General features: G+C 63.0%; 91 protein-coding genes, 2 tRNA genes and 1 pseudogene. 41 read left to right on the top strand and 53 right to left on the bottom strand.

The annotated features are described in order from the left end of the window. On the bottom strand, positions 1-359 hold a 359-nt coding region (locus VGE08_RS26575; RefSeq protein ID WP_414717505.1), incomplete at its 3' end, for a DUF6538 domain-containing protein. Positions 360-833: 474 nt separating this feature from the next. On the opposite strand from VGE08_RS26575, the gene VGE08_RS17385 reads away from it, so the two are divergent. Together VGE08_RS17385 and VGE08_RS17380 are read left to right on the top strand one after the other, a co-directional pair. Next, complete coding sequence (locus VGE08_RS17385; protein WP_331069182.1) at positions 834-2,342, top strand: M48 family metalloprotease; 1,509 nt, start codon at positions 834-836, stop codon at positions 2,340-2,342. A 130-nt stretch (positions 2,343-2,472) separates the two neighbouring features. Then, positions 2,473-3,240, top strand: a complete 768-nt coding sequence (locus VGE08_RS17380; RefSeq protein ID WP_331069181.1) for a VacJ family lipoprotein — start codon at positions 2,473-2,475, stop codon at positions 3,238-3,240. Positions 3,241-3,244: 4 nt separating this feature from the next. Here VGE08_RS17380 and VGE08_RS17375 read toward each other — a convergent pair whose 3' ends face one another. The 7 genes from VGE08_RS17375 to VGE08_RS17345 form a co-directional block, all read right to left on the bottom strand. Further along, positions 3,245-4,375, bottom strand: coding sequence for a pyridoxal phosphate-dependent aminotransferase (locus tag VGE08_RS17375; RefSeq protein WP_349258731.1), 1,131 nt, complete (start codon positions 4,373-4,375; stop codon positions 3,245-3,247). Between the two features lie 87 nt (positions 4,376-4,462). Next, complete coding sequence (locus VGE08_RS17370) at positions 4,463-4,789, bottom strand: STAS domain-containing protein (protein ID WP_331069179.1); 327 nt, start codon at positions 4,787-4,789, stop codon at positions 4,463-4,465. A gap of 28 nt (positions 4,790-4,817) precedes the next feature. Then, the gene (locus tag VGE08_RS17365) at positions 4,818-5,474 is read right to left on the bottom strand and encodes an ABC transporter substrate-binding protein (protein ID WP_331069178.1); all 657 of its coding nucleotides are present in this window, start codon (positions 5,472-5,474) and stop codon (positions 4,818-4,820) included. Further along, the gene (gene mlaD / locus VGE08_RS17360) at positions 5,471-6,013 is read right to left on the bottom strand and encodes an outer membrane lipid asymmetry maintenance protein MlaD (RefSeq protein WP_331069177.1); all 543 of its coding nucleotides are present in this window, start codon (positions 6,011-6,013) and stop codon (positions 5,471-5,473) included. Before mlaD ends, VGE08_RS17365 begins: the two co-directional genes overlap by 4 nt. A 14-nt stretch (positions 6,014-6,027) precedes the next feature. Beyond that, a complete protein-coding gene (gene mlaE / locus VGE08_RS17355) occupies positions 6,028-6,795 on the bottom strand; it encodes a lipid asymmetry maintenance ABC transporter permease subunit MlaE (protein ID WP_331069176.1) in 768 nt (255 codons plus the stop codon). Beyond that, positions 6,792-7,643 (bottom strand): ATP-binding cassette domain-containing protein, encoded by an 852-nt coding sequence (locus tag VGE08_RS17350; protein ID WP_331069175.1) that lies wholly within the window; start codon positions 7,641-7,643, stop codon positions 6,792-6,794. The genes mlaE and VGE08_RS17350 overlap by 4 nt, the downstream gene beginning before the upstream one ends. A gap of 84 nt (positions 7,644-7,727) precedes the next feature. After that, a complete protein-coding gene (locus tag VGE08_RS17345; protein ID WP_331069174.1) occupies positions 7,728-8,747 on the bottom strand; it encodes a class I fructose-bisphosphate aldolase in 1,020 nt (339 codons plus the stop codon). Positions 8,748-9,086: 339 nt separating this feature from the next. Between VGE08_RS17345 and VGE08_RS17340 the strand changes: the two genes are divergently transcribed. The 12 genes from VGE08_RS17340 (at position 9,087) to VGE08_RS17285 (ending at position 19,131) form a co-directional block, all read left to right on the top strand. Next, positions 9,087-9,545, top strand: coding sequence for an SUF system Fe-S cluster assembly regulator (locus VGE08_RS17340; RefSeq protein WP_331069173.1), 459 nt, complete (start codon positions 9,087-9,089; stop codon positions 9,543-9,545). 20 nt (positions 9,546-9,565) lie between these two features. Continuing rightward, positions 9,566-11,023, top strand: coding sequence for a Fe-S cluster assembly protein SufB (gene sufB / locus VGE08_RS17335; RefSeq protein ID WP_331069172.1), 1,458 nt, complete (start codon positions 9,566-9,568; stop codon positions 11,021-11,023). Positions 11,024-11,141: 118 nt separating this feature from the next. Beyond that, on the top strand, positions 11,142-11,894 hold the full coding sequence (sufC, locus tag VGE08_RS17330) for a Fe-S cluster assembly ATPase SufC (RefSeq protein ID WP_331069171.1): 753 nt from the start codon (positions 11,142-11,144) through the stop codon (positions 11,892-11,894). Continuing rightward, positions 11,891-13,213, top strand: coding sequence for a Fe-S cluster assembly protein SufD (gene sufD, locus VGE08_RS17325; protein WP_331069170.1), 1,323 nt, complete (start codon positions 11,891-11,893; stop codon positions 13,211-13,213). The genes sufC and sufD overlap by 4 nt, the downstream gene beginning before the upstream one ends. Continuing rightward, entirely contained in the window at positions 13,210-14,463 is a 1,254-nt protein-coding gene (locus tag VGE08_RS17320; RefSeq protein ID WP_331069169.1) for a cysteine desulfurase, read from the top strand. The genes sufD and VGE08_RS17320 overlap by 4 nt, the downstream gene beginning before the upstream one ends. A 22-nt stretch (positions 14,464-14,485) precedes the next feature. Beyond that, entirely contained in the window at positions 14,486-14,932 is a 447-nt protein-coding gene (gene sufU / locus VGE08_RS17315; protein ID WP_331069168.1) for a Fe-S cluster assembly sulfur transfer protein SufU, read from the top strand. A gap of 41 nt (positions 14,933-14,973) precedes the next feature. Further along, positions 14,974-15,525, top strand: a complete 552-nt coding sequence (gene sufT, locus VGE08_RS17310) for a putative Fe-S cluster assembly protein SufT (RefSeq protein WP_331069167.1) — start codon at positions 14,974-14,976, stop codon at positions 15,523-15,525. Between the two features lie 2 nt (positions 15,526-15,527). Further along, positions 15,528-15,842, top strand: a complete 315-nt coding sequence (locus VGE08_RS17305) for a non-heme iron oxygenase ferredoxin subunit (RefSeq protein ID WP_331069166.1) — start codon at positions 15,528-15,530, stop codon at positions 15,840-15,842. An 8-nt stretch (positions 15,843-15,850) separates the two neighbouring features. Next, positions 15,851-16,354, top strand: a complete 504-nt coding sequence (locus VGE08_RS17300) for a histidine phosphatase family protein (RefSeq protein WP_331069165.1) — start codon at positions 15,851-15,853, stop codon at positions 16,352-16,354. Between the two features lie 63 nt (positions 16,355-16,417). Further along, the gene (locus VGE08_RS17295; RefSeq protein ID WP_331069164.1) at positions 16,418-17,125 is read left to right on the top strand and encodes a YkgJ family cysteine cluster protein; all 708 of its coding nucleotides are present in this window, start codon (positions 16,418-16,420) and stop codon (positions 17,123-17,125) included. Between the two features lie 184 nt (positions 17,126-17,309). Further along, positions 17,310-17,915: a helix-turn-helix transcriptional regulator gene (locus tag VGE08_RS17290; RefSeq protein WP_331069163.1), complete on the top strand. Its 606-nt coding sequence runs from the start codon at positions 17,310-17,312 to the stop codon at positions 17,913-17,915. Continuing rightward, on the top strand, positions 17,905-19,131 hold the full coding sequence (locus tag VGE08_RS17285; protein ID WP_331069162.1) for a type II toxin-antitoxin system HipA family toxin: 1,227 nt from the start codon (positions 17,905-17,907) through the stop codon (positions 19,129-19,131). The genes VGE08_RS17290 and VGE08_RS17285 overlap by 11 nt, the downstream gene beginning before the upstream one ends. Before the next feature lie 30 nt (positions 19,132-19,161). On the opposite strand, the gene putA is transcribed toward VGE08_RS17285, so the two are convergent. Next, positions 19,162-22,305, bottom strand: coding sequence for a bifunctional proline dehydrogenase/L-glutamate gamma-semialdehyde dehydrogenase PutA (gene putA, locus VGE08_RS17280; RefSeq protein ID WP_331069161.1), 3,144 nt, complete (start codon positions 22,303-22,305; stop codon positions 19,162-19,164). A 166-nt stretch (positions 22,306-22,471) separates the two neighbouring features. Between putA and trxA the strand changes: the two genes are divergently transcribed. Further along, positions 22,472-23,329 carry a thioredoxin gene (gene trxA, locus VGE08_RS17275; RefSeq protein WP_331069160.1) on the top strand — a complete coding sequence of 286 codons (858 nt, stop codon included), beginning with the start codon at positions 22,472-22,474 and terminating at the stop codon, positions 23,327-23,329. A gap of 41 nt (positions 23,330-23,370) precedes the next feature. On the opposite strand, the gene VGE08_RS17270 is transcribed toward trxA, so the two are convergent. Beyond that, positions 23,371-24,129, bottom strand: coding sequence for a queuosine precursor transporter (locus VGE08_RS17270; RefSeq protein ID WP_331069159.1), 759 nt, complete (start codon positions 24,127-24,129; stop codon positions 23,371-23,373). A gap of 202 nt (positions 24,130-24,331) precedes the next feature. Between VGE08_RS17270 and VGE08_RS17265 the strand changes: the two genes are divergently transcribed. After that, the gene (locus VGE08_RS17265; RefSeq protein WP_331069158.1) at positions 24,332-25,165 is read left to right on the top strand and encodes an MOSC domain-containing protein; all 834 of its coding nucleotides are present in this window, start codon (positions 24,332-24,334) and stop codon (positions 25,163-25,165) included. Between the two features lie 53 nt (positions 25,166-25,218). On the opposite strand, the gene VGE08_RS17260 is transcribed toward VGE08_RS17265, so the two are convergent. The 5 genes from VGE08_RS17260 to VGE08_RS17240 form a co-directional block, all read right to left on the bottom strand. Further along, positions 25,219-25,485 (bottom strand): hypothetical protein, encoded by a 267-nt coding sequence (locus tag VGE08_RS17260; RefSeq protein WP_331069157.1) that lies wholly within the window; start codon positions 25,483-25,485, stop codon positions 25,219-25,221. A 299-nt stretch (positions 25,486-25,784) separates the two neighbouring features. Further along, positions 25,785-26,915 carry an acyl-CoA dehydrogenase family protein gene (locus VGE08_RS17255; protein ID WP_331069156.1) on the bottom strand — a complete coding sequence of 377 codons (1,131 nt, stop codon included), beginning with the start codon at positions 26,913-26,915 and terminating at the stop codon, positions 25,785-25,787. Positions 26,916-26,931: 16 nt separating this feature from the next. Next, a complete protein-coding gene (locus VGE08_RS17250; protein WP_331069155.1) occupies positions 26,932-28,128 on the bottom strand; it encodes an acyl-CoA dehydrogenase family protein in 1,197 nt (398 codons plus the stop codon). A gap of 17 nt (positions 28,129-28,145) precedes the next feature. After that, the gene (locus VGE08_RS17245; protein WP_331069154.1) at positions 28,146-29,240 is read right to left on the bottom strand and encodes a phosphotransferase; all 1,095 of its coding nucleotides are present in this window, start codon (positions 29,238-29,240) and stop codon (positions 28,146-28,148) included. Positions 29,241-29,355: 115 nt separating this feature from the next. Beyond that, positions 29,356-29,775, bottom strand: a complete 420-nt coding sequence (locus tag VGE08_RS17240; RefSeq protein ID WP_349258730.1) for a hypothetical protein — start codon at positions 29,773-29,775, stop codon at positions 29,356-29,358. A 234-nt stretch (positions 29,776-30,009) separates the two neighbouring features. On the opposite strand from VGE08_RS17240, the gene VGE08_RS17235 reads away from it, so the two are divergent. Further along, a complete protein-coding gene (locus VGE08_RS17235) occupies positions 30,010-31,095 on the top strand; it encodes an XdhC family protein (RefSeq protein ID WP_331069152.1) in 1,086 nt (361 codons plus the stop codon). 2 nt (positions 31,096-31,097) lie between these two features. Here the strand turns inward: VGE08_RS17235 and VGE08_RS17230 are convergent, their stop codons facing one another. After that, positions 31,098-31,493: an RNA-binding S4 domain-containing protein gene (locus tag VGE08_RS17230; RefSeq protein WP_331069151.1), complete on the bottom strand. Its 396-nt coding sequence runs from the start codon at positions 31,491-31,493 to the stop codon at positions 31,098-31,100. Between the two features lie 126 nt (positions 31,494-31,619). Here VGE08_RS17230 and glpD point away from each other — a divergent pair, with 126 nt between their 5' ends. The 5 genes from glpD to VGE08_RS17205 all read left to right on the top strand — a co-directional run bounded on the left by glpD (position 31,620) and on the right by VGE08_RS17205 (position 40,816). After that, positions 31,620-33,203 carry a glycerol-3-phosphate dehydrogenase gene (glpD, locus tag VGE08_RS17225; protein WP_331069150.1) on the top strand — a complete coding sequence of 528 codons (1,584 nt, stop codon included), beginning with the start codon at positions 31,620-31,622 and terminating at the stop codon, positions 33,201-33,203. 66 nt (positions 33,204-33,269) lie between these two features. Continuing rightward, positions 33,270-35,084 carry a DUF885 domain-containing protein gene (locus VGE08_RS17220; RefSeq protein ID WP_331069149.1) on the top strand — a complete coding sequence of 605 codons (1,815 nt, stop codon included), beginning with the start codon at positions 33,270-33,272 and terminating at the stop codon, positions 35,082-35,084. A 210-nt stretch (positions 35,085-35,294) separates the two neighbouring features. Further along, positions 35,295-36,482: a glycine C-acetyltransferase gene (locus VGE08_RS17215; RefSeq protein WP_331069148.1), complete on the top strand. Its 1,188-nt coding sequence runs from the start codon at positions 35,295-35,297 to the stop codon at positions 36,480-36,482. A 106-nt stretch (positions 36,483-36,588) separates the two neighbouring features. Continuing rightward, on the top strand, positions 36,589-37,620 hold the full coding sequence (tdh, locus tag VGE08_RS17210) for an L-threonine 3-dehydrogenase (protein ID WP_331069147.1): 1,032 nt from the start codon (positions 36,589-36,591) through the stop codon (positions 37,618-37,620). A gap of 361 nt (positions 37,621-37,981) precedes the next feature. Then, positions 37,982-40,816 carry a TonB-dependent receptor plug domain-containing protein gene (locus tag VGE08_RS17205; RefSeq protein ID WP_331069146.1) on the top strand — a complete coding sequence of 945 codons (2,835 nt, stop codon included), beginning with the start codon at positions 37,982-37,984 and terminating at the stop codon, positions 40,814-40,816. A 62-nt stretch (positions 40,817-40,878) separates the two neighbouring features. On the opposite strand, the gene sppA is transcribed toward VGE08_RS17205, so the two are convergent. The 7 genes from sppA to ffh form a co-directional block, all read right to left on the bottom strand. Then, positions 40,879-42,714: a signal peptide peptidase SppA gene (gene sppA / locus VGE08_RS17200; protein ID WP_331069145.1), complete on the bottom strand. Its 1,836-nt coding sequence runs from the start codon at positions 42,712-42,714 to the stop codon at positions 40,879-40,881. Positions 42,715-42,735: 21 nt separating this feature from the next. Then, complete coding sequence (locus VGE08_RS17195; RefSeq protein ID WP_331069144.1) at positions 42,736-43,848, bottom strand: sorbosone dehydrogenase family protein; 1,113 nt, start codon at positions 43,846-43,848, stop codon at positions 42,736-42,738. Between the two features lie 128 nt (positions 43,849-43,976). After that, the gene (gene rplS, locus VGE08_RS17190) at positions 43,977-44,318 is read right to left on the bottom strand and encodes a 50S ribosomal protein L19 (protein WP_331069143.1); all 342 of its coding nucleotides are present in this window, start codon (positions 44,316-44,318) and stop codon (positions 43,977-43,979) included. Positions 44,319-44,334: 16 nt separating this feature from the next. Next, complete coding sequence (gene trmD / locus VGE08_RS17185; protein ID WP_331069142.1) at positions 44,335-45,093, bottom strand: tRNA (guanosine(37)-N1)-methyltransferase TrmD; 759 nt, start codon at positions 45,091-45,093, stop codon at positions 44,335-44,337. Positions 45,094-45,106: 13 nt separating this feature from the next. Then, complete coding sequence (rimM, locus tag VGE08_RS17180; protein ID WP_331069141.1) at positions 45,107-45,667, bottom strand: ribosome maturation factor RimM; 561 nt, start codon at positions 45,665-45,667, stop codon at positions 45,107-45,109. 49 nt (positions 45,668-45,716) lie between these two features. Further along, positions 45,717-45,977 carry a 30S ribosomal protein S16 gene (gene rpsP, locus VGE08_RS17175; protein ID WP_331069140.1) on the bottom strand — a complete coding sequence of 87 codons (261 nt, stop codon included), beginning with the start codon at positions 45,975-45,977 and terminating at the stop codon, positions 45,717-45,719. Positions 45,978-46,460: 483 nt separating this feature from the next. Then, positions 46,461-47,819 carry a signal recognition particle protein gene (gene ffh, locus VGE08_RS17170; protein ID WP_331069139.1) on the bottom strand — a complete coding sequence of 453 codons (1,359 nt, stop codon included), beginning with the start codon at positions 47,817-47,819 and terminating at the stop codon, positions 46,461-46,463. 174 nt (positions 47,820-47,993) lie between these two features. Here ffh and VGE08_RS17165 point away from each other — a divergent pair, with 174 nt between their 5' ends. After that, positions 47,994-48,803, top strand: a complete 810-nt coding sequence (locus VGE08_RS17165) for a cytochrome C assembly family protein (RefSeq protein ID WP_331069138.1) — start codon at positions 47,994-47,996, stop codon at positions 48,801-48,803. A gap of 58 nt (positions 48,804-48,861) precedes the next feature. After that, positions 48,862-49,722: a transporter associated domain-containing protein gene (locus VGE08_RS17160; protein WP_331069137.1), complete on the top strand. Its 861-nt coding sequence runs from the start codon at positions 48,862-48,864 to the stop codon at positions 49,720-49,722. On the opposite strand, the gene radA is transcribed toward VGE08_RS17160, so the two are convergent. Beyond that, entirely contained in the window at positions 49,705-51,066 is a 1,362-nt protein-coding gene (gene radA / locus VGE08_RS17155) for a DNA repair protein RadA (RefSeq protein WP_331069136.1), read from the bottom strand. The genes VGE08_RS17160 and radA overlap by 18 nt on opposite strands. Positions 51,067-51,288: 222 nt before the next feature. On the opposite strand from radA, the gene VGE08_RS17150 reads away from it, so the two are divergent. The 3 genes from VGE08_RS17150 to VGE08_RS17140 all read left to right on the top strand — a co-directional run bounded on the left by VGE08_RS17150 (position 51,289) and on the right by VGE08_RS17140 (position 55,647). Next, the gene (locus VGE08_RS17150; RefSeq protein ID WP_331069135.1) at positions 51,289-53,940 is read left to right on the top strand and encodes a serine/threonine-protein kinase; all 2,652 of its coding nucleotides are present in this window, start codon (positions 51,289-51,291) and stop codon (positions 53,938-53,940) included. Positions 53,941-54,002: 62 nt separating this feature from the next. Continuing rightward, on the top strand, positions 54,003-54,821 hold the full coding sequence (locus VGE08_RS17145) for a Stp1/IreP family PP2C-type Ser/Thr phosphatase (protein ID WP_331069134.1): 819 nt from the start codon (positions 54,003-54,005) through the stop codon (positions 54,819-54,821). 40 nt (positions 54,822-54,861) lie between these two features. After that, a complete protein-coding gene (locus tag VGE08_RS17140) occupies positions 54,862-55,647 on the top strand; it encodes an FHA domain-containing protein (RefSeq protein WP_331069133.1) in 786 nt (261 codons plus the stop codon). Positions 55,648-55,765: 118 nt separating this feature from the next. Here the strand turns inward: VGE08_RS17140 and alr are convergent, their stop codons facing one another. The 6 genes from alr to rpsF form a co-directional block, all read right to left on the bottom strand. Beyond that, positions 55,766-56,926, bottom strand: coding sequence for an alanine racemase (gene alr, locus VGE08_RS17135; RefSeq protein WP_331069132.1), 1,161 nt, complete (start codon positions 56,924-56,926; stop codon positions 55,766-55,768). Positions 56,927-57,085: 159 nt separating this feature from the next. Further along, positions 57,086-58,504, bottom strand: coding sequence for a replicative DNA helicase (gene dnaB, locus VGE08_RS17130; RefSeq protein ID WP_331069131.1), 1,419 nt, complete (start codon positions 58,502-58,504; stop codon positions 57,086-57,088). Between the two features lie 17 nt (positions 58,505-58,521). Further along, entirely contained in the window at positions 58,522-58,971 is a 450-nt protein-coding gene (rplI, locus tag VGE08_RS17125) for a 50S ribosomal protein L9 (protein WP_331069130.1), read from the bottom strand. A 30-nt stretch (positions 58,972-59,001) separates the two neighbouring features. Beyond that, complete coding sequence (locus VGE08_RS17120; RefSeq protein ID WP_331069129.1) at positions 59,002-59,901, bottom strand: hypothetical protein; 900 nt, start codon at positions 59,899-59,901, stop codon at positions 59,002-59,004. A gap of 51 nt (positions 59,902-59,952) precedes the next feature. Beyond that, a complete protein-coding gene (gene rpsR / locus VGE08_RS17115) occupies positions 59,953-60,177 on the bottom strand; it encodes a 30S ribosomal protein S18 (protein ID WP_331069128.1) in 225 nt (74 codons plus the stop codon). A gap of 33 nt (positions 60,178-60,210) precedes the next feature. Beyond that, complete coding sequence (gene rpsF / locus VGE08_RS17110) at positions 60,211-60,591, bottom strand: 30S ribosomal protein S6 (RefSeq protein WP_331069127.1); 381 nt, start codon at positions 60,589-60,591, stop codon at positions 60,211-60,213. A gap of 303 nt (positions 60,592-60,894) precedes the next feature. Here rpsF and VGE08_RS17105 point away from each other — a divergent pair, with 303 nt between their 5' ends. Beyond that, positions 60,895-63,036: a putative bifunctional diguanylate cyclase/phosphodiesterase gene (locus VGE08_RS17105; RefSeq protein ID WP_414717506.1), complete on the top strand. Its 2,142-nt coding sequence runs from the start codon at positions 60,895-60,897 to the stop codon at positions 63,034-63,036. Between the two features lie 17 nt (positions 63,037-63,053). On the opposite strand, the gene rlmB is transcribed toward VGE08_RS17105, so the two are convergent. Beyond that, the gene (gene rlmB / locus VGE08_RS17100) at positions 63,054-63,794 is read right to left on the bottom strand and encodes a 23S rRNA (guanosine(2251)-2'-O)-methyltransferase RlmB (protein WP_331069125.1); all 741 of its coding nucleotides are present in this window, start codon (positions 63,792-63,794) and stop codon (positions 63,054-63,056) included. Further along, a complete protein-coding gene (gene rnr, locus VGE08_RS17095) occupies positions 63,791-66,070 on the bottom strand; it encodes a ribonuclease R (RefSeq protein ID WP_331069124.1) in 2,280 nt (759 codons plus the stop codon). Before rnr ends, rlmB begins: the two co-directional genes overlap by 4 nt. Before the next feature lie 133 nt (positions 66,071-66,203). Between rnr and VGE08_RS17090 the strand changes: the two genes are divergently transcribed. From VGE08_RS17090 to VGE08_RS17080, 3 genes are all read left to right on the top strand, one after another. Continuing rightward, positions 66,204-66,288, top strand: a tRNA-Leu gene (locus VGE08_RS17090). A gap of 236 nt (positions 66,289-66,524) precedes the next feature. Continuing rightward, a complete protein-coding gene (gene treZ / locus VGE08_RS17085; protein WP_331069123.1) occupies positions 66,525-68,411 on the top strand; it encodes a malto-oligosyltrehalose trehalohydrolase in 1,887 nt (628 codons plus the stop codon). Beyond that, entirely contained in the window at positions 68,408-70,441 is a 2,034-nt protein-coding gene (locus VGE08_RS17080; protein ID WP_331069122.1) for an amylo-alpha-1,6-glucosidase, read from the top strand. The genes treZ and VGE08_RS17080 overlap by 4 nt, the downstream gene beginning before the upstream one ends. Here VGE08_RS17080 and VGE08_RS17075 read toward each other — a convergent pair. The 12 genes from VGE08_RS17075 to VGE08_RS17020 all read right to left on the bottom strand — a co-directional run bounded on the left by VGE08_RS17075 (position 70,427) and on the right by VGE08_RS17020 (position 84,382). Further along, on the bottom strand, positions 70,427-72,310 hold the full coding sequence (locus tag VGE08_RS17075; protein ID WP_331069121.1) for an ABC transporter ATP-binding protein: 1,884 nt from the start codon (positions 72,308-72,310) through the stop codon (positions 70,427-70,429). The genes VGE08_RS17080 and VGE08_RS17075 overlap by 15 nt on opposite strands. Before the next feature lie 253 nt (positions 72,311-72,563). After that, positions 72,564-73,862 carry an adenylosuccinate synthase gene (locus VGE08_RS17070; RefSeq protein WP_331069120.1) on the bottom strand — a complete coding sequence of 433 codons (1,299 nt, stop codon included), beginning with the start codon at positions 73,860-73,862 and terminating at the stop codon, positions 72,564-72,566. 27 nt (positions 73,863-73,889) lie between these two features. Continuing rightward, the gene (locus tag VGE08_RS17065) at positions 73,890-74,081 is read right to left on the bottom strand and encodes a DUF2065 domain-containing protein (protein WP_331069119.1); all 192 of its coding nucleotides are present in this window, start codon (positions 74,079-74,081) and stop codon (positions 73,890-73,892) included. Between the two features lie 13 nt (positions 74,082-74,094). Continuing rightward, the gene (gene hflC / locus VGE08_RS17060) at positions 74,095-74,967 is read right to left on the bottom strand and encodes a protease modulator HflC (RefSeq protein WP_331069118.1); all 873 of its coding nucleotides are present in this window, start codon (positions 74,965-74,967) and stop codon (positions 74,095-74,097) included. Further along, entirely contained in the window at positions 74,967-76,127 is a 1,161-nt protein-coding gene (gene hflK, locus VGE08_RS17055) for an FtsH protease activity modulator HflK (protein WP_331069117.1), read from the bottom strand. The genes hflC and hflK overlap by 1 nt, the downstream gene beginning before the upstream one ends. A gap of 155 nt (positions 76,128-76,282) precedes the next feature. Continuing rightward, positions 76,283-77,572: a ribosome rescue GTPase HflX gene (gene hflX, locus VGE08_RS17050; protein ID WP_331069116.1), complete on the bottom strand. Its 1,290-nt coding sequence runs from the start codon at positions 77,570-77,572 to the stop codon at positions 76,283-76,285. 24 nt (positions 77,573-77,596) lie between these two features. After that, the gene (gene hfq / locus VGE08_RS17045; protein ID WP_331069115.1) at positions 77,597-77,854 is read right to left on the bottom strand and encodes an RNA chaperone Hfq; all 258 of its coding nucleotides are present in this window, start codon (positions 77,852-77,854) and stop codon (positions 77,597-77,599) included. 261 nt (positions 77,855-78,115) lie between these two features. Continuing rightward, the gene (gene miaA / locus VGE08_RS17040; protein WP_349258729.1) at positions 78,116-79,027 is read right to left on the bottom strand and encodes a tRNA (adenosine(37)-N6)-dimethylallyltransferase MiaA; all 912 of its coding nucleotides are present in this window, start codon (positions 79,025-79,027) and stop codon (positions 78,116-78,118) included. Between the two features lie 47 nt (positions 79,028-79,074). Further along, positions 79,075-80,910 carry a DNA mismatch repair endonuclease MutL gene (gene mutL, locus VGE08_RS17035; protein ID WP_331069113.1) on the bottom strand — a complete coding sequence of 612 codons (1,836 nt, stop codon included), beginning with the start codon at positions 80,908-80,910 and terminating at the stop codon, positions 79,075-79,077. 183 nt (positions 80,911-81,093) lie between these two features. Continuing rightward, on the bottom strand, positions 81,094-82,290 hold the full coding sequence (locus VGE08_RS17030; protein WP_331069112.1) for an N-acetylmuramoyl-L-alanine amidase: 1,197 nt from the start codon (positions 82,288-82,290) through the stop codon (positions 81,094-81,096). A 98-nt stretch (positions 82,291-82,388) separates the two neighbouring features. Beyond that, the gene (tsaE, locus tag VGE08_RS17025) at positions 82,389-82,919 is read right to left on the bottom strand and encodes a tRNA (adenosine(37)-N6)-threonylcarbamoyltransferase complex ATPase subunit type 1 TsaE (protein WP_331069111.1); all 531 of its coding nucleotides are present in this window, start codon (positions 82,917-82,919) and stop codon (positions 82,389-82,391) included. Then, entirely contained in the window at positions 82,892-84,382 is a 1,491-nt protein-coding gene (locus tag VGE08_RS17020) for an NAD(P)H-hydrate dehydratase (protein ID WP_331069110.1), read from the bottom strand. Before VGE08_RS17020 ends, tsaE begins: the two co-directional genes overlap by 28 nt. Before the next feature lie 58 nt (positions 84,383-84,440). Between VGE08_RS17020 and queG the strand changes: the two genes are divergently transcribed. Further along, the gene (gene queG, locus VGE08_RS17015; protein ID WP_331069109.1) at positions 84,441-85,508 is read left to right on the top strand and encodes a tRNA epoxyqueuosine(34) reductase QueG; all 1,068 of its coding nucleotides are present in this window, start codon (positions 84,441-84,443) and stop codon (positions 85,506-85,508) included. A gap of 61 nt (positions 85,509-85,569) precedes the next feature. Here queG and panC read toward each other — a convergent pair whose 3' ends face one another. The 5 genes from panC to pcnB form a co-directional block, all read right to left on the bottom strand. Then, positions 85,570-86,442, bottom strand: a complete 873-nt coding sequence (panC, locus tag VGE08_RS17010) for a pantoate--beta-alanine ligase (RefSeq protein ID WP_331069108.1) — start codon at positions 86,440-86,442, stop codon at positions 85,570-85,572. Between the two features lie 59 nt (positions 86,443-86,501). Beyond that, a complete protein-coding gene (gene panB / locus VGE08_RS17005) occupies positions 86,502-87,329 on the bottom strand; it encodes a 3-methyl-2-oxobutanoate hydroxymethyltransferase (protein ID WP_331069107.1) in 828 nt (275 codons plus the stop codon). Positions 87,330-87,504: 175 nt separating this feature from the next. Next, the gene (locus tag VGE08_RS17000; RefSeq protein WP_331069106.1) at positions 87,505-88,170 is read right to left on the bottom strand and encodes a deoxynucleoside kinase; all 666 of its coding nucleotides are present in this window, start codon (positions 88,168-88,170) and stop codon (positions 87,505-87,507) included. A 17-nt stretch (positions 88,171-88,187) separates the two neighbouring features. After that, the gene (folK, locus tag VGE08_RS16995) at positions 88,188-88,721 is read right to left on the bottom strand and encodes a 2-amino-4-hydroxy-6-hydroxymethyldihydropteridine diphosphokinase (RefSeq protein WP_331069105.1); all 534 of its coding nucleotides are present in this window, start codon (positions 88,719-88,721) and stop codon (positions 88,188-88,190) included. Next, positions 88,718-90,085 carry a polynucleotide adenylyltransferase PcnB gene (pcnB, locus tag VGE08_RS16990; RefSeq protein WP_331069104.1) on the bottom strand — a complete coding sequence of 456 codons (1,368 nt, stop codon included), beginning with the start codon at positions 90,083-90,085 and terminating at the stop codon, positions 88,718-88,720. Before pcnB ends, folK begins: the two co-directional genes overlap by 4 nt. A 99-nt stretch (positions 90,086-90,184) precedes the next feature. On the opposite strand from pcnB, the gene VGE08_RS16985 reads away from it, so the two are divergent. From VGE08_RS16985 to VGE08_RS16960, 6 genes and pseudogenes are all read left to right on the top strand, one after another. Beyond that, positions 90,185-90,260, top strand: a tRNA-Glu gene (locus VGE08_RS16985). Positions 90,261-90,434: 174 nt separating this feature from the next. Next, a complete protein-coding gene (locus VGE08_RS16980) occupies positions 90,435-91,268 on the top strand; it encodes a hypothetical protein (RefSeq protein WP_331069103.1) in 834 nt (277 codons plus the stop codon). A 710-nt stretch (positions 91,269-91,978) separates the two neighbouring features. Continuing rightward, a pseudogene (locus VGE08_RS16975) lies at positions 91,979-92,644 on the top strand (ABC transporter ATP-binding protein); the annotation flags it as partial. A gap of 71 nt (positions 92,645-92,715) precedes the next feature. Then, positions 92,716-93,447: an ABC transporter permease subunit gene (locus VGE08_RS16970; RefSeq protein WP_331069101.1), complete on the top strand. Its 732-nt coding sequence runs from the start codon at positions 92,716-92,718 to the stop codon at positions 93,445-93,447. A gap of 1 nt (position 93,448) precedes the next feature. Then, positions 93,449-95,350 (top strand): Gldg family protein, encoded by a 1,902-nt coding sequence (locus tag VGE08_RS16965; RefSeq protein WP_331069100.1) that lies wholly within the window; start codon positions 93,449-93,451, stop codon positions 95,348-95,350. 2 nt (positions 95,351-95,352) lie between these two features. Further along, the gene (locus VGE08_RS16960; RefSeq protein WP_331069099.1) at positions 95,353-96,501 is read left to right on the top strand and encodes a DUF4340 domain-containing protein; all 1,149 of its coding nucleotides are present in this window, start codon (positions 95,353-95,355) and stop codon (positions 96,499-96,501) included. A gap of 39 nt (positions 96,502-96,540) precedes the next feature. Here the strand turns inward: VGE08_RS16960 and VGE08_RS16955 are convergent, their stop codons facing one another. Genes VGE08_RS16955 through lptF form a run of 3 tightly spaced genes read right to left on the bottom strand, consistent with a single transcriptional unit; the run spans position 96,541 to position 99,163 of the window. After that, the gene (locus VGE08_RS16955; protein WP_331069098.1) at positions 96,541-96,999 is read right to left on the bottom strand and encodes an RDD family protein; all 459 of its coding nucleotides are present in this window, start codon (positions 96,997-96,999) and stop codon (positions 96,541-96,543) included. Positions 97,000-97,001: 2 nt separating this feature from the next. Continuing rightward, the gene (lptG, locus tag VGE08_RS16950) at positions 97,002-98,072 is read right to left on the bottom strand and encodes an LPS export ABC transporter permease LptG (protein WP_331069097.1); all 1,071 of its coding nucleotides are present in this window, start codon (positions 98,070-98,072) and stop codon (positions 97,002-97,004) included. Beyond that, positions 98,069-99,163, bottom strand: coding sequence for an LPS export ABC transporter permease LptF (lptF, locus tag VGE08_RS16945; protein WP_331069096.1), 1,095 nt, complete (start codon positions 99,161-99,163; stop codon positions 98,069-98,071). The genes lptG and lptF overlap by 4 nt, the downstream gene beginning before the upstream one ends. 139 nt (positions 99,164-99,302) lie before the next feature. On the opposite strand from lptF, the gene VGE08_RS16940 reads away from it, so the two are divergent. Both VGE08_RS16940 and VGE08_RS16935 read left to right on the top strand, forming a co-directional pair. Next, positions 99,303-100,787: a leucyl aminopeptidase gene (locus VGE08_RS16940; protein ID WP_331069095.1), complete on the top strand. Its 1,485-nt coding sequence runs from the start codon at positions 99,303-99,305 to the stop codon at positions 100,785-100,787. Positions 100,788-100,798: 11 nt separating this feature from the next. Then, positions 100,799-101,221, top strand: a complete 423-nt coding sequence (locus VGE08_RS16935; RefSeq protein ID WP_331069094.1) for a DNA polymerase III subunit chi — start codon at positions 100,799-100,801, stop codon at positions 101,219-101,221. Between the two features lie 239 nt (positions 101,222-101,460). Here the strand turns inward: VGE08_RS16935 and VGE08_RS16930 are convergent, their stop codons facing one another. Beyond that, positions 101,461-101,901, bottom strand: a complete 441-nt coding sequence (locus tag VGE08_RS16930; protein WP_331069093.1) for a thioesterase family protein — start codon at positions 101,899-101,901, stop codon at positions 101,461-101,463. A gap of 271 nt (positions 101,902-102,172) precedes the next feature. Between VGE08_RS16930 and VGE08_RS16925 the strand changes: the two genes are divergently transcribed. Then, positions 102,173-104,947 carry a valine--tRNA ligase gene (locus tag VGE08_RS16925; protein ID WP_331069092.1) on the top strand — a complete coding sequence of 925 codons (2,775 nt, stop codon included), beginning with the start codon at positions 102,173-102,175 and terminating at the stop codon, positions 104,945-104,947. Positions 104,948-105,029: the final 82 nt, after the last annotated feature.

Below are 105,029 nucleotides of genomic sequence, written 5' to 3'. Positions count from 1 at the left end.
GGCGCGATCACGAAAAAATCAGCGCTGTACGCCATGAGCACCTTGATAGCCGTCGCCAGCTTGGCGTTGTCGGCCGATCCCGTCAGCTCGATCAGGCTGGTGTATCCGTCCGGGGAATGAGCCATAGCAGCTTCCCGGATGTGGCTCTTCAATTCGTCCATCGTCGAAAATTTAAAATTCTCGGAATTTTTCAAGATTTCCCGAAGTGCCAGCCAACAGGCATGGGCCATTTCCTTGGCTTGTAACCGATGGTACGTGTACAGACTGAGCCTGATTTCACGTTGGCCGAGTTGGGCTCGGAGGTGGGTCGGAATTTTGAGAACGCAGTAGTAACGGCCGCTACGTCGCTCTAGGTACATGCTTGCGCCTCAGTAGAGGCACAGGGGAAAGGCTCACACCCCTATCAACGGCCAGAATTATTGGTGTTGAATTTGCTAAGCCGGATAGGGAGTTAGGAGAGATTTAGTACCTTCGTGACCGCTTCGGTACCTCTCCGTGCGGGGCGCGGCATTCTAATGGAGTCGCACCGGGCGAGAAAGGGGTTTGGTTCACATGGAGGGCAGCGGGAGGTGGCGCCGGCCGGCGACACCGGAATCCGTTCGACAAAGCGGTCGCGAATACCCGCTGCGTGCGAGCCGGAACTACCTCAGTCTGGTCCGCGGCCCGCCAGGGGGCCGCCCATCGGTGCTCCGGGAGCGGATGCCGAATACCGCCGCAATCCGCCAAGGGCCTGACGGAGCGCGGAATTTGCGCCGGCAATGAACGTACAGCGGCCATCGGGGTCGAACTTGTGACGCTTTACAGCCTCCCCCGGCCACACCACACTGCTAGCTGTGAAAATACCCACCCTCGCCACGTTCAAGGCCCTGCTGTGCGCCGCCCTGGCTTGCCTGGTCATGGTTGGCGGCACCAGCCACGCCGATCCGGAGGATTTGCCCGACATCGGCAGCCCGGCTCAGGCCATGCTGAGCTTGGAAGACGAGTACCAGATCGGCCGCATGATCGTGCGCGGGCTGCGCGACCAGGATCAGATCCTGGAGGATCCGGAGGTCACCGAGTACATCCGCTCGCTGGGCTACAAGCTGTCCAGCCAGGCGCACGACGGCTCCCAGCGCTTCAACTTCTTCGTGGTTCGCGACAACAGCATCAACGCCTTTGCGTTGCCCGGCGGCTTCATCGGTGTGAACAGCGGCCTGTTGCTCAAGACCAAGAACGAGGCCGAGCTCGCGGGCGTGCTGGCGCACGAAATCGCACACGTTACGCAGCGGCACATTGCCCGCAGTATTGCCGCGCAAAGCCGTTCGAGTCTGGTCTCGACCGCGGCCATGCTGGCCGCCATTCTGGTCGGCGCGGCGGCAGGCGGTGGCGATGCGGCCATGGCCGGTGTGGCGGCAGCGCAGAGTCTGGCCATCCAGCAGCAGATCAGCTTCACGCGCGCCAACGAATCGGAGGCGGATCGCGTCGGCCTGGGATTGCTGGCCCGTTCGGGATTCGATCCGAACGGCATGCCGGCGTTCTTCGAGACCATGAGCAGTCTGTCCGGCGGCGGCGAAATGAACATTCCCGAAATGCTTCGCACGCATCCGGTGAGCACCAACCGTATCGCCGAGACCAAGGAGCGAGCAGCTCAGCTGGATGTGACGCCCGATCCGCAGAGCGCAAGCTATGCGCTGACGCGCGAGCGCTTGCGCGTGCTCTCGACGCCGGCGGGCGAAGATCCGCGCTCGTACTACGCCGCAATCGTCAAGAACGAGCCGGACGCGACACCGGCGCAGGTCTATGGTCAAGGTCTGGCGCTGATGATGGCGGGCCAGGCCGCCAAGGCCGTGCCGATCTTCGAGCGGCTGCGCGCCACCGATCCGACGCTGCTCCAGTATCACACCGCGCTCGGACAGGCACAGTTGCTGGCCGGCGACGGCAACGCGTCGCTGCAAACATTGAAGCGCGCGAGAGAGCTGTTCCCCCGCAATGTGGCGGTCACCACCCGCTACGCCGAAACGTTGATGCAAAAGGGCGACGCCAAGAAGGCGCACGAGATCCTGCTGGACCTGTTCAACACCGTGCCGCCGACGCCGGAGCAAGCCAAGCTCACCGCTCGTGCGGCCAATGCGGCCGGCGACGTTGCGGATTCGTATTACTACATGTCCGAGTATCACATCATGAGCGGCGAGCTGTTGCTGGCCATCAATCAGCTGCAACTGGCCTTGGCCGTGCCGAAGATTTCCGACGTGCAGCGGGCGCGTTTCGAAGCCCGCCTGGACGAAATTCAGCAAGCATTGCCCAAGCGCGGTCCCGCGCGTCGCGCCATGGAAGCGAGCAACGGCGGCCGCCGCGTAAATTGATACAATCCTGGCGCCCGCCAGGGAGGCAACATTCTTGCCTTCGCGCCACGATTGATTTGACCGGCGCGTACTATCCGACTGTCCGGGCTACAACCAATACTGGTCGCCTGTTTTGAAGGATTCACGTCGCATGTCCAAGATCACGCGCGCCGCGCCTTTGTTGCTTGCCGCCTTCGCTGCCGCAGGATGCGCCAGCGCGCCGGGCCGCACCACCAATGACGACCGCTACGAGGGCTTCAATCGTGCCGTCTACAAGTTCAACGACACGCTCGATCGCGCGGCGTTGAAGCCGGTGGCCAAGGGCTATCGCAAGGTCACTCCGCAGTTCGTGCGCAGTGGCGTCGGCAACGTGCTGAGCAACATCGAGTACCCGGGCACGTTCATCAACCAGTTCCTGCAGGGCAAGTTCCTGCTGGGCCTGAAGGACACCGGCCGTTTCCTGATCAACAGCACGCTCGGCATCGCCGGCATCTTCGACGTGGCCACGCCGCTGGGCTTGGAAAAGAACGATGAGGATTTCGGCCAGACGCTAGCCGTTTGGGGGGTGCCTTCCGGCGCGTTCCTGAACCTGCCGCTGTTCGGCCCCTCCTCCATGCGCGACGCTCCGTCACGCGTGGTCGATTGGTTCACCAATCCGCTGCAGTACAGCGATCTGCCCTGGGAAGCCGAATGGGGCCAACGCGTGATCAACGTCGTCCACAGCCGCTCGGAACTGCTGCCGCTGGACGAAACGTTACGACGCACCTACGACCCGTACGCCTTCATCCGCGATGCCTGGGTGCAGCAACGTGAATTCAACATCTTCGACGGCAACCCGCCGCCGGAGACGCTGGAAGACCTGGACCTCGAGGAAGAGCCCGAAGAGGAAGAGTTGCAGGACGCTCAGCCGCAGCAGTAGCTGACTACCGGCGCCGTGTGAACCACGGCGTCATGCGAGCAATGGCGTCTTCGACTTCGGCGGTGGAGACAGCGAAGCTGAGGCGTATGTGGCGGTGGCCTTCGACGGGATCGAAGTCGACGCCGGGGGCAGTGGCGACGCCGGTGTCTTGCAGGAGCGCTTTGCAGAGCTCGATGCTGTCGTTGGTGAGATGGCCAACGTTCGCGTAGATATAGAAAGCGCCGTCCGGCGGTGCGATGTTGGTCAGGCCCAGGCGAGGCAACGCTTCCAAGAGCAACTCGCGATTGCGCGCGTAGGTAGCCACGTAGCCTTCCAATTCCTCGCGACAATCCATCGCGACCAGCGCGGCGTGCTGGCTCAGCGACGGCGCGGTTAGAAACAGATTGCCCATGAAGGCACGCGCGCGGGGTTGCCGTTCCATGGGCACGAGCAGCCAGCCGAGCCGCCAGCCCACCATGCTGAAGTATTTGGAGAAGCTGTTGACGATGAGCGCCTCGGGCTCGAACTCCAGCATGGAGCGCGCCGGACCGACGTAGCTCAGGCCGTGGTAGATCTCGTCGGAGATGATGGTGATCTTGCGCTCCCGGCACACGCGCGCGATAGCTTCAAGCTCCGAGGGTTCGATGATGGTGCCGGTGGGATTGGCTGGACTCGCCACGATGACGCCCTGGGGCGCCGGATCCAGCGCCACCAGGCTTGCAGCGGTCAATTGATATCGAGACTCGGGCCCGCACGCAATCTCTACCGGCGTGAGATGCAACGCGCGCAATGTGTTTCGGTAAGCAACATAACCCGGCCGAGCGATAGCGATGCGGTCGCCAGCCGCGAACGTAGAAGTCAACGCGAGCGTCAGCGCGGACGAGGCGCCAGACGAGAAAATAAACTGCTCGGGATCGACGGTGACGCTATAGCTATCGAGATAGTGACGCGCCAGGCGCGCTTTGAGCGCCGTGCTCTCCCAATATCCCATCGGATCGCTATCGAGTACCTGATGTGCACGCTCGATCGCAGCTCGCGGTGCCCCCGTCGAAGGCTGCCCGAATTCCATGTGAATGACCGAACGTCCCTGCGCCTGCAACGCGTAAGCGAGGCGACTGATGGCGATGGCTTGAAAGGGATCGACTTGAGCGAGCATGAGCGGCGGCGCCAGAGCATCGGAGTGCCGCATTATGAGCCTGTTCTGCGGAAACAGGGACCCTGGAAACGGGGACAGAGCCCCCGCTCAGTTGCCGTTGAGGAGGGCTTCGACTTCGCTGATGCGCGCCAGGGCCGCGATCTGCTGCGGCACATTCTTGAAATGAATCTGTTGCTGACGCTGCCGCGCGAGGCGCAGCCATTCGATCAGCAGGGCCAGGCCGGCACTGTCGCCTTCCGGAACATTGGCCAGATCGATTTCCAGTGACGAGCCCGCCTCTTTGAATGCCGCGTCGCTGCGCTTGAGCAGGTCGGTGGCGGTCTCCGCGTTCAATGCGCCGAACACCTTGAAGCGCCCGTTGCCGAGCGCTTCAAGTTTGGCGGGACCTGGAGTCTGCGCAGGTTTCGCATTCATCGTTGTTGGCCGCGCCTCGTGGCGGTACTCAAGCGGTCGGCTTCTTGACCGTGCCGCTCGCGACCTGCGACTCCAGCCGCTGAATCACAGCCTCGAGACCCTTCTGCTGGATCTCCGCGCCGAAGTCCGTGCGGAACGACTTCACATACGACACGCCTTCGATCTGCACGTCGTAGGCCTTCCAGCCATTGTCGGTCTGGCGCAGCGAATAGTTCACCGGGACGCGGCTGCCATTGTCGCGACGAATTTCCGTGCGCACCGTGGCGATCTTGTCGGTCGGGTTGCCCTGGAACGGCAGAATCTTCAGGCGGTCGGGCGTGAACTCCAGCAACGCCTCGCCATAGTTCTGCAACAACGATTGATAGAAAGCATCGACGAACCGCTTACGCTGCTCCGGTGTCGCCGTCCGCCAATGCTTCGCGAGCACCAGCTGCGCGGCATACGCGGTGTCGAAGTACGGCAGCATGTTCTTGTCGACCAACTCGCGGACCTTGGCCTTGTTCTTGGCGTACTCGGCACGATTGGCGTCGAGATCCTTCAGGGTGTCGTTCGCGACCTTGGCGACCAGCTCCTGCGGGCCGAGCTTGGCCGCGTCATCCTGAGCCCGGGCGGCGCCGGCAAAGAGCGCGACGGACGCCAGCAGTGCCAACACTGGGGACAGCCCCCGCTTCATGAACTTAGTCATTGCTTCGGTTCCTCCGTCTGGTTCTGACCGCCCTCGGCGCCCTGATCGGCATTGCCCGAGCTCGATCCTTGCTCGTCGCGCTTGCCCATGAAGCTTGCGACCAGCTGGTTGATCAGGTTCTCCAACACCAACGCGTCCTGCACCAGCTCGATGCGGTCGCCGTTCTTGAGATATTCCTCGGAGCCGCCGGCTGTGATACCGACGTACTGGCCGCCCAGCAACCCGGACGTCATGATGGCGGCATCGCTGTCGTTCGGGATTCGGTTGTAGCTGGAGGCGATGCGCATCTTCACAACCGCCTTGTAGACATTCTGGTCGAAGGCGATGGAATCGACGCGCCCCACCGTAACGCCGGCCATCGAGACCGCGGCGCCCGGCTTGAGGCTGCCGATGTTCTCGAATTGTGCGGTCACCACGTAGCTGGCGCCGTCCACCGCCAATTCCCGGTTGGTGATCTGGGTCACCATGAAAAACAGCGCGGCAAAGCCGAGCAGCACGAACAGTCCAGTTGAAATTTCTACAGCGCGAGTCGAACGCATAGTCGCTCCGGCAATCACAGCATGACCGCTGTGAGCATGTAATCCAGCATCAAGGTCAACACCGCGGAGATCACCACGGTGCGAGTAGTCGCACGGCCCACGCCTTCAGCGGTCGGGATGGCGGTGTAACCCTCGTACACCGCGACCAGGCTGCACGCGAAGCCGAACACGCAACCTTTGATGACACCCTCGGCGATATCGTCGGACGACACGCTCGATCGCATCTGCGACCAGAACGACGCCGTGTCCACGCCGAACATCTGCACGCCCACCACCTGCACGCCGAAGATGCCGATCGCGATGAAGATCAGCGTCAGCAGCGGCATGGCAATCAAGCCGCCGAGGAAACGAGGTGCCACCACGCGGCGAATCGGATCGACCGCCATCATTTCCATCGCGGTGAGCTGATCGGTCGCGCGCATCAAGCCAATCTCGGACGCGAGTGCCGTGCCCGCCCGGCCGGCAAACAACAACGCCGTCACCACCGGCCCCAGCTCTTTGATGAGCGCCAACGCGGCAGCCGTGCCAAGCGCGTCCTCCGAACCGAAGCGCAACAACAAGTCATAGCCTTGCAGGCCGAGCACCGCGCCGACGAACAGTCCGCAAGTCATGATGATGACCAGCGACAATGCACCGGCATTGTGGACCTGGTCGATGATCAGCGACGGGCGCAGCAACGCGCGCGGCACCTGGCCGAGCACGCGTCCGAGAAACAATGTGACGCCGCCGACGGTCGCCGTGAAATTGCCCGCGTTGTCGGTCAGCTCTCGCAGTAGCTTCATGCGTCGGTCCCGAGCAGCTGCTGGTAGTAGTCAGCCGCCGGATAGTGAAAAGGCACCGGGCCGTCGGGCAGGCCGTTGAGGAACTGGTTGACGATGTCGGATTCGTGGCCTTTGAGATTCTTCAGCTCGCCTGACGCCGCCACTTTGCCGCCGGCAATGATGTAACTGGTATCGGACAGCTCCGAGAGCTCCTTCACGTCGTGCGAGACCACGATGCTGGTGATGCCCAGCGCGTTGTTCATGTGCCGCACCAGGCGCACGATCATCCCCATCGAAATGGGATCGAGGCCGGTGAAGGGCTCATCGTAAATCAACACTTCGGGATCGGTCGCCATGGTGCGCGCCAGCGCCACACGGCGATTCATGCCGCCGGAAAGCTCCGACGGCATCAGGCGCGCCGCGCCCCGCAAGCCCACGGCCTGCAGCTTGGTGAGCACCACGTTGCGAATCAAACATTCGGGAAGATCGGTGTGCTCGCGCAAGGGAAACGCGACGTTCTCGAACACATCCATGTCGGTGAGCAGCGCTCCGTTCTGAAACAGCATGCCCATGCGCCGGCGCAGCGCGTACAGCTCGCGAGTTTTGAGCGACGACACCTCGATGCCGTCGAACAGGATCTGGCCGCTGCTCGGCTTGATCTGTCCGGTGATCAAACGCAACAGCGTGGTCTTGCCGGTGCCGCTCGGTCCCATGAGCGCGGTAATTCGGCCGCGTGGAATCGACAGATTCAGGCCGGCGAAGATGCTTCGGCCGCCGACCGAATAATGCAGATCGCGAATCTCGATCAGGGATTCGGAGGCAGCGGCTGGATGGGCGGACGACGCATAGGCGTTAACGGCAGAGACCATTCAGACCTCAAAGGTAACCACACGATGCATTGTCGCCGCCCATCATTAGCTGTTCCTTAGCTGCCTATGATATGCCACAGGGCCTCAGGCGGCCTGCTCGGACTGGGCGGTGTAGCTGCCGGAGCGCGCCAGGCTGTTCAACTTGGCACGGCGGGCAAACGCCTTCTGCCCGGCAACGAACGCGTCGGGCTTGCCGCCCCACGCCTTGAGCGCTTCGTCCTGCAGAGCACGGCCATACGAGAACGTCAGCTCCCAAGGCAGATTGCCGATCTGGTTCATCAAGCTCAGGTGCTCGGTCGCTTCCGCGGCGCTCTGGCCACCGGAGAGGAACGCGATGCCCGGCACGGCGCTCGGCACGTAGCGCTTGAGCGTGCGCACGGTTGCTTCGGCGACCTGCTGGCGGCCGGCGCGCGAGGTGTTCTTCTTGCCCGAGATGACCATGTTGGGCTTCAGGATCATGCCTTCCAGATGAATGCGATGTGAATTCAACTGCGCGAACACCGACTGCAGCACGGCGCTCGTCACTTCTTCACAACGCTCGATGGAGTGATCGCCATCCATCAGCACCTCGGGCTCGATGATCGGCACAATGTTCGCTTCCTGGCAGAGCGCGCCGTAACGAGCCAGCGCATGCGCATTCGCGTCGATTGCGAACTGCGTCGGAATGTCCTTGCCGATATCGATCACGGCACGCCACTTGGCGAAGCGGGCACCCAGCTTGTGATATTCGGCCAGGCGCTCGCGCAGGCCATCGAGACCTTCGGTGATGGTCTCGCCGGGGAAGCCGGCCAGGGGCTTCGCGCCCAGGTCCACCTTGATGCCCGGCACGATGCCGAGCTTGGCGAGATGCTGCGGGAACGGCGTGCCGTCCTTGGTCTTCTGGCGGATGGTCTCGTCATAGAGGATCACGCCGCTGATGTAGTTCGCCACGTCCGGCGCGGTGAACAACAGCTCGCGATAAGTGCGGCGCGCTTCCTCGGTCGACTCCAGCTGGATGGTGTCGAAGCGCTTCTTGATGGTGCCGCTGGATTCGTCGGCCGCCAGGATGCCCTTGCCCTTGGCAACCATTGCGCGCGCGATCGATTCGAGCTCGGTACGATTCATAAATCCTCCGCCTTCAGGGGTGAGCTTGCGCGCGGCCAACGCCTCCGCGGCGTGTGCCCGGCCGGCAAGCCTCAAGTTATGGGGGGCGTAGGATACCAAATCGCCTTCAGCCTCACGGGCTTCCCTTGTGGTGTAGGAACGACAACGTTGGACTGCATGCGGCTTCGGCGGGTTCCGCGCCAGCCACGACCTCTCCGGACATAACCTCGCCAGTTGCGCTTCGATCCAGCCCGGCAGTGGTCCAGACAGTGGGTCAGACAGTGGCGAGAGGGCTTGTATTGGGACTAGAATGGTCCCATTTCCTCCTTCCGCAGTCCCAACCACGGAATCGCCACCACCATGCTTCGCATCAGCAAGCTGACCGACTACGGCACCGTGATCCTGGCCCGGCTCGCCGGCCAGCCCGACCGCTTGTGGACGGCGGCCGAAGTGGCCGAGGCCACGCACATCGGCCTGCCCACCGTCAGCAAACTGCTGAAAAAGCTCCAACGCAGCGGACTGGTCGCGTCCACCCGAGGCAGTCACGGCGGCTACCAGCTGGCGCAGCCAGCGGGTGAAATCACCGCCGCCCGCATTCTCGACGCGCTCGAAGGGCCGTTCGCCATCACCGAATGCAGCGGCGCACACAGCACCTGCGGTCTGGAGCCGAAATGCTCTGTCGGCCATACCTGGCAAAAGGTCAACGCCGCCATCCGCCGCGCGCTCAACGACATCTCGCTCGCACAACTCGCGGGCACCGAGCGCGGGGTGACGACCACCACCGTGCCGCTGACCCGGCTGCGCGCTCCGCACGGTTAACTCTTGCGTTGTAACTTCCAATGGCAAGCAATCCTCAAACAGACCCCACGCTCGAAGCCCTGGTTGCCCAGAAATACCGGCACGGCTTCGTCACGGACATCGAATCCGACACGGTACCGCCCGGGCTCGATGAAGACATCATCACCTTCATCTCGCGCAAGAAGGGCGAGCCGCAGTTCATGCTCGACTGGCGCCTGAAGGCGTACCGCCACTGGCTGACCATGCGCGAGCCGCACTGGGCGCACCTGCGCATCCAGCCGATCGACTACCAATCGATTTCCTACTATTCGGCGCCCAAGCCGAAGGCGGATGCGCCCAAGAGCCTGGATGAGGTCGATCCGAAGCTGCTGGAGACGTATGACAAGCTGGGCATTCCCCTGCACGAGCGCGCCCGCCTTGCCGGTGTCGCGGTCGACGCGGTGTTCGACAGCGTGTCGGTGGCGACCACGTTCAAGGAGCGGCTGAGCAAAGCCGGCGTGATCTTCTGTTCCTTCTCCGAAGCCGTGCAGAAACATCCGGAGCTGGTCGAGAAGTATCTCGGCACGGTGGTGCCCTACACGGATAATTTTTTCGCGACGCTGAATTCGGCGGTGTTCACCGACGGCTCGTTCGTGTTCGTGCCCAAGGGCGTGCGCTGCCCGATGGAGCTGTCCACCTACTTCCGCATCAACGCCGCCAAGACCGGCCAGTTCGAGCGCACGCTCATCGTTGCCGAGGAAGGCTCGCATGTGAGCTACCTCGAGGGCTGCACGGCCCCGATGCGCGACGAGAACCAGTTGCACGCGGCGGTCGTCGAGCTGGTCGCCCTGGAAGGTGCGCAGATCAAATATTCGACCGTGCAGAACTGGTATCCCGGCGACGAGCAGGGCCGCGGCGGCATCTACAACTTCGTCACCAAGCGCGGCGAATGCCGGGGCGCCAACTCGAAGATCAGCTGGACGCAGGTGGAGACCGGTTCGGCCATCACCTGGAAATATCCCAGCTGCATTCTCACCGGCGACAACTCGGTGGGCGAGTTCTATTCGGTGGCGGTGACCAACAATTATCAGCAGGCCGATACCGGCACCAAGATGATTCACATCGGCAAGAACACGCGCAGCACGATCGTGAGCAAGGGCATCTCGGCCGGGCGCGGGCAGAACGCCTATCGCGGCCTGGTGAAGATCCTGCCGAGCGCCACCAACGCGCGCAATTTCACTCAGTGCGATTCGCTGCTCATGGGCGACAAGTGCGGCGCGCACACCTTCCCTTATATGGAAGTGCGCACGCCGACCGCGAGCGTCGAGCACGAAGCCACGACGTCGAAGATCGGCGACGACCAGTTGTTCTATTGCTTGAGCCGCGGCATCTCCGAAGAGGACGCGGTGAACATGATCGTCAACGGCTTCTGCAAAGCGGTGTTCAAGGAGCTGCCGATGGAGTTCGCCGTCGAAGCGCAGAACCTGCTCGCCGTGAGCCTGGAAGGGTCTGTGGGATGACAACAGCTCTGCAGCAGCGGTTGGCGGTTAGCGGTTGGCGGATAGTCAGAACGACTCACTGCCTCCACCGCACCCCAACCAGCCGCTAACCGCCAACCGCTAACCGCAACTACTCATCATGCTCAGTATCAAGAATCTCCACGCGCTCGCCGGCGAAAAACAGGTGCTCAAGGGTCTCGACCTGGAAGTCGGCGCGGGCGAAGTGCACGCCATCATGGGTCCGAACGGCTCCGGCAAGAGCACGCTCGCGCAAGTGCTCGCGGGCCGCGAGGGTTACACGGTCACCGAGGGCAGCGTCACCTATAAAGGCAAGGACCTGCTGGCGCTGCCGCCCGAAGAGCGTGCGCGCGAGGGCGTCTTCCTGGCGTTCCAGTACCCGGTGGAAATCCCCGGCGTGAACAATGTGTATCTGTTGAAGGCCGGTCTGAACGCCATCCGCAAACATCGCGGCGAATCCGAGATGGACGCGTTCGAGTTCCTCACGCTGGTGCGCGAGAAGATGAAGCTCATGCAGATGGACGAGAGCTTCCTCAATCGCGGCGTGAACGAAGGCTTCTCCGGCGGCGAGAAGAAACGCAACGAGATTCTGCAGATGGCCGTGCTGGAGCCGTCGCTCGCGCTGCTCGACGAAACCGACTCCGGCCTGGACATCGACGCGCTGCGCGTCGTCGCCAACGGCGTCAACAGCCTGCGCAGCCCGGAGCGCGCCATCGTGCTGGTGACGCACTACCAGCGCCTGCTCGACTACATCGAACCGGATCATGTCCACGTGCTTTCCGATGGCCGGATCATCAAGAGCGGTGATAAGTCGCTGGCACTCGAGCTGGAGAAGCGCGGCTACGACTGGGTCAAACAGGAGGCAGCTGCGTGAGTGCGGTAAGCGCCAAGAGCACTGCATCGCCCGTCGAACGTTACAAAGCTGCGTTCGAAGCACGCTGGCAGGGCGATGACACCCTGACCACGCTGCGACGTGCAGCGCTAGAGCAGTTCCTGTCCACGGGCTTTCCTACGCAGCGTGACGAGGATTGGAAGTACACCAACCTGCGGCGCCTCGAATCGCGCTCGTTCACACCGGCGGAAGCTTCTGCGCTCGACGCCTATCAGCCGGAGTGGCTGACGACGGCCGGCACGCGCATCGTGCTGGTCAACGGCCATTGCCTGCCTGCCCTGTCTTCACAGAAGGCGCAACCGCCCGGCGTCACCGTGCTCACGCTCAAGCAGTGGATGCAGCACGAACCTGCCGCCGTCGCGGCATATCTGCAGGAACACGATCAACTCGGCAGCCACGCATTGGAGCAGTTGAACCTCGCCTTCTTCGAGGATGGCGTGGTGGTGAATCTCGCGGACCACGCGTCGCTCGACGAACCCATTTATATCGTGCATCAGTCGACCAGCTCGGCCGCACAACGCATGAGCCACCCGAGAATCATCGTCCGTGCGGGGCGCAACAGCCGCGCCACCATCATCGAACATTATCTCGGCGCCAACGAAGCCGAGTACTTCACCAATGCAGTAGTGCGATTCGAAATCGCCGCTGGCGGCGCTGTGAAGCATTTTCGCGTTCAGCAGGAAGCGCCGCGCGCTTTCCACATCGGCCACGTGCAGGCGAAACTGGCGAAGGACGCTCGCTATTCGATTCATGACATCGCGCTCGGCGCGAGTCTGGGCCGAAACGGCATTGCCGTTTTGCTCGAAGGCAGTGGCTCGCACGCCGCGCTGTTGGGAATGTTCGCGCCGATGGGCAATCAGCATCTGGACGCGCACACGCGCCTCGACCACATCGCCGCTCACACGACCAGTGAAGAAGACTATCGGGGCATCGCCGGCGGAAGAGGCCGCGGTGTCTTCAACGGCAAAGTCATCGTCCGCCCGGATGCGCAGAAGGTCGATGCTCGCCAGTCCAGCCGCAACCTGCTGCTGTCGCCCACCGCCGAGATCGACTCCAAGCCCGAGCTGGAGATCTATGCGAACGACGTGAAGTGCAGTCACGGCGCGACCACCGGCCAACTCGATGCGACCGCCCTCTTCTATCTGCGTTCGCGCGGCTTGTCTGAATCGGACGCCCGGGCGGCGCTGATCCGCGCCTTTGCCGAATCCATTCTCTCGACCATCGACCTTGCCCCGCTGCGCGCCGCGCTGGAAAAGCAGATCGATGAGCGGTTCAAGCCAGCTAGCGAGGCCAATGCATGAATGCCGCTGTGACAGCACCGCGCAGTGCTACCACGCTCGATGTCGCTGCCATCCGGCGCGACTTCCCGATCCTGCACCAGACAGTGAACGGCAAACCGCTGGTGTATCTGGACAATGCTGCCTCCAGCCAGCGGCCCAAGTCGGTAATCGAAGCCATCTCCCGCTATTACGAGCAGGACCACGCCAACGTGCATCGTGGGGTGCACACGCTGAGCCAGCGCGCTACGGACGCTTACGAGGGCGCGCGAGAGACCATTCGCCGTTTTATCAATGCGCGTGACACGAAGGAGATCGTCTTCGTTCGCGGCACCACCGAAGCGGTGAACCTGGTCGCGCAAAGCTTTCTGCGTACCGGCTTCCAGCCTGGCGATGAGATCCTGATCTCGGCGTTGGAACATCACGCCAACATCGTTCCGTGGCAAATGCTGCGCGAGCAGGTGGGCGCGGTGTTGAAGGTCATTCCAATCAGCGAGCAGGGCGAAGTCGATTTCATCGAGTTCGAGAAGCTCATCGGTCCACGCACGCGGCTGTTGGCTCTGGCGCATGTTTCGAATGCGCTCGGCACCATCGTGCCGGTGGAACAATTCATCGCGGTCGCCAAACAGCATGGCGTGCCGGTGTTGCTCGATGGCGCGCAGGCCATTCCTCATACCGCCGTGGACGTGCAGGCTTTGGGCTGCGACTTCTATTGCTTCTCCAGCCACAAGATGCTCGGCCCGACCGGGATGGGCGTGCTATACGGCAAGCGCGAGCTGCTGGAAGCCATGCCGCCCTGGCAGGGCGGCGGCGACATGATCCTGTCGGTGTCGTTCGAAAAGACGACGTACAACCAGTTACCCTGGAAGTTCGAAGCCGGCACGCCGCACATCAGTGGCGCAATCGGCCTTGCCGCGGCCATCGATTACTTGGAAAAGATCGGCATGGACCGCATTGCCGCTTACGAGCACGAGTTGCTGGAGTACGCCACCGAGCGGCTGTGCCAGGTACCGGGCCTGCGGATCGTTGGCACGGCCGAGCACAAGGCTGCGGTCGTGTCGTTCACGCTGGAAGGCATTCATCCGCACGACATCGGCACCATCCTCGATACCGAGGGCGTGGCGATTCGCACCGGCCACCATTGCGCCATGCCGGTGATGGAGTTCTTCAAGATTCCCGCCACGGCGCGCGCGTCGATGTCGTTCTACAATACTCGCGAGGAGATCGACAGGCTGGTGGCCGCCCTCGAACATACTCGCAAGGTGTTGGGCTGAGCCCTCGTTATCTCATATCGACATGGACCTGAAAGACCTTTATCGCGACGTCATCGTCGATCACAACCGCCATCCGCGGAACTTCGGCAAGCTGCAGCCTGCCGACGTGCACGCCGATGGCCACAATCCGTTGTGCGGCGATCGCCTGACGGTTTACGCGAACCTCGAAGGCGAGCACATCACCGATGTGAAGTTCGAGGGCAGCGGTTGCGCGATCTCGGTCGCGTCGGCTTCGTTGCTCACCGAGGCCGTCAAGGGCAAGACCCGGTCCGAGATCAAGGCATTGTTCGACGACATTCACGCATTGCTGACCCAGCACGATGCGGCCGTCGATCCCGCCAGGCTGGGCAAGCTCGCCGCCTTGTCGGGTGTTCGTGAGTTTCCGGCTCGCGTCAAGTGCGCGAGCCTGTGTTGGCATACGTTGAACGCCGCGCTCGACCGTGCGGCCGAACCCGTGACCACCGAATGATCCTCCCCCTAGTCGCCAGTCATTAGTCACTTCTGGTCTTCATGCACAGCCACGACAACGAACCTGTAACCCTACAGCGCGACGTCGAAGCCATCATGGTTCCCGCCGGCATCCCGGTGACATTGCGCGATGGCAAAACGGGGTTCATTACCCAGGCTCTGGGCGGCAGCTTCACCGTGTACGTGGAGGGCAACCTGTTCCGCATCGCCGGCAAGGATGCGGATGCGCTCGGCAAGGAGCCGAGTCTCGCGCCGGAGCTGCCTCCGAACGCCACCGACGAAGATGTGAAACAGCTGGTGTGGAATCAGATGCGCAGCTGCTACGACCCGGAAATTCCCATCGACATCGTCGAGCTGGGCCTGGTGTACTCCTGCGACATCATTCGCACGCCCGAAGGCGAACGTATCGCGGACATCAAGATGACGCTCACCGCGCCCGGCTGCGGCATGGGCGAGGTGCTGGTGCAGGACGTGAAGGACAAAGTCGAGCTGGTACCCACGGTGACCCGCGCCGATGTCGAGCTGGTGTTCGATCCGCCCTGGAACCAGACCATGATGTCGGAAGCGGCACGTTTGCAGACAGGAATGATGTGACGATGACCTGGCATCCCGTGGCTCCGGCCGCCTCCATCCCTCCGGGCGACTACGCGCAGACCGAGATCGACGCTCGGCTCGTCGCCGTGTTCAATATCGACGGCAAGTTCTACGCCATCGACGATCTGTGCACGCACGATGGCGGCGAGCTGGCCGGTGGCGCGGTCGAAGGTGACGTTGTCATTTGCCCACGCCACGGCGCGCGCTTCTGTTTGCGAACGGGCGCGGCGCTCACGCCCCCGGCTTACGAGCCGGTGCGCACCTACCAAACGCGAGTTACCGACGACGGGATGGTCGAGATTCAAGCCGACGACTAAGGAGCTCCATGCGGCGCCTGACTCTGCTTCGACACGCCAAAACCGAGGCTCAGCATTCCGGACAGGAAGATTGGGATCGCGCGCTCGAGCCGCGCGGGCAGAAAGACGCGCCGGAAATGGCTCGCCGGCTGCGTGAGCGCAAGCTCAAGCCTGACAAGGTGATCACGAGCCCAGCGGTGCGTGCTCTCACCACTGCGGAGATCTTCGCCCGCGAGCTGCATCTGCCGGCGACGAAGCTGCTGCAGGATGAGCGCCTGTATCTCGCTTCGCCCAAGGTGCTGAAAGAAGTCGTGCGCGAATTGGGCGGCGATGCGCAGCATCTGATGATCGTCGGACACAACCCCGGCCTGACCGAGTTCGCCGACCGTCTCTCAGCCGAGCGCGAGATCGACAACATGCCGACCTGCGCGGTCTACACGCTGGAGTTCGACATCGAGTCCTGGAGCGAGCTCGATTGGAACAGTGGCATCAACGCCGAGTTCGACTATCCCAAGAACTGCAGCTCCTGCTAACGGCCTACTCCTCTCTCGCGCGCATACGTGCGCCGCGCGTGCGCGAACTGATAGAAACATTCCGTGGAAATCGATATCGACATCCCTTTCGTCCGTGGCCTCATTGCTGAGGAGCATGCACGTGCGCGGGACGAAATTCGCGATGTCGGCGTAGTGCGCGCCTACGAGAACTCCCGCGAACGCCACGACTCACGCATCGCCGCCGCACCGGATATCGGAACCCTCGCCTGCCGCTCCGGCTGCACCTGGTGCTGCCATTTCAGCGTCGACGTGCGGGCCGTCGAAGCCTTCAGCATTCTCGACTTCGTCGAGCGCTCGTTGCCCGACGAGGAGAAAGCGCGCGTGTACTCGGAGATCCGCGCCAACAGCACGGCGTTAGATGGCATGGATGAGATCGAACGCATGCGACGCAACGTCAAATGCCCCTTCCTGAGCCAGGGCCGCTGCTCCATCTACGCAGCGCGTCCACAAACCTGTCGCAACTACCACGCAACCGATGCCGCCGGCTGCGAGGCGTCCTACCAGGACCCCGACAACTTCGACATCGATCCGGAGTTCGCGCCTATGGTCTATCAAGCCGGCGCCGCCCATGTCGATGCATTCACTCGCGCCATGCGCGAGGCCGGCTACGACACCAACGTGTACGAGCTGAACTGCGCCCTCGCCGCCGCCCTATCGGAGCCTCGATCCCGCGAGCGATTCGAGTCCAAGCTCCCGCCCTTCCAGCAACTGACCGGCGACGACGTCTGCGGCGACTTCGACGAAATCTGAGAAGGATCAGTGGGCTGGCAGCCAGAGCCGGTCACGCCATTTTTGATCCATTATGATGGATCAATTGACGCAACTGATATATTTAAATAGATCACAAATTGACAACATCGGTCCAACCTGATATGTAGATACGCATCAACTCTATTTTTTGATATGTATTGATATATCGGTAAGGCTGGACCCCATGTCTTCCTCGGCAGCAGACTTCGCGACTGCGCTCCGAGCCGCTCGCGAGACGAAGCGGCTGAGCCAGCGCGACCTCAGCAATCTCGTCAACGTGCCGCAAGGCCATATTTCCAGGATCGAAAGCGGGACGGTCGACTTACGCCTTTCGAGCCTGATCGAGCTGGCGCGCGCGCTCGACCTGGAGTTGGCCCTGGTGCCGAGGAAGAGCCTGCCGGCCGTTCAGTCCATTCTCCGAGCCGTGGACGATGGCGAACGAACGCAGGGCTCCTCCCGACACCCCAAGCCCAAGGAAGTGGCTCGCCTGCTCAGCCGCCTCGCCGCGCTGACTCGCTTGTTCCCGGAGAGCGTCGAACTGGCGCAGATCACACGTCAGATGCGCGACCTCATGAACTTGCCGCTGACTGCTGAGGATCACGAAACACTGAACGAGGTCGATAAAATCCTGTCGCGAGTACGGGGCACGGACAATCTCGAACCGCTGCAACGCGCGCTCACTCGGCTCCAACAGCTGCGCAGCGAGATTGTGCACAACAGGATCAGTGCTCCCTCCCCCGGCGAAGTGCGTCCGGCCTATTCGCTGGAGGATGACGAGAGTGGCCGATAGCGTCGCCATTCTCGATGTCCTGCTCTACGGCGAGCCTATCGGTACACTGACTCGCTTCAGCGACGATCGCACGCTATTTGCGTTTGACGCGTCCTATATCGCCGATAGTGCCCGGCCAACGTTGAGCCTGGGCTTCAAAGACAGTCTCGGCGGACTGATCACCGATCATCGAGCCGTACAGACTCGACTCATGCCATTCTTCTCCAACCTTCTTCCGGAAGGCCATCTGCGTCGTTATCTGGCCGAGCGCGCGGGCGTGAGCTCAGAGCGCGAATTCTTTCTGGTCTGGGCATTGGGACAGGATCTACCGGGCGCGCTGAGTATCCGATCTGCGAATGCAGACAGTTGGCCGCGAACCGAGAGCTCTTCTTCCATGGCGCAGATACAAAGCGACGAGAACGTGCTGCGATTCTCACTCGCGGGTGTCCAGCTGAAATTCTCTGCCGTCGAAGAAGCACGCCACAGTCTTACGATTCGCGCGAACGGCGTCGGCGGCTCCTGGATCGTGAAGCTACCGTCGCGCGAGTTCCAAGGAGTACCGGAAAACGAGTATTCAATGATGACGCTGGCGCGCCTGGTCGGCATTGACGTGCCGCCTGTCAAACTCGTGGATGTCGGCGCGATCGGCAATCTGCCGGGAGGTCTCGGGACTCTCCAGGGAAACGCTTTTGTCATCGAGCGCTTTGACCGGCTGAAGGATGGCAGCAGCGTCCATATCGAAGATTTTGCGCAGATCTTCCGCGTCTATCCGCACGACAAGTACCGGAAGGCGAGCTACGTGAACATTGCAAGCGTCATCGCGGCGGAGGGCTCGGCAAGCGATGTAGCCGAGTTCGTTCGACGACTCACGTTCAATGCGCTGATAGGCAACGCCGACATGCACCTCAAGAACTGGTCGATGATCTATCCCGACCGGCGCAGCGCCGCACTCGCCCCCGCCTATGATTTTGTCTCGACCGTCGGCTATCTCGATGACGAGTCGGCAGCCCTCACCGTCAGCCGCACGAAGCGTTTCGACCAGTTCACGGAGGACGAGCTATCCCATCTTGCCGACCGAGCGCGCCTGCCACGCACGCTGGTGATCGATACGGCACGGGAAACAGTCTCCCTGTTCCGCGAGCAGTGGATGGCAAACAAGAAACATCTGCCACTGACCAAGCACATCATCGGCAAGCTCGAAGCCCATCTCGCAACTGTCCCGCTCGCGAAACGTTGATCGTGGCGCTGAGAACCGCGTCCGACGCCGCTACTCCCCCTCCATTGCCAGCAGGCTGGCATTGCCCCCGACCGCGGCGGTGTTGATCGTCACGGTTTGCTCGGTGGCGAAGCGGTGCAGATAGTAGGGGCCACCGGCCTTGGGACCGGTGCCGGACAGGCCGCGACCACCGAAAGGCTGCACGCCGACGACGGCGCCGATCATGTTGCGATTGATGTAGACGTTGCCGGCGCATACACGAGCGGCGATGTAACGAGCCGTGGCGTCCACGCGAGTGTGAATACCCAGCGTCAGGCCGAAGCCGGTGGCGTTTACCGCTTCGATGACGTTGTCGATCTGGTGGGCGTCATATCGGATCAAATGCACGATAGGACCGAACACCTCGCCCTCGAGTTGCGATAGAGCGTCGATTTCCACCGCCTGGGGCGGGAAGAACGTGCCACGCTGGTGCTGGGGACCCAGTTTGCACGCATGACTCCAGCGTGCTTTGCGAGTGATGTTTTCCGCGTGAGTACGCAGCATGTCGCAGGAAGGAACATCGATCACCGGGCCGACATCCGTAGTCAGCAGCATCGGATCGCCGATGCTCAGCTCGTCCATATAGCCGGCGAGTAACGCGGCGACGCGATCGGCGATCTCGTCCTGCACGTACAACGCACGCAGTGCCGAGCAGCGCTGCCCCGCACTGTTGAAGCTGGACTGCACTACGTCGAGGACGACTTGTTCGGGCAAGGCGGAGCTGTCGGCGATCATGGCGTTCTGGCCGCCGGTCTCGGCGATCAGCACAGGGATGGCGCCGTCGCGTTTCGCCAGCGATCGGTGGATCGATTTCGCCGTCTCGGTGGAACCGGTGAAGGCTATGCCGGCAATGCGCGGGTCTGCAACGATGCGCGCACCGACGACAGCTCCATCACCCGGCAATAGATGTAAGACGTCGGGTGGAATGCCAGCTTCCAGTAGTATCTGAACCGCGCGCGTTGCGATGAGCGGTGTCTGTTCAGCGGGCTTGGCCAGGACGGAGTTGCCCGCAGCGAGCGCAGCGGCAATCTGACCTGTGAAGATCGCCAATGGAAAGTTCCAGGGACTGATACAGCAGAACACACCGCGACCGTGCAGCCTCAGCTCGTTGCTCTCGCCCGTCGGCCCCGGCAATCGAACGCCGGCGCCGAACTCGTTGCGGGCACGGTCGGCGTAGTAGCGCAGGAAATCAACGGCCTCGCGTACTTCCGAAATGCTGTCGGGAATAGTGCGCCCGCCTTCTCGCACGCAGTAGGAAATCAGCTCCGGCATCCGCTCTTCATAGAGATCCGCTGCGCGCTCCAGAATCTCGGCGCGCTCGGTGGCGGGCGTGGCATTCCATGCGGGTTGCGCCAGCTCCGCCGCGGCAATGGCCCTGTCGACGAGCGCCGCGTCCGCGTTGCTGACGACGCCAATGACTTCGGAACGATTGGCAGGATTGCGCGCCTCTACTGGGGCGGCATCGTGCAGATCCCCATTCACGAGGGGTCCGGCAACCCAACGGTGTCGCGCGGCCTGCTGGATCTTGCCAAGCAGTGGCTCACATTCCGCAGGATCGGCGAGATTCACGCCCAGCGAATTCAGCCGAGCCGAGCCATACAACAGCCGCGGCAATGGAATACGTGAGTGAGGTATTTGTTTCAGAGCATCCACTTCGAGCACTGGGTCGCGAATGACCTCCGTCACCGCGTGCTGCTCATCAACAGCACGGTTGACGAATGAAGTGTTGGCTCCATTCTCGAGCAACCGTCGCACCAGATACGGCAATAAATCCTCGTGAGAGCCCACGGGGGCATAGACCCGGCATGGAATCCCGAGCTTTTCTGGACCGACAATCTGCGCATACAGTTCCTCTCCCATGCCGTGCAGACGCTGGAATTCAAACTTTCTCCCAGCCTCGCCGGCCAGCTCGATGATGGTCGCGACCGTCTGTGCGTTGTGAGTTGCGAACTGTGGATAGATGAGCGGCCCCGCCGCGATCAGCTCGCGCGCACAAGCGATATAGGAAACATCCGTGCTGACCTTGCGAGTGAACACCGGATATCCGGCTAGTCCGCGCTCTTGCGCGCGCTTGACCTCACTGTCCCAATACGCACCTTTGACAAGACGCACGTTGAGCCGCCGGCCCGTCGAATCGGCGAGTCCGATAAGCCAGCGAATCACATCCAGCGCGCGCTTCTGGTACGCCTGCACAGCCAAGCCGAAACCTTCCCAGTCCGCCAGCTCCGGCGAGCGAGCCACGTGTTCGACCAGTTCCAGCGATAACTCCAGGCGCTCAACCTCTTCGGCATCCACCGTCAACGGAATGTTCACTCCGCGCGCGGCAGCGGCCAACTCATGCAACCGAGGCGCGAGCTCTTTCAGCACACGATCTCGTTGCGTGAACTCGTAGCGCGGAAACAGCGCCGATAACTTCACTGAAATGCTTGGTGCACCCTCGATTGAAGACCTGCGGCTGGAATGTGCGCCGATCTTTTGTATGGCCTCGTGATAGGCCGTGAGATAGCGCCGCGCGTCCGGGTCGGTCAGCACAGCCTCTCCGAGCATGTCGAACGAGTGACGGAACAGCCTGTTCTCCGCATCCACCGAACGGTCCAAGGCTTCGTCGATGGTGCGCCCCATGACGAACTGATGCCCCATGATGCGCATGGCCTGACGGAACGCCGCGCGCAGCACTGGCTCGCCAATGCGGCCGGCAATGCGGGCGAGCACACCGCGAGGATCATGAATATCTGCATCACTCGGGCGGACGATTCGGCCGGTGAGCATCAGCCCCCATGTGGATGCATTGACGAACAATGATTCGCTGTCGCTCAAGTGCGCAGCCCAGTCGCCCGCCGCGATCTTGTCGGCGATCAACCGGTCCGCGGTGGCATCGTCGGGGATGCGCAACAATGCCTCGGCGAGACACATCAGAATCACGCCTTCCTGCGAAGACAGATCGTACTTTCGCAAGAAGGCATCCAGGCCCGTGCGGCGCGATTGATGGTTGCGCACACCTTCGACGAGGCCCTGGGCGCGAGTGGCTATCCTGGCGCGCTGGACTTCCGATACTCGTGCGGCGTCCGCCAATGAGCGCACGATCCGTTCCTCGTCGCCGAGATAGTTGCGGTTGATGGCATCGGCAATCGGCCGGGAGAGGCGATCGGCACACATGCGATTTATTCTCGCGTCGTTTGGTTGCGACGCCATAGACGGTACACAACGAGCCGCGACTCGGGTGTACGTAGATGGCGACAACCGCTCGGGCGCTTGAATTCCCGTGGCCGGGACTCAATCATGTACAGATCGTTTGCAGAAAACCCCATCCCCGGAGAGCCGCGTGAGTCACGAAGCGAGCGTCGTCACCGCTGATACCTTCATGACTGAAGTGGTCGAAGCCTCGGCCAGGGTGCCGGTGCTGGTGGACTTCTGGGCACCCTGGTGCGGGCCCTGCAAACAGTTGATGCCGGTGCTGGACCGGTTGGCTCAGGAGTATGGCGGCCGCTTCCGCCTCGCCAAGGTCAATACCGACGAACAGCAGGAACTGGCGCAACAGCTTGGCATCCGCAGCTTGCCCACTGTGGTGCTATTCAAGGATCGCACGTCCGTCGATCACTTCATGGGTGTGGTGCCCGAGGCGCAGATCCGGCAGATGCTGGACAAACATCTGCCCACCAAATCCGACGGCCCTCTGGAGCGCGCGCAGGCCCTCAAAGCCAGCGGCGATTTCGCCGGCGCTCGCACGCTCATCGAAGCAGCGCTGGCGACGGATCCCCAGAACATCATCTATCTGACCGAGCTCGCCGAGTTGCATGCACTGGATGGCGATCTCGAAGGCGCGCACAGCGAGCTGGCGCGTCTGCAGGGCATCGAGCCCAACCACCCCTCGGTGAAACGACTCGCCGCGCTGCTGAATTTCAGCGACGTAGTCGCCGCTCATCCCGACGTGCGTTCGTTACGCGAGCGCGTGGCGGCGAATGAAGGCGATCTGGATTTGCGGCATGCACTGGCTGTGCATCAGCTATTGGGCGGTGATGTCGAACCGGCGCTGCAGACCTGGCTGGACATGCTGCGGCAGCATCGCAACTACAAAGACGACCTGGCGCGGCGCAGCCTGCTGCAGGCGTTCGAGCTGATCGGAGACGCGGACCCCATCGTCGGGCGCACTCGGAAGGAAATGGCGCGCCTGCTGTTTTGAGCTCTCGCCGTCAGCTCATGACGCCGCCACGGTTGTTATTCTTATTTGGCCCGCGCCACGGCCTGCAACCGTTCCGACGCTTCGTTCCCAAGATACGCGCGAATGATCCGCCGCGTCACGTAAATCAACGGAATGAGCAGGAACGCCATCAGCAGTTTGTAACCATAGTTGACGCTGCCCACCGCGAGAAACAACGGCACCGGCCACTGCTGCGGCCCGAGCACGAACGCGATATACAACACGACGAAGCTATCCACGAGCTGTGACACCGCCGTCGAGCCGGTTGCTCGCAGCCAGATCCAGCGCTCCCCGGTCATCAGGCGAATGCGGTGAAACACCGCCACATCGATCAGCTGGCCGATCAGGAATGCAGTCACCGAACCGGCGATGGTCCACATCCCCTGCCCGAAAATGTTGGCGAACGCGGCCTGCATGTCGGGCACGCCGCGCTCGCTGTTGACCGCAACCCAGAACCCCGCCGGTGCCAGCGAGATCGCCACATACGCGGCCAGAAAGCCATAGACGATCAAAGCCACGGTCAGCCACGAAATGAAGCGCACGCCGCGGCGGCCGAAATACTCGTTGATGATATCGGTCATCAGAAAGACGAACGGCCACAACAGCACGCCGCTGGTGAACGACAGCGAGCCGCTTTGTCCGAACAGATTCCAATTCAAGGGATCGAGCCCCAACGTCGGCTCGAGCGCGAAGATCTTCACGCCGACGAACTCGGCGATCAGGGCATTGCAGACCAGGAATGCCGCCAGGACCACGAACAGGCGCGCGGCTCGATTGGACACGGGATGTTCCCTCGCCGGCAGGCCGATAGTGGGTGAATTCAGGCCTGCATCCGTAGCTCGTGCCAGTCGGTCAAGTGCCATGCTTTGCTCGGGGTGCCATTCGAGTTCCACTGATGCATGAGTATGCACCACCTGGTGCGCTGCCGCCCCGGCACGAACCGGTTATGCTTGCCCTCCCTTTCTCCTTCAGAAGCTCGGGATCATGCTGCAAATCACAGGGCTGAACATCTATCCGGTCAAGTCATGCCGGGGCATTGCGCTGACGCAAGCGCGCACCACCGAGACCGGCCTGGCGCATGATCGCGAGTGGTTGGTGGTCACACCGGAATACCGTTTCCTGACCCAGCGTGAACAACCGCTGCTGGCGCAGATCGAGACGGCCATCACTGACGATCGGCTGGTACTTCGCAAGCCGCAGGGCGCCGAGCTCTCGTTGCCGCTCGATATGACGGGGCCCGAGGTCGAGGTCACGATCTGGCGCTCCAAGGTGGCCGCGTTCGACGCAGGCGAGCCAGCAGCCAACTGGCTCACCGAGCACCTGGGCAAGCCGTCGCGCCTGGTTCGCTTCGACAAACGTCACAAGCGCGCCAGCGACAGCAAGTGGGCCGGCGACGTCGAGGCATTGAATCAATTTTCCGACGCCTTTCCGTACCTGCTGATCTCGGAAGGGTCGCTCGAGGAGTTGAACCGCCGCCTGGATCAGCCGCTGCCCATGAACCGCTTCCGCCCGAACATCGTGGTGAATGGCTTGCCGCCGTTCGGCGAGGACAGCGTGGATGAATTCGTGGCCGGCGAGGTGCGGCTGAAAGTTGCCAAGCCCTGCGATCGCTGCGTGATCACGACCACCGATCAGTTCACCGGCGAGCGCACCGGCGAGGAGCCGTTGCGGACGCTGAAGGAGTTTCGCTTCGACCGCAATCTACGCGGTGTCTTGTTCGGTCAGAACTTGATCCTGACGAGCGGCCTGGGAAAGGAATTGAAGGTGGGTCAGCAGCTGGAATTCACCGTGGGCACGAGCAAGACGAGCATCGCCTGAAGTCTCGCTCGACCCAAATCATCCGGCCCGTCGGCGGGCCGATCTTCCTGCCGCTACCCCTCGCGCTCGCGAGCAACGGCGCGCGACAGTAGACGCAGCGTTTCGGCTTCCCAGCCGAAGCGGGATTCAATAGCTGCATCCTCGCCAACCGATCTCTGTACGGCCGCGACGTGTGGAGCAACGCGACGGATCACGGTGCTCTCCCAGTCCTCCCGGACCAGGGTCTTTTCCGGATCCTCGTCTTCCAACTCCGGATCGATCTGTACCGGGCGGGGCATCTCGACCGTCGCTTCGGGATCGTATTCGCGCTCGATTGTCATAATCTCTACTCGTCGGCTCCAACGACCGTGCGACCCTACCTGCTCCAACTCGTGGGGTCATGAGCGGCGGATCACAAGGCCGATACATCAACTCGTCCAGCGCGCGAAGCCGCGGCATCGCGCACGCTTTGAGCTTAATGCCTGGCGTCGAGCGTAGGTTCCGCTGTAGGGAGACCTCGATGACCGAGCCGCTGCTTCATGCCTGGAGCCCTGCTCGACGTGCGCGTCGCGAGCTTCAGCAGCGAGCTGACCCGTCAAGCCGGCAGGCTGGCGTTTGATCCTTCCAGCTCGATCGGAGGTCAATAGCCTGCCAGCTGCGCGAACCGGTCGGTGTGGTAGAACTGATCGCCGAAAGTCTCGGCGGCGGCGCGGGCGCGCTTCATGAAGAATCCGATGTCGAATTCGTCCGTCATGCCGATGCCGCCGTGCATTTGCACCGCTTCGTTGGTCGCGATGCGCGCCACGTCGCTGGCTTTGGCTTTGGCGAGGCACACGAGTGAGGATGCCGTCGGGTCCTGCGCGTCCAGCGCCTGCATCGTTCGCAGCACCACCGAGCGCACCAGCTCGATCTCGCAGAACAAGTGTGCCGCACGATGTTGGAGAGCCTGGAACGTGCCGATCTTGACGCCAAACTGTTCGCGCTCGCGCAGATAAGCGAGCGTGCGTTCGAATGCCTCTTCAGCGACGCCGAGCAGCTCGGCCGCCAGCACTGCGCGTCCGGCATCGAGCACCGCATCCAGCACGATTGCTCCCTTGTCGAACGTGCCGATGACATTGGCTTCGTCGACGATCACGTCGCGCAGTTCCACCACCGCACTATTGCGGCTATCGACCATCGACGAACGTGAAATCGTCACGCCGTCCGCCTTCGGATCGACCAGCAACAGAGTGATGCCATCGCGCGAGCCGATATCGCCTGACGTGCGCGCGGTAACGATCAGTCGATCCGCCACATGACCGTCCAGCACATGCGGTTTGCGGCCACTGACCTTGTACTTCCCAGCGCAGCGCGTAGAGATCTGGTACGGCGCGTGGCGCTCGCACTCGTCCGTGGCGAAAGCAACCACCAGGTCGCCGCCCGCAATTGCGGGCAGCAATGTTTCTTTTTGCTCCGGAGTACCGCCACGTAGCAAAGCGGTCACAGCCAGTACGGCACTCGACAGCAGCGGGGTCGCGCTCAGGTTGCGGCCGATCTCGGCGGCAAGCAGCCCGGCGCCGACGAAGCCGAAACTCACGCCGCCGTACTCCTCGGGCACGAGCACCCCTGCCCAGCCCATTTCCGCCATCTCCTTCCAGAGCGGCCGGCTGAATCCGGTCGGGTCTGCGTCATCACGCAGCTTGCGCAACTGCGCGACTGGCGCACGCTCGGCGACGAAGCGCTTGGCCGCGTCCCGGAACATTTGCTGATCGTCGGTAAGTATCAGAGTCATGAATGGTTCCTCGACGTCACGCGCCCGGCAGACGCAGCACGTTCTTGGCGATGATGTTCAGCTGGATTTCGGACGTACCGCCCTCGATGGAGTTGGCTTTGGTCCTCAGCCACATCGCCGCCAGTTGCTCCTCGCCCGGTGCATCGCCGAACCTCAAGCCTTCGCTACCTGCCACCGACATGGTCAGCTCGGCGCGGCGCTTGTTCAGCTCGGTGCCGTAGTACTTGAGCATCGAGGACATGGCGCCGGTCTCGTTGCCGGCCTTGGCTTCGTCGGTCACCCGCTGCATGGTGAGCGCGAACGCCATCGCGTCCATTTCGAACCGCGCGATATCGGTGCGCAGTGCCGGCTCGGCCAGGCGGCCAGCCGCCAGGCCGATGTTCTTGACCGCCAACTGGCTCAGTGGGGTTGCGCGCTGCATGCCGAAGCCGCCGATCATGTTGCGCTCGTGCGTGAGCAGGTACTTTGCAATGGTCCAACCCTTGTTCAACTCGCCGACCAGGTTCTGCTTGGGCACCTTGACGTTGTCGAAGAACGTCTGGGTGAACGGCGAATAGCCCGAGATCAGGCGGATGGGCTGGGTGGTGATGCCGGGCGACTCCATGTCGAACAACAGGAAGCTGATGCCTTCCTGCTTCTTGCCCGAGAAGCTGGTGCGCACCAGGCAAAAGATCCAATCGGCTTTGTCGCCATAGCTGGTCCAGATCTTCGAGCCGTTCACGACGAAGTGATCGCCGTGATCGTCGGCGCGCGTCTTGAGCGATGCCAGGTCCGAGCCCGCGCCGGGCTCCGAATAGCCCTGGCACCAGCGGATCTCGCCGCGCACGATCTTGGGGAGATGCTCGCTCTTTTGTTGCTCGTTGCCATACTTGAGCAGCGCCGGCCCGAGCATGGAGATACCGAAAGAGGTGAGCGGCGAACGGCATTTCAACGCCGCCATTTCCTCGCGCAGCACGCGAGCCTGTTCCTTGCTCAGCCCACCGCCGCCGTATTGCTTCGGCCATTCCGGCACGGTCCAGCCGCGCTCGGCCATTCTCTGCAGCCACACACGCTGCGCATCGTTCTTGAACTGGAACCGCCGGCCACCCCAGCAGGTGTCGTATTCATCGACGACCGGCTGGCGCATCTCGACCGGACAGTTCGCTTCCAACCACGCGCGCGTGTCGCGCCGGAATGTTTCCAGTTCTTGATCTGATTCGACTTGTGCGGACATGTTCGTCTCCGAAGCACTCAATCATTTGCACGCTGCGTCATGCCGCGGCCGGCGGCGGCGAAAGCCTTGGCGTGCTCTCCATATTGAATTGCGCGTTGATCCGCGGCATTGCCTTGCAAGGCGCGCGCATATACGCCTTGCGTGATTGCAGCCATGCGAAAGTAAGCGAACGCCAGGAAGAACGGCCAGTCGGGGATGCGGTCTCGACCCGAGAATTTGCAGTACAGTCCGACAAACTCCTGTTCGTCCGGAATGCCGAGCGCGACGATATCGACACCCTGCAGTCCTCCGGTGCCCAGCTCGCTGGGCGCAATCCGATAGAACATGCACGCGTAGGCCAGATCGCTGAGCGGATGACCCAGCGTTGCGAGCTCCCAATCCAGCACCGCGACGATGCGCGGCTCGGTGGGATGCAGAATCGTATTGCCGATACGATAATCGCCGTGAACGATGGCCGTTTCGTCGGTGGCCGGCAGGTGCGCGCCGAGCCAGGCGATGAGCTGGTTCATGTCGGCGTTCTCTTCGGTCTTCGACGCCAGATACTGCTTGGTCCAGCGATCGAGCTGGCGAGCCACGTAACCTTCGGGCTTGCCGAAGTCGCTCAAGCCGCAAGCCTTGTAGTCGACAGCGTGCAGCTGCGCGCCAATGCGGGCATAGTCCGTGTAGATCGCGCGTCGTTCGGCCGGCGTCAGGTCCGGCAGCGCTACTTTCGTGATCACGCGCCCTTCGACATGATCCATCACGTAGAAAGGTGTGCCGATGATGCTTGCATCCTCGCAAAGCATGCGCGCGCGAGGCACGGGAACGGCGGTCTCGGGCAGCGCTCGAAGAATGCGATATTCGCGCTCGATCAAATGCGCCGACGGCAGCAGCTTGCCAGGCGGCTTTTTCCGCAGCACGAATTTCTTGCTGGCGGTCTCGATCAGAAACGTGGGATTGGATTGTCCCCCCTGGAACTGGCGCAGGCGCGCGGGTGCTGAGAAATCATCCAGGTGCTGTTGCAAGTATTGCCAGAGCGGCGCTTCGTCGAAGCGGTGTTGCGGCAGTACGTCGATGACGGCAACGTCCGACCCTTTCGCCAACGCTTGCGATTGCGTCCCGGTCTGCGGCATTGCTCGTCGTCCCCCTGATTAGCGGCCAGTCATTGTATGCGGCCAGGGGTGCATGTCGAAACAGCGCGAGCGCCTGTCGAGTGATGCTGGCGCTGCCGTCCCGCTATGTGAAATTTCAACGCGAGATGGTCATCTTGCCGAAGGCAATGCCGAGATCGAACCCGCGCCCGGTGCCGCTCAACGCCAACGACACTTCGCCCTTGGTCATCGCCTGGGCGCCGGAGGACTTGACCGCGCCGGCATGCGCTTCGGCAGCGACATAAGTGCCGAACAGCTCATCGGTGCTGGCCACCGCCGAGAACTTGCCGCGGCCGTCCTCGATGGAGGATTTGCCCACGGTCAGCCCGCCGCCCTTGGCCGAAAGCTTGACATTGAACGACTGGCCATTGCTGCAGCGGATCGTGCCGCTGCCCTTGGCGGTCTTGTAGAACGCCGACCAGCCTTGCATGGTGAACTTCATGGTGCAGCGGATGCTGGCCGCTGCCGCCGGTTGCGACAGCACCAGGCCAAGCACGGTCATCCAGGTCGCAAGCATGATCCGGCTCGAGCCAGGCATATGCAGTCCTCCCCTCGCATGATGCTCGTCAGTTGAGACCATCCCATTCTACGGGTGCCGGAACCGCGAAAAGTTCCCGGCCGGGCGCTCCGGTGTCGAGCGACTATCGGTCCGGTCACAATTGCCGGATCAGGCAAGCACTGCCCCCGCTTTTGGCATGCGCTGTCGCGCCGAAGCTGTAACAATCCGGTTCAGGCAACCAACTTGCGCTCCATGAACCAGCCCGGCTTGATCCATAGCGGCGTGGCCGCCGACGAATTCTTTCGCGACTACCTCGACCGCGGCGAGCCCTTGGTGCTCGCCACCGTGACACGGACTCTCGGTTCCACGTATCGCAAAGCCGGTGCGCAGATGCTCATCGCAGGGGATGGGCGTGTCGCGGGCCTGCTGAGCGGCGGTTGCCTGGAAGCGGACTTGATGGAGCGCGCCCGTATCGTCCTGCAAACCGGCGAGCCGGCGACCGTTCACTACGACACCCGCAGCTCCGATGACGTGATCTGGGGCATCGGGCTCGGCTGCGAAGGCGCGATGACCATTCTGTTGAGCCGCCTGGACCGTGGCAACGACTATCAGCCGTTCAACTTCGCGGCGCGCTGCCGGTTCGATCAGATGGACGCGCATTTCGCGATAGTCACCGAGTCGCGCAATCCTGCACTCCCATTGGGCACGGCATTCTGGTCGCAGAACAAACATTCCGCTCCCGATAACGTTGCAACTGCCATGAATGTCTCCACGCCGCGCGGTGCGGGGCCGACGAGCGCAACGGTCGTGGCCGATGATGCGACATTCCTGGTCGTACCCATCGAGCTGCCGCCCCGCTTGTTACTGCTGGGTGCCGGACCGGACGCCATGCCGCTGGTGGAGATCGCGGGTTTGATGAACTGGCAGGTCAGCGTGTTCGATCATCGCCCCGCGTATGCCGTCGCCGAGCGTTTTCCACGCGCACGGCGGGTCGCTCTCATGGCGGCGAGCGAATTGCCGCGGGAACTGGAGACCGGCAAGTACGATGCCGCGGTTGTCATGAGTCATCACTTGCTGTCGGACCAGGCTTATCTCGCCGCATTGGCCGACAGCTCCATTCCCTATGTGGGTCTGCTCGGCCCGGCGCCGCGGCGCATTCGTTTGTTGCACGAAATTGGCGACAAGGCGGCGCGCTTGAGCGGCCGCTTGTACGGACCGATCGGGCTCGATATTGGTGCAAGGTCGCCGGAGACCATCGCGCTCGCCATCGTAGCGGAAATTCAAGCCTTCATGGCCGGGCGCGAGGGCGGCTCGTTCAGCAAGACCGTCGCCGGTTGAAGTCAGCCTCGGCGCAGGTCACGCAGCACCCGGCGGGCGTGCTTGTCGGGCCGGCCTTCGGGCGCCGGCGCCGCCAGTCGACTGCGCTCGCGCTGCTTTTCCCGAGCTGCGATGCTCTCCTCGGTCTCCACGTAGTACAGGCGAGCTTCGGGCGCCGGCCCGCGGCGCACAGGCATTCCGCGGACGATCACTTCCAATCGTGTTTCGTCCTTGGTGATTTGTAGCCGGTCATCCACATGAACGACGCGTGACGGCTTCACGCGCTCGCCATTCACGTGCACCAGTCCACCGGCCACGGCATCGGTGGCCAACGAGCGGCTCTTGAACAACCGCACGAACCACAGCCACTTGTCGATTCGCAGGCCAGCCCGCTCGCCGCTCGAACTCTGATCTGTCATGACAGAAGTTTAACGCGTCGTTGCGGCAAGTTCGCAGCCAGTGCGTACCTGGAACCATTCCATTTCCCGGCACTCCCAGTATTCTGGTCACTCTGTCAGCACTTTCGGGGTCAACTGCTTCCAGCCATGAGCGAGGGCGAGCCAAAGACAATGGGCGCAGCGGTGAGCGCCAGCGACAGCCCCGCCATTGGTTCGGCGCAGCGCTGCGTCGATTTTCCTGATGTCGATCTGCTGATCGTCGGTGGCGGTGTCAACGGTGCCGGAATCGCACGAGACGCTGCCGGGCGCGGCCTGAAGGTGCTGCTGGTCGAGCAGGACGACCTCGCTTCGGCCACCTCCTCGGCCAGCACCAAGCTCATTCATGGCGGCTTGCGTTACCTGGAGTTCTTCGAGTTCCGGCTGGTGCGCGAAGCGCTGATCGAGCGTGAACGCCTGTTGCGCATCGCACCTCACATCATCCGGCCGATGCAATTCATCTTGCCGCACGTTCCGGAATTGCGGCCGCGCTGGCTGATGCGCCTGGGACTGTTCTTCTACGATCACATCGGCGGCCGCAAGATCCTGCCCGCCTCTCGCAGCGTGCGCCTCGCCAATGGCGCATTCGGCCCCTTGCGGCCCGGTCTGGATCACGGCTTCGCCTATTCGGATTGCTGGGTCGACGATAGCCGGCTGGTCGTACTCAACGCGCTCGACGCTGCGCAGCGTGGCGCTTCCATTCGCACTCGTACTCGCTTTCTCTCCGCTCGAGTCGAAGGTTCGCAGTGGGTCGCGAACCTGCAAGATTCGAAGAGTAACGAAGCTGCCCGGGTCCGCGCGCGCGCCATCGTGAACGCGGCCGGTCCGTGGGTACAGCAGGTGCTGCAAAGGTTTCCCGAAATGGAGGTCAGCGCGCAGGTACGTCTGGTCAAGGGCAGCCACATCGTCGTGCCACGCCTGTTCCAGGGCGAGCACGCCTTCATGCTGCAGAACGCCGATGGCCGCATCGTGTTCGCAATTCCCTATCAGCAGCAGTTCACGCTGGTCGGCACCACTGACGTGCCGTTCACCGGCGACGCCACCAAGGTGAGCATCTCGCCAGACGAAGTGCTGTATCTTTGCAGCACCATCAACAGCTACTTTCGTAAACATATCGCGCCTGCCGATGTGAAATGGAGCTACGCCGGCGTGCGGCCACTCTCGGACGACGAATCCAGGAACGCATCGAAGGTGACGCGCGATTACCGGCTCGAAATCACCGAGACCACGCGCGACGCTCCGCCACTGCTTTCCATCTTCGGCGGCAAGATCACGACTTATCGGAAGCTGGCCGAAAGTGCGCTCGAGAAATTGCAGCCTCACTTGAACAGCAGCGACCGCGAGTGGACCGACCAGGCTCCGCTGCCAGGCGGCGACGTGCCGCGCGCCGATTTCCCGGCGTTCGCCGCAGGCGTGCAGAAACGTTGGCCCTTTCTCCCTGGACCTCTTGCCGACCGGCTCGCGCATGCCTATGGCACACGAGTGGAAAAAATTCTCGGCAAGGCGCAAGCGATGTTGGATCTCGGCGAGCATTACGGCGCCGGCCTCACGCAGGCGGAAATCGACTACCTGGTTGCGCATGAATGGGCGCGCAGCGCCGATGACGTACTGTGGCGTCGAACCAAGCTGGGCCTGCATTTGAACGAGCTGGAGCGCCGCCGCGTCGCGCAGTTGTTCGAGTCGCAATCAAGTTGAGCGTGGCTTGCATGGCCAGGGTCACCGGCAGTCCGGTAAGCTCTGGCAATCGCTTTTGGAAGTTGCATGAACCGCCGCACGCTCATCCGCACCGCTGTCGCAGCTGGCCTGGCTGCCTGCAGCGGCCTGCCAGCATTCGCCACGAGTGATCCCGCATCGAGTCTCGACCAACTGCTACAACGGCTCGCCGAACAGTATCTGCGCCGCAGTCCGGAGGAAGCCACACAATTTGAGCTAGACGTTGGCGCGAACGCCAACCTACGCGCACAACTCGACGACCGCTCGATGGGCGCGTCGGCCGAGGATCACGAATCAGCCAAACGTGCGCTCGTCGAGCTCGACCGCATCGATCGCAGCAAGCTCGACGCGTCCCGACAACTCGACTACGACACTGCCGTATTCGTGTACGCGACGCTCGAGAAACTGACGGCCCGCTATGGCACAGTCGATATCAATCTGCGCCCGAGCCCCTACCCGGTCAGTCAGATGAATGGGGTCTACTATTGGTTACCCGAGACACTCGGCTCGCGTCATCCGCTGGAAACATCGCGCGACGTGGATGCGTATTTCTCTCGGCTGACGGCGCTCGGTCGCGCGCTCGACCAGGAAACGGAGCGAATTCGTCACGATGCGGGCATCGGTGTGATTCCGCCGAGGTTCGTCATTGCTCGAACGATCGCGCAGATCCAGGCTTTGCGCGACGCTCCACCCGCGCAGACAACGCTGATCGGCCCAGCGGTGGAACGTGCCCGCGCCAAGAAACCTGGTGACATCGGTCCGCGCGCGGAACAAATATTTCGGGCCACGATAGCACCGGCTCTGGATCGGCAGATACAAGCGCTGCAAACACTGGCGCCCAAGGCAAAGGCATCGGCAGGCGTGTGGGCTCTCCCTGACGGCGATGCCTACTATGCCGGCGCCGTTCATTCGAACACCACCACGACTATTGCTCTGGGAGCACTGCACGAGCGCGGCCTGCAACTCGTCGCCGATATCACGTCGCAACTGGATCGCAGCCTGCGACAGCAAGGGTTGACGAGCGGCTCGGTCGCCCAGCGCATCAAAGCGCTGGATACCGACGCTCGTTTCCTGGTTCCCGAGAACGATGCAGGACGTGAGCAACTGCTGGCTGCCGCTCGCAAGATGCTCGATTCGATCCGTGCCCTGCTGCCCAAGGGGTTCAAGACGATCCCCAACGATGAGTTGCTGGTCAAACGCACTCCGGTGGCCATCGAGAACGGCGCACCGGGAGCGTTCTACAGCGAGGGGGTGGGGGGTCAGCCCGGCACCTTCTCGCTGAATTTGAAGTCGCCGGCCGAGCTGCCGTTGTGGCGGCTGCCGACGTTGGCTCACCACGAAGGCATTCCCGGTCATCACTTTCAAGCCGGCGTGCTGCGTGAGGCCGGAGATCTCTCCCTGTTCCGCCGTCTGGTGCGTTTCTCGGCATACACGGAAGGCTGGGCTTTGTATGCCGAGCGCGTTGCCGACGAGTTGGGCATTTATGACAACAATCCGGCGGGACGTATCGGCCTGCTGCAATCGGAATTGTTTCGTGCCGCGCGCATCGTGGTGGACACGGGCATTCATCATCATCGCTGGACCCGCGAGCAGGCGGTCGAATGGATGATGAACAATGCGGGCGAGCCGGCTGCTGCCGCTCAGCGCGAAATAGACCGCTATTGCGTGTATCCAGGCCAGGCTTGCAGCTTCATGGTCGGCGCCACGGAAATCCGCGCCGCCCGGGAACGGGCACGTCAGCACCTGGGAGCGCGCTTCGACGTGCGCGACTTTCACGATCTGGTATTGCGCTCGGGGCCCGTGCCGATCGACGTATTGCACGCCGCGGTGACCCAATGGAGCAGATCCGAACCGGCCCTGTGAGACGAGCATAGCCCGACCGTCCGGCGCCAGGCGCCCCTGTCCGGGAAATCCCGCACGACAGAACCTCGCTGCGACCCTAGGAACTGAACCCACATAAAGCTAAACTGAACCTCTATTAAGCTGTACTCCAGCCCGCGGGACCTAGCTGACCTGCTAGCGGTCATCCGCACAGTGGCACAATCCGCGCCTTCCTCGGCAGGAGGTTCATTTGTGAAGCGTGACTTTCTCGATCGGCTGGCGGCTGACACTGAACAACTGCGCACGCAGGGCCTGTTCAAGCCCGAGCGTGTGTTGATCTCGCCGCAAAGCTCGTCGGTGCGAGTGGTGGGCGGCGATGAAGTCCTGAACCTGTGCGCCAACAACTATCTCGGCCTGGCAAACAATGCCTCGGTACGCGAGGCGGCACGGCTGGCGCTGGACCGCTATGGCTACGGCATGGCCTCGGTGCGCTTCATCTGCGGGACCCACCAGGTCCACAAGGAGCTGGAAGAACGGCTGAGCCGTTTCCTCGGCACCGAGGACACCATCCTTTACTCCTCCTGCTTCGATGCCAACGGCGGCTTGTTCGAGACCCTGCTCGATGAACAGGATGCCGTGATCAGCGACGCGTTGAATCATGCCAGCATCATCGATGGCATCCGGCTGTGCAAAGCGCAGCGCTTCCGCTACGCCAACAACGACCTGGACGAGCTGGAAACGCGCCTGAAAGAAGCCGCGAATGCTCGTGTGCGGCTCATCGCCACCGACGGCGTGTTCTCCATGGATGGCGTCATTGCCCGCTTGAAAGATATCTGCGATCTGGCGGATCGCTACGACGCTCTGGTCATGGTGGACGATTCGCACGCGGTCGGTTTCGTCGGCGAGAAAGGCCGCGGCACACATGAGCTCAGAGGCGTGATGGATCGAGTCGATATCATCACCGGCACCCTGGGCAAAGCTTTGGGCGGCGCAAGCGGCGGTTACACCGCCGGCCGCAAGGAAATCATCGCATGGCTGCGCCAGCGCTCCCGCCCCTATCTCTTCTCCAACAGCATTCCACCGTTCATTGCCGCAGCGAGCCTGCGCGTGCTCGATCTGCTCGAGGCGGACGACAAGCTGCGCTCGCGCCTGTGGGATAACGCCGCACATTTCCGCAAGCAGATGACGGCGGCCGGCTTCAATCTGGTGCCGGGCGAACATCCCATCATCCCCGTCATGCTCGGGGATGCCAAGGTCGCTGCCGAGTTCGCGCAGCGGCTGCTGGAACACGGTGTCTACGTCATCGGATTCTCGTTCCCGGTGGTGCCCCATGGCAAAGCCCGCATTCGCACGCAGATGTCCGCTGCTCACACCACGCAACAACTCGACAAGGCCGTGGCGGCATTCACCACGGTAGGCAAGGAGCTCGGCGTCATTTAAGAAAGAAGTGAATGGTGACTAATGACTGGTGAATGGTCAGAAAGCCACCTCATTCCTTCTGACCGTTCATTAGTCACCATTCATCAGTCACTTCTCGTTAAACACTATGCGCGCACTAGTCAAAGCCCGTGCTGCTGCTGGCATCGAATTGCAGGACATTCCGAAACCCACGGTGGGCCCCAATGACGTGATGATCCGTGTGAAACGGACCGCCATCTGCGGCACCGACATGCACATCTACAATTGGGACAAGTGGGCGCAGAAGACCATTCCTGTGCCGATGGCCGTCGGTCACGAGTACAGCGGCGAGATCGTGGAGGTCGGCAGCGAAGTCTCGGGCTTCGCACCCGGCGACCGCGTTTCCGGCGAGGGCCATATCACCTGTGGTTACTGCCGCAACTGCCGGGCAGGACGCCGGCATCTGTGTCGCAACACCGTCGGCGTGGGCGTGAATCGTCAGGGATCGTTCGCCGAGTACGTGGTGATTCCGGCATTCAACGCATTCAAGCTACCGGCCGCCATCGATGACGAGATCGCGTCGATCCTCGATCCCCTCGGCAACGCCGTGCACACGGCACTCGCGTTCGACGTGGTTGGCGAAGACGTGCTGATCACCGGCGCGGGCCCGATCGGCATCATGGCCGCAGCCATCGTTCGTTTCATCGGCGCGCGCAATGTCGTCATCACCGACGTGAACGACTATCGCCTGGACCTGGCTCGCAAGATGGGCGCGACCCTGGCATTGAACGTCACGCGCGATTCGCTCGACGACGCAATGAAACAGCTGGGCATGCAGGAAGGCTTCGACGTCGGCCTGGAGATGTCGGGCAACGCATCCGCGCTACGCGACATGCTGCGAACGCTGCATCACGGCGGCAGCATCGCGATGCTCGGCATTCCTTCGACGGAAGTCGCCATCGACTGGAACGACGTGATTCTCAAAGGCCTCACCCTCAAAGGCATTTATGGCCGGCAGATGTTCGAGACCTGGTACAAGATGGCGGCGCTGCTGCAAAGCGGTCTGGACGTTCGCCCCATCATCACCCACCGCCTGCCTTACACCGAATACCAGCGTGCCTTCGAAATCATGGGCGCGGGGCAATCCGGCAAGGTGGTGATGAACTGGGAATCCGCATAACGACGACGCGGTGTCGCATTGAAACCGTCTCGGTAAAGCCAAGCCGCGCTTCCCTCCTCCGCCTGTGGCTTGCTGGCTACAGGCGCGCTCGCCCGATCGAGCTGCTCATTCGTCCAATGCTCGTCGCAATGCACTTGCGACGAGTGTATGGAACCAACATAGAACATCTGTCGTTGTCGAGATACATGTAAGTCGCATTCATTGCGAGCAAGGCGAGCCCATGCCGCCCCTGGCCGACAAGCGTCGAATGTTTCATCCGGCTGGCTTCCGCCGAGCGGCCTCGCCTTTGTCCTCATTTCTCCGGTCAGACATCACCTGCAACAGCAATGGATGTCTGCCGATTCCCGAGCAGGAGAAGCACATGGCCAGCAGTAACTCTTTGCGACGAGCAGTGCGTTGCGCGCTTTGGACGGGCCCGACTATTCTCGCGGCGGCCGCCGCGATGGCGCAGGAACCGCCCGCTTCGCGCAGCGAGATCGAAGAAGTGATAGTCACGGGTTCGGCGATCCGGCGCGTAGAAGCGGAAGCATCGCTGCCGGTGCAAGTGCTGGACTCGCAGGCGATCGCGCGCACCGGCGCTGCATCGGTCGTGGACTTGATGCAGCGTTTGCCGACGATTCAAGGCGCGACGGTCGAAGCCGATTCGGTTGGCGCGGCGACGTTTGGCTTCTCCGGTGTGTCGGTGCACAACATCGGCGAAAACCGCACGCTGGTGTTATTGAATGGCCGGCGCATGGCTCAGTTCGGCGGGCAGACGCTCACCGGCTTCGCGGCCGCGGTGGATCTCAACAGCATTCCGGTGTCGGCAATTCAACGCGTCGAGATCCTGACCTCTGGCGCATCGTCGTTGTACGGCTCGGATGCCGTTGCCGGCGTAGTCAACTTCATCACCAAGGACAAGACAGTGGATCGTGACGCCTCGGTCCGCTACTACGGCCCCGAGGATGGCGCCAGAGAACGAGGCGTCAGCCTGAGCGGCGGCATCGGCGACTACGAGTCGGATGGCTGGAACGTGTTCGCCGCGTTGGCCTACGACACGCGCGATGAGCTCAACTCGCGCGACCGGGACTTCGCCAACTCGGCGATCGTGAATTTCAATTACGGCGGGCAGCGCTGGACCTACTTCAATGGTTCCTCGCGCAACATTCCCGCCAACGTCATCGCCACCACCGGCGCCCTGGCCGGCGAGGCCGTCAGCCTGGACTTCCTGAACACGGGCAGTTGCCCGGAAGGTTCGGCGCCAGTGGGGAACGCGTGCTACTACGATTACGTACGCAACATCCAGCTCTATCCCGACCGCGAACGCAAGAACGCCACCGCATCGCTCAACGTCAGACTGGGCGAAGTGCACAACCTGTTCGTGGACGTGCTCTGGTCGGAGACTCAGCAGACCTCCAAGATCGCGCCGGTGCCGGGAGAACTGGCCATCGCGATCGGCTCGCCGCTATACAACCAATATCTCGCTGGCGTGACCGACGACACCGGCACGCCGATCTTCGGGCCCGTGGACGCCGATGGCGATGGCGCCATCGACCCGATCGTGGCGCCGTATCGTGCCTTCGATCTGGGCCAGCGCATCAACGACGACGAAGCAAAGTTCTATCACGTGGTGGCCGGCATCGAAGGCGATATCGCCGGATGGGACTACGATTTCGCCCTGTCGAAATCGGAAAGCGACGTCAAAGGCGTGATCTCGGGCTATCCCGGCGCGCTCGCCTTCGCCGCCGCGCTGGCACGCGGCAACATCAATCCGTTCGTCGGTCCCGGACAGCAGACCGAAGCGGGCCTGGCGGACCTGGCCTCGATCAACTATCGCGGCTACTGGGACGGCGGCACCTCGGAAATGGAGACCGCCGAGTTGCGCGCCTCGCGTGAGTTGTTCGAATTGCCGAACGGCAAGCCGGTGCTGTTCGCGGCGGGCGTGAGCCATTACCGGGAAAAATTCCGCTCCAAGCCGAGCCAGTTCGCGCAGGCGAATCTCGACGATCCCGTCGCCGGCACTCCCGCCGCGGCCGGGCCGGGCCTGGGCGATCAACGCTTCGGCGACGCCGCTGCATCCATTCCGTACGGCGCCGACCGCAAGGTCTGGGGTCTGTTCACCGAAGTCGTCGTGCAGCCGCTCGAATGGCTGGAACTGACCGGCTCCGGACGCTATGACGATTATGACGACGTCGGCGACACGACCAATTACAAGATCAGCTTCAAGCTCACGCCGCTGGATCGATTGCTGCTGCGTGGCTCCTATGGCACGGGCTTCCATGCACCCACGGTGCCGCAGCTCAACGCGTCCCTGCAGAACTACGGTGTCACCGCAAATCCCTATGATTGCACCGCGGATCTCGCGGCCATCGCGGCCAGCCTGGGCGCAATCTGCCGGCCGCCACAGACGCAGTACGATGTCTTCGCCGGTGGCAACCCGGCGCTCACTCCGGAAGAGTCGCGCCAGGCAATGTTCGGTGCCGTGTTCGAATTCTCACCGCGGCTCTCGGTGGGCATGGACTACTGGTGGGTGGCCATCGAAGACGCATTCGGTCAGATCGAGGAGACCGAGGCCTTCGCCAATCCCACGCTGTATCCCGATTCCTGGACGACCTTCAGGGACATCGGCACCGGGACGACCTACCTCGCGTACAACCAGACCAACCTCAACACCGGCAAGGAGTACTACAGCGGCATCGACTTCAATTCGGATGCCAACTGGGATGTCGGTCCGGGGCGGCTGCGCATGCAACTGGTGGCGACCTACATGCTCACCAACAAACTGCAGTTGACCTCCGATGGTCCGTACTACCGCAACATCGGCAGTTATTCGACGGCGCTGGACCTGCCGACATTCCGCTGGGTGGGGCGCGTGCTGACATCGTTCGACCATGGCGCCTTCGCGCACACCATCACCGCCAACTACAAGAGCGGCTACCGCGACATATCGACCACGGTGGACGGCATCGACGCGGACGGCAACTTCAACGGCGAAGTCGCCACCGTACGGCTGGACGTGGACGACTACTTCACGCTCGACTGGCAATCGACCTGGCGGATCACCGATTGGGTCGAGGTGACGGTGGGCGCGCTGAACCTGTTCGATGAGGAACCGCCGCTGTCACTGACCGCGGCCAACTTCCAGATCGGCTACGACGCGCGCTTCTATGATCCGCGCGGCCGCGTGCTGTTCGGTCAGGTGGGGTTCAAGTTCTAGCTGAGCAACGCTGATTCTCTGGCGGGCCACGGAGGGCGGGCCCGCCAGAGCCAGCGGTTACATCACGGCGCCGAGCACAGGCAGTAGTAATAAACGTTCTGCGGATCGTTGAAGCGGGCCAGGCGCGACAACTCGGCCTCGAGCGGCGCCAGAATCCTGCGCGCGTCAGCAAACAACTGCTGTTCCGGGACCAGCGCCCGAGTGATGCGCGCGGCCAGTATTTGAGCGCGCATGGCCAGTGCCTGGCGCCAGCCCATCGGCGGTTCGATGTAATTGACCTTGTAGTCCTTGCCGAGACCGGCGCGCTCGGCGGCGGCGTCCAGCGCGTCTTTGTATGAACCCAGCTTGTCGACCAGGCCGTGCTGGGCGGCATCCACGCCAGCCCACACTCTGCCCTGCGCGACCGCGTCGATGTCATCGAACGATCTCTCGCGCGCCGTCGCCACGTTGTTGACGAACACGGAATACGCGTGGTCGATGGAGTTTTGCAGGATGGTCTTCGCGCCGTCGTTCAAAGTGCGATCCAGCCGCAACGAGCCGGCAAACGGCGTGGTGCCCACGCCGTCGATGGTGATGCCGAATTTCTCCAGCGTGCGCTCGATGGTCGGGAACACCGCAAACACGCCGATGGAGCCGGTCAAGGTGGCCGGGCTTGCCCAGATTTCGTCGGCGTCCATCGCGATGTAATAACCGCCCGAGGCCGCCGTGCTGCTCATCGAGGCAATCACGGGCTTGCCGGCTTCGCGCAGTGCATCGATCTCGCGACGAATGACTTCGGACGCGAGCATGCTGCCGCCCGGGCTGTCGATGCGAAGCACGACCGCTTTGACGTCGTCGTCGTGGAGCGCATCACGCAGCAGGCGTGAAGTCGAATCCGAACCGATAGTGCCCGGGGGCTGCGGGCCGTCGAGAATCTCGCCCGCCGCGACCACCACGCCGATGTGGTCACCTTCGATCTTCAGCCGCTCGCCGGAGCGCGCCGCGGCCAGGTAGTCCCAGTGCGCCACGTGCTTGAATGTATGCTCTTTGTCTTCGCCGACCAGTTCCTTGATCTGTTCCTCGAACTCGCGCCGCGACTTCAACTCGGTGACCAGATTGCGTTCGAGTGCCGCGGTCGCAAGGTCGCCTCGATGTGCCTTGGCGATCTCGGCGTATTCAGTGGAATAGGCAGCGATGGCGCCCTCGTCGAGACCTCGCGCCTTGGTCACGCCGGCTTGATACTGAGCCCACAGCGCGTTGAGCCAGGCCAGGCTCTCCTGCTCTTCCTGCTCGGACATGTCGCTGCGGCTGAATTGATCCGTGAACGACTTGAACTTGCCGGCGCGGAACACGTTCACATCGACCGCCAGCTTGTCGATCATGCCCTTGAGGAACGTGCGGTAATAACCAAAGCCTTCGATGAGCACCAGGCCGTGCGGATCGAGATAGATCTCGTCGGCATGCGCGGCCAGGTAATACTGCGACTGGTCGAAGCTTTCGCCGAACGCATACACCTTCTTGCCGCCAGCCCGGAAGCGCTGAATCGCCTGCGCCAGCTCCTGCAGCTTGGCGATGCCGCCACCGGTCATGCTGGACAGGTCGAGCACCATCAACTCGATGCGCTTGTCCTTTGCGGCCGCGTCGACGGCGAAGATCAGATCGCGCAGCAACGTTTCAGGACGATTCGTGCCATACGCTTCGGCGATCGCGCGCTCGAACGGATCACCGGCAAGTTGCTCCACCAGCGCCCCCTGCGGCGCCAGCACCAGCGCGCCTCTGGCAGGAACGATGGGAATGCTCGGCGACAACGCCGCGCCGATGATCAGGAACAGACCGAGCAACAGGATGAAGTGCAGCACTTTGCGCACGCCATCGAGGCCGCGCCAGATGAAGCCGAGAATGCCAGCGATTGCTTTCATGGAGCAGCCGTATGCCAGTGGTCAGGTAGCGGAATAGGTCAGTCGGTAGATCGCGCCGGCGCTGTCGTCGGAGATCAGCATCGAGCCATCATCGAGCACCAGCAGGTCGACCGGACGGCCGAACACTTCGTCGCCGCGGTGGAAGCCGGTGATGAAAGGCTCGTACGCCTGCGCGTCGTGGCCATCCAGACGCACCAGCGTCAGTCGATAGCCGCTCTTGGTGCGGCGGTTCCACGAGCCATGCTCGGCGATCAGCACCTGGTTGCGATATTTCTCCGGGAATGCCGTGCCGGTATAGAACTTCACTCCGAGCGGCGCGACGTGTGCGCCCAACGTCTGCACCGGCGGCGTCATGCGAGCGCAATCGCCGAGCTTGCCGTATTCGGGGTCCTTGGTGTCGCGGCCGTGGCAGTAAGGAAAGCCGAAGTCGAGCCCGGCGCGCGGCGCCACGTTCAACTCGCATGGCGGCTGATCGTCACCCATGTAGTCACGACCATTGTCGGTGAACCAGAGTTCCTTGGTTTCCGGATGCCAGGTGAAACCCACCGTATTGCGAATGCCGCGCGCGAACACTTCGTGGCCCGAGCCGTCGGCGTTCATGCGGGTGAGGCTGGCGTACTTCGGCTCGTTACAAACATTGCAGGGCGCACCGATCGGCACATACAGCTTGCCGTCCGGTCCGAACGCAATGTATTTCCAACCGTGATGGCGATCTTTCGGCAGGTCATCGCGCACGACTTTCGGCGCCGGCACGTTGGTCAATGACGACTCGATGTCGTCATAACGAAGGATGCGATTGATCTCGGCGACATACAGGGCGCCGTCGCGAAAGGCGACGCCATTCGGCATGTTCAGTTTGTTTGCAATCACATGCACCGTTGGCTTCAGGCCGGTACCAGGCGTACCGCTGACGGCGTATACAGTCGTGCCGCGCGTGCCGACAAACAAAGTGCCCTGCGCGCCCAACGCCATGGAGCGCGCGGACGGCACATTATCGGCAAAAACTTCGAGCTGAAAGCCGGCGGGCAGGCGAACGTTCTGCAGCACCTTGTCCGTAGCCGGAGATGCAGCAGCGGCCGTCGCCAACAACAGCGACAGCAAGCTGAACAGCAGGCGGTGGAGCGAGATGGGCATGGTGTCTCCTCTGGGAAGACACAGTGTAACCACCGCGGAGACCAGCGGTTAGCGGTTGGCGGTTAGTCGACGGAGGCGAGGTCAGTTCTTCACTAACCACCAACCGCCAACCGCCAACCGCTTCCCTCTTACACCTTTTCTTCGATGCGCGCGGCCTTGCCGGTCAGATCGCGCAGGTAGTACAGCTTGGCGCGACGCACATTGCCGCGACGCTTCACGGTGATGTCACCGATCGACGGGCTGTAGGTCTGGAACACGCGCTCGACGCCTTCGCCGTGCGAAACCTTGCGCACGGTGAACGAGGAGTTGAGGCCGCGATTGCGACGGGCGATCACGACGCCTTCATAGGCCTGCGTGCGCTCGCGGTCGCCTTCTTTCACCTTCACCTGCACCACGACGGTGTCGCCGGGCGAGAAATCCGGAATCTGGCGGCCGATGGCTTCGCTCTCGAGCTTTTCGATGATGTTCATGGTCCTACCCATCCTTTCAAACCGGCGGCGGCGACTTGTTCTCGCGCTCCGCCAAAAATTCTTGCAATAAGCGCTGCTGCTCGGCGGTCAGCGCCAGTTTCTCGATCAAGTCCGGCCGCCGCAGCCAGGTGCGCCCGAGCGCCTGGCTCTCGCGCCAGCGGCGGATCGCGGCGTGATTGCCACCGACCAGCACCGCGGGCACCGCCCGCCCCTCGAACACTTCCGGCCGCGTGTAGTGCGGCCAGTCGAGCAGTCCGGCGACGAACGAATCTTCCTGCGCCGATGCTTCGTCGCCCAGCACGCCCGGCAGCAACCGGACGACGGCGTCGATCAACACCAGCGCGGGCAACTCGCCGCCCGACAACACGTAGTCGCCGATGGACACGCTCTCGTCGATTTCCGACTCGATCAGCCGCTCGTCGACACCTTCATAGCGCCCCGCCAGCAACAGCAGGCCGGGCAGCTTCGCCAGCTCTTGCGCCTTCGCGTGACTCAGCGGCGCCCCATCGGCGGCGAGATATACGCTGCGGCTGCCTGCCGGCAATCGCGCCTTCGCGGCTCGTATCGACGTGCGCGCCGGCTCGATCTTCATCACCATCCCCGGCCCGCCGCCATAGGGGCGGTCGTCGACGGTCTTGTGCACATCCGTGGCGAATTCGCGTGGGGTCGTGGCGTTTACCGTCACGGTGCCCCGCTCGATGGCGCGGCCCAGCACACCCACTCGAACCGCTTCGGCCACGAACTCCGGAAACAGCGTCACCACTTCGATGCGCATTGTTCTTCCGGCCTCAATCGTCCAGCCAGTCCACGCCCCAGTCGAACACGATGCGTCCGGCATCCAGGTCGACCTTGACGATGCGATCCTTGACGAAGGGGATCCAGTGCTCCTTCGCCCCTCGGATCACCACCACGTCGCCGCCCGGCGTGCTGCGGAAGTGATCCACGCGGCCCAGCGTTTCACCGCCCGGGGTCAGCGCTTCCAGCCCTTCCAGGTCGCTCCAGTAATACTCTCCAGGCTCCGTCGGCGGCAGCTGGCTGCGCGGGACGCCGATCTCCACGCCCGTCTGCAAACGCGCATCTTCCGGAGTCTCGATGCCGGCGAGCTTGGCCTGCACGCCCTTGGCGGTCATCCGCCCGTCTTCGACTTCGACCTGCTGCCACTGCCCGGCCCGGTTCAGGTACCAGCGGTCGTAGTCCAGAATGTTGTCGGGCGGGTCGGTGTACGAGGTGATCCGAACCCAGCCCTGCACGCCGAACGGGCTGCCGATCTTGCCCAGCACCACCCAGCGGTCGCCGCCCTGCTCTTTCGCAGGCCCGGCTTTCTCAACCTCGCTGCCCTGGTCGCTCATGCACGCTTGCCGCAGTCACGTCGCGCGCTCGGGCAGCGCGGACGCCTCGTTAAGCCGCGGCGGCCTGCTGCTTGCGATGCGTCTTGACCAGCTCGGCGACGCGCTCGGACGGCTTGGCACCCTTACCGACCCAGTAGTCGACGCGGTCCAGCTTCAGCTCCAGGCGGCGCTGCTTGCCGGTCGGAATCGGGTTGAAGAACCCGACCTGCTCCAGGGTCATGCCGCCCTGACGCGTCCGGCTGTCCGTGACGACGATGTGATAGAAGGGCGACTTCTTCGCCCCGCGGCGGGTGAGCCGGATCGTGACCATGCTACTAAAGCCTCGAATTCGATAGGTAAAGCCGGGCGTCCGGGCACGGAGCTCCCGGAAAAGGGCGCGAACTATACTGAAAACGGGTGGGTTGGGGAAGGGCTGCGGTTGGCTTGGGGCCTGGGGTTTTGGGGCCACCTGGGTTTTGGAGCTGGGGTGCTGGCCGGCCCAAGAACCCTCCCCCTGCGCCCCCTCCCGTGCCGGGAGGGGGAATTCTTTCTTCTTTAATTTTTCGCTTAATTTTCGCCTGCGGCGGGCCCGGAAGGCGAAGGTTGCTTTGCCTGCGCCGTCGCGATTTACCAATCGCCGCCTGCACTTGCCTGCCATCCCACAGGCGACGGATGCCCGGGTGGCGGGGGCCACCCGACGTCCATCTTCTTGATAAAAAATAAATTTACAAAAAATTTAGTTCCCCTCCCGGGCACGGGACGGGGTCAGGGGGTGGGCTCTTCGGCGTAAAAGAAAACCTTACGCAGCAACGACCTAATGAGGCCGCGGGAAGCCACCGCCGCCGAAGGCACTCATCAACCTCCGCAGACCCCCACCCTTCGAGAAAGTCTTCATCATCTTCTGCATCTGCATGTGATTTTTCAGGAGCTTATTGATCTCCGACACATGCACCCCCGAGCCCGCCGCGATCCGGCGCTTGCGGGAAGCATCGATGGTCTTGGGGTAGCGACGCTCGCCCGGGGTCATGGAGCGGATCATGGCCAGCTGGCGCTTGATCTCCTTTTCATTGCCTTGGGGCATCTGCGCCGCCTTGCCAGCCAGCTGCGCCGGCAGCTTGTCCATCAGGGCGCTCAGGCCGCCCATCTTCTCGACCTGCTGCAGTTGGTCGTGCAGATCCTCCAGGTCGAAGTCCTTGCCCTTCTTGAGCTTGCGAGCCAGCTTCTCGGCCTGCTCGCGATCAACGTTCTGGGTGACTTTTTCGACCAGCGACAGGACGTCGCCCATGCCCAGGATGCGCGAGGCGACTCTCTCAGCATGGAATGGCTCCAGAGCATCGGTCTTCTCGCCCGTGCCCATGAACAGGATCGGGGCGCCCGTGATCTGCCGGACCGACAGGGCGGCGCCACCGCGGGCGTCGCCGTCGGTCTTGGTGAGCACTACACCGGTCAAGGTGAGCGCCGCGCCGAAGGCCCGAGCCGCGTTCACGGCATCCTGACCTGCCATGCTATCGACGACGAACAGCGTCTCCGTGGGCGATACCACGCTGCTGATGTCCCGGATCTCGGCCATCATTTCATCGTCGACGTGCAATCGGCCGGCGGTATCGATGATCAGAACATCGAATAGCGACCGCTTCGCCTCTGCCAACGCTTCCTGCGCCAGGGTGACCGGGGACTTCTTGGGATCGGACGGGAAGAACGCCACGTCGAGCTGTGCCGCGAGCCGCTCCAGCTGCAGGATGGCGGCGGGCCGATAAACGTCGGTACTGGCCAGCAGCACCTTCTTGCGCTCGTTTTCCTTCAGCCACTTGGCGAGCTTGCCGGCCGAGGTGGTCTTACCCGCGCCCTGCAGGCCGGCCAGCAGGATGACCACCGGCGGCTGGGCGCGCAGGTTCAGCGGCCGGACGCCGGCGCCCATCAGCGCGATCAGCTCGTCGTGGATGAGCTTGATCAGCATCTGGCCGGGGGTCAGGCTCTTGTCGAACTCCTGGCCCACCACCTTGGCGCGGATGGCCTCGATGAAGCCTTTCACCACGGGCAAGGCCACGTCGGCTTCGAGCAGCGCCATGCGTACCTGGCGCAGGGTGTCGGCAATGTTCTCGTCGGTGAGCCGCCCGCGGCCGCGCAGGCTCTCCATGACGCCTTGCAGGCGTTCAGTCAGTTTGTCGAACATGAATTTGCAGCGATTGGCGGTTAGCGGTTGGGGGTTAGTGTAAGACCAATAGGTATGATGGCTACAGTCGGCCGCAAATCCAGTCCAAGCGCCGCTCCCGGACTAACCACCAACCGCTAACCGCGATCCGCTATCCTAACGGCGTCATCCATATTCCTGGTTCGCCCAACCGCAGTGCTGTCCATCGTCGTTCTCGCCTGCTACCTGGCTTGCGCCGCATGGCTTGCCTCGAGCGTGTACCGCGCCGACGAGAATGCCGCGCGCGGCCGCCGTATCGCGGGCCTGGCGCTCGGCACCATCTCAGTGGCGCTGCATGCCGTCCTGCTTTGGCAGAGCGTATTCACCAGGCCCGAGCTGGCCTTCACGGTCGCCGAAACAGCCTCGCTGATCGGCTGGCCCACCGGCCTGATCGCGCTCGTGGCCACCTCGATGCGGCCGCGGTTCGCCGGCATCAGCTCAATTCTCCTGGTCATCGCCGGCGCGGTCGCCGCCACCACCGTGGAAGGCAATGCCGGCTACACGCTCGAACAGCCGAGCTGGGAGATCGCGGTTCACATCGTGCTTTCGACGTTGGCTTATGCGCTGCTGACCATCGCTGTGGCATTGGCCCTCGCGCTGGCGCTGCTCGACCGTCGTCTGCGCCATCGCCGCCCGCTCGGCACACTAATGTTCCTGCCCTCGATGGAGGCGCTCGAATCGGCCACCTTCCAGGCGCTCGGCGCGGGCTTCGCGGTGCTCACCCTCGCGCTGTTCAGCGGATTCATCTTCGTGCGCGACCTGTTCGCGCAGCACCTCATCCACAAGACCGTCCTGTCCTGCCTCGCATGGGTCGTGTTCGCAGTGTTGTTGTTCGGCCGTTGGCGTTTCGGCTGGCGCGGCCGTGTCGCGCGCACCTGGACGCTCAGCGGCTTCGCGCTGCTGGGCCTGGCCTATTTCGGTTCCAAGATCGTGCTCGAAACCATTCTCGGGCGGCATTGGGGCTGATGGCGTCGATGGCGGCCGCCGTGTTCTCCTCCTTCGTGAGTCGTATGAGATCGAGTAGATGAGCGTGTGGGTGGTGCTGGCGGTGATCGTTGCCGCGCTCGTCGGATTCTTCGTGGGCCGCGCGGTCACGCGTGCGCCGGCTCGAGAGCAGCGCCGCGATCACGCACCATCGTCCGGCGAAGGTCCACACCGCCGCCTCACCGACAAGTTGCTCGACCTCGACACCATCAAGGTCGACGACATCATGATTCCTCGCAACGAGATCGCGAGCATCGATATCAGCGACGACTGGGACACCATCATCGATACGCTGCGCACGACTCCGCATACACGCCTGCCGGTGTGCGAGAACAATCTCGACAACATCATCGGCATCCTGCATATGAAGAAGGTCGCACACGCATTGGCGCGCAGCGACCTGACGCGCGATCGATTGCTGGAGCTGGCTCGCGAACGCGAAGGTTATTTCGTTCCCGAAGGCACCACGCTCAGCGCACAGCTGCTGAACTTCCAACGAGACCGCCGGCGCATCGCATTGGTGGTCGACGAATATGGGGACATTCGCGGTTTGGTGACGCTGGAGGACATCCTCGAAGAAATCGTGGGTGACTTCACCAGCGCGCCGGGGGCGTTACACCAGGACATTCACCGCGAACCCGACGGCAGTTACGTGATCAACGGCGCAATCAGCATTCGTGTGCTGAACCGCACGCTGGGCTGGGATCTGCCCACCGACGGCCCCCGCACGTTGAATGGCTTGATTCTCGAATATCTCGAAACCATTCCTCAGCCGGGCACCGGCCTGAAACTCGGCGACCTGTCGGTGGAGATTCTCCAGACCGCCGAGAATTCGGTGAAGACCGCGCGCGTGCGGCCGATCGGCCAGCAAGAAGCGCCGGCGTCAAAAGGCGTTGCGTAACGCCTCGTCCAGCCGTTCCACTCCGATGACCTGCAACCCCTCGATCTCGCGTCGCGGCTTGTTGGCTTCCGGAACGATGGCGCGCTCGAAGCCGTGCTTCGCGGCTTCGCGCAGACGCTCCTCGCCGTAAGGAACAGGCCGCACCTCACCCGCAAGCCCGAGCTCGCCAAAGCAAACCAGTCGCGGCGCAAGCGGACGATCGCGCACACTGGATACCGAAGCCAGCACGGCCGGCAGATCCGCGGCCGTCTCGGAAATGCGCACGCCGCCGACGACGTTTAGAAACACATCGCGGCCCGCCGTCGACACTCCACCATGCCGATGCAAGACGGCGAGTAGCAGCGCCAGACGATTCGCCTCCAGTCCCACCGCCACGCGACGCGGATTCATGCCCTGCGCTTCATCGGTGAGCGACTGCACTTCGATCAGCATCGGTCGACTGCCTTCGCGCGCCACCATCACCGCGCTACCCGCTACGGGCTGCGGGTGCTGTGACAGAAAGATCGCCGACGGATTCTTCACTTCGCGCAGTCCCTGCTCGGTCATTGCGAACACGCCGACTTCGTTCGCCGCCCCGAAGCGGTTCTTCACTGCACGCACCAGACGGAAACGGCTGCCGGCATCGCTTTCGAAGTAGAGCACGGTGTCGACCATGTGCTCGAGGATGCGCGGCCCCGCGATGACTCCCTCCTTGGTGACATGGCCGATGATCAACACGGACACGCCTGATGACTTGGCAAAGCGCACCAGCGCCGCGGCCGATTCGCGCACCTGCGAGGCGGAGCCCGGCGAAGATTCAACGTCGTTCGCGAACATGGTCTGAATCGAGTCGATGACCAGCACACGCGCACCGCATTGCTGCGCGTGACCGATGATGCTCTCGACGTTGGTCTCCGCCAGGAGTTGCAGGGTATCGCTCACCACACCGAGACGGCGCGCGCGCAAGCTCACCTGCTGCAACGATTCTTCGCCGGTGACGTAGAGCGTCGCGGTGGCGCGGCTGAGCGCATCGCCCGCCTGCAACAGCATCGTCGACTTGCCGATGCCGGGATCGCCGCCAAGCAAGGTCACCGAACCCAGCACCAGGCCTCCGCCGAGCACGCGATCGAGCTCTTCCAGACCAGTGGCGATGCGCGGATCGCTGGCCTCGCTCACCTCCGCCAGCCGACGCGGTCGCTCACTACCAGCGGTCAGCGGCCGACGGTCCGCGCCAGAGCGCGAGCCACGGCCGATAGTCATGCGCTTGAGTGTGTCGGCAGATCCGCAGGACGGACAGATGCCCTGCCACTGCAGACTCTCGTTGCCGCATTGCTCACAGACAAAGATTTCCTTGGTTTTGGCCATGCTGTCGTCGTTAGGGGAACGCCTGCCCGGCGCCCGTGGATGAATACCCGCACGAGCGGGCGACTTTAAGAGGACTGTGAACCGTTCGGCAGCACCGGGGCACGGACTTTGCTCCTGGCCGGCAAAGCCCGACTACGGGGCAATTGCGGGTGTGACGCTACCGGCAATTTAACCTATCGTCCTTCGCTATACTCGCGCCGCAATTTGACATGGTACCCATTCGTGGCGGCAAAACTGGCGCGTTTCTCCTGGCTTCCCGGCGGGCTGGCAGCAGCCCTGGCGGTAGCCGTGGGCCAGTGGATCTACTCCCCGGGTGAGTTGCCGCTGGAGCGCGGCGTGTACGACCGGATGATGAGCGCCGTCTCGGCGGCACCATCGCGGGAGGTGGCCATCGTCGCCATCGATGACGCCAGCCTGGCGCAGCTGGGCGAGTGGCCCTGGCCGCGCGATGTCCACGCCAGCCTCATCGACAAGTTGAAAGCGGAAGGCGCGCGAGTCGTCGCCTTCACGGTCCCTTTCGATACGGCGCGTTTTACGAGCGAGCGCGAGAAGGTTCGTGCTGCGCTCGCGCTGCTCGAATCCAGCAATCTCGGCAATTCCGACCAGGCGCGCCAACTGCGCAAGCTGCTGGGCGCATCCGCCACGGGTCGCGATCCCGACGCGCATCTAGCCAAGTCCATGGCCTCTCATGGCAACGTGGTTCTGCCAGTGCATATCCGCCTCAACGAATCCGCGACGGATACCACGCAGATTCCCGCGCGCTTCTCGCCCGCAGCCGATCCCTCGGTGGTACGCCGTGCCGCGGGTGCCGAGATCTCCATGCTGCCCGCGCCGGTGTTTCTTGCCGAAGCCAGCGGCATCGGTCACACCTATATAGAGACCGACTCGGATGGCATCGTCCGCACGAATCTGTCGGCAGTGCGTGCCGGTGGCGGCCTCGTACCATCGCTCGCTACCGTGATCTCGAGCCGCGCGCTCGGCGTGGCCGCGAACGAGATGGCGTTTCATTCCAGCAATGTAGTGACCCTGGGAACTCGCCGTACGCCGCTGGATTCCAGTTTGCACAGTCGTCCGCGTTACTTCCCGGCCAGCGGCGTGCACGCATTTCAGCAATATCCCTACTGGCAAGTGTTGTCGGGCGGCGTGCCCAAGGGCGAATTGCGCGGCAAGGTGGTGCTCATCGGCTTGATGAACAGCGACATGACCGATGAAACCCTGGCCACCCCGGTCAGCAAGGTCACGCCGCCGGTGGTGGCGATCGCCAGCGCCGTGGCGAGCGCGCTCGCCAGTCAATCGTATGCTCGGCCCTCCTATGCGCCGGTGATCGAATGGTCGGCAATCGTGCTGGTGCTGTTGTTCTGCGCATTCGGCTTGCCTCCCCTGGGCGCGGCGATCGGCGGAATGACCACGTTTTTGTTCACGGTGCTGCTGGCCGGCACAGAGGTCATGCTGCTGCGCTCATCGCAGACTGTGCTGCACCTCATGCTTCCCTGTATGGCACTGGCCGCGGGTTACGGGTTATATCTGCTGAGCGAACTGATCCGGCGCGCCAATATCAGAACCGAAGCTGCGCGCGACCCTGCCGCGAACCTGCGCACGCTGGCGCAGACATTCCACAAGCAGGGACAACTGGATCTAGCATTCGAGACTTATCAACGCTGCGCGCTGGACGCACCGACGATGGAGTCGCTGTATAACCTTGGAATGGATTTCGAGCGCCGGGCACAGTTGGCCAAGGCGTCGGCCGTGTACTCCTATATCGCGACGCGCGATCCGAACTATCGCGAGCTGAAGGCTCGGCGCGCGCGCGTCCGCGAGGAACCCCTCACTCGCGCGCCCGCGACCCGCGAATCGGTAACGCGTGAACCGCCACCGCCTACCGCTCCGCCGATGAAGCGCGAACCACCGCGGCCGATACGCTCGCGGCAACCGGCGTTCGATATCAAAGACCACGAAGAAACCGTGCCCGATCTGCCCGACCTGGCCCCGCCGGGCCGTCCGTCGTCCAAGCGCAAGCTGGGCCGCTACGAGATCGAGCGCGAGCTGGGCAAGGGCGCCATGGGCATCGTCTATCTGGGGCGCGATCCGAACATCAACCGGGTGGTGGCGATCAAGGCCATTCCGCTCGCCGAAGAGTTCGAGGAGGAGGATCTCGCCGAAGCGCGGGCGCGCTTCTTCCGCGAGGCGGAGATGGCGGGCCGGCTGAACCATCCGGCCATTGTCACGGTCTACGATGCAGGCGAGGACAATGGCCTTGCGTACATCGCCATGGAGTACCTGCGGGGCCATCATCTCAGCACCCACACCGACGTGAAGCAGTTGCTGCCGCCGAAAACCGTGATGCTGCTCGTCGCCCGGGTGGCCGAAGCGCTGCACTATGCGCACCGGCAGAACGTCGTTCATCGCGACATCAAACCAGCTAATATAATGTTCAATCCCGAAACGGATGAACTGAAAATCACCGACTTCGGAATCGCACGCCTGACCGATACAAGCCGAACCAAAACCGGAATCGTCCTGGGCACACCCTCATTCATGTCACCGGAACAGCTGGAAGGCCGCACGCTCGATGGTCGCTCCGATCAATTCGCGCTGGGCGTCAGCCTGTATCAGCTGCTGTGTGGTCAACTGCCGTTCCGCGCCGACTCCATGCCGCGGCTGATGCACAAGATCGCCACGGAGCCGCACGCCCCGATTCGCACCATTCGCCCCGACCTGCCAGCGGAGATCGAGGACATCATCGACCGCGCGCTGTCCAAGTCGGCGGACGACCGCTATGTGACCTGCGCCGAAATGGCCGTGGCGCTGCGCGCCGTGGCCGGCTCGCTGGAACAGGACGCCAAGCAGGCCGAGCACGAGTGGCTGCTACCGTGACTCCGCGCAAGATTCGTAAGCTGTGTGCTCCCAAGTTGTATGTTCCAGGGAGGGTCCGTTAGGTGCGTGGCAAGATCCGCTCCGTGGGCCTGAGCGATGTCGGGCGCGTGCGTGAGCACAACGAGGACACGATCGGCGTCGACGCCGACATCGGCCTGTTCGTGCTGGCCGATGGCATGGGTGGCTACAACGCCGGCGAGGTCGCCAGCGGCATCGCCGTGAAGACCGTGATGAGCCTGGTGAAGGAAGCGGTCGAGCACCAGGACATGACCACCTCCGATCCGGAGACCGGCATGGCCCGGCCCAGCATCGTGCTGCGGGATTCCATCGCGCGCGCCAACAAGATCATCTACCAGACCGCCAAGACCCAGCCTCAGTGCGAGGGCATGGGCACCACCATCGTCGCCTGCCTGTTCTTCGACAACCGCGTGGCCATTGCCCACGTCGGCGACTCGCGCCTGTACCGGCTGCGCGCCAATCGGCTCGAGCAGATGACCATGGATCACTCCCTATTGCAGGAGCTGGTCGACCGCGGTTTCTATTCCCAGGCCGAAGCTCAGCGGGCCACCAACAAGAACTATGTGACCCGAGCCCTGGGGGTGGAGCCCACCGTCGACGTCGAGGTCCATGAACAGCCTGTGGATAAGGGCGACTTCTTCTGTCTGTGCTCGGACGGGCTGTCCGACATGGTCGAAGACGACGACATTCACTTAACTATGAGCACCTTTAGTGCTAGCCTTGAAACGGTAGCTAAGCAATTGATTCAATTGTCGAACGACAACGGCGGTCGCGACAACGTCTCGATCATCCTTGCGCAAGTTGTGGACTCGTTCGCAGCGCGGACAGGGGTAGTTGACAGAATCTTGCGCTGGTTTGGTTGAGTCTACTGGTCGCGCACTGGCACTTCGCGGGGACGAGCAAATGGCACGGTTGATCCTCAGCCTGGACGGTCAGGTCCTGGCCGAATACAACATGAACAAGGAGCGGTACACCGTTGGCCGGCTCCCCGACAATGATATTCGCATCGACAACCCGGCCGTGAGCGGTCACCACTCGCTGGTGATCAACATCCTGAACGACTCCTTCCTGGAAGACCTGAATAGCACCAACGGCACCTACGTCAACGGCAAGCTGATCAAGAAGCACGCGCTCCAGCACGGCGACGTCGTGACCGTCGGCCACCATCAGCTGCGCTTCGTCGATACGCAGAGCACCGATGGCGAGCCGGATGAATTCGAGAAGACGATGGTGATCACGCCCGGCTCCGCCGTGGCCGCGATCGCCGCAAAGAAAGCTTCGGCCGTGGCGCCACCTGCTCCTGCTCCGAAGGCTGCGGGCGCGCCGACGCCCGTTTCGACTTCCTCTGCTCCGCTCACTCGCCCCATGCCGCCCACCGGCAGCGCGAGCGCCACCGGCGACAGCGCCGGCGTCGCTCTGCCCAAGGCCAAGTTGCAGGTGCTGAGCGGTGCGTTCGCCGGCCGCGAGCTGGAGCTGAACAAGGCTTTGACCACACTCGGACGCCCCGGCGTCCAAGTCGCCGCCATCACCCGCCGCGCCGACGGTTATTTCATCGTCCACGTCGACAGCGGCAAACCCGGAGACTATCCGTCCGTCAACGGCACCGCCATCGGCGAGCAGGCTCGCAAGCTGGTGGACAACGATGTGATTCTGCTGGCGGGCGTGAAGATGGGATTCTTCGAAAGCTGAGCGTCAGCTCATGACGCCGCCGCAGTTTTTTGCAGCAATCGGGCGCTCGTCTTGCTCCGAAAAAGAAAAGAAAAATGGAACTTTTCTTTTCTGGGCGGAGCGGCTCCGAAGGAGCCGATCAAGCTCCCTTCCAGATCAGCGGCACGCGTGAAGTCACGCGACACACCAACTCATAACAAGTGGTGTCCGCGTATGGCGCGAGTCGTTCGGCGGGCAGCCCCTCGCCCCAAACGGTAACCTCGTCTCCTGTCTTCGCAGAAGGCAGATCGGTGATATCAATGGCAATCATGTCCATCGATACCCGCCCGGCGATCGTCGCCTCTTTGCCCGCCACGAGCACGGGCGCACCGCCACGCATGCCGCGAGGGTAACCGTCGCCGTAACCGATGGCCGCGATGCCGATCCGTGATGGCCGCTGCGCGCGCCAGATGCCGTTGTAACCGACAGCCTCGCCCACGCCGATGTCTTGAACCGCAATCAAGTGCGTGGACAACGTCATCGCCGGACGCAGTCCGAAATCGGCCGCGGTTTTGCCCGGCATCGGCGACATCCCATAGAGCATGAGCCCCGGCCTCACCCAGTCCTGATGCGACTCGGGCCAGGCAATGACGGCCGCGGAATTTGCGACGCTGCGCTCCAAACCGAGCGGCGCAACTGCTTCATCGAACAGGCGCAATTGATCGGCCGTAGCATCGCCGCGACTGCCCACAGGCAATGAGTTGTCGCCGCCCCGTGCGTTGGAAGACAACACCGCTTTGGAAGCGCCGACTGGAGGAACATCAGCGCGCTCTTCCGACGACGACAAGTGCGTCATCACTCGAATCAAACTCACTGCAGAGCAACGCTGCAATCGTGCATGAGCCGCAGCGAAGTCGCCGGCGCGAAAGCCGAGCCGGTTCATTCCGCTGTTGAGCTTCAACCAGACCACGAAACGATGCGAGCCGGCGAATTGCTCCAACACGTCGAGCTGCTCGGGCGAGTGCACGACGATCTCGCATTGTTCCTTGGCGGCGATTGCGAACTGCTCGGCGCCAAACACACCTTCCAACAGCAGGATGCGCTGAGTGACGCCAGCCTCACGAAGGGCGACAGCCTCGGCCAAACGAGCGACACCCAGGCCGTCAGCATCCGCGAGCGCACGAGCGACGCGGACCATCCCATGGCCGTAACCATTCGCTTTGACGACAGCAATGACGCGGGAACGAGGCGCCATCCGCCGCACCACAGCCAGGTTGGCACGCAGTGCCGACGCATCGATGGTCGCAACGGGAAAGCTCATGACCCGGCTACAGACAGTCCCGCCCAATGGAACCTAACTCGAGCCGCCCCAGGCACAGGGATGTGCCCGCTGCCGCAGGCGGCGAGCGCAGGAGGAAAAGTCGCGCCTTTTCCTCTCTACGCCCACAGCGCGAGTGGCAGGATGCCCGAGTCGCTGTCATCAAAAAGGTCCATCTCCGTAAGCCATCTCGGGCACGTAGTTCTCGAACTTCGTGAACTTGCCGAGGAAGGTCAGCTCGATGTCGCCTGTCGGGCCATTACGCTGTTTGGTGATGATGATGTCCGCGATGCCCTTGCGCGGCGTCTCCGGGTTATAAACTTCTTCGCGGTAGATCATCATGATGACGTCCGCGTCCTGCTCGATGGCGCCCGACTCGCGCAGGTCCGAGCTCACCGGCCTCTTGTCGGTACGTTGCTCCACCGCGCGATTGAGCTGCGACAGCGCGATTACCGGCACCGACAATTCTTTCGCGAGCGCCTTCAGTGAGCGCGAAATCTCGGAGATCTCGGCGGTGCGGTTTTCCTTGTTGCCGGGCACCTGCATGAGCTGCAGGTAGTCGACCACGATCAGATCCAGCCCGTGCTCGCGCTTCAAACGCCGCGCACGAGCGCGCACTTCGGTAGGAGACAACGCCGGCGTGTCATCGATGTAGATGTTCGATGACTTCATCATGGAGATGGCCATTTGCACTCGCGACCAGTCGTCGTCATCGAGCTGGCCGGTGCGCAGCTTGGTCTGATCGACGCGCCCCAACGAAGAGACCATGCGGAACGCCAGCTGCTCGCGGCCCATTTCCATGCTGAACACGCCGACCTTGGCCTGTTTGGGGCCGAAGGCGGCGTTCTCGGCCATGTTGAGACTGAAGGTGGTCTTGCCCATCGAAGGACGGGCCGCGACGATGATCAGATCGCCTTTCTGCAGGCCGGCGGTCATTTCATCGAGCTTCTTGAAGCCGGTGGACAAGCCGGTGATGGCGCCCGGGTTCTGCGCCAGCGTATCGATCAGGTCGATGACCTTGCCGACTTCGTTGCGCAACGGCACGAAGCCCGAGCCGGTCTTGTTACGGCTCTCGGCGATCTCGAATACGCGCCGTTCGGCTTCGTCGAGAATTTCGGCAGCGTTGCGGCCTTGAGGATCGTAAGCGCCGTTGGCGATTTCACCACCGACCGAGATCAGCTGCCGCAGCGTGGAGCGCTCGCGAACCGCATCGGCATAGGCACGAACGTTGGCGGCGCTGGGCGTGTCACGAACCAGCTGCGCCAGATAGGCAAGGCCGCCGACTTCGGCCAACAGGCCTTTACGCTCCAGCCACTCGGACAGCGTGACTGCATCGGAAGGCTCGCCGAGCGCGCCGCGCTCGGAGATGGCTTCGAAGATGATCTGGTGATCGCGGCGATAGAAATCTTCGGCGACGATGCGGTCGGCGATGTTGTCCCAGACGCGGTTGTCCAGCATCAGGCCGCCGAGCACGGCCTGCTCCGCCTCGATGTTGTGAGGCGGGACTCGAATATCATCCACCGCTCTATCGCGGGCGCGCCGCGCGCCCGCGAACGAAACCTTGTTGTCGGCTTCGGCCATCGGTGGCGCGGCGAAGATTATTCTTCGCCGACGATGACAACCGGCAGATCGACGTTGACGTCGGTGTGCAGATGCAGCTGCACGACGTGCTCACCCGCCTGGCGGATCGGGCCATTCGGCATGCGCACTTCGGCGCGCTCGACCGTGTGACCCGCCTTGCGCAGGGCCTCGACGATGTCGCTGTTGCCGACCGAGCCGAACAGCTTGCCTTCGCCGCCGGCCTTGGCCGTGAGCGTCAGCTTGAAGCCTTCGAGCTTCGCGGCGCGCGCCTGGGCGCTGGCCAACTCTTCCTTCGCCGCCTTCTCGAACTCGGCGCGGCGCGCCTCGAACTTGGCGACGTTCTCGGGCGTGGCCAGGGTGGCCTTGCCCTGCGGCAGCAGGTAGTTGCGGCCATAGCCGGACTTCACCTTGACCTTGTCACCGATGTTGCCGAGGTTGGCAACCTTCTGTATCAGAATGATTTCCATGAACCTTTCCTCACTATCAAGAGGCCTCAGTTAAACGCTCTGCGTGCGCGGCCGCAGCCAGTTGTCCGCGAAGCCCCATAGCGCAAGCATGAATATTACGATCGAGGTGACCGGCAACACGATCAGCAATACATATATTGCCACCAACCAGCCCCGATCCAACCGCCCCACCGCCTTGCTACGATGAGCGGCTGCCAGTCCTTGAAAAGCCAGCGCCGCGAAGGCGACCCACGCCAGCGATGCCAGCAGGGCCGAGTCGGTCAGCATGGCCGCGATGAACAGGGCCGTGGTCGCAACGCCCAGCGTGCGCCCCAGGCGCAATTGCCGGTATTCGGAGCCGAACGAGCCCGGAGCATCCAGCAGCGACTGCCACCACCGGCCCAGCAGCACCGCCCCGAAAATCGTCGCCAGCGACAACGCAGCCAGCGCGCCCCACATGGTCCGGGACCACGCCGCGATGATCAGGTCGCGGTCGCCTTCGAGTCGCAGGCCGGCGTTGGTCATCGACGTCCATACCAGCTCGATCTGTTCGCGCCACATGCCGACCGGATCGGGCAGCACCGCGAACAGCACGAGCAGCAGCACCGCGTGACCCAGCAACGCCACCTGGTACACCAGGTTCAGCGAGCGACTCCACCGCAGCAGCCTGCCCAACAGCACAGGTCCGAAATACAGCAGCCCGACGGCAAACACCAGCCAGGCACTGAATCCCGCCACCGACAGCACCACCCAGCCGGCCGCGGTGCCGGCGGCCACCGCCATGGCGATGGCGTAGCGCAGATCGAAGCGCAGCGCCACCAGGACGGCAATCGCACCGGCCAACACCAGGAAGGGCAGCGGCATCTGCGGCGAAAGCGCTCCGCTGATGGCGCTCGCGAAGGCGGCGCGCCAAGGATGACCTGTCAGCCAGTCGGCGATTGCACGGTGCATGAACGTGCCCCCGCCCCGCCGTTCGGGGCGTGGGCGTGGAACGAGAGCTCTTTAGTGCTGGTCGGTGTACGGCAACAGCGCCAGGAAGCGAGCGCGCTTCACGGCGGTCGCCAGCTGACGCTGATAGTGCGACTTGGTGCCGGTGATGCGGCTCGGGACGATCTTACCGGTCTCGGTGATGTAGCTCTTCAGGATACCGAGATCCTTGTAGTCGATCTGCTCGATGCCTTCGGCGGTGAAGCGGCAGAACTTGCGACGGCGGAAAAAGCGGGACATGGGTTAACCCTCAAAGTGAACGGATGGTGGGCTTCAGGTCGAGGCGGACGCGCCTTCTTCCTCGTCGTCACGCGAGAAGCGCTCGTCGCGTTCCTCGTCGCCCTTCGCCATCGGCGAGGGCTCGGTGACGGCCTTGTCCATCTTGATGACCAGGTGGCGGAGCACGGCATCGCTGAAGCGGAACGCGCCAGTGAGCTCGGCCAGCGTCTTGCCGTCGACCTCGATGTTCATCAGCACGTAATGGGCTTTGTGGACCTTGGCGATCGGGAACGTCAGCTGCCGACGGCCCCAGTCCTCCAGGCGATGCACGGTGCCGTTGCCGGCCGCGATCATGCTCTTGTAGCGTTCCAGCATGGCCGGAACCTGTTCACTCTGGTCAGGGTGCACCAGGAAAACGATCTCGTAGTGTCGCATTGCTGCTCCTCATGGGTATGCCGCCCGGGTCGAGAGTCCGGTGCGACAAGGAGTTGAAGGAAACTGCCCGCGCGGAGCCAGGCCCCGGGCGCAACAGGGCCGCGGATTCTAGCCAAGCGCTCGCGGCAACGCAATTGGCGTGCGCGGCTCGATTTTCAGGCTCGATCGCCCGCTTGGCCCCAGCACGGCTAAGACATTTCCCTAGCTGCCTTGCCGGTACGACGCTGATTCGATGCTGGACTGCATCAAGACGCGGGGTGAGCCGCCGCTACAACCTGTGCGCCCTTCGGTGCAGGACTTTACATAGTGAACGGCTCCTTCAACGCCTGGCTCGTGACGCTATCGTTCGTGGTGGCGGTCTGCGTTTCGTACACGGCCCTGAACCTGGCCTCGCGTGTGGCGACTGCCCAGCGCCGCTACGTGGGCATGTGGCTGGCCGGTGGTGCGGTCGCCATGGGCGTGGGCATCTGGTCGATGCACTTCATCGGCATGCTGGCCTTCTCGTTGCCCATCCCGCTCGCCTACGACATTCCGAAGACCCTGATCTCGCTGCTGATCGCCGTGCTGGTGTCCGGCTTCGCGCTCGTCATCGTCACTCGTCGGCGGGCCAGCCTGGTGCGGCTCGCCGGCAGCGCGGTCGTCATGGGCCTGGGTATCGCAGCGATGCATTACTCGGGCATGGGCGCGATTCGCATCGTGCCGCTGATCACTTACGAGCCCAAGCTGCTGATCGCCTCGATCGTCATCGCCATCCTGGCGTCGTTCGTCGCGCTCTGGCTGTTTTTCCAGCTACGCGGCGGCGCTTCGTGGCGCATTCTGGTGCAACGAACCCTGGCCTCGCTGGTGATGGGTGCTGCGATCTGCGGCATGCACTACACGGGCATGTTCGCGTCGCAGTTCGCACCGGACTCCTACTGTGTCGGCGCTACTTCAGCCAACAGCACGTGGCTTGCATTGATAATCGCAGGCTTTTCGCTCGGCGGGCTGCTGATAACGATGATCCTGCTGCTCTACGACTCGCACCTCGAATCGCGCTCACGCCAGCATGCAACGGCACTCGAAAGTGCCAACGCCCGCCTGCAACACCTGGCGACGCATGACTCGCTCACCGAGCTGCCCAATCGTTTGCTGTTCGATGATCGCCTGTCACAGGCGATTTCCTATGCCGAGCGGCATGGCGGCCGCATCGCCGTGCTGGTGCTCGATCTGGATCGTTTCAAGATGATCAACGACTCGCTCGGCCATCATGGCGGCGATGAATTGCTGAAAGAAGCGGCCAATCGCCTGCGCGGCATGCTGCGCAAGAGCGATACGCTTGCCCGCACCGGCGGCGATGAGTTTGTGCTGATCGCCGATGAGATCGAGGGCGAGAGCGACGCCGAACAGCTCGCGCAGCGGCTGCTCGAAAGTTTCGCCAGGTCGTTCCACATTCTCGACGTCGACATCCACACGTCGCCGAGCATCGGCATCAGCGTATATCCGCAGGACGGCGCTCGCGCGAGCGACCTGATAAAACACGCCGACGCGGCGATGTATCACTCGAAAAAAGTCGGCGGCAACACCTATACGTTCTTCGCGCCTTCCATGCATGAGTTCGCGCAGGAACGCGTGGAGCTGGAGAACGGCTTGCGGCGGGCGCTGGTCAAGGGCGAGCTCGAACTGCACTACCAGCCGAAGGTACACGTGACCAGCGGCCACATCAGCAGTACCGAGGCGCTGATCCGCTGGCGTCATCCGAAGCGAGGCCTGGTGCCGCCGGGCGACTTCATTCCGCTCGCGGAAGAAACGGGACTGATTCTGCAAATCGGCGAATGGGTATTACGCCAGGCCTGCCGCCAGGCGCGCGAATGGCAACTGCAGGGCCTGGCGCCGGTGCGGGTCGCCGTCAACATGTCGGCGCTGCAGTTCAGGCAGAAGAATCTGGTCGACATCGTGCAGTCGGCGCTGGCGGACGCCGATCTCGAACCGACCTATCTGGAGATCGAGCTGACGGAAAGCGCGGTCATGCACAACGCCGCTTCCTCCGCCGCGATCCTGGAGCGTCTCAGCCGCATCGGCGTGCACATTTCCATCGACGACTTCGGCACCGGCTACTCCAGCCTCAGCTATCTGCGCCGCTTCCCGCTCGATAAGCTGAAGATCGATCGCAGCTTCATCAAGGACGTGGTGGCGAACCCCGAAGACGCGGCCATCGTGCACGCCATCATCTCGCTGGCGCACAGCCTGCGTTTGAAAGTCATCGCCGAAGGCGTGGAGACCGAGCAGCAACTGCAGCTGCTGCGCGATCTGGGCTGCGATCAGTATCAAGGCTTCTTCTGCAGCCCGGCGATGAGCGCGGATGAATTCGCCGAAATGATTCGCGCCCACAACGGCGGCAAATTCGATCCGCTCGCCACCATGAGCCGGCTTTATGTACCGCGAAAGCGGCGCACGGCCGCCTCATGATCCCGGTCTGACACCCGTCACTGGCGCTGGCGCAGCGCCTCGTACAGCAGGACGCCGGTCGCGACGGACACATTCAAGCTCTCCACCACGCCGCGCATGGGAATGCTCACCAGCACGTCGCAATTCTCGCGTGTGAGCCTTCGCAATCCCGTGCCTTCTGCACCGAGCACGACGGCCAGCGGGCCGGTGAGCTTGGTCGAATATAGCGAGTGCTCCGCCTGGTCGTCGGTTCCGACGATCCAAACCTCGCGCTCCTTCAACCAGCGCAACGTGCGCGCCAGATTGGTCACCTGAATCAAAGGCACGGTCTCCGCTGCGCCGGAGGCAACTTTGCGGACCGTGGCCGAAAGTCCGACCGCGCGGTCCTTCGGCACGATGACCGCGGTGACGCCGACAGCATCCGCAGTTCGCAGACAGGCGCCCAGATTGTGCGGGTCCTGCACACCGTCCAGGACCAGCAGCAACGGCGGCGTCGTGCAGGCATCGAGCAAGTCATCGAGCGCGCCTTCACCCAGCGCGCCGACACTGCGAATCTGCAGGCACGCACCTTGATGGCGCTCGTCGCCTGCCATCCGGTCCAATTCGCGACCGTCGCGCCACTCCGTCTTGATGGATCGAGCCTGCGCCAATTGCACCAGCTCGTTGATCCGCGCGTCCTTCCTATCCTTCTGCAGGATCAGCAACGCGGCCCGCTCGGGTCGTTGCTGCAGCAGGGTCCGCACCGCGTGCAGCCCGAAAATCAGCGTGAGCTCGCTCATCCTCTGCCTCGATGCTGGTTGCGTCGACGCTGCCAGGGTCCACGCACCATGCGTTGACCGCCGCCCGCCTCGGCCAGCTCGAAGTCGATTTTACGTTCATCGATGACCACGTTGATCAACCGCACGCGCAAATGGTCACCCAACCTGAAGATGCGGCCGCTGCGCGCCCCGACCATGCGATATCCGGACTTGTCGCGCGAGAAGTAGTCGGCACCCAAGGCGCTGACATGCACCAGCCCGTCGATCTGCAGCCCTTTGACTTGCACGAACAGACCGAAGTCGACCACGCCAGTGACCAGCGTATCGAACTCCTCGCCGATCTTGTCCTGCATGTACTCGCACTTCAGCCACGACAGCGCATCGCGAGTCGCTTCGTCGGCACGCCTTTCGGTGTGAGAGCACGACTGCCCCAGCGTCGACATCATGCCCAGCGTCCAGGGGAACGTCTGGGCGTTGCCGCCTCGCAGGATGTGGCGAATGCCACGATGAACCATCAAATCCGGATAGCGCCGGATCGGCGAAGTGAAGTGTGCGTATTCGGTCAGCGCCAGACCGAAGTGACCGATGTTCTCCGGCTGATACACCGCCTGCGGCATGGAGCGAATGACGACGGTCTGGATCAAGTGCGCTTCTTCGTGACCCACCGCCCGCTGCAGCACCGCGCTCAAGTCGTGCGGCTCCAACTCACGATCCGTGGGCAAGTGAATGTTGAAACCCTGCAGGAACTGGCGCAGCTGTTCCAACCGGTCCTCTTCGGGTTGGCCATGCACTCGATACAGCGTAGGAATGCGATGTTTCTTCAGGAAGCGCGCCGCCTGCACGTTCGCGGCGATCATGCATTCCTCGATCAAGCGGTGCGCATCGTTGCGCGTGGACTCCACCAGCGAAGCGATCTTGCCGTTCGCATCAAAGTGCACCTTCAGCTCGGGCGCGTCGAAATCGAGTGCACCGCGCTTCAGCCGCGCACGATGCAAGGCTTTGAAGACGCCGTACAGGTCTTGCAGCTGCGCGCCCAACGCACTCACTTCAGCATCATGAACGGCCGCCGGATTGACCAGATAGGCCGCGACCTTCGTGTACGTCAGCCGCGCCGCCGAGCGCATCAACCCTTCGAAGAACCGCGCGCGAGTGACTTTGCCTTCGGCATTCACTCGCATCTCGCAGACCATGCAGAGCCGATCGACATGCGGATTCAACGAGCACAGGCCGTTGGACAGCGCTTCCGGCAACATCGGCAACACCCGGTTGGGGAAGTAAACCGAAGTGCCACGCAACTGTGCCTCGCGATCCAGCGCTGCATTGGGAGCAACGTAACTAGCCACGTCGGCGATCGCGACCAGCAACCGCCAGCTGCCGCCGCGCAATGACTCGCAATACACCGCGTCGTCGAAATCGCGGGCGTCCTCGCCATCGATGGTGACCAACGGCACCTCGCGCAGATCTTCGCGGCCTCGCTTGGCAGCCGCCGGAACGGAACTGCCGAACGCTTCGGCCTCGGCAATGACTTCATGTGGAAATTCGAATGGCAACCCGTGCGAGTGAATCGCGATGTCGGTTTCCATTCCGGGCGCCGCATGCTCGCCGAGCACGCGTGTGATATGTCCAAGCGGCTGCGCCGTTCTCGACGGCTGCTCGATCAACTTCACCAGCACGACCTGCCCCGCACGCGCGCCACTCAGATGCTGGCGAGGCACCAGCACACGATGGCTGATGCGCGGGTTGTCCGGCACGACGAAACAAATACCCGACTCGTCATAGAGCCGGCCGACGATCTCCTTGGTGTTGCGCTCCAGGACCTCGACGATGGAGCCCTCGGGCCGGCCGCGATGATCGGTTCCGCTGATGCGCACGGCGACCCGGTCGCCATGCATGGTCTCGAGCATCTGTCGTGGTGCGAGATAGATGGGCGCCGAACGGTCTTCGGGCAACAGGAATCCATGCCCGTCCTTGTGTGCGCTGACGATGCCGACGATGAGCGATAAACGCTCGCGCAGGCAGTATTCCTCGCGCCGGTTGCGAATGATGACGCCCGACTGCAGCAGCTCTTCCAGTTCCTTGGTCAGCCGTTTGCGGGCCGAAGCGCCATTGCGTCCGGCGCGGGCCGCCAGCTCATCGAAATTCAGCGGCCGGCCGGCGGCCTGCAGGACTTGAGGGATGGCCGACTGGTCACGCGATGACCGCGGCCGGTGGTCGGACCGGGTGGCCGGTCGACCGGGTCGATGACTTGCACGGGTCGAGGCTTTTTGGGGTTTACGAGTTTTTTTTCTTGGCTTCATGAGTATTCATTGGGACGTTCGGCGGAGGTTTCGAAAGAAATCGTCCGCAGGAGCCAGGCTTGTCATTGACAGCCCTAAATGGCATCGGTACATTGCGCGCCTCTTGCGGGGGCAGCCCCGCGTTCCCTTCCTTGCCCAGGTGGCGGAACTGGTAGACGCGCTGGTTTCAGGTACCAGTGGAGCGATCCGTGGAGGTTCGAGTCCTCTCCTGGGCACCATCTCCAAAACAAGAACCAGCCCGAAGGCCGGCATCATAACTCATCCCAGGCGGATCCAGTTGGCAGATGGACGGGCGGACGCACCCACCGGGTGCGATCCCCTTCAGGCGCCCCCCTGTAGACGGTCCCTGTAGACGCCCCGCGGTCCAACCCGGCGACGGAACTCACCTGCAGCGCCGGTGCTTGACTCATGTGCCCACCGCACTGGCTGTCAATCACCGCAATCCAGGATTCGCATGTCGCTTCACCCGCACCCTGAACTGCTTGGCGCGGTCTGCACGGATGGCATGGCTCGATTTCGCGTCTGGGCACCCGAGGCGAGCCAGGTCAGTGTGGTATTCGAAGGTGGCGCCGAGCACCCGCTGACTCGCGAGGAAGGTGGTTATTTTTCCGGTACGGTCGGCACCGCTGTCCGGCACTACAAGTACCGGGTCGATGACAACGAGCCCTGGCCCGATCCCTGCTCCCGCTTCCAGCCGCAAGGCGTTCACGGCCCGTCGCTGCTGGTCGATCCCAACGCGTTCGAATGGACCGACGCGCAGTGGCGCGGCATAGATATCGAACGTCAAGTCATCTACGAGCTGCACATCGGCACGTTCACACCGGAAGGCACATTCGACGCCGCCATTCACAAGCTCGAACACCTGCGCGCTCTCGGCGTGACCGTGCTCGAAATCATGCCGGTGGCGGAATGTCCGGGACGCTGGAATTGGGGATATGACGGCGTGCAGATCTACGCGCCGTATCATGTCTATGGCGATCACGAAGCGCTGAAAAGATTCGTCGATCGAGCACACGCACTCGGCCTGGCCGTCATCCTGGATGTGGTCTACAACCATGTCGGTCCCGACGGCAATTATCTGCGATGCTTCAGCCCGCACTATTTCAGTCGCCGCTACTCCACCGAGTGGGGCGAGCCATTCAACTTCGATGGCGAGCACAACGCCGGCGTGCGCGAGCTCATCATCGGCAATGCCTGCTATTGGATTCGCGAGTTCCATCTCGACGGCTTTCGACTGGACGCCACGCAGTCGATCTACGATGCCAGCCAGACGCACCTGCTCGCTGAACTGACCCAACGAGCGCGTGCCGCCGCGCAACCCCGACACATCATTTTCGTCGCCGAGAACGAGACTCAGTGCAGCGAGCATTTGTTGCCGGTGAGCGCTGGCGGCTTCGGCATGGATGCGATGTGGAACGATGACTTTCATCACAGCGCACGTGTCGCGCTGACGGGCAGTCGCGATGGATATTTCCACGACTACACCGGTCGCGCGCAGGAATTTCTCTCATGCGTCCAGCGCGGTTTCCTGTATCAAGGCCAATGGTACGAATGGCAGAAGAAGAGTCGCGGCTCGCCATTGCGCGGTCGCGGCGCTTCGGCCTGCATCGTGTTCCTGCAGAACCATGATCAGGTCGGCAACACCGCCAGCGGCGTTCGCCTGCCTCCGCTTTGCGCGCCGGCTCGCTATCGCGCCTTGTCGGCGCTGACGCTGCTGGCACCACAAACGCCGATGTTGTTCATGGGACAGGAGTTCGGCGCGATGACGCCGTTTACGTTCTTCGCCGACCACACTGAACAGCTTGCGCGCCTGATACATGCCGGCCGCCGCGAGTTCGTGACCCAGTTTCAGACCTACGCGGAAGCGAAGCTGCAGGAGTCGATTCCGGATCCCGGCGACGAACGCACCTTTCTAGACTCCAAGCTCGACTGGTCCGAGCTCGAGCGCAATGTCGCGACGTTGGAACTGCATCGCGACTTGCTGCGCTTACGCGGCAGCGACCCGGTGATCTCACGGCAGGACGCCGACGCGATCGACGGCGCAACCCTGAGCGAGTACAGCTTCGTGCTGCGCTGGTTCGACGTCGACCACGGTGACCGGTTGCTGATCGTCAACCTGGGAGCCGAGTCTTTGCCCGCTTCCATCGCCGAGCCGCTGCTCGCGCCACCGCGCGGTGCTGGCTGGCAAGTGCACTGGCACAGCGAAGCCCCTCGCTACGGAGGATTGGGCTGGTTCGAGCCGGCCGCAGAACACGGACGCGGCGCCTGGCGCCTTCAAGCGGAATGCGCGGTGCTGTTGGTGGCGGCACCACGCATCGTCATTGCCGAGGTACCTGCATGATTCGCGATCGACAGATCGTCCTCACCTGGAACAAAGACAGCGACCCTTCATTCCTGCGCAACCGCGAATGGCTGCTCACCAACGGCCTGGGCGGCTACGCCTCCGGCACCCTGGCGGGCATCCCGGCTCGAAAATACCACGGCCTGTTCGTGCCCAACCTGGCCTCGCCCAAGGGCCGGCACATTCTCATCTCCCGCTGCGACGAGTGCCTGACCATCAATGGCCGGCAATTGCACCTGGGCGGCGCCGAGTACGAGGCCGAACGTTTCGAAGGCGAGTCGCACCTGTTCCTGCGAGAGTTCCGCCTGGACCATCGGATCGCGGTGTGGACCTTCGAATGCGAAGGCCTGGTGTTCGAGAAAAGCATCACCATGGTCCACAATCAGAACACCGTGTGCGTGCAGTATCGGCTGTTGCAAGGCGAGGCGCTCGACCTGCAGGTGCGCCCGTTTGTTTCTTTCCGCCGCCACGACGAGTCACCGCACAAAGAGCCGGGCAACTTCGTCCTGGAGGTCAGGCGCGGCAGGCACGAGGTCTGCCACACCGAATCGGACATGAAATTGCGCTTCCTGTTGCGGCCCGGCCCGACCGCATTCGTCACGGAAGAGCTGGAAGAAAGCAATTTCGTGTACCGCATCGAGCGCGACCGCGGCGATCCGGAATTCGAAAGCGCATTCAGCCCGGGTTACCTGATCGCCCGCCTGCGACCCGATCAGCCGGCGGTGTTCGTCGCCTCGTCGCACCTCTGGGAGAGACTCGACTTCGATGCAACGGCCGTGTTCGATGCCGAGCAACGGCGGCTGCGCAACTTGCTGAGGCTGGCACCGGCCGTGCGAGACGACCCCGTCGCCGAACAATTGGCGATGGCCGCCGATCAATTCATCGTGCTGCCGGGCAGCCGCCTGGATGAAAGCGTGCTTGCTCAAGCCAGCGGCGGCGAGCTGCGCAGCATCTATGCCGGCTATCACTGGTTCGGCGACTGGGGCCGGGACACGATGATCAGCCTCGAAGGGCTCACGCTGAGTACCGGACGTTATCGCGAGGCCGGCGCCATCCTGAGCACCTTCTCGCATTACGTGAAGGACGGCCTGCTGCCGAACTTGTTTCCCGAGGGCGAGCGTCAGGCGCTGTATCACACGGTGGACGCAACGCTGTGGTACTTCCACGCGATCTCACGCTACGTCGACACGACGGCCGACCGCGAGCTACTGCGAAATCTCTTTCCGGTACTGCAATCGATCGTCCAGCATCACATCGACGGCACGCGCTTCGGCATCCACACCGACCCGAAGGACGGACTCATTGCCGCTGCGGCCGAAGGTCTGCAGTTGACCTGGATGGACGCGAAGGTCGACGGCTGGGTGGTCACGCCACGCCGCGGCAAGCCCGTGGAGATCCAGGCGCTGTGGCACAACGCCTTGAAGCTGATGGCGCAATGGGCTGCCGAGCTGCGTCAACCGCACGACCAATATCAACAGCTGGCGACGCAGGTGCGTGACTCGTTCAACGAACGCTACTGGAATGAACAGCGCGGCTGCCTGTACGACGTGATCGACGGTCCGGAAGGCAATGACGACGCCATCCGACCCAACCAGATATTCGCGCTGTCACTGCAGCATCCCGTGCTCTACCAACGACATTGGAAACAAGTCGTGGATACGGTGCACGACAAGCTGCTCACGCCGTATGGCTTGCGCACGTTGAGCTCAGATCATCCGGACTACAAGACTCACTATCGCGGCAACCTGCGCGCGCGCGACGCCGCTTATCACCAAGGCACCGTGTGGCCATGGCTGATCGGCCATTACATCGATGCCTATCTACGTGTGTACCCGGACCCAGCCGCGGCGCGCGCGTTGTTGGATGCGTTTCCTGCGCATCTCTGCGATGCGGGCATCGGCAGCATCAGCGAGATCTTCGATGCCGAGGAGCCCTTCGCTCCCGGCGGCTGCGTAGCCCAGGCGTGGAGCGTCGCAGAGGTACTGCGGGCCTGGCTCAAGACCGGGCCCGGCGCTTCAAGCAACGGCTGACGCTGGAGCCTGCTGCACGCCATCTTCCTTGTGGTACATCGCCAGCAGCTGACGAAAGTCGGGCGAGGTCGCAGCGAGCAACGGCGCAGGTCCTTGGGCGACCACGCGGCCTTCATGCATCACGATGACTTCGTCGAAGCGCTCCAACAGATGCAGCCGGTGAATGGACGAGACGATGCACGCGTTCGGCAGAGCTGCGAAGATGTTGTCGTAAACGCGCGCCTCGGTCCTGGAATCCAGGCTGGCGGTCGGTTCATCGAACAGCACCAGGTTGCTATCCGAGGCGGCGAGGATGCCTCGGGCCAGAGCGATGCGCGCACGCTGTCCCCCTGACCAGTTGGCACCGCGCTCGACCACTGCCGTGTTCAAACCGTTGGCGTCCGCTGGCACGAAATCAGTCACGCACGCGATCTTCATTGCACTCGAATACTGCGCCTCGGCAGGCTCGCCCGCCTGAGTGGCGCACAGCGCAAGATTCTCCGCCACTGTTCCTTCGAGCACCTCGGCATCCTGCGGCACGAGCGTCGCATTGGCCCGCAGCATCTGCGCAGCCGCTGACGGCGTGACCACGGCCGGACCATTGCGCCGGTCGACAGCGATGCGATCCGCCTCATACAAGCCGGAGAGCACACGTAGCAGCGTGCTCTTACCGGAGCCACTACCACCGATCAGTGCGTAATGACGACCCTGCTGCAACGTCAGGGAAACACCATTCAATGTCGGCCGCTCGCCACGCGCCCCCGGATGGCTGAACACCAGGTCGCGCACCATGTAGCACTCCGAATCCGGAGAGGACGGACGCAGCAACTCGGGAGTGACCGGTTCTGGCGTCTTCACCTCCGCCTCCCGAATAGGATCGGCGCTCGCGAAATCGGCGTGCTGGCGCGCGAACGTCTGGAAGTGCGAAGCAAGCGCAGAAATCACACCACTCGCCTGCGATGCGTACTCCCACACCATGAACAGGCTGCCCAGCATGATGGTCTGCTGACCGATACCGCCGCCGGCATTGCGCACGGCGAGCCAGGCGAACAAGGCCACCAGGCCGCAGCTCAACACCTTGCTGCAAACATCGACCGTGCACCACTTGGCTTCGTTCAGCACGATGGAACGGCGCATTGGCGCGAACACCGCTTCCAATCGCCGCTGCACCAGGCCGCCCATCGCACGCGTCTGGCGCAGCGCGAACACGCTGGTGATATTTCCCAGCGCATCGAGCAGCGATGCCGAGTAGCGGCGCTCGGCATCGTTCTCGCGATGCGCGAGACGAATCATGGCGCGGTCGAAGCTCACAACGGAAATGCAGATGATGACGAAGCCGACGATCGCGCTCATTCCCACGACCGGCTGCAGCAAGCAAAGTGCGATGACAGGGCCGATGAGCCGCACCGCGCTGCTCAGATAGATGAACTGACTCTGCGTGAATGCCGACAACGCGGCGCTGCTTTGTTGCAGCCGGTGCGTGGTCACGCCGGAATGGTTACGTTCATGCCAGGACAATGGCAGCGACAGCAGCCGCTCCAACAAGCCGGTCGAGATACGACGCCGAACCTCGAGTGCGACATTGCGCTCGAGCATCCGGCCCGGGCCGTGAAATACCCAACTGAGTGCGGTGGCAGCGACCACCAGCACCAACCAAATCCCCGCCTGACCGATGCCGGACGCGCCGTCGGTCTGCAGAGTGTTGATGGCGCGGCCGGCGAAGTACGGCACGCTCAACAACACGCATTGCGCCGTCAACAGCAGCGCGATGGCGCCAACCAACAGGCTGCGGCGACCTTGCGAATGCGCCCAGAGATGCTTGTAGAGATAGAAAATGCCGCCGCGGGTGGCGGTTGCGGCCGGTGCGTCTGACGCGGACGAATCGCTCATGCTTGTTACCTGACCTCAAGTGCCCGGACGCACTTTAGGGGGCGATGAGCATGCAATACGTGAAGCGATCGACGCTTCGCGGCTAAGATTTTTGCTGAGTTTTTACTTGGATGCGGGAGGGTGTCGGGGCCCTGTCTGCACGCCCCGACACCTGGCTCGCCCTGGCCGAATTGCTGGCGACCGGCTCGTGATTGCGCCATTGAGGAGTGAGACGCTGGCCGGCCGGCCAGCGCCCCCGATCATCGCTGACGAATCAATCGAAGGGATGCTTCAGCACGATGGTTTCGAGCCGGTCGGGCCCGGTCGAAATGATGGAGATGGGCGCACCGACCAGCACTTCCAGGCGGCGCAGGTAGGTCTGCGCATTCTTCGGCAGCTCCTCGAACGTCTTCACGCCCGCTGTGCTTTCCTTCCAACCCGGGTGCTCTTCGTAGATCGGCGCACAGATCGACAGCGCATCGGCGCCCACCGGCAGCAGATCGCGCCGCTCGCCACGCACTTTGTAGCCAACCGCCACCCGCACCGTGTCCAGACCATCGAGCACGTCGAGCTTGGTGATGCACAGGCCGGTGATGCCATTGATCTCCACCGCACGGCGCAGGCTGGCCGCGTCGAACCAGCCGCAACGGCGCGGCCGGCCGGTGACCGAACCATACTCGTTGCCCTTCACGCGCAAGTGCTCCCCCACTTCGTCATCGAGCTCGGTGGGAAACGGACCGCTGCCGACGCGTGTCGCGTACGCTTTTGCCACGCCGAGCACGTAGTGCAACTGCTGCGGGCCAACGCCTACACCGGCGCACGCCTGGCCGGCGATGCAGTTGCTGGATGTCACGAACGGATAGGTGCCGTGATCGATGTCGAGCAGCGCCGCCTGCGCGCCTTCGAACAACAAAGGTTTGCCGGCACGGATCAATGCATTCACTTCACCGGAAACGTCGGCAACCATGGGCTGCAAACGCTCGCCGAAGGCCAGCGCCTCATCCAACGTCTGCTGGAAATCGATGACCGGCTGCTTGAAGTAATTGCGCAGCACGAAGTTGTGATAATCGAGCACTTCACCCAACTTGGCGGCGAAGCGTTCGCGAGCGAACAGGTCCTGCACGCGGATGGCGCGCCGGGCGACCTTGTCCTCGTAGGCCGGACCGATGCCGCGCCCGGTCGTGCCGATCTTGGCAGCACCCGCCGCTTCTTCACGCGCCTTATCTAGCGCGATGTGATGCGGCAGGATCAGCGGACAGGCTTCGGAGATGCGCAGGCGCTTGGGCACGTCGATGCCCGCCCGCTGCAACTCGGCCAGCTCATCGAACAGCGCCTTCGGTGACAGCACCACGCCGTTGCCGATGAAGCAAGTGACGCCCTCGTGCAGGATGCCCGAAGGAATCAGCCGCAGGATGGTCTTGCGGCCATTGATCACCAGCGTGTGGCCGGCGTTGTGGCCGCCCTGGAAGCGCACCACGCCGGCGACGCGGTTGGTCAACAGATCGACGATCTTGCCCTTGCCCTCATCGCCCCACTGGGCACCGATGACGACGACATTGCGATGGCTACTCATGGGAGTCACGACTCGAAAGGAAGAATTCTAGGAACGCACCAGGTAGAGCAGCAGTAAGCCGGCGGTCATGCTGACGAGTCCGAACAGGCGCAGCGCCCGGTCCTGCAGACCGGCCAGGGCCAGCAGCAGGCGCTTCATCCCTTGTGGGTTCAGGAACGGCATGATGCCCTCCAGCACCAGGTACAGCGCCAGCGCCGCGAACAGGTCCGACCAGTTCATCGGCGCGGCACTGTCAGCGCCGGGTGGAGCGATTGAGGTACTTGAAGAACTCGCTGTCCGGCGAAATCACCAGCACGTCGTTGTCGGTACCGATGGATTCGCGATAAGCCTGCAGGCTGCGGTGGAACGAATAGAACTCGGCGTTGCGACTGTACGCACTCGCGTAGATATCGGCCGCCTTGGCGTCGCCCTCGCCGCGGATGATTTCCGACTCGCGGTAGGCTTCGGCCAGGATCTCGGTGCGCTGACGATCGGCTTCGGAGCGCAGCTTTTCCGCGTTCTCCTCGCCCTCGGCGCGCAGCCGCTTGGCCTGGCGATCGAAGTCCTGGCGCATGCGGCTGAACACCGACTCGCTCACTTCCTCGGGCAGGTCGATCTTCTTCACGCGCACGTCGACCAGTTGCAAGCCGAGGCCGCGGGTGCTGTCTTCGGCCAGCTTCAGGATCTCGCCGGTGAACTCGGCGCGTTCGGCCGCCACCACCTGTTGAATGGTACGGCGGGCGATCACGCCCTTGATGCCGTCCTTGACGATACTGCCGAGACGGCCTGCGGCAATTTCCGTGTCACCGCCGGAAGTCGCCTGGTAATACGTCGACACGTCCGACACGCGCCACTTGATATAGAAGTCGATGCGCAGAATCTTGCCTTCGCTGGTCAGGAACTGCTCGGACGGATAGTTGCGCGTGATGATGCGACGCTCGAATTTGCGGATGTTGTTGACCATCGGGATCATGAAATGCAGACCCGGGTCGTAATCGGCGCGCACGATCTGGCCGAAACGGAACTTGATGGCAAGCTCCGTTTCGCGCACGGTGAAGGTCGACATGGCGAGAGTGAAGGCCACTACCGCCGCCAGAATCAGAACTAGAAATCCGCGGCTGGCCATTAGCGGGTTCCTCGCGTACGGCGGTCGCTAGTGACGGTGGTGGTGTCGCCCGGTTCGGTGCTCTCGAAAGTGACGCCGGACTCGGTCGTGCTCACGCGCGGCACGCGACGGCCCTGCTCGAGCAGCTTGTCGATGGGCAGGTAGATGAGATTGCCGGCATTGCCCTGGGTGGCGAGCACGACTTTCTTGCTGGACGCGAGCACGCGCTCGATCGTTTCCAGGTACAAGCGCTCGCGCGTCACGGCCGGCGCCTGTTCATATTCGCCGAGCAGCGCCAGGAAGCGATTCGCCTCACCTTCGGCGTTCGCGATCTTGCGAGCTCGATAGGCCTGCGCGTCCTGCACCTGACGAACCGCGGCGCCGCGCGCGCGAGGAATCAGGTCGTTGGAATAGGCCTGTGCTTGCAGCGACAGACGATCACGGTCTTCACGGGCCTTGATCGCATCCTGCTGGGCGGGCGCCACTTCGTTGGGCACTTTCACGTCCTGCAGGTTGACGGCAGTGACTTCCAGGCCGACCTTGTACGCGTCCAGCGTGCGCTGGATCAGCTCCCGGGTCTTGGCCACGATTTCCTGACGGCCCGACTCCAGCACGGCATCCAGCTTGCTGCGCCCGATGATTTCGCGGATGGCGCTCTCGCTGACTTCCTTGAGCGTTTCTTCCGGTCGATGCACGTTGAAGGCGTAGTCCAGCGGGCTGGCGCGGCGGAACTGCACTTCCATGTTGATATCGACCATGTTCTCGTCCGAGGTCAGCATGCGCGTCTGCTCGGCGAAGCTCTCGATGGTCTGGATATTGACGATCTGCTTGGTCTCGATCGGCCACGGCAGATGCCAGCGCAAGCCCGGCGTGGTGGTCGCGACGTGCTTGCCGAAGCGCAGGATCACTCCTCGCTCGGCGGCGTCCACCGTGTACAGGCCGCTGAAGGCCCAGATCGCAGCCAGCACCAGCACGATAGAGCCGATCCCGAAGCCACGGCCCGGACCGGCGCCGCCCACCGTGCGATTGCCGCCACCGGTGCCGCCAAACAGGCCCGCCAGCCGCCGTTGCAGATTGCGCAGGACTTCGTCCAGATCGGGCGGTCCCTGCTCGGGCTTGTTGCCGCCCCCCCAGGGATTGCGTTTGCCGCCGGAATTACCGCCGGGTTCGTTCCACGCCATGTTGGATGACTTTATGTGTCTGCAGCCAAGAAAAGTTGGGAATCAGCGGTGCCCGGCCTGGCCGCAGCCACCCCGGGAGAAATTTCCACCCGGCTCATGGGCCTGCCGAACTCCAAACGGTCGATTTTAGGAATGCCCCGGGGCCGGCACAAGCATTAACCACCCCAGGCCTCGACGAGCGCTTCCGCCAGTCCCTCGGACCGGCACAAATGCTCGAACGCCCGCCGCGGCATGGACACCTCGAGATCGACCGCGCCGCTCGGCAACGCCTGTTCCGCCAGCACTGCTCCGGCGGCGAAGAATCGGGCGCGAGCCCGCCCCGCCTCGGGTTTCAGCACGATGTGGCGATGGACCAGCTCGGGCCCCAGAAATTCGCCGATGGCATCGATCAGCAGCTCGGTGCCCTCGCCGGTCTGGGCCGACAGCCAGACTCGTCGCGGCGCGCCGTCCTCGCCCCGTTCCACATGCGCCGCTTCGCCGATGAGATCGGCCTTATTGAAGATTTCAATCTGCGGCAGGTCGCCCGCGCCCACTTCGCCCAACACCTGGTTGACCTGGGCAATGCGTTCGCCGCGATTCGGATCGGCTGCATCGATCACATGGAGCAGCAGAGTGGACTCGCGCGCTTCCTGCAAGGTCGAGCGGAAGGCCGCCACCAGCTCGTGCGGCAGCTCGCGAACGAAGCCGACGGTGTCCGCCAGCAACGCGAAACGAGCATCGGGCAATTCGAGCCGGCGCACGGTCGGATCGAGCGTCGCGAACAGCTGGTCCGCCGCGTAGGCGCCCGCGCCAGTGAGTCTATTGAATAGAGTCGATTTGCCCGCGTTGGTGTAGCCCACCAATGCGACGGTCGGAATCTCGGCTCGCTTGCGTTCGCGGCGGGTGGTCGCACGTTGTGTGAGCACCTTGTCGAGCCGCGAGTTCAATGTACGGATACGCGCCGCCAGCAATCGACGGTCGGTTTCCAGCTGCGTTTCACCAGGACCGCGCAGGCCGATACCACCCTTTTGGCGCTCGAGGTGGGTCCACCCTCGCACCAGGCGCGTGGCCAGATGTTTGAGCTGGGCCAGCTCCACTTGCAGCTGACCTTCGAAACTGCGGGCGCGCTGCGCGAAGATGTCCAGGATCAAGCCGGTGCGATCCAGCACCCGGCACTGCAGCAGCCTTTCGAGATTGCGTTCCTGGCTCGGCGACAAAGCGTGGTCGAACACCACCAGGTCCGCGCCGAGCTCATTGACTCGACCGTGGATCTCTGCGGCCTTGCCGCTGCCGATGTACAGGCGGGGATCCGGCACCTTGCGAGTGCCGGTAATGGTCTCGAGCACTTCGGCGCCGGCCGATCGTGCCAGCGCCTCGAACTCACTCAGCTCATCTTTACCGGGAGGAGATCCCAGACCGATTCGGACCAGGAGCGCACGTTCACCGCTACGGGGACGTTCAAACAACAACGAGCTCCCACATGACCGGCATCACTCGCTGGCAGTTACCGACTCCGCGCCTTCTTCTTCGCTCGTCGGCAAACGGATTGCTCGCGCCGGAACGACTGTGGAAATCGCGTGCTTGTAGACCATCTGGCTGACGCTGTTCTTCAGCAAGACGACGAACTGATCGAACGAATCGATCTGCCCTTGTAGTTTGATGCCGTTCACCAGGTAAATGGAGACCGGGACGCGCTCCTTGCGCAATGTGTTCAGGAACGGATCCTGTAATGATTGCCCTCTGGCCATCATTTATCTCCTTGTTATGCCTTCGAATTCTTTGGTTGAGCTTTGCCGACTAATGCCGCTTCCCTGCAGCTGCACGACAGCCGACGGGCACCATCCGGTTACCGCTGCGATGCCGCAGTTTACCACAGCGATGTTCCCGCCGAAGCTGCCTTTGCTTCAATACGCAGCTGCATCAGCGTCACGAAAGAACCGTTGCGCCCGCCCGCAATCAGTAGTTCATCACGCCGGCTGCCTTCGAACAAAATGCCGCCGACTCGTCGTCTAAAACGTCTCGAGCAGAGCCTCGATGTCTCGCTCTATCTGGTCGGCGGCGCCGGAATCAAGGGAGTCATACCACCGCAAGTCGTGTTCCGCACGTAACCAGATCAATTGTCGCCGGGCCAGGTGCCGGGTTGCGAAAATCGCTCGTCGCACCGAATCCGCTAAAGACTCCTGGCCGTGCAAATGTTCCCACAGTTGCCGATAACCGACAGATCGGATCGCCGGCAGCTCGGCATGCAGGTCGCCGCGCTGCTGCAATCGTCGTACTTCCTCCAGCAGGCCCGCCTGCATCATCTGTTCGAAACGTCGCTCGATGCCGGCATAGAGACGTTCCCGATCCGCGGGCGCCCAGGCAAAGGCCGCGAATGTCATATCGGGCGCCGCCGGCCGGGTTTGCGAGTGCAGCTCACTCAACGTTCGACCGGTGAGCCGGTGAACCTCGAGCGCCCGCTGTATTCGCTGTCCATCGTTCGGTTGGATTCGCGCGGCGGTCACAGGATCGAGCAATGCCAGCCGCGCATGCAATGCGGGCCAACCCGCATGTGCCGCCTCCGCGTCAATTTCCTGTCGTACCTGCGGATCGGCCGGAGGCATTTCGGCGAGGCCACGTCGTAGAGCACGGAAATACAACATAGTTCCCCCGACCAGCAGAGGAAGGTTCCCGCGGCTGCGAATCGCCGCGATGGCTTGCAGCGCATCGCGCACGAACTGCCCTGCCGAGTACGGCTGGGACGGATCGAGAATGTCGACCAGGTGATGAGGAAAGCGCTCCAGCAGATCGCGCGTCGGTTTACCCGTACCGATATCCATGCCGCGATAGACCATTGCGGAGTCGACGCTGACGATTTCAATGGGATAGCGCGCCGCCAGGCGCAGCGCCAGGTCGGTCTTTCCCGCGCCGGTCGGTCCCATGATCAATGGCACGGGCCCGGATCGCACGTGCGTTGACTCGCCGGCGCTCATCGGCCGCGAAGAAACATGCGATCCAGATCAGCCAGGCTCACATAGGTCCAGGTGGGCCGGCCGTGGTTGCATTGATCGCTACGTACCGTGCGTTCCATCTCGCGTAACAGCGCATTCATTTCGGGCACGGCAAGATTGCGGTGCGCGCGGACGGCGCCATGACAGGCCATGGTGCCCAGCACTTCATTGAGCGCTTCCTCGATGCCGCGTGTCGTGCCGTCGGCCGCCAGATCTGCACCGATCCGTCGCAGCAACTCATCCAGATCCTTCTGGGCCAGAAAAGCCGGCACGGCACGAATCTGCACGCTCGCAGGTCCGGAGCGCTGCACGTCCAGCCCGAGACGATGTAACGCCGCCGCATGCTCTTCCAGCACGTCGGCTTCACCCGGCGACACCGAAACGGACAACGGCACGAGCAGCGGCTGACTGGCGATGCCGCCATTGGACAAGGCCGCTTTCATGCGCTCGTAAGTAGTACGTTCGTGAGCGGCATGCATGTCCACCAGGATCAGTCCGTCCGGCGCCTGCGACAGAATGTAGATGCCATGCAGTTGCGCAAGCGCGAAGCCCAGCGGCGGAGTCTCGGCTTGCGACTCGGCCTCGCCTGCACCCGAGCCGCTCGGCGCGAACACCGTTTGGTCAGATGCCGTGTACGGCATTGGCGCCGTGTATGAGGCCATCGGTTGCCGGAAATATGCGGGCGGCGCGGACTCCGATACTCGCAAGCCGAGCGATGCTTGATTCGGCCCGCGCATTGGCCACATCGAGACGGAATCCGTCGGCGGCACGAGCGAATTCGCATCGGTCGGCGGTGGCGCGGCGCTGGCCGCGCCCGCATATGTTTCCTGCAGCACCCGCTCGACAGTCTTGAATAGAAAGTTGTGTACGTGGCGGCCGTCCCGGAAGCGCACTTCGAGCTTGGCGGGATGAGCGTTCACGTCGACCTGTCGCGGATCGATTTCCATGAACAGCACGAACGCCGGATGCCGCCCGCCATACATCACGTCCCGATAACCCAGGCGGATGGCGCTGGTGATCAACCGATCGCGCAGCATGCGGCCATTCAAATAGAAATGTTGCAGGTCCGGCTGCGCGCGAGCATAGGTCGGCTGACACAGCCACCCCGTGAGACGACAGCCGGATGACTCGTGTTCCACGTACAGCGCGTTCGCCATGAACTCGTCGCCGACGATCTGCGCGACGCGTCGCTCGCGCTCCATTTGCGATCTTGCCGCCGGGAAATCTGCGAGTGAACGGCGCGCGGCCGACAGCGAAAACGCGGTTTCGAACTTGGACAGCGCGAGCCGCTCGACCATGCGCGTGATGTGCTGAGTTTCCGTGCGCTCGGCCCGAAGGAATTTGCGACGCGCAGGCACATTGAAGAACAGGTCGCGAACTTCGACGGTCGTACCGACCGAGTGCGGCGCCGGCTCCAGCTCGCTCAACGTGCCGTTGTCGGAGCTGATGCTGTACCCCACCGAGTGGTTTGCGGTGCGTGAAGTGATTTTGGTACGCGAGACCGACGCGATACTCGGCAACGCCTCGCCGCGAAAGCCCAGCGTGCCAACCCGTTCCAAGTCATCGATGCTGGCAATCTTGCTGGTGGCGTGACGAGACAACGCCAGCGCCAGTTCTTCGCGCTCGATGCCGCAGCCATCGTCACGCACGCGGCACAGCTTCGCGCCGCCGTCCTCGATGTCGATCTCGATGCGTTTGGCGCCGGCATCGAGACTGTTCTCGATCAACTCCTTGAGCACCGAGGCGGGCCGTTCGATCACCTCGCCGGCGGCGATCTGGTGAATGAGTTGCTCGGGCAGTACGCGGATCGGCATCAGGATCGGGGGTGCTGGTGGAGAGGCGCGCCATTATCGCACGGCCCTCACCCCAACCCCTCTCCCAAAGGGAGAGGGGCTAAGACTCAACTCCCATCTCCCTCTCCCCTTGGGGAGAGGGCCGGGGTGAGGGGGGACAGCCCCAAGGGAGGACGGACTGACAGCTCAGCCCTGGAATAAGCCTTAGTGGGCTGTACCGGCAGCTTTTTCGCCTTCGCCCGTGCTGGCGATAACGGTCGGACCCGACTGCTTCGCGCGCAACTCCGCCACCAGCGTGCCCGGCGGCGGGTTGCTATAGAAGTACGAGCGCACGCCGGCGTGGATGGCATCCGCCAGGCGCTGCTGATGCTTGGGATCCAGCAGCCTCGCCTCTTCGGTGGGATTGGAGATGAACGCCGTCTCCACCAGCAGCGAGGGAATATCCGGCGACTTCAGCACCAGGAAGCCGGCGTGCTTGACGCCGCGACTGGTGATGTTGCCGATCTTGTAAAGCTCGTGCATGACCTTGTCGGCGGCATCGATGCTGGCGCTCATGCTGGCGCCCTGCGACAGGTCCAGCAGCACCGAGGCGAGCACGCTGTCCTTGTCATCCAGCTTCACGCCGCCAATGAGGTCCGCTGCGTTTTCGCGATCGGCCAGCCAGCGCGCCGACTCGTCGCTCGCGCCACGCGCGGACAACACATAGACGGACGAACCGGCCACCGAACGATCGGTGTACGAATCCGCATGCACGGACACGAACATGTCAGCCTGCTGCCGACGCGCCCGCCGGATGCGGTCGCGCAGCTCGATGAAAGTGTCGTCGTCGCGAGTCAGAACTGCGCGCATTCCAGGCTCGCGGTCGATGCGATTCTTCAAGCGGCGAGCGATCGCCAACGTTACATGCTTCTCATAAGTACCGCGCTTGCCGATCGAGCCGGGGTCGACACCCCCGTGCCCCGCATCGATGGCGACGACGATGTCTCGGCCATGCGCATCCGCGACAGCCTTGACGACCGAAGGCGGCGACGCCGATTTTTTCGAGGGCTTGAGATCCAGCACCAGCCGATGACCATACGACTGCTGCGGGCCCACCGCGAAAGTCTTGGATTGCGCGGGCTCGCTCAGATCGACGACGACTCGCAGATCGCCGTTCGGCTGGGATGCAGCGCGCAGTTGCTTCACGAAACCCTGGCCTTGCGGCAGGACGCGCTCGCTTTGGAGAACGCCAGCGGGAATGTCGACGACCACGCGATCGGGATTGTCGAGGGTGAGCAGCGAATGTTCGGTCGGCGCGCTCAGATCGAAGACCAGGCGAGTGCCATCGGGACCGGCCCACAGGCGCACATCCTTGATGGTGACCGGCTTGGCGGCGAGCGCGCCGAAGGCAGCCAGAGCCAAGCCCAGCCCCCCTGCCAGCATTGAACAGAATACAGTTGCTCGCGACCCTCGCATATGGCCGGTAATCTACCGCGCCACATGTCAAGTATTCAACGAAATTATGAGGATAGCTGACGCAGTTCCGGTATTTCTGCAACGATGTGTCGCACGGCGTTCAGCCCCGGCGCAGAATTGGGGATCAACCTGACTTCACGGCCCTCGGTTCCCCCAGGCGGATAAGCGATCTCGATCCGCAGGTCGGCCGGTGGAATGGCCCCCGCGGCCCGCGAGGGCCATTCGATCAATAGCACCGCGGCCGTGGCGAGCAGATCGCGAATCCCCAGCGGCTCGACTTCGCCAGGATCGACCAGTCGATACAGATCCAGGTGATAGAGCGTCCGCCGCTGCGTTTCATACGGCTCGATCAATGTGTAAGTAGGACTGCGAACCGGCCCGGCAATTCCATACGCGCGCAAAATTCCGCCAACCAGCGTCGTCTTGCCCGCGCCGAGCTCACCTTCGAGCGCAATGATGAACGGCTGATCCGCGATGACATCTGGATGTTCGATCGCTGCCCCGATCGCTTGCCCCAGGGTCTGCATCCGCTCCGCAGAAGCGACGTTCAGAATCTCTGTGCCGGGTTCACGCACGTGGGCAGATATCCAAATAGATCGGTCGCCAGAAGTCCGCGCTCACCCCGGCGTGCGGCCATGTCACCAGCCATCGCATGAACGAGCACTCCGGCGCGAGCGGCGCCCGGCAGATCGGCGGTCTGCGCCGCGATGCCGGCGATCACACCGGTGAGCACGTCTCCCATGCCAGGCGATGCCATGCCCGGATTACCTTGATCGCAGATGTACGGCAATGAATCGCCAGTGACGACCAGTGTGCCGGCTCCTTTCAGCACAACCGTGCCGCCATAGCGTGCGGCGATGTCACGCGCCGCCTGCAGACGATCGCTTTGTACGTCGGCAGTGCTGATGCCGAGCAAGCGGCCGGCCTCGCCCGGATGCGGCGTCAGAATCCACTTCGAGTTGGAGCATGGCGCTTGCGCCAGCAGATTGAGCGCGTCCGCATCGATCACCGTGGGCTTGTCACTTTCCAAAGCGACATCGAGCAGCGCTCTGGCCCACTCGCTCTGACCCAACCCCGGCCCGACCGCGATGACATCGGATCGCTCCAGCAGGCTCGACAAGTCGCCGGCACCTTCAACTCCACGACACATCAGCTCGGGACGACTCGCAGTAATCGACGCGACGTTTTCGCGCCAGGTCGCGACAGTCACCAGTCCCGCGCCGGCTCGCAAAGCGGCTTCACCGGCCATGCGCGCGGCGCCTGCCATGCCGATGCCGCCGCCGATCACCAACACGCTTCCCTGCTGACCTTTGTGTGTCGTGCGACGCCGCCGGGGCAAGAGTTGGGCAAGCGTGTGCTCATCGATGCGCAGCGCCGAGGGCGGCACGAAGTCCGTCGCGCCTGGCGGCAGATCGAGATCGTCGTACAGCACGATGCCGGTGTAATTAGGGCCCTCACCCAGATAAAACCCCAGCTTCAAGCCGATGAACGAGATGGTGCGCTCGGCCATGATGGCCGCGCCCCACACACGGCCCGTGTCCGCGTCGAGGCCGCTAGGAATATCGAGTGACAGGATCGGCACGCCGCACTCATTGATGGCGTTGATGCGCTCGATCATGGATGGCTCGAGCGGGCGCGACAGGCCGGTGCCGAAGATGGCGTCGACGATGACCTCGGCCTTGGCCAGGCAATCCTCGCTCCAACCCTGAACCACCCCGCCCGCGGCGACGAAATCATCGTGAGCACGCCGCGCATCGCCTTGCAGCTTGGCGGGATCGCCGAGCGAGATCACCGTGACATCGATGCGCATCGAGCGCGCCACTCGCGCGAGCACATAACCATCGCCGCCGTTATTGCCGGGCCCGCACACGACGGCGATGCGCTGCTTGGAAGGCCAGCAACTGCGTAGTGCCACCACTGCGCCCTCGCCGGCCTGGGTCATCAGCGTGTAGGACGGAATGTGCAGATCGTCGATCGCGTGGCGATCGAGGGCTCGCACTTGCGCGGCAGTGTGAACGGCCAGTGGCAGCGGCTTCATATGCAGAGCCTATCAAAACCCTATAAAAAACGGTCGGCTGTTCTGCGAGAATCCCGGCATGTCCCACCCGCCTCACGACTACACCGGGCTGGCCGGCTCGATCCGACAGTGGAGTCGGGAGCTGGGATTCCAGCAGATCGGCATCACCGGCATCGAGCTGTCCGAAGACGAAGCACGCCTGATGCGTTGGCTGGAACAGGGCCGTCACGGCGCCATGGAATATATGGAGCGTCACGGCCGTCGCCGCGCCCGGCCACACGAGCTGGTACCAGGTACGCTGCGCGTGATCTCGGTTCGTATGGACTATTTACCTACGAACGCACAGGACGCAGATGAAGTGCTGGAAGACGCCGAACGCGGCTACGTTTCACGCTATGCGCTCGGTCGCGACTATCACAAAGTGCTGCGCCGTCGACTCGCGAAACTGGCGGAGAAAATTCAGGCACACAGCGCTTCGCAGTCGCATCGAGTCTTCGTCGACAGCGGCCCGGTGCTGGAAAAGGCGCTCGCGCGCAACGCCGGCCTGGGCTGGATCGGCAAGCACACCAACCTCATCAACCGGCGCGCCGGTTCGTATTTCTTTCTGGGCGAGATTCTTACCGACCTGCCGCTGCCGCTGGACACGCCGGAAACGGATCATTGCGGCAGCTGCCGCGCCTGCCTGGATGTCTGCCCGACGCAGGCCATCGTCGCTCCTTACCAGCTCGATGCGACCCGCTGCATTTCCTATCTGACCATCGAGCTGCGCAGCGCCATTCCCGAGCCTTTTCGCAAGGCCATGGGCAATCGCATCTACGGCTGCGACGATTGCCAGCTGGTGTGTCCTTGGAACAAGTTCGCGCGCGTCAGCAGCGAAGCGGACTTCGTGCCGCGGCATGCCCTGGACGGCAGCAAACTGGTCGAGCTGTTCGCCTGGACCGAGCAGCAATTCCTGGAGCGCACCGAAGGCAGCGCCATCCGCCGCATCGGTCATGAATCCTGGATAAGAAACATTGCGGTGGCACTGGGCAATGCGCCGACCAGTGAGGAAGTGATTCGCGCGCTCGAAGCGCGCCGCGAGGACGCCTCAGAGCTGATACGAGAACATGTGGACTGGGCACTCGCCCAGCACCGCCAAGCTGCGTGATACAGGCCCTGATTACTTGGACTGACTGTGATTACTTGGGCTGTGATTACTTGTGATGTGATTACTTGGCCGGTGGCCGCCTGGCGCGAACGTTGTCGATCAGTCGCGCCCGCCCGATACGGGCGGCGGTGAGCACCACCAGATCGCTCGAGTCGCCATTCGGCATCTGCAGCGTATTCGCGTCGCGAATGGCAAAGTAGTCGACGCGAAAACCTGCCTCCTTCAAGGCTTCAGTACCCGCTTGTTCCAGCGCGGCGTAATCCGTCGCACCGGACTCAATCGCCTGCCGAGCGCGATCCAACGCCGCGAAGATATGCGGAGCCACGGCACGCTGCTCGGGCAACAAGTAACGATTGCGCGAGCTCATTGCGAGGCCATCCGGTTCGCGCGTCGTTTCCACGCCTACGATCTCAACCGGCATACACAGATCGATCGCCGCGCGACGAATGATCATCAGCTGCTGAAAATCCTTTTCACCGAACACCGCCACATCGGGCTGCACGAGATTCAACAGCTTGGTCACGACCGTAGCGACACCCATGAAGTGACCTGGCCGAAAAGCGCCGCAAAGAATGTCTTCGAGGCCCGGCACGTGCACGCGCGCCGTCGTTTCCTGGCCTCGCGGGTAAATGTCGTCGACTTCCGGAGCAAACAACACTTCCACGTGCAGCGAACGCAGCAGGTTTTGATCGTCCTGCGGCGTGCGTGGATACGCAGCGAAGTCTTCATTCGGACCGAACTGCAACGGATTGACGAACACGCTGACGATCACGTGCTCGGCCAGTTGCGCTGCCCGGCTGACCAGGCTGCCGTGACCGGCGTGCAGATTGCCCATGGTGGGAACGAATGCAATGCGCTCGCCCTTGCGGCGCCATTGCATCACCCGCTCCCGCAACTGCGCCGGACGCGCTATCACTTCTAGCGACTTAGCCATTACCTATTATTTCCATCGCGCCGCGCGCTGGCAGGATGCCCGATTCGTCAGCTCGATGCTCAAAAGCAGTGTTCGGGACCTGGATACTCTTTGCTCTTCACGGCTTGCGTATAAGCCTTGACGGCTTCCAGCGCGCTGTCGCGGCCGGCCAGAAAATTCTTCGAGAACTTCGGTTTGCGTCCCGAGGTGATATCGAGCACGTCGTACAGCACGAGGATCTGGCCGTCGGTATCGGGGCCCGCGCCGATACCGATGACGGGCACGTGCAACTGCTCGGTGATGTGCTTACCCAACGCCGCGGGAATGCACTCGAGCAGTACGATATCCGCGCCCGCAGCTTCCAACGCCTGCGCATCCCGCAGCATGCGCTCGGCGGCTTCCTCTTCCCGGCCTTGGACGCGAAAGCCGCCGACCTTATGTACCGACTGCGGTTTCAAACCCAGGTGCGCGCACACCGCGATGTCGTGGCTGGCCAGGAACTCGACGATCTCGACCTGGCTGGCACCGCCCTCCAGCTTCACCATCTTGGCGCCGCCTTCCTGCATCAGGCGCACCGCGTTATCCAACGCCTGCTCCCGCGAGGCGTAGGTCATGAAAGGCATGTCCGCGATCAGGAACGGCCGATACAGGCCCTTGGCCACGGCACGGCAGTGATAAACGATGTCCGACAGTGTCACCGGCACGGTGGTGTCATGGCCCTGGATGACCATGCCGAGCGAATCGCCGACCAGCACCACGTCCACGCCGGCATCGTCCACCAGGGTGGCGAAACTGGCGTCATAGGCGGTGATGCAGGCGATTTTCTCGCCGTCGGCCTTCATCTTGACCAGCGTGCCTACGTTGACCGGCGGGCGCGGTGCGTAACGCTCTTGAAGGTGCTTGTACATGGCGGTGAGCTACGGCGGGGCGGGAAGAATGCCCAGGGCGGACCCGACAGTCAAACCCCGCTCGCCGGCAGCGGAACATGACAGCCCTATCAGGCCGGCGGTTAGCGGTTGGTGGTTAGTGGTTGGACTGGAAAAAGCGCCTCTCCACCAACCACTAACCGCCAACCGCTGCCCACTACACGGCGCTCTTCAGCGGGTTGTAATAGTGCCGGCCGCGCCGGGTGCGCATGACTTGTTCCAGCAACTGCCCGTAGTCCAGGTCGTTGTTGACGAAATCCGCCTGGGCGGCGTTCACGATCAGCAGCGGCGAGGCGTCATACTCATGGAAGAAGCGGGCGTAGATCTCCTGCAGACGCTCGAGGTAGTTCTTCTCGATGTTCTGCTCGTACTTGATGCCGCGACGCTCGATGCGCTCGCGCAGAACGTCGACAGGGGCCTGCAGATAGATGACTAAATCCGGCACTGGCGCGTCGACCGCGAGCCGCGCATACACCTGCTCATAGAGCGCGAACTCCTGCTCGTCCAACGTCAGCTGCGCGAACAGCTTGTCCTTGTCGAGCAGATAGTCGGCGACGCGCACCGTGTCGAACAGGTCGTGCTGGCGAATGTCCTCGAGCTGACGCGTGCGCTGGAACAGAAAGAACAACTGCGTCTGCAAGGCTGCCGAGCGCGGGTTCTTGTAGAAGCGTTCCAGGAACGGATTCTCGTCGGCCTGCTCCAGAATCAGCTCGCTGCCGAAGCTGCGCGCCAGGCGTCGCGCCAGGCTGGTCTTGCCGACGCCGATCGGCCCTTCGACCACGATCAGGCGATGCGGCGCTGGAATGAGAGACTTCTCGGTCATGTCCACCGCTGAATGGTTCATGGAACGCCGGGAGCATCGGCGAGCGGCGCCAAGCCGGCGCCTCCGACGCGTGCCGCGAGCCGGCTCACACGCCCGTGACCGGGAACGAGCAGCTCGGGGGCGATATCGCGCAAAGGATACAGGACGAAATTGCGCTCAGGCAGGCCACGATGCGGCACCGTCAAGTCGGGTTCCGAAATCTGCGCATCGGCGTGCACCAGCAGGTCGAGATCGATCACTCGCGGGCCCCAACGCACCACCGGCTGCGCGCGCCCCAGCTCGCGCTCCAATCTTTTCAACTCGACCAACAACTCGCGTGGCGCGAGCGTCGTCAGCAAGCCGGCCGCCGCGTTGATGAATTCAGGTTGATCCTGCGGCCCCAGCGGCCGCGTCCTGTAGAGCCGCGAGCGCGCGATCAGACGGCAATGTGCCAGGCTCGCCAGAGCCGAGAAACCCCGCTCGATCTGAGCAGCAGGCTGATCGAGGTTGCTACCGAGCGCTACATACGCGGGGAACCACAATGCAGCCGGATTGGAAGAAAGGCTGCTCAAGCGGCTGGCGGACGTGGCCGACGCCGGCGCCGACGCCGCCTCGAACGTCCGGCGGGGGATTGACCGTGACCGCTGCCCTCTTCGACCAGCGCGGTCCGCTCCTCCACGGATTTGGTTTGAATGTCCGTCCACCACTGCGCCAGCTCTTGATCGACCTCGCCAGCTGCCGCACGCAACAACAAAAAATCATACGCTGCGCGGAAGCGCGGATGATCGAGCAAGCGTAACGCTCTGCGTCCTTCGCGGAATGCAAAGCGCGGCTGCAGGCCGACGATCTCGCGCAGTGGCAACGTAAACCGTTTCGGTACAGCGACGCGCGCCTGTTGACGCGCCGTCACCTGATCACACGCCGCCAACAACGCTGGAACCTCAGCACCCTGCTCCGGACGCAGCTTCTCGAATGCCTGACAGATCGACGGCCACATCAGCACCGCAAACAGGAAGGTCGGCGTGACTGACTTGTCCGCACGCACGCGCTCGTCCGTTCCTTCCAGGCCCAGCCGCAGCACTCTCACCGCGACGCTGTTCTTGTCCGCAGCCAACGCCGCCGCGAGATCCGGGAACAGATGCTCGAGCAGCCCGAGATCCCACAACAACTCGAACGAGCGGATCGCGTAGCCGGCGAGAAACATCTTGTTCACTTCATCGAACAAGCGTGCCGGCGGCACGCCATCGAGCATCCACGCAAGTTTCGGAATGGGCGTCGCGGTGTCGATGTGGATACCGAAATTGAGCTTGGCTGCGAAGCGAACCGCTCGCAGCATGCGCACCGGATCTTCGCGATAGCGCGTTTCCGGATCGCCGATGAGACGCAGCACGCGCGCCAGCGCGTCCTCGTAGCCGCCGACGTAGTCCCACACCGAAAAGTCGCTGATGTTGTAGTAGAGCGCGTTGGCGGTGAAATCCCGCCGCCACACGTCTTCTTCGATGGTGCCGTACAAGTTGTCGCGCAAGATGCGGCCTCGCTCATCGAGCACGCGATGGCCCGCCTCATCGACGCTGTTGTCCTCGTCGATGGTCGTGTGCGCCGCGCGGAATGTGGCGACTTCGATGATTTCGTGGCCGAAGCGCACGTGCGCCAGATGAAAGCGCCGGCCGATCAGGCGGCAATTGCGAAACAGCTGCTTCACCTGGTCCGGATGCGCGTTGGTGGCGACATCGAAATCCTTCGGCTGCAGGCCGAGCAGCAGGTCGCGCACGGCGCCGCCCACGAGAAAAGCCTGATAGCCGGCCTCTTTGAGCCGGTACAGGACTTTCAACGCATTCGAGGATATGTTGGCGCGCGAGATCGGATGTTGATCGCGAGGCACCACACGGGGGGTGCTCGCCGCGTCGATCTCGGCCGGGGAGTTGTTATCGTTCAATAGCAGCGGACCGTCCGTCGGTGTCAAAAACTTGAGCCGCGAAAAACGGGCCGTATAATACCGCGTCTTCTCGGCACGTCAGTGCCAGCCTTCTAATACGCTCCCATCGTCTAGAGGCCTAGGACGGAGCCCTCTCAAGGCTTAAACCGGGGTTCGAATCCCCGTGGGAGCGCCACTCCCCTCCCGATCCCATGCGATCCCAAGGAGGGGCGTCGGCTTTCCTGGCACGCATCCGGCATTCCGGCCGGCACAAGCGGTAGCAGCGCACAGAAACACGCAGCATTCCGGGCCTTTCAGCTGCTCTCGCAGGCTGCTTGTGCATAATGCGCCCACTTGACCCGGAGTCGACATGACGCCAGCGGACCGCCGCATCACGGAGCTCATCGATAAGTGGCTCACCAGCATCGACCTGCATCTGCAGTACGTCGAGCTGAGTGATGCCGCTTATGCGCGCGTGCAGCCCTGGCAGAAGCACGACCGGCCGACCCGGTGGGTGCTGGAAGTGGCGCGCCAGAAGGTGCTGGAGCTGAAACAGCACTGCGAAACCCGCCAGGCCATGGGCGATGGCAAGTTCTCCGAGTCGCTGGAGCTGATGGCGTTCCTGGCCAACCTGGTCGGCATTCAGCATATCCAGCGCTTCATTCCGCTGGCCGATCCCGCCAAGGCCGACGCGGCCGCGGGCACCAGCCAGACCGTGGAAGCGCCAACGGTCATTCGCGCAGCTCCGCAGCGGTCTCGAGCCCCGGCCGAAGATCCGACGCGCGAAATGCCGCGGCTCAAGACCGTCCGGGTCAAACCGGAAGAACAAGTGCCCCTGCTGGATGCCACCGAGGAGCTGGCCCCCGCAAACCTGGTGGCGCCAGTCGCTGTACCGGCACAGCAGATACCTTCCACACGACCCGCCCCGCAGGTGAAGAAGGGCAATCCCCCTGCGCAACCCGCCAAGGCCGCGGCCCGGTCTGTCGCCGCCGCTCGTCCAGCCCAGGCAGAAGCTGCAAAGCCCGCGCCGCTGGATATGAAGGGCAAGATCATTGCGGACGCGGTCCGCCTGCTCAAATGGGGCAAGCCCTGGCACGAGCTGGCAGAGCTGATCGCGCGCATCGCCGAGCGCCCCTCGGCGGCCGAGATCCGCAAGGTGCTGCGGGCCCACAAGAGCGAAATCGAGAAGGCGGCGCAGCGCTGACAGCTGCCGCAGTCCCCTTCGACAAAAGGCGGGCAAAAAAAGAGGCCGGATACTGTAGAAGTGATCCGGCCAACAGGGGGATTCGGTAACGGCTGCCGCCATTGTCCCCGGCGCAGCCTACAAATTCGTTGCAATCCTAAATGCGGTCGCTGACTGACTCTTCAAGGGGTCCGGCGCAGCTCTTGGCGCTCGACCCGGCAGTCATTTATCGCATTTATTTTGCGATGCCAAAGATACCCGAGTTTGCGACGCGGTACAACTGCTGCGTTGCAAAATATTTCTGGACCGACGCGCCCGCCAGCGGTTTTCTGTCGGCAAGCGGCGCCAATCCACCAATGCATCGAGCAGGGCAGATTCGACCGCGCCCGAACCGCAAAATTCCCTGCGACCCTGGCGACTCCTTTTGCGCCTCCTTTTCATCATTAAGAGATCGTCATGAAGGGGCCTGGCAAGGGGTCGCCGCACGACTTGAAAAAGCCGCCGCACCCGGAAAAAATCCCGGCCCTCTCCAGCGCCGCAGGCGCATCGCCACAACTCCAACCAGGCGCATGCCGCCGGCGCCGGCCTCCTCGTCGGCCCGAGCGCCGGCAGGAACCCGGGCGGCGCGGCGCAGTCTCATGGAAAAATTTTTTAGTAGGCCGATCCTCGACCATGGATGATCCGACCTCTTTGATGACCCCCGTGACATTGCTGAACAGCAGGGCCCTCGCATGATAGAGATCAAAAACCTCTCGAAACGCTACGGCACGCTCACTGCCGTCAACGATATTTCCTTCAGCGTCAGCCCCGGCCAGGTGCTCGGCTTTCTCGGTCCCAACGGCGCCGGCAAGTCGACCACGATGAAAATGATCACCGGCTTCCTGGCGCCCACTTCCGGCACCATCAGCGTGTGCGGCCACGACGTGCAGGACGCGCCGCTCGCGGCCAAGGCCGTGATGGGCTATTTGCCCGAAGGCGCGCCGAGCTATGGAGAGATGACGGTGCGCGGCTTCCTGAATTTCATCGCGGATGTGCGCGGCCTGAGCGGCGAGCGCCGCCGGGCCCGCCTCGATGACGTGATCGGCCGGCTCGCGCTCGGCGGCGTGCTGGAGCAAATGATCGAAACGCTCTCGAAAGGCTTCAAGCGCCGCGTCGGCCTGGCCCAGGCGCTGCTGCACGATCCGCAAGTGCTGATTCTCGACGAGCCCACCGACGGCCTCGATCCCAATCAGAAGCACCAGGTGCGCACACTCATCAACGACATGGCCAAGGACAAGATCATCGTGATCTCCACGCACATCCTCGAAGAGGTGGATGCGGTCTGCAATCGCGCCATCATCATCGCCGGCGGCAGGCTGCTGGCCGATGCGACGCCCAAGGAGCTCGCAGCGCGCGCGCCGAGCGGTCGCCTCGATGACGTGTTCCGTGAAATCACCACTGGCCAGAAAGCCGCGGCCTGAGGCGAGCCATGCACAACATCAAAACCATCTTCCGCCGCGAGTTCGGCAGCTACTTCGCTACACCGCTCGCGCTGGTATTCATCGTGTTCTTTCTGGCGCTGGCCGCGGCGTTCGCGTTCCAGTTCGGCAATTTCTACGAGCGCGGCCAGTCGGATCTGGCGCCGTTCTTCAGCTATCACCCCTGGCTCTATCTGTTCCTGATTCCCGCGATCTCCATGCGGCTATGGGCCGAGGAACGCAAGTCCGGCAGCATCGAGCTGCTGATGACGCTGCCGATCACCACCTGGCAGGCCGTCATCGGCAAGTTCCTCGCCGCCTGGGCATTCGCCGGCGTGGCGCTGGCGCTCACGTTTCCGATGTGGATCACCGTCAACTACCTGGGCGATCCGGACAACGGCGCGATCCTGGCCGCTTACATCGGCAGCTTCCTGATGGCTGGCGGCTTTCTTGCCATAGGCGCGTGTTTGTCGGCCGCGACGCGCAATCAGGTGATCGCTTTCATCTTCACGGTCGTGCTGTGCTTCGCGTTCCTGCTGTCCGGCTTCCCCATCGTGCTGGGATTGTTCGACGGCTGGCCGCAGCCCATCGTCGACGGCATCGCGTCGCTGTCGTTCCTCACGCACTTCCAGTCGATCTCCAAAGGCGTGATCGATCTGCGCGACCTGTTGTATTTCGCCACCGTGATCGGCGTCTGGCTCGCCGCCACCACGATCGTGCTCGACATGAAGAAGGCTGACTGACATGAACACCACTTCACGCAGCCGCAAGACTTATGGCGCGACCGCGCTCGTGGCGCTCGCCCTGTTGTTCATCGGCGTAACCATCCTCATCACTTTCGTCCTGCGCGGCGCGCGCATCGACCTCACCGAGAGCAAGCTCTATTCATTGGCGCCGGGCACCGAACGGATCGTCAGCTCGCTGGCCGAGCCGGTGAATCTGTATTTCTTCTTTTCGCAGGAAGCGAGCGCGCAGTCGCCGCAGCTGCGCGCCTACGCGCAGCGTGTGCGGGAAATGCTGGAAGAAATGAGCCGCGAATCCGACGGCAAGCTGCGCCTCACCGTGATCGATCCGAAACCGTTCTCGGAGGAGGAAGATCGCGCCAGTGAGTTCGGCCTGCAGACGGCATCGCTCACTCCGGGTGGCGAGCCGGTGTACTTCGGCCTGGCCGGCACCAACTCCACCGACGGCCGCGAGATCATCGGTCTGTTCCAGCCCGACAAGGAGGAGTTCCTGGAGTACGACGTCGCCAGCCTCATCTATCGCTTGGGCAACACCAAGCGCGCTACCGTCGGTTTGATGTCGAGCTTGCCGGTGGATGCCCGCTTCGATCAGATGAGCGGTCAGATGGCGCCGGGCTGGGCCAGCATTCAACAGCTGCGCGAGCTGCTTGAAGTGCGCACGCTGCAGCCTGACGGCAACGAGATTCCCGCCGACATCGGCGTGCTGATGGTCGTCCATCCGAAGGCTTTGAGCACGCAGGCGCAATACGCCATCGATCAATTCGTCATGCGCGGCGGCAAGCTGATCGCCTTCATCGATCCGCAGTCGGAAAACGACAATGCCGGCGCGCAGCCGGGTATGCCTCCGATGGGTGATCGCTCCTCCACGCTCGGGCCATTGCTGGAGGCGTGGGGCGTGAAATTCGATCCCACACAGATCGTCGGCGATCGCGAGCTGGGATTGACGGTGTCGCTGCGCCAGGGCCAGCCGCCCTCGCAACACATCGCCATCATCGGCCTGAACCGGCAGAGCATGAACTCGAAGGACGTGACCGTGTCGGCGCTCGACACCGTCAACGTAATGACCGCCGGCGCCCTGTCGAAGAAAGAAGGCGCCGCCATCGAGTTCGAGCCGCTGATCCAGTCGAGCGCCAACGCCGCGCTGTTGCCGGCTGCGAAGCTGATGTTCCTACCGGACAGCGAATCTTTGCTCGATGGCTTCAAGGCCACGGGCGAGCGATACACGATCGCCGCGCGCGTTCACGGCAAGCTCAAGTCCGCGTTCCCGGACGGCAAGCCCGACGCCGAAGGCGCCGCGGGCCAGCATCTCACCGAGTCGAAGGAAGATGCCAACATCATCCTGGTCGCCGATACCGACATCCTCGCCGATCCGCTGTGGGTCCGCACGCAGAGCGTGTTCGGTCAGCGCTTCGCGGTGGCTTGGGCAAACAACGGCGACTTCCTCGCCAACTCGGTCGACAACCTGGCCGGCAGCGCCGATCTGATCAGTGTGCGCGGCCGCCAGAGCTTCTTCCGTCCATTCACCAAGGTCGAAGAGCTGCGCCGCCAGGCCGGCGATCAGTTGCGCGCCAAGGAGAAGGAGCTGGATCAGGAGCTCAAGGAGACCGAGCAGAAACTGTCCGCGCTGGAAGCGGCGCGCGGCGACCAGGGCTCGTTCTCGCTATCGCCTGAACAGCAAGCCGAGTTGGAGCGCTTCCAGGAAGAGCGCTTGCGCATTCGTAAGGAACTGCGTGAGACGCAGCGCAGCCTCAATGTCGAAATCGAGAAGCTCGGCACGCGACTGGCGATCATCAACATCGCACTGGTGCCCACGCTGCTCGCGATCGGCGCCCTCTCCCTTTGGTTCCTCCGTCGCCGCCGGCTGCAAGCCGGCCGCGCCGCGGCTCACACGGCTCGAGGTTGATCATGACGTCACGAAATCTTTCCATTCTCGGATTGGTTGCAGTGCTCGCCGTGGTAGCCGGCGTCTGGCTGGCTGGCCGGCAGGCAGCCACGCCCGCCACTGAATCGGCGGCGTTGTATCCCGATCTCAAGGAACAGCTCGATGCCGTAACCACCGTGCGCATCGTCAAAGCAGGCGGCACGCCGGCCGTCGAGTTGAAGCGTGGCGATGGCGGCTGGACCGTCAGCGAACGCAACAACTATCCGGCTGACGAAGCCAGGCTGCGCAAGCTGCTCACCAGCGTCGCGGAAGCGAAGGTGATCGAGGAGAAGACCTCCAATCCGGAAAGCTACTCGACGCTCGGCGTCGAAGACGTCAGCAACGCGGATGCCAGCGGCATGCAACTGGAGATCGAGGGCACCAAGGCGCCGGTGAAGCTCATCGTCGGCAAGCACGCCTCGGGTGCGTCGTCGCACTACGTCCGCCGCGCCGACGAACCCAAGAGCTGGCTGATCAACAAGAGCCTCGACACCTCGTCCTCGGCCGATCAGTGGCTGCGCAGGGACATCATCGATGTGTCCGCCGACCGAGTGCAGTCCGCCGAAGTGAAGATTGGCAACGCCAAGCCTTACACCGCGCTGAAGAAGACGCGCGCCGATGCGGAGTTTGCAGTTGAAGGCTTGCCCAAAGGCAAGGAGCTCAGCTCGCCTTCTGCCGCATACAACTTTGCCTCGGCGCTCTCCGGCCTCACGCTGAACGACGTGAAGCCGGCCAGCGAGCTGACCGACAAGCCCAGCGCGCAGACGACGTTCAAAACGTTCGACGGGTTGGTGGTCGAAGCGGCCGGCTGGAAGACCGACGACAAGCACTACATTGCGCTGAAGACGTCCTACGACGCCGCGCTGGCGGAGAAATTCAAAGTCGCGACCGCGGAGACGGAAAAGAAAGATGCGGCTGAGGGCGACAAGAAAGACGCAGCCGCCACCGACAGCGAAGGCGCTCCTCCCGCAGCGGACGAGCCCGCCGAGGAGAAGACCGCCAAACCCGAGACTCGCAACGTCGAAGAAGAAGCGACCAAGGCCAACGCACAGCTCAGCGGCTGGGTGTACGAGGTCCCGGGCTACAAGTACGACGCGATCTTCAAACCCGTCGACGAGTTGATCAAGAAATAACCGTCCAGAGGGAGGCCAGGCTCGCCCCTGGCCTCCCTCTCAACGTCTCTTCGGCAATACCACCACGCGAGTCCGCGTCCACCGATCCGGCCAGGCCAGCCGGTCCCGGTCCACCCAGATCCACAAATACCCCGCGAACGCCAACATGAGCGACACCGCCGCCGCGGCGAGGCGCTTGATCACATCGCCCCACCTCAACAAGCTGCCATCCTCTCGCTCCACTCGCAGCCGCCAGGCAAGCATTCCCAACGTCTGCCCCTGGCGCGTCCAGAACAGGCCGAAGAACACAACGACGATGGCCACGAGCAACGCCTGATACGCATATTCCCACGCGCCGAAACGCTCGCTCGTGATCGCTTCCCCGCCCGTCAACGGCAGCAACACCGCCGTGACCACCATCATCAACGCAATGATTGCCAGGGTGTCATAGAGCATCGCGCCCAGGCGACGCAGGACACCGGCGCCAGGCAGGCGCTCGGTCGGAGGAACTTCAGTCATGGCTAACGGACGCGTGAAACGGCAACGGTAGTAATGACCGCCAACAGGACCGTGGGGAACCAGGCGACCACCAGGGGCGGCATGTTGAACACTTCACCGCCACTTTCCAACATCTTCGCCAACAGAAAGAACACCACGCCGATCATGATACCGACGACCGTGCGTGCCCCCGTGCCGGTCGATCGCATTGGCCCGAATGCAAATGGCACCGCGAGCACCACGATGATGGCCACCGCCACCGTGCGCGCGATCCGGGCCCAGAAGGCCGTTTCATAGCTGCGCGAATCGAGCCCGTTCTGCCTCAGATGTTGAATGTAGCTATACAAGCCGCGGCCGGGCAGCGACTCCGGCTCCAGTACCGCGAGCCCCAGAAACTCCGCTGACAACCGCGTCTGCAGATGCGTTTCCGCTTCCTTGCGCGTATCGACCCGCTCATGACCTATGCGGGACTCGACGTAATTTTCCAGCTGCCAGCGATTGTTCTCATCGATACTGGCGCTGCTGGCATGCCCGACACTTCTCAGCCGGCGCTGCGCATCGAAGTTGAACACGTAGACGCCGCCATAGCGATTGTCCGCCGACTGCTGGCGCACGGTAATCATCATGTCGCCATCTTTGGCCCAGGCACTGCGATTGCCGGCCATGCTGAAGTCGTTGAACTTGGCAAAGGTCCTCAACTGCCGGGCGTACTGTTCCATGGGCGGCGCAACCATTTCCCCGAGGATGCCGGTGAAGATCATCAAGAGGACGCCCGCCATCGCCGTCCACAGCGCGATCCGCATCGTCGACACACCCGCGGCGCGGACCACGATGAGCTCGAGTGTGCGCGCCATATTGCCGAGCGCAAGCAAAGCGCCGATCAGCGCGGCAATCGGCAACAGATCGAACGCGTACTTCGGCAGGTTCAAGCCGACGAACATCAACGCGTCCTCAACCGAGTACGTGCCCACACCGATGTCGTCCTGCTGCGTGATGAACAGGTACAGCGCGCTCAACGCCAGCAGCACGAGCATCACCAGCGCGGTGTTGCCGATCACCGCCTTCATCACGTAACGGGACAGAATGGAAGTCATGCCGGCACCGCCACGGTCCGGACCTTGGCGAGCGGCGCCTCACGCCACAGCAGCCACAAACCCACCGCGATGGCGATGGCATGCACCCACCAGGGTCCGACCCACTCGGGAACCACACCGCCTTCGACCCAGGTGCGCGCTGCGTCCAGCAGCAGCGAGTAGACGAAATAGAATAGAATGCCGATGCCAATCCGTCCGAACCGGCCTTGCCGGGGCCGCACACGTGCCATCGGCACGGCGACCAGCATGAGGATCAAGGCCATCAGCGGCGTCGAAATCCGGCGCTGCAGTTCGGCACGATCCGCCAGATCCTCGGACGCCATCAGCTCGGCCGTCGGCTTCATCGCCGCCTTGCCGGCGCGACCCGTGATCTCGCCCAGGCGGATCGGATAGCCGCCCTCGGCGAACTGGGTGATCTGCCAGTCGCCACGCCCCGGCACACCTTTGTAATGCTCACCGTCGTACAGCAAGAACATCTGATCCGCCTGACCCGCGCCACGTTGTTCGGCGCGCGTCGCCACCCAGATCTCCAGCTCGCCTTCGCTCTGCGCATCCTGCGTGCGGTCCACGAAGACATTGACGTTGTGGAGAATGCCGTTGTCATCGACCCGCTCGGCGTAGAACACCACGTTGCCGCCGCCGAAGGTTCGAAACCGGCCGGGCTCCAACAACCCGAACTGGGCTTCCTGCAATGCCTGCACGCGAATCTCCTGGGCGCGCGCCGAAGCGTGCGGAATCGCCCAGAACGACAGCCACAGCAGCAGCGCGGTGATGGCCAGGCCAAGATACGAGATCGGCCGATACAGGCCCGAGGGCCCGACGCCGCACGACTGGATCGCGGCCATTTCGCTCTCGTGATAGAGCCGCCCCAAGGTGAGCATGATGGCCAGGAAGAAGCCGATGGGAACCACCACCGTCAGGTAACCGGCCGAGGTCAGGCCGATGAGCTGCAGCACCACGGTGCGGGGAAAATCGTTGGCGGCTGCCTGTGACAACACCCGGGCCAGCTGATTCGACAGCAGGATGACCAGCAGCACGCCGGTGACGGCCAGCCAGGTTTCCGCAACCTCCCGCAGGAGATATCGATCCAAGGTCCGCAATGCTCGTTCCGCGTCGGTTATCGGCAGGTCTTTTTCCCGCAGCGGGAAGTTGGTTTTTGCGCGGCGGGTCAGGCGCCGCCGCGAATGGAGTAGACTACGTTTTTTTCGCGCCTTTGTGCGAGGAAGGTTCATGGAATTTTTTGTCAGCACTGCCTCCCCCTCCCGGCAACGCACCGATTGCGCCATCGTCGGCGTGTACGACAAGGGCGTTCTGTCCACTGCGGCCGAAGAGCTCGATGCGCGTATCGGCGGCCGGATCGCCAAGCTGGTCAAACGGGGCGACCTGCGCGGCAAGAGCGGTGACGCCGTGCTGTTGGCGGACCTGAGTGGCCCTTGCGAACGCGTCATCGTGCTGGGCCTCGGCACTCGCAGCGCCTTCAAGCGCAAGCAGTACCGCAAGGCCCTGGCCAGTGCATTGAGCGTCCTTTCCAAGACGGGCGCGCGCGATGCGGTCAGCTATCTGGGCCTGGACGAAATTGCCGATGCCGACGCTTACGCACAGGCGCGGGCCGCCGTGGAAGTCGTGGCGGCGTCGCAGTACCGCATTCCCGATCACAAGACGACCAACAAGCGCCCCAAGCCGGCGCTGACCAAGTTCGGTCTGGCGGTTGGCAGCCGCGGCGACAAGAACCAGGCCGAGCGCGGCCTGACCCACGGCCAGGGCATCGTCGCCGGCATGGCGCTGATGCGCGACCTGGCCAACCAGCCCGCCAATGTTTGCACGCCCACCTATCTGGCCCGCGCGGCCAAGAACCTGGCGAAGGATTACAAGAAGCTCAACGTCCGTGTATTGAATGAAGCCGAGTGCAAGCGGCTCGGCATGGGATCGTTCCTTTCGGTGACCGAGGGGACCGAACAACCCGCCGCCTTCATCGTGTTCGAGTATTACGGTGCGCCGCGCAGCCAAGCGCCGACCGTGCTGGTTGGCAAGGGCGTGACGTTCGATACCGGCGGTATCTCGCTCAAGCCGCCGGCGGCGATGGATGAAATGAAGTTCGACATGAGCGGCGCCGCCAGCGTGTTCGGCACCATGAAAGCCGTGCTGGAGCTGCAGCTGCCGATCAACGTCGTGGGCGTCGTGCCAGCCTGCGAAAACATGCCGGGCGGCCGCTCCACCAAGCCAGGCGACATCGTCAAGAGCATGTCGGGTCAAACCATCGAAGTGCTCAACACGGACGCCGAAGGGCGCCTGATCCTGTGCGACGCGATCACCTACTCGCGCCGCTTCAAGCCCGACGTGGTGATCGACCTGGCGACGCTGACGGGCGCCTGCGTGATCGCGCTGGGCAGTCATCTCTCCGGCTTGTTCAGCAATGACGACGCTCTCGCCGCTGCCCTGAAGGCGGCTGGTGAACGCGCCGACGATCGCGCGTGGCACATGCCCATCGGCGAGGAATATGCCGAGCAGTTGAAGAGCAACTTCGCGGATTTCGCCAACGTTGCGGGTCGCGAAGGCGGCGCCATCACCGCGGCTTGCTTCCTGTCGAAGTTCACGGAGGGCCTGCGTTGGGCGCACTTGGATATCGCCGGCACGGCGTACCAGTCGGGCGCCAACAAGGGCAGCACGGGCCGGCCGGTGCCGCTGCTGGTCGACTATCTGATCAACAAGAAGTAAGCGACTGGCACATGAGCCGAGTGGACTTCTACGTCCTCTCCGCGGAAGCACCCGACGCCCGCCTGCGCTATGCGTGCAGGCTGGCGGAGCGCGCCGTCGAGCAAGGCTGTCACGTGTACATCCAGACGCAGGATGTGCAGCGGGTCGATGACATGCTGTGGACGTTCAGTGACGGCAGCTTCCTGCCGCACGAGATCTACCGTGGTCAGCCGGCGTCCCATGAGCGGGTGAAGGTGATGCTGGGGCCGGATGCCGGCCCGGCATCCCATCGCTCGTTGTTGATCAATCTGGTCGAGGCAATGCCTTCGGACGTGAATGCCTACGAACGCATCGCGGAGATCGTCGACGTCGATCCGGAACGCAAGCGCAGTGCTCGTGAAAGATACAAACAGTATCGCGAGCTGGGCTGCACTCTGGAGTCTCACAACCTCTGATTGGCGTTTATGCGTCGGCGGTCACAAGAGATTGGCTTGACGCGTCAGTGGTCATTAGAGATTGGCTTGATGTGTCAGTGGCTGGCGCAGCGCGCATGTGAGCCCCGATCCCGCTGACATTTCGGGACGGAATCTCTCTTCTTCCGAAAATAAGAAAAATTAAGAAATTACTCTCCCCTCCCGTACACGGGAGGGGCCGGGGGTGGGTCTTCTGGCATGAAATGGCCCCATGACATCACTCAAACAAGATACGCCGCATGATCGATAGTCACATTCTCCGCACCCCGCTCGAGCGCCGCCCGCACCGACTGTGGCAACGGCGCCTTCTGCAACGTGTGATGATCTACGTGCACATACACCGTCTCCACCGTGACAATCACCCGCTCCTCCCCCGCGATCCGAAACTCCGTCGCCAACGTAAACGACGTATTGCCCACGTGCTTGGTGGCAATCGAGATCTCCAGCACCTGGTCATACCGCGCCGGTGCCCGCCACTCCGTGGTTTGCTTGACGAGCTGATAGTCGAGCTCACCCGTCTGCATTTCCTTCTCATAGCCCAGCGCCCGGAAGAATTCCGCCGCGGCCACGTCGGTGTATTCGGCGTAGCGCGAGTTGAAGACGACCTTCTGCGCATCGCATTCGTTGTAGCGCGTGCGTAGAAAATAGCGGAATCGGCTCATCGTCATTTCTCCTCGACACTGGATCGGCAAATGATAGCGTGCGCCGCCGCGCCGCCGCGGGCGTTAGATCAAGCGAGAACCGCCCAGCACACGCACACTACAGCCTTGATCTGGTTAACAAAATCCCGCCAAGGCACCCGACCCGAAGCGGCCATCACGCCACGAAAGCCAGCGACCAGCCCTACAACGACAGCCCCGATCGCCTGCACGGCGGCCGGATCCCGGACCTGCCAGCTATACTAGCCAGCTGTTTTCCGCCTCCGTTCGCATCATGCAAAAGACCTACGACCCCAAGGACCTCGAGCAGCGCATCTACCAGCGATGGGAGCAGCATGGCTGGTTCAAGCCCTCGGGCCGGGGCGCCCCCTATTCCATCGTCATTCCGCCGCCCAACGTCACCGGCACGCTGCACATGGGCCATGCCTTTCAGCACACGCTGATGGACGTGCTCACCCGCCAGCACCGCATGCAGGGCGACAACACGCTGTGGCAGCCGGGCACGGATCACGCGGGCATTGCGACGCAGATGGTGGTCGAACGGCAGCTCAACGCCGAGGGCATACATCGGCGTGACATCGGCCGCGAGGCATTCGTGAAGCGCGTGTGGGAATGGAAAGCGCAGTCCGGCGACACCATCTCGCGCCAGGAGCGCCGCATCGGCAACTCGGTGGACTGGTCGCGCGACCGCTTCACCATGGACGAAGGCCTGTCGCATGCCGTGACCGAAGTCTTCGTGCGCTTGTACGAAGAGGGCCTGATCTATCGCGGCAAACGCCTGGTCAACTGGGACCCGGTGCTGCACACCGCGTTGTCCGATCTCGAAGTGCTGCCGTCCGACGAGCAAGGTTCGTTGTGGCATTTCCGGTATCCCATCGAAGGCACCGACCAGCACATCGTCGTGGCCACCACGCGTCCGGAAACCATGCTCGGCGACACCGCGGTGGCCGTGCATCCGGAGGATGAGCGTTACAAACATCTCATCGGCAAGCAGATCCGCCTGCCACTGACCGGCCGGCTGATCCCCATCGTCGGCGACGCCTATGTCGACCCGGCATTCGGCTCGGGCTGCGTCAAGATCACGCCGGGCCACGACTTCAACGACTACGAAATCGGCCGGCGCCATTCGCTGCCGCTGATCAACATCTTCGACGCGAACGCCGCGCTGAACGAGCAAGTGCCCGAGAAATATCGCGGGCTCGACCGCTTCGTGGCGCGCAAGCAAGTCGTTGCCGATCTCGAAGCGCTGGGGCTGGTCGAAAAGATCGAGCCGCACGCGTTGAAGGTGCCGCGCGGCGATCGCAGCAACGCGGTGCTGGAGCCGTGGCTCACCGATCAGTGGTACGTGCGCATCGCCCCGTTGGCCGAGCCGGCGATCAAGTGCGTCGAAGACGGTCGCATCCGGTTCGTGCCCGAGAACTGGGCCAAGACCTACTTCCAATGGATGCACAACATCCAGGACTGGTGCATCAGCCGCCAGCTGTGGTGGGGCCATCAGATTCCGGCGTGGTACGACGACCAGGGCAATTGTTACGTCGCCCGCACGGAAGAGCTTGCTCGACAGCAGGCTCGCGCCAAGCTCGGCCGCGACGTCGAGCTCACCCGCGATGAAGACGTGCTCGACACGTGGTTCTCCTCCGCACTGTGGCCGTTCTCCACGCTGGGCTGGCCCGAGCAAACCCAGGAGCTGAAGACGCTGTATCCCACCAGCGTGCTGGTGACCGGCTTCGACATCATTTTCTTCTGGGTGGCCCGTATGATCATGATGGGCCTGAAGTTCACCGGCGACGTGCCGTTCCGCGAGGTGTACATCACCGGCCTGATCCGCGACGAGAACGGCGACAAGATGTCCAAGTCCAAGGGCAACATCATCGATCCGCTGGATCTCATCGACGGCATCGACCTGGAGTCGCTGGTCGCCAAGCGCACCTCCGGCCTGATGCAGCCGCATCTGAAGGACAAGATCGAGAAGGCCACGCGCAAGCAGTTCCCGAATGGCATCCCCTCATACGGTGCCGACGCGCTGCGCTTTACGTTCTGCGCGCTCGCGACGATGGGCCGCGACATTCGTTTCGACCTCGGTCGCATCGAGGGTTACCGAAACTTTTGTAACAAGCTGTGGAATGCGGCTCGTTATGTGCTGATGAATCTGGAGAAGGAACCTCCCGCGTCGGCGTCGGGGCCGGTCGAATACTCCGTCGCGGATCGCTGGATTCGCTCGCGCCTGGGCGCGACCATCGAAGAAGTGCGCGCCCGCCTCGCCGAGTACCGCTTCGATCTGGCCGCGCAGACGTTGTATGAATTCGCGTGGTACGAGTATTGCGATTGGTACCTGGAGCTATCCAAGCCCACGCTGCAATCCGACCAGTCAAGCGATGCGCACAAGCGCGGCACCCGCGAAACGCTGGCGCTGGTGCTGGAGTCGTACCTGCGTTTGTTACATCCGATGATGCCCTTCATCACTGAAGAAATCTGGCAGTCGGTGGCACCGCTCGCGGGACGCAAAGGTGAGACCATCATGCTGCAGCCGTATCCGACCGCAGCGGAGTTCCCGCGAGATCTCGATGCAGAGAGTGCGATTGCGCCGATCAAGGCTGTAATCCTTGGCGCACGACAGATTCGTGGCCAGCTCGATATTCCTCAGTCGCGAGAGATCGCGGTCGCGTTCCAGACGCCGGAAGCAACTGACAACGAATCGCTGAAGGCCAGTCTCAACGTGGTCACCGCCGTCGCCAGAATCGCCAGGCTGGACCTGCTGCCCAGCGACGCCACATTGCCGCCCTCCGCCACCGCCATCATCGACCGCCGCACCATCTCCTCGCCGCTGGCCGGCCTCATCTCCGATCCCCAGGCCGAGCTGACGCGCCTGCGCAAGCGCAAAGCCAAGGTTGAACAGGACTTGAAGCGCGAAGACGGCAAGCTCGCCAACCCGAACTTCGTCGCCAACGCGAAACCGGAAGTGGTCGCGGAAGTCCACGAGCGCATCGCCGAGTTCAAGCGCCAGATCGCGCAACTCGATGAGCAGGAGCAGATGGTCAGCAGATTGTAAGAAGAGTTTTGCAGAGAAGAGAAGCCGAGCCGCACACCTCAGTGCGGCTCTTGGGTTTTTAATCTCCATCCGCCCAAAGCCA

This window comes from Steroidobacter sp., from assembly GCF_036406195.1.
GTDB lineage: Bacteria > Pseudomonadota > Gammaproteobacteria > Steroidobacterales > Steroidobacteraceae > Steroidobacter.
Note: the sequence above shows the minus strand (reverse complement) of the source record. Positions and strands in the feature narration are given on the sequence as shown.

Excerpts from the sequence above, each read along its gene's own strand:
- VGE08_RS16960 (WP_331069099.1), top strand. The coding sequence starts at position 95,353 with ATGACGTCACGAAATCTTTCCATTCTCGGATTGGTTGCAGTGCTCGCC.
- VGE08_RS17375 (WP_349258731.1), bottom strand. The coding sequence starts at position 4,375 with ATGCTCGCTCAAGTCGATCCCTTTCAAGCCATCGCCATCAGTCGCCTC.
- sufT (WP_331069167.1), top strand. The coding sequence starts at position 14,974 with ATGCACAGCCACGACAACGAACCTGTAACCCTACAGCGCGACGTCGAA.
- VGE08_RS17075 (WP_331069121.1), bottom strand. The coding sequence starts at position 72,310 with ATGAGCGATTCGTCCGCGTCAGACGCACCGGCCGCAACCGCCACCCGC.
- VGE08_RS16925 (WP_331069092.1), top strand. The coding sequence starts at position 102,173 with ATGCAAAAGACCTACGACCCCAAGGACCTCGAGCAGCGCATCTACCAG.
- VGE08_RS17240 (WP_349258730.1), bottom strand. The coding sequence starts at position 29,775 with ATGCTTGCGACCTGGATGACCGTGCTTGGCCTGGTGCTGTCGCAACCG.
- VGE08_RS17230 (WP_331069151.1), bottom strand. The coding sequence starts at position 31,493 with ATGACAGATCAGAGTTCGAGCGGCGAGCGGGCTGGCCTGCGAATCGAC.
- glpD (WP_331069150.1), top strand. The coding sequence starts at position 31,620 with ATGAGCGAGGGCGAGCCAAAGACAATGGGCGCAGCGGTGAGCGCCAGC.
- sufC (WP_331069171.1), top strand. The coding sequence starts at position 11,142 with ATGCTCAGTATCAAGAATCTCCACGCGCTCGCCGGCGAAAAACAGGTG.
- VGE08_RS16930 (WP_331069093.1), bottom strand. The coding sequence starts at position 101,901 with ATGAGCCGATTCCGCTATTTTCTACGCACGCGCTACAACGAATGCGAT.
- treZ (WP_331069123.1), top strand. The coding sequence starts at position 66,525 with ATGTCGCTTCACCCGCACCCTGAACTGCTTGGCGCGGTCTGCACGGAT.
- dnaB (WP_331069131.1), bottom strand. The coding sequence starts at position 58,504 with ATGGCCGAAGCCGACAACAAGGTTTCGTTCGCGGGCGCGCGGCGCGCC.
- VGE08_RS16955 (WP_331069098.1), bottom strand. The coding sequence starts at position 96,999 with ATGACTGAAGTTCCTCCGACCGAGCGCCTGCCTGGCGCCGGTGTCCTG.
- VGE08_RS17070 (WP_331069120.1), bottom strand. The coding sequence starts at position 73,862 with ATGAGTAGCCATCGCAATGTCGTCGTCATCGGTGCCCAGTGGGGCGAT.
- VGE08_RS17350 (WP_331069175.1), bottom strand. The coding sequence starts at position 7,643 with ATGGTCTCTGCCGTTAACGCCTATGCGTCGTCCGCCCATCCAGCCGCT.
- VGE08_RS17340 (WP_331069173.1), top strand. The coding sequence starts at position 9,087 with ATGCTTCGCATCAGCAAGCTGACCGACTACGGCACCGTGATCCTGGCC.
- mlaD (WP_331069177.1), bottom strand. The coding sequence starts at position 6,013 with ATGCGTTCGACTCGCGCTGTAGAAATTTCAACTGGACTGTTCGTGCTG.
- sufB (WP_331069172.1), top strand. The coding sequence starts at position 9,566 with ATGGCAAGCAATCCTCAAACAGACCCCACGCTCGAAGCCCTGGTTGCC.
- VGE08_RS17345 (WP_331069174.1), bottom strand. The coding sequence starts at position 8,747 with ATGAATCGTACCGAGCTCGAATCGATCGCGCGCGCAATGGTTGCCAAG.
- hflK (WP_331069117.1), bottom strand. The coding sequence starts at position 76,127 with ATGGCGTGGAACGAACCCGGCGGTAATTCCGGCGGCAAACGCAATCCC.
- VGE08_RS17370 (WP_331069179.1), bottom strand. The coding sequence starts at position 4,789 with ATGAATGCGAAACCTGCGCAGACTCCAGGTCCCGCCAAACTTGAAGCG.
- panB (WP_331069107.1), bottom strand. The coding sequence starts at position 87,329 with ATGTACAAGCACCTTCAAGAGCGTTACGCACCGCGCCCGCCGGTCAAC.
- rpsP (WP_331069140.1), bottom strand. The coding sequence starts at position 45,977 with ATGGTCACGATCCGGCTCACCCGCCGCGGGGCGAAGAAGTCGCCCTTC.
- rpsF (WP_331069127.1), bottom strand. The coding sequence starts at position 60,591 with ATGCGACACTACGAGATCGTTTTCCTGGTGCACCCTGACCAGAGTGAA.
- VGE08_RS17000 (WP_331069106.1), bottom strand. The coding sequence starts at position 88,170 with ATGACCGAGAAGTCTCTCATTCCAGCGCCGCATCGCCTGATCGTGGTC.
- VGE08_RS17235 (WP_331069152.1), top strand. The coding sequence starts at position 30,010 with ATGAACCAGCCCGGCTTGATCCATAGCGGCGTGGCCGCCGACGAATTC.
- VGE08_RS17250 (WP_331069155.1), bottom strand. The coding sequence starts at position 28,128 with ATGTCCGCACAAGTCGAATCAGATCAAGAACTGGAAACATTCCGGCGC.
- VGE08_RS17205 (WP_331069146.1), top strand. The coding sequence starts at position 37,982 with ATGGCCAGCAGTAACTCTTTGCGACGAGCAGTGCGTTGCGCGCTTTGG.
- hflC (WP_331069118.1), bottom strand. The coding sequence starts at position 74,967 with ATGGCCAGCCGCGGATTTCTAGTTCTGATTCTGGCGGCGGTAGTGGCC.
- radA (WP_331069136.1), bottom strand. The coding sequence starts at position 51,066 with ATGGCCAAAACCAAGGAAATCTTTGTCTGTGAGCAATGCGGCAACGAG.
- VGE08_RS17265 (WP_331069158.1), top strand. The coding sequence starts at position 24,332 with ATGCTGCAAATCACAGGGCTGAACATCTATCCGGTCAAGTCATGCCGG.
- panC (WP_331069108.1), bottom strand. The coding sequence starts at position 86,442 with ATGGCTAAGTCGCTAGAAGTGATAGCGCGTCCGGCGCAGTTGCGGGAG.
- VGE08_RS16970 (WP_331069101.1), top strand. The coding sequence starts at position 92,716 with ATGCACAACATCAAAACCATCTTCCGCCGCGAGTTCGGCAGCTACTTC.
- rplI (WP_331069130.1), bottom strand. The coding sequence starts at position 58,971 with ATGGAAATCATTCTGATACAGAAGGTTGCCAACCTCGGCAACATCGGT.
- VGE08_RS17195 (WP_331069144.1), bottom strand. The coding sequence starts at position 43,848 with ATGCCCATCTCGCTCCACCGCCTGCTGTTCAGCTTGCTGTCGCTGTTG.
- VGE08_RS17320 (WP_331069169.1), top strand. The coding sequence starts at position 13,210 with ATGAATGCCGCTGTGACAGCACCGCGCAGTGCTACCACGCTCGATGTC.
- VGE08_RS17220 (WP_331069149.1), top strand. The coding sequence starts at position 33,270 with ATGAACCGCCGCACGCTCATCCGCACCGCTGTCGCAGCTGGCCTGGCT.
- rlmB (WP_331069125.1), bottom strand. The coding sequence starts at position 63,794 with ATGAGCGAGCTCACGCTGATTTTCGGGCTGCACGCGGTGCGGACCCTG.
- rimM (WP_331069141.1), bottom strand. The coding sequence starts at position 45,667 with ATGAGCGACCAGGGCAGCGAGGTTGAGAAAGCCGGGCCTGCGAAAGAG.
- VGE08_RS16940 (WP_331069095.1), top strand. The coding sequence starts at position 99,303 with ATGGAATTTTTTGTCAGCACTGCCTCCCCCTCCCGGCAACGCACCGAT.
- VGE08_RS17020 (WP_331069110.1), bottom strand. The coding sequence starts at position 84,382 with ATGAAGCCGCTGCCACTGGCCGTTCACACTGCCGCGCAAGTGCGAGCC.
- VGE08_RS17140 (WP_331069133.1), top strand. The coding sequence starts at position 54,862 with ATGGCACGGTTGATCCTCAGCCTGGACGGTCAGGTCCTGGCCGAATAC.
- tdh (WP_331069147.1), top strand. The coding sequence starts at position 36,589 with ATGCGCGCACTAGTCAAAGCCCGTGCTGCTGCTGGCATCGAATTGCAG.
- queG (WP_331069109.1), top strand. The coding sequence starts at position 84,441 with ATGTCCCACCCGCCTCACGACTACACCGGGCTGGCCGGCTCGATCCGA.
- rpsR (WP_331069128.1), bottom strand. The coding sequence starts at position 60,177 with ATGTCCCGCTTTTTCCGCCGTCGCAAGTTCTGCCGCTTCACCGCCGAA.
- mlaE (WP_331069176.1), bottom strand. The coding sequence starts at position 6,795 with ATGAAGCTACTGCGAGAGCTGACCGACAACGCGGGCAATTTCACGGCG.
- VGE08_RS17260 (WP_331069157.1), bottom strand. The coding sequence starts at position 25,485 with ATGACAATCGAGCGCGAATACGATCCCGAAGCGACGGTCGAGATGCCC.
- ffh (WP_331069139.1), bottom strand. The coding sequence starts at position 47,819 with ATGTTCGACAAACTGACTGAACGCCTGCAAGGCGTCATGGAGAGCCTG.
- miaA (WP_349258729.1), bottom strand. The coding sequence starts at position 79,027 with ATGGGACCGACCGGCGCGGGAAAGACCGACCTGGCGCTGCGCCTGGCG.
- rplS (WP_331069143.1), bottom strand. The coding sequence starts at position 44,318 with ATGAACATCATCGAAAAGCTCGAGAGCGAAGCCATCGGCCGCCAGATT.
- VGE08_RS17160 (WP_331069137.1), top strand. The coding sequence starts at position 48,862 with ATGAGCGTGTGGGTGGTGCTGGCGGTGATCGTTGCCGCGCTCGTCGGA.
- VGE08_RS17065 (WP_331069119.1), bottom strand. The coding sequence starts at position 74,081 with ATGAACTGGTCGGACCTGTTCGCGGCGCTGGCGCTGTACCTGGTGCTG.
- VGE08_RS17305 (WP_331069166.1), top strand. The coding sequence starts at position 15,528 with ATGACCTGGCATCCCGTGGCTCCGGCCGCCTCCATCCCTCCGGGCGAC.
- rnr (WP_331069124.1), bottom strand. The coding sequence starts at position 66,070 with ATGAAGCCAAGAAAAAAAACTCGTAAACCCCAAAAAGCCTCGACCCGT.
- VGE08_RS17255 (WP_331069156.1), bottom strand. The coding sequence starts at position 26,915 with ATGACTCTGATACTTACCGACGATCAGCAAATGTTCCGGGACGCGGCC.
- lptG (WP_331069097.1), bottom strand. The coding sequence starts at position 98,072 with ATGACTTCCATTCTGTCCCGTTACGTGATGAAGGCGGTGATCGGCAAC.
- VGE08_RS16980 (WP_331069103.1), top strand. The coding sequence starts at position 90,435 with ATGACGCCAGCGGACCGCCGCATCACGGAGCTCATCGATAAGTGGCTC.
- VGE08_RS17365 (WP_331069178.1), bottom strand. The coding sequence starts at position 5,474 with ATGACTAAGTTCATGAAGCGGGGGCTGTCCCCAGTGTTGGCACTGCTG.
- VGE08_RS17380 (WP_331069181.1), top strand. The coding sequence starts at position 2,473 with ATGTCCAAGATCACGCGCGCCGCGCCTTTGTTGCTTGCCGCCTTCGCT.
- VGE08_RS17290 (WP_331069163.1), top strand. The coding sequence starts at position 17,310 with ATGTCTTCCTCGGCAGCAGACTTCGCGACTGCGCTCCGAGCCGCTCGC.
- sppA (WP_331069145.1), bottom strand. The coding sequence starts at position 42,714 with ATGAAAGCAATCGCTGGCATTCTCGGCTTCATCTGGCGCGGCCTCGAT.
- VGE08_RS17120 (WP_331069129.1), bottom strand. The coding sequence starts at position 59,901 with ATGCACCGTGCAATCGCCGACTGGCTGACAGGTCATCCTTGGCGCGCC.
- VGE08_RS17245 (WP_331069154.1), bottom strand. The coding sequence starts at position 29,240 with ATGCCGCAGACCGGGACGCAATCGCAAGCGTTGGCGAAAGGGTCGGAC.
- VGE08_RS17080 (WP_331069122.1), top strand. The coding sequence starts at position 68,408 with ATGATTCGCGATCGACAGATCGTCCTCACCTGGAACAAAGACAGCGAC.
- mutL (WP_331069113.1), bottom strand. The coding sequence starts at position 80,910 with ATGCCGATCCGCGTACTGCCCGAGCAACTCATTCACCAGATCGCCGCC.
- VGE08_RS17300 (WP_331069165.1), top strand. The coding sequence starts at position 15,851 with ATGCGGCGCCTGACTCTGCTTCGACACGCCAAAACCGAGGCTCAGCAT.
- putA (WP_331069161.1), bottom strand. The coding sequence starts at position 22,305 with ATGTGTGCCGATCGCCTCTCCCGGCCGATTGCCGATGCCATCAACCGC.
- sufU (WP_331069168.1), top strand. The coding sequence starts at position 14,486 with ATGGACCTGAAAGACCTTTATCGCGACGTCATCGTCGATCACAACCGC.
- alr (WP_331069132.1), bottom strand. The coding sequence starts at position 56,926 with ATGAGCTTTCCCGTTGCGACCATCGATGCGTCGGCACTGCGTGCCAAC.
- VGE08_RS16935 (WP_331069094.1), top strand. The coding sequence starts at position 100,799 with ATGAGCCGAGTGGACTTCTACGTCCTCTCCGCGGAAGCACCCGACGCC.
- trmD (WP_331069142.1), bottom strand. The coding sequence starts at position 45,093 with ATGCGCATCGAAGTGGTGACGCTGTTTCCGGAGTTCGTGGCCGAAGCG.
- VGE08_RS16965 (WP_331069100.1), top strand. The coding sequence starts at position 93,449 with ATGAACACCACTTCACGCAGCCGCAAGACTTATGGCGCGACCGCGCTC.
- hfq (WP_331069115.1), bottom strand. The coding sequence starts at position 77,854 with ATGGCCAGAGGGCAATCATTACAGGATCCGTTCCTGAACACATTGCGC.